Source organism: Bartonella harrusi (assembly GCF_024297065.1).
Taxonomy (GTDB): Bacteria; Pseudomonadota; Alphaproteobacteria; order Rhizobiales; family Rhizobiaceae; genus Bartonella; species Bartonella harrusi.
On sequence record NZ_CP101114.1, the window covers coordinates 1,760,172 to 1,875,514 of the forward strand.

The window sequence follows — 115,343 nt, forward strand, 5'->3', positions numbered from 1 at the left end:
TTCTGTTATCAATTGGCTTTGCAAAGAGTGTTTAAAACACTTAAAAAGAGAAGGGAAAAAAGTGCAGTTGAACACTTCAAAGAGAAGATGAAGTTCGATAGAGGATCGCAAATGACAAAAAAAACATATGATGTAGCGATTTTAATGGGGAGCCAATCGGATTGGCAAACGATGCGTCATAGCGCAGATATTTTGACCTGTCTTGATATTTCACATATTTCGCAGATTGTCTCGGCACACCGTACCCCTGAACGGCTTTACCAATTTGCAAAAGAAGCAAAAGCAGCAGGTTTTAAAATTTTGCTCGCAGGCGCAGGAGGTTCAGCGCATCTTCCTGGTATGTTAGCAGCGCTTACACCTCTTCCTGTTTTTGGAGTTCCAGTCCATTCACACTCTTTGTCTGGTCAAGATTCGTTGCTTTCAATTGTGCAAATGCCAGCAGGTGTTCCAGTTGGCACCTTAGCGATTGGCAAAGCAGGCGCTATTAACGCAGCACTTTTAGCCGCAGCGGTTATGGCCGTTTACGATGACAAACTCGCACAACGGTTACAAGATTGGCGTCAACAACAAACAGCTAGTGTTGCACACGTTCCAATAACTGAGGTTTAAAATGACACAATCCTCTCACACCCCCTCCCCATCCGCCACAACACCCCCATCACCCGCAGCTGCGACACCCATCCCATCCGCCACAACGCCCCCATCCCCCGCAGCTACGACACCCATCCCATCCGCCACAACACCCCCATCCCCCGCAGCTACAACACCCATCCCATCCGCCACAACACCCCCATCACCCGCAGCTACAACACCCATCCCATCCGCCACAACGCCCCCATCCCCCGCAGCTGCGACACCCATCCCATCCGCCACAACACCCCCATCACCCGCAGCTGCGACACCCATCCCATCCGCCACAACACCCCCATCCCCCGCAGCTGCGACACCCATCCCATCCGCCACAACGCCCCCATCCCCCGCAGCTGCGACACCCATCCCATCCGCCACAACGCCCCCATCCCCCGCAGCTGCGACACCCATCCCATCCGCCACAACACCCCCATCACCCGCAGCTACAACACCCATCCCATCCGCCACAACACCCCCATCACCCGCAGCTACAACACCCCCATCACCCGCAGCTACAACACCCCCATCACCCGCAGCTACAACACCCATCCCATCCGCCACAACGCCCCCATCCCCCGCAGCTACGACACCCATCCCATCCGCCACAACACCCCCATCCCCCGCAGCTACAACACCCATCCTATCCGCCACAACACCCCCATCCCCCGCAGCTGCGACACCCATCCCATCCGCCACAACGCCCCCATCCCCCGCAGCTGCGACACCCATCCCATCCGCCACAATACCCCCATCCCCCGCAGCTACAACACCCATCCCATCCGCCACAACACCCCCATCACCCGCAGCTACAACACCCATCCCATCCGCCACAACGCCCCCATCACCCACAGCTGCGACACCCATCCTATCCGCCACAACACCCCCATCCCCCGCAGCTACAACACCCATCCTATCCGCCACAACACCCCCCTCCCCCGCAACAACCAGTGTATCCCCATCGTTGCCTTCAAACAGGGTCATCGGTTTTATAGGCGGGGGGCAATTAGCACGCATGTTAGCGATAGCGGCAGCAGAACTAGGTTTTCGAACGGTTGTTTTTTGCCCTGAAGAGGATTGCCCAGCGGCACAAACAGCGAATGATCATATTGTTGCGTTCTATGATGACACTTCGGCACTCGATCGTTTTATTTCTCTGTGTGATATTGTGACTTATGAGTTTGAAAATCTTTCTCTTCAAACGGTTCAATATGTAGAGAACGCCAAAAGTGTTTTTCCCTCTTCTAAAGCCTTGGAGATTACACAAGATCGACTTTTCGAGAAGCAATTTTTGCAAAAGCAAGGGATAGGCACGGCATCATGGTATGCAGTTGATGATTCCTCTTCTCTTCTTTCAGGGCTTTCCGCATTAAAGGGGCGTGGTCTTTTAAAGACACGTCGTTTTGGTTACGATGGAAAAAATCAGATGATGCTGGACCACCCGTCTGAGCAAACTCTTGAAAAGATCTTTACAACATTTCAGGGACATCCTTTAATTTTAGAAGAAATTATTCCTTTTTTATCGGAAATTTCGGTTATCTCGGCACGTACGAAACAAGGAGACCATATTTTTTATGATTGCCCTGAAAATCAGCACAGAAACGGTATTCTTCACAAATCATTTGTTCCATCGCACGTACCGCTTAACGTCCAAAATGCAGCCCAAGAAATAAGCGTAGCCGTGATGGAGGCACTGGATTATGTTGGGGTTCTTTGCATTGAATTTTTTGTTCTCATAGATGGCAGTCTTTTAGTCAATGAATTGGCACCTCGTGTTCATAACTCTGGACACTGGACACAAAAGGCGTGTGTAACATCACAGTTTGAACAGCATATCCGTGCTATTTGCGGACTCCCTCTAAGCAGCACATACCGGCATAGCAATTGTCAAATGACCAATCTTCTTGGCAACAATCTCCATGAAATCAAATATTTTCTCACGCAAGAACACACATCGGTGCATTTATACGGCAAAAGCTCTATTCAGCCCCTCCGCAAAATGGGGCATGTGATTCAATTAACGGGGCCAGCCAGCCAATCTTGACCACCCAACAAATTTTGATAAACGCTTTTCAGCAAAATTCTACACACGGTAACAGAGAGAAAACAGGAAAACGAACAAAGAAAGAAACCAACAAGCATTTTTGCAGCATTGTCTCACCCTCTTTTGCAAGCGCACACGCACGCTCTTTTTCTCACGAACTTATATCTCTTAAAACCTTTCCTTCATAAGCGGCACAACACTTTTTCTCGCACAGAGCAACGCCTCTCCTCACGCCCCTCCTCACCCTCACTCTCCAAGCTTATACCCTACGCATATCCATATCCCAACACCCTCACCTCCTCTAAAAATGTCCCATGCCTTCCACACCGACCTCCTCCCGCAAAACTGCCTTGCCAACAACACCTCTTCTCCCCATAAGCCAACAAGCAATTTACCCCCTCTCACACACACCACCCTTCCTCATCCTCCCCTTAACGCTCTTAAAGCTTCCACCCAACACCACCATATTTTGTTTACGCATCTTCTCTCAGACCTTGCCTATCTCCTCTTTGCAAAGAACAGCCCTGTTTTACAACAAACCTCCTCTCCAACACTTCCGCAACCAACATACGGATACCCCGCACCCATGCTCCCTCACCTCCTCTCAAAACGCCCCACCAAAAACCTCCCCCCAAATGCCTCACCCCGCAAACCCCAACTCATGCCTTCCACACCGACCTCCTCCCGCAAAACTGCCTTGCCAACAACACCTCTTCTCCCCATAAGCCAACAAGCAATTTACCCCTCTCACACGCCTCACCTTTCTCACACACACCACCCTTCCTCATCCTCCCCTTAACGCTCTTAAAGCTTCCACCCAACACCACCATATTTTGTTTACGCATCTTCTCTCAGACCTTGCCTATCTCCTCTTTGCAAAGAACGGCCCTGTTTTACAACAAACCTCCTCTCCAACACTTCCGCAACCAACATACGGATACCCCGCACCCATGCTCCCTCACCTCCTCTCAAAACGCCCCACCAAAAACCTCCCCCCAAATGCCTCACCCCGCAAACCCCAACTCATGCCTTCCACACCGACCTCCTCCCGCAAAACTGCCTTGCCAACAACACCTCTTCTCCCCATAAGCCAACAAGCAATTTACCCCTCTCACACGCCTCACCTTTCTCACACACACCACCCTTCCTCATCCTCCCCTTAACGCTCTTAAAGCTTCCACCCAACACCACCATATTTTGTTTACGCATCTTCTCTCAGACCTTGCCTATCTCCTCTTTGCAAAGAACAGCCCTGTTTTACAACAAACCTCCTCTCCAACACTTCCGCAACCAACATACGGATACCCCGCACCCATGCTCCCTCACCTCCTCTCAAAACGCCCCACCAAAAACCTCCCCCCAAATGCCTCACCCCGCAAACCCCAACTCATGCCTTCCACACCGACCTCCTCCCGCAAAACTGCCTTGCCAACAACACCTCTTCTCCCCATAAGCCAACAAGCAATTGATAAGAGATCCGTGCTTGACAAAAAGAAGACTTTTTGCTAAAGGGGAGTGTAGTTTTTTGCAATTTTCGCTTGTTTATTGTGTTTATCAAGGATGTAAATGCGTACCTGTGAGGGTGCTTTTTCATTTTGTGATCACAATGGAGAAGTGTATAACTTGGTATTATAGTGTAACCACAACAGAGGGCACAATATTAATTACGACCTCGTTATTGGGGGACATTTGAGAGAGTTGACCCGTAATCTGAGCTAGTAACTTGAGCAAACCAGTTTTTTGTGGAACTCAATTAAAGTGTCAAAAGAATGGTAAAGTGTCGAGAGAGTGGTTCATTATGGTATTGCGTTACATGAATGTTAGACGGTGAGTATTATGAAGATTAAAAATTCGCTTAAAGCATTGAAGGAGCGCCACCGTAACAATCGTTTGGTGCGTCGCAAAGGTCGTGTTTATATCCTCAATAAAGTTAATCCGCGTTTTAGAGCACGTCAGGGTTAAGCGTTTTTGTGCCTGCTTTTCGCGGGCATGGAAGCTTTTTGTCTTTCAAAAGTCATTTTTGGATGATTGCGGTTTGTAAATCTGCTGCGTGGTGCTTTTCTCGTGAGAGAGCTTTTTATGCATTTTTTTCTTTTTTTAAAAGCTTTACGATTACGGGGTTATATTTTCCAACGTGATTTTTTACGTTGTTTTGCAAATTTTCTTTTTGCTTTTTTCAGCAGTTTCTTTTTTATTTCCACTGGATATGGACAAAATCCTCCTTCCCTTCCTGAAGATCGTCCCTCTCCGCAATTGCTTTTGCCGTTAGAAGAATTGATCCCCAATAGTCCTCCCTCAGCAACATCTGACTCTGACACATCTGCGATTCTTTTAGAAGATTTTGATTTAAACACCTCTTCCCCTGTTGACAGAGCAAAACAGCGCAAAGAGAGGGAAATCTCACGTTTACTGAAAGAATTGAAATTTTGTGCGAATGTTCAAGAAGCGAAGAAGATCAGCGGGCGGCTTCAACGTTTATGGTCACAATCGGGCAGTGAAACGATTGACCTTTTGATGTCATGGGCTGAAAATGCGGTCAATGAAGACGATTATGGTCTTGCCCTTGATTACATTGACAATGTCCTTGCCCTTGAGCCCGCTTATGCTGAAGCTTGGGTAAGACGCGCATGGGTTCATATTCAACTGAGTGATTTTAAACTTGCCATGCTTGATCTTAACCATGCTCTGGAACATGAGCCACGCAATTACAGTGCGTTTTTTGAGCTTGGCGTTATCATGGAAGCAACGCAACGTCCCAAACTTGCTCTCAAGGCCTACGAAAAAGCACTTGAAGTGTATCCACAAATGCGAAAGCTTCAAGAGCGCCTTGAGGTTCTGTTAGATGAGCAGACCCCACAAGCACTTTAGACTAAACTACCCTCTTTAAACTTAGCCAAATCCTTTACACTTCCCTTTCAAAACATTGCCAATTGGGCGCTCCCTCACTGATAGGAAAGCGCAGAAAAACATGGGCTCCTATCCACACACGTGATCAACCCATGATATTTACCCTTGCAAACCACACGTGATCTTAACCATGCTCTGGAACAAGAGCCACGCAATGAACCGTGCATTTTTTGCACTTGGCGTTATCATGGAAGCAACGCAACGTCCCAAACTTGCTCTCAAGGTCTATGAAAAAGCACTTGAAGTGTATCCACAAATGCGAAAGCTTCAAGAACGCCTTGAGGTTCTGTTAGATGAGCAGACCCCACAAGCACTTTAGGCTAAACTACCCTCTTTAAACTTAGCCAAATCCTTTACACTTCCCTTTCAAAACATTGCCAATTGGGCGCTCCCCCACTGATAGGAAAGCGCAGAAAAACATGGGCTCCTATCCACGTGCAACCCAACTTACCACACGTACCCTTGCAAACCACACGTGATCTTAACCATACCCGACCTCCACCCCAGAACAAGAGCCACGCAATGAACCGTGCATTTTTTGCACTTGGCGTTATCATGGAAGCAACGCAACGTCCCAAACTTGCTCTCAAGGTCTATGAAAAAGCACTTGAAGTGTATCCACAAATGCGAAAGCTTCAAGAACGCCTTGAGGTTCTGTTAGATGAGCAGACCCCACAAGCACTTTAGACTAAACTACCCTCTTTAAACTTAGCCAAATCCTTTACACTTCCCTTTCAAAACATTGCCAATTGGGCGCTCCCCCACTGATAGGAAAGCGCAGAAAAACATGGGCTCCTATCCACACACGTGATCAACCCATGATATTTACCCTTGCAAACCACACGTGATCTTAACCATGCTCTGGAACAAGAGCCACGCAATGAACCGTGCATTTTTTGCACTTGGCGTTATCATGGAAGCAACGCAACGTCCCAAACTTGCTCTCAAGGTCTATGAAAAAGCACTTGAAGTGTATCCACAAATGCGAAAGCTTCAAGAACGCCTTGAGGTTCTGTTAGATGAGCAGACCCCACAAGCACTTTAGGCTAAACTACCCTCTTTAAACTTAGCCAAATCCTTTACACTTCCCTTTCAAAACATTGCCAATTGGGCGCTCCCCCACTGATAGGAAAGCGCAGAAAAACATGGGCTCCTATCCACGTGCAACCCAACTTACCACACGTACCCTTGCAAACCACACGTGATCTTAACCATGCTCTGGAACAAGAGCCACGCAATGAACCGTGCATTTTTTGCACTTGGCGTTATCATGGAAGCAACGCAACGTCCCAAACTTGCTCTCAAGGTCTATGAAAAAGCACTTGAAGTGTATCCACAAATGCGAAAGCTTCAAGAACGCCTTGAGGTTCTGTTAGATGAGCAGACCCCACAAGCGCTTTAGGCTAAACTACCCTCTTTAAACTCAGCCAAATCCTTTACACTTCCCTTTCAAAACATTGCTAATTGGGCGCTCCCCCACTGATAGGAAAGCGCAGAAAAACATGGGCTCCTATCCACGTGCAACCCAACTTACCACACGTACCCTTGCAAACCACACGTGATCTTAACCATACCCGACCTCCACCCCAGAACATGAGCCACGCAATGAACCGTGCGTTTTTTGAGCTTGGCGTTATCATGGAAACAAGATGGTTATAATTCTCAGAAAGGTTCCCCAATGTTGCGACAACCCTTGGTATTGAGACGATTCCTTAAAGGCATTTTTACGCCTTTGTTGAGAGTTTTTTTATCCACACGATAATCCCACTTGTGATATACAAACGGATGGTTTTGATTGATTCAACATAAAGCAGTTTTGGAAGGAGAGAATCTGAGGATATTCGAGGCTCTCATACAACAGGCACAACGATGAATAATCATTATAAATCAATATACTAATCCAAGAGATCTTCATTATAAACCATCCTCATCAACGAATACTTTATCGTGTCGAATTGTAAAGAAAGGGCCTTGAGATCATTTTCTCTCTAGCTGAAAATGGAAATTTGTTTTATAGTAAAAATGGGTGTTCTGCACTTCTCGACAGGAAATAGCGCATTCCTGAGACCTTAGTGATCTCCAAGGGAGCCGTCCCTGATAAGGCCCGTGGGCTTTTTCATATGGCGCCCACCTAGTTAATAGGTTCCCGGGATCAATTTTTTCCACCGGCTGTTGCGGATCACCTTCTTGATAGAGGAAGCATATGACGGTAATCTTTTCAAGAAACGTGTAAACATTTTGCAGGATTTTATTCTATTGCAACAGCAACAAACACACTTCTTCATAAGGAAAAGGCGTTCATAAGGCAAGAGGTCTTTACAAGAGAAAAGACTTTTAAAGGCAATGGGATAAACACACAATGGAGACAAACGAACAAGAGGAGACAAACGAGCAGGAATCTGCTTCACAGGTTCGCACACAGTTACGCAAAAGTGGTTTATCCAAGCGCGACGCCCTGACACTACAAGAACGCGCTGTTTTTTCGCAGCGCGCCTGCTCCTCTATTCTTGAAAGCCTTGCAGCAAAGGACATAGATTTTACACGTATGATTTTTGCCGGCTATTGGCCGATCAAATCGGAAAGTGACCCACGCCCTTTATTGGATGCTATTGCATTGCGTGGTGGACGTTTAGCCTTACCGGCAGTGCTTGATTCAACGACCATGGTTTTTCGTTCATTTTCAAAAAACATGGCACTAGAATCGATGCGCTTTGGCACATTAGGCCCTGGTGTAGAAAATGCGGTTGTGGTACCGAATGTGGTTATTGTTCCCCTTTCCGCATTTGACAACCAGTGTCACCGTCTTGGCTATGGAGGGGGATATTATGATCGCGCGATTGCAGCTCTTGAAAAACAAGGGCATCATATTCATTTACTTGGTTTAGGTTTTTCGTGTCAGGAAGTTGAATCCATTCCTCATGAAGAACACGATCTTGTTTTGCAAGAAATTTGTACAGAAAAGGGTTTCTTAAAGCGTTAAAATGTGATTAAAACGCCTATGCGTTTTTTATTTTTAGGTGACATTGTCGGAATGACGGGTTGTAAAGTTGTTTTTGAACAGCTTCCGCAACTGATTAAGAGATGGCATGTTGATTTTGTTGTTGTAAATGGTGAAAATGCCTCTCACGGTTTTGGGATCAGTCGAGAGACCTATCAAGATCTTTTGATGGTCGGTGTTGACGTTGTAACAACGGGCAATCACGCTTTTTCGTATCAAGAGGCATTACAATATGCGCAAGAGAGCGATCGTTTTTTACGTCCAGCCAATTTTATAAAAGAAACACCTGGGAAGGGATCTGGTATTTTTACAGCAAAGAATGGGGCACGTGTTCTTGTTGCCAATCTTTTAGGGAGTGTTTTTATGCCCTGTAAGGTTGTTGATCCCTTTGAAGCGGCTGAAAATATTTTATGTGCTTGTTCTTTGATGGAACAGACGGACGCAATTATTTTTGACTTTCATGCCGAAACAACCAGTGAGAAACAATGTCTAGGGCATTTTCTTGATGGCCGTGTCAGCGTTATTGTAGGCACGCATACGCATATTCCTACAGCTGATGCGCAAATTTTAGAAGGCGGGAGCGCATATTTAACGGATGCGGGGATGTGTGGAGATTATAACTCATCTCTTGGCATGGATAAGGAAGAGCCCTTACACCGTTTTCTTTATAAGAAGAAGCAGACTCGTTATGAACCCGCACGTGGTCCTGCCACACTTTGCGGTTTAGCGGTTGAACTTTCAGACCGCACGGGTTTAGCGGAAAAGGTCTCAGCCGTACGGATAGGTCCACATTTAAAGCCTGAAATTCCAGATTTTTGGTAGAGTCTTTTATTTCTCCTGCGTTCCACCTGTCCTTGTCTTCCTTGGTCGCGCCTTCTATTGCCCCCTTTGAAGCTCTCTCTCCAACGGTCCTCTTTTAAGACTCTTTTAAGCAATATGATTGTCTACCCCCCCCCTCAAAACTTGCCTTACCCTTCGAGCACAGCTCCCATCCCTTTTGCTCACCTTGCCTTGCCCCCTTTGAAGCTCTCTCTCCAACGGTTCTCTTTTAAGGACTCTTTTAAGCAATATGATTGTCTACCCCCCTCAAAACTTGCCTTACCCTTCGAGCACAGCTCCCATCCCCTTTGCTCACCTTGCCTTGCCCCCTTTGAAGCTCTCTCTCCAACGATTCTCTTTTAAGACTCTTTTAAGCAATATGATTGTCTACCCCCCCCTCAAAACTTGCCTTACCCTTCGAGCACCGGTCCCATCCCTTTTGCTCACCTTGCCTTGCCCCCTTTGAAGCTCTCTCTCCAACGGTTCTCTTTTAAGGACTCTTTTAAGCAATATGATTGTCTACCCCCCCTCAAAAAACTTGCCTTACCCTTCGACCACCGGTCCCATCCGCTTTGCTCACCTTGCCTTGCCCCCTTTGAAGCTCTCTCTCCAACGGTCCTCTTTTAAGACTCTTTTAAGAAATATGATTGTCTACCCCCCCTCAAAACTTGCCTTACCCTTCGACCACCGGTCCCATCCCTTTTGCTCACTTCGCCTTGCCCCCTTTGAAGCTCTCTCTCCAACGGTCCTCTTTTAAGACTCTTTTAAGCAATATGATTGTCTACCCCCCCCTCAAAACTTGCCTTACCCTTCGACCACCGGTCCCATCCCTTTTGCTCACTTCGCCTTGCCCCCTTTGAAGCTCTCTCTCCAACGGTTCTCTTTTAAGGACTCTTTTAAGAAATATGATTGTCTACCCCCCTCAAAACTTGCCTTACCCTTCGAGCACAGCTCCCATCCCCTTTGCTCACCTTGCCTTGCCCCCTTTGAAGCTCTCTCTCCAACGGTTCTCTTTTAAGGACTCTTTTAAGCAATATGATTGTCTACCCCCCCCCTCAAAACTTGCCTTACCCTTCGAGCACAGCTCCCATCCCTTTTGCTCACTTCGCCTTGCCCCCTTTGAAGCTCTCTCTCCAACGGTTCTCTTTTAAGACTCTTTTAAGAAATATGATTGTCTACCCCCCCCTCAAAACTTGCCTTACCCTTCGAGCACAGCTCCCATCCCCTTTGCTCACCTTGCCTTGCCCCCTTTGAAGCTCTCTCTCCAACGGTTCTCTTTTAAGGACTCTTTTAAGCAATATGATTGTCTACCCCCCCCCTCAAAACTTGCCTTACCCTTCGAGCACCGGTCCCATCCCTTTTGCTCACCTTGCCTTGCCCCCTTTGAAGCTCTCTCTCCAACGGTTCTCTTTTAAGGACTCTTTTAAGCAATATGATTGTCTACCCCCCCTCAAAACTTGCCTCACACAAATGAAGAAGGCGTGAGTACAACAACGATAAGATTGGCATGAGCGGAACGCATCCAGAATCACACAAAATTCCGTTAATGATAAAATTTTTTATGATTTTTAAAGTGAAGAGAAAGAGGCCACATTGGGATATTTCTGCGGGGAAACATGAAAACCTCTTCCCTAGAGGTTTTTATAGACAAAAATTTCTTCTTAAGCAAAGAAAACTTTAAAATTTTTTATTCCCATAAGAAATGCCCATGAAAAATGAATGACAAAATTGCCTTCTGTTTTTGAGGTTTGCGCTTTGTAAAATTTTTTACGAACAAGTCTTTGTCTTTGCGAAAGCTTCGCCTCATCACACTCTTTCCCATCACAACAGGATGAAGCATTTTCCTTTGTTGAGATATCGGTATAAAAAAGCAAAAAGAGATTGAATTTATCAGCAATTTCTTGCCAACAACCTGCGCTCTTTGTTGCAAATATCCTGCGCCTTTCTGGTTCAATTCTTTTTCGTATTTCTGTTAAAAAATTCTTCCTCACGGATGCCCTCTTTTTTGAGACGTTCCCCTCTGTTTTGAAGCCTTTCTTCTATGTGCATTTTTTGCCTATAAAACTGTCGTTAAACAATCGATTTGATTTTGCAGCTTATCACACACCAGGTAAGAGAGCTCTTACATATCTATTTCCCGTCCCCCATGTTGCGATAACCCTCGGCATTTTTGGCATTGTGACACTTCATAAACGATCTTTTACACCTTTCTTCTCTCTTTTTTCTCCACATGATAATCCCCCTTGTGACGTGCAAGGGGATGGTTTTGATTGATTCAACATAAAGCAGGTTTGGCATAAGAAAACCTGAGGATATTCGCAGTTCTCCTTCAACAGGCAAAACAATAAAGTATCCTTATAACTTAATGTTTTGAAATGCGTATTCCGTAGTCTTCCGAGTGTTAAAAGCTCTCAACCCAAACAGCCTTTTGCTTTTAATGCACATTGCACCTAAAAAGAGAATTTGCGCAACACTAGAAATGTAACAGAGTAAGCGCATTTCCATACGAGAATTGAACACTTTCTATTTTGCGATCAATCGTCGCATCTACGAGCGCGCACACCTCCTTACCATTGACCTCTTCCCCTCCTAAGGACGAAGATTTCTACCCAAATGGTTTACCAATCGGTTGCTCTCAGCATCTTCTTTCTCTCAGCATCTTCTATTGTTAAACAACCCTGAGGTTTCCGTGATCATCTCTGTTAGCAATCCCTTGAAAACTTATCCCCCTCTTTAAAAACACTTTATCTGTCAATTTTGGCATAGCTTCACCGTACAGACACACCAAAAGCCTTCCAACACCACCACCCATGCCTCACCGCAGATCCCTTCACTTCACATGTGCCCCCAAATATGCTGCTTTCCCACTTGGCCATACTCCAACGCCCTCTCCTCCTCTCAAATGCCCTCACCCCCCAGATACTCTCCCCCCATACAAACACCCCCACAAAGCCCCCAAAGCCCCGGCATATCCATCCCTCTCCCATCGTGCGAATACAACGCCCCTTTTTCCAACAACTGCGGATGTTGTTAGGCACCGTTCCAGCCCCCACGAACACACATATCTCAAACCCGCAAAACTTCGCACCAACACACCCCCCTCCAATCTCTCCATCCTCACCCGCCATCCAGCACGCCCCACATACATGCAGCCACCGTGTGCATAGCAAAAAGCCTTCCAACACCACCACCCATGCCTCACCGCAGATCCCTCCACTTCACATGTGCCCCCAAATATGCTGCTTTCCCACTTGGCCATACTCCAACGCCCTCTCCTCCTCTCAAATGCCCTCACCCCCCTCACAGATACTCTCCCCCCATACAAACACCCCCACAAAGCCCCCAAAGCCCCGGCATATCCATCCCCCTCCCATCGTGCGAATACAACGCCCCTTTTTCCAACAACTGCGGATGTTGTTAGGCACTGTTCCAGCCCCCACGAACACACATATCTCAAACCCGCAAAACTTCGCACCAACACACCCCCCTCCAATCACTCCATCCTCACCCGCCATCCAGCACGCCCCACATACATGCAGCCACCGTGTGCATAGCAAAAAGCCTTCCAACACCACCACCCATGCCTCACCGCAGATCCCTCCACTTCACATGTGCCCCCAAATATGCTGCTTTCCCACTTGGCCATACTCCAACGCCCTCTCCTCCTCTCAAATGCCCCCTCTTACCCACCATCCGGCACATCCTGCACGCATGCGTCCCTCTAAACCACAGTATTTTTTACAGAAAAAATGATAATCTCAGGAGAAAGGCAATAAAAATGAAAAGAATCTTGATTGATTTTTGATGAGAGCCACCTCCTCACAAACACCTCAGCCTATTCTCCACAACCATGCCACCATATCCCATTTCTTGAGAGCCCAAACACACCTTCAGTTTTCCGGTAAAAATCTCCGAAGATCTCAAAAGACAAGGTATCCTCCCCCCAAGAAACACAAAGGACAAGATACGAACGGGGCTAAGCTGCAACGCATTTTATGAGAGCCCCACAATTGGCTCATTTTCCTCCAAATGTTCAATCCCAAATGTTCAAAACCGCAATCGCGCTGCTCTCCACAACCATGCCACCATACCCCATTTCTTGAGAACCAAAACACACCTTCAGTTTTCCAGTAAAAGTCTCCAAAAGCCCAAAGCAAAAGGCTTCCCCAAAAAGCCAAAGGCTAAGATACGAAGGCGATTTAAGCTGTAACGCGTTTTATGAGAGCCCCACAATTTGCTAATTTTTCCTCCAAGTGTTCAAAGCCGCGATCAAGATGATAAACGCGGTTGACAATGGTTTCACCCTTTGCGGCCAGAGCAGCAATAACAAGAGAAACAGAAGCACGTAAATCGGTTGCCATCACGGGTGCTCCTTGCAGTTTCTCTGTTCCATAGACGGTTGCTGTTTGCCCATCAAGTTTGATCCGAGCGCCCAAACGGGAAAGTTCTTGCACATGCATAAAGCGATTTTCGAAAATTGTTTCGGTAATATGAGCGATTCCCTGCGCCCTTGTCATCAACGCCATGAATTGGGCTTGGAGATCGGTTGGAAAATCGGGATAAGGCCCAGTTTTAATATCGACGGGCATTATTTTTGTTTGCCGTGGATTTCGTTTTACGTGAATTCCCTGAGGCTCTATTTGAATATCGAGCCCTGTTTTTTGCAAAACTTTGAGCACTTGGGTGAGATGGTTAGGGTTTGCATTTTTGAGAAACACATCCCCTCCTGTCATCGCCACGGCCATTGCATAGGTTCCAGCTTCAATACGATCAGGAATGACACGCACTCTCGCACCATGGAGTTTTTTCACGCCCTCAATCGTGAGTGTTTTTGTTCCTTCACCGACTATTTTTGCCCCCATAGCATTGAGTGTTCGAATAAGATTAGCCACTTCTGGTTCACAAGCCGCATTATCAAGCACGGTTGTTCCCTTTGCCATCGCAGCAGCCATCAGCATCACATGCGTTCCCCCGACAGTCACTTTAGGGAATCGGTAATGTGCGCCTTTTAATCCCCTTGGCACTTTAGCATGGGCATATCCATTTTCGATAGTAATATGGGCTCCTAAAGTTTTGAGTCCCTCAAGAATAAAGTCGACGGGTCTTGTTCCGATAGCGCATCCTCCAGGCAGAGAGACATAGGCTTCTCGACATCGGGCCAGCAGGGGTCCGATCACCCAAAAGCTTGCACGCATTTTTTTCACCAGTTCGTATGGCGCACGTATTGTGATTATTTTTTGCGCAGTAAAATGGATTGTACGAGCATCCATACAATCGTTGTGAACTTCCTGTCCATCGACGGCATATCCGACACCATGATTATTAAGAATACGAATAAGCAATTCAACATCAACAAGATGGGGAATATTTTCTAAAGTGAGTGTTTCTTCGCTCAGCAAAGATGCAATCATGAGAGGCAAGGCAGCATTTTTTGCTCCTGAGATAGGAATTGTTCCCTTCAGTTTTTCCCCACCAACAATTTGAATAGAATCCATCGGTATTTTCCCTTTTTCCCTTTGTGTTTCCCCTTCCAAAGGTTTTACCCCCGAAAAGTTATTTTGTTATCATTTAGAATGGCATCGACGGCTTTAGGACGAATCCTAAACCTAAAAGAATCCATAAACTCTAAAACGAATCATTGTGGAATTTGGTTGCACAGGAGCTATAGAAGACATTTTTTAATTTTCTGTTTGTGCTCTTTTTCGACTCTGCTCTTTTCGGCGTTTTAAGTTTTGACGCAATTGTTGAGCCAGTCTTTCTTGGCGCCGTCTTTCTTTTTCATCTTTGTGGTTAAATTTTTGTTGTTCTTGTGTCATGATCATTACGCAACCTTTTGTGAGCTTTTTAAAACAACTCACGGCTTTTTTTATAAGAGATCCTTTTTTATAAGAAATCCATGTCATGACACAAGAGGGATATTCTTTCAAGAACGCAGAAATGTTCTCTTGCCTATTTTATAACAATATGGCACAAGACAGCGATTGCAAAGAGCTGCGGTAGCTCAGTGGTAGAGCACTCCCTTGGTAAGGGAGAGGTCGAGAGTTCAATCCTCTCTCGCAGCACCATTCCAGACAATATTTTACACTGTTATATTCATCACACTGTTATATTCACAACACGCCACACAATGATACACCCTCAAGGTGTCGTCTACCAGCAGCACATTTTCACAGTCTCTTAACGATATCATCAGAACTTTTCCACAGCACTCTCCTCCCCCTCACTCATCATCCGGCATCCCCTCACACATGCCGCGTCGCCCTCCCAAGCCAACACCCCTCAAGCCAACACCCCCCAAGCCAACACCCCCACACATACCCCAAAGCCCCCGCATATCCGTCCCCCTTCCCATCGTGCAAACACCGCACCCCTTTTTCCAACAACAGAGGATATTTTTCAGCACCTTCTCCCCCCCCCCACGAACATACATATCTTAGCCCCCAACACTTCCCCCTCACGCACCCGTTATCCGGCATCCACCCAAGTAAACACCCCATGTAAGCACCCCCTATGCACACTTCATGCGAATATCCCCTCACACATGCCGCGTCGCCCTCCAAGCCAACACCCCCCAAGCCAACACCTCATGCAGACACCCCCACACATACCCCAAAGCCCCCGCATATCCGTCCCCCTTCCCATCGTGCAAACACCGCACCCCTTTTTCCAACAACAGAGGATATTTTTCAGCACCTTCTCCCCCCCCCCCACGAACATACATATCTTAGCCCCCAACACTTCCCCCTCACGCACCCGTTATCCGGCATCCACCCAAGTAAACACCCCATGTAAGCACCCCCTATGCACACTTCATGCGAATATCCCCTCACACATGCCGCGTCGCCCTCCCAAGCCAACACCCCCAAAGTAAACACCCCCAAAGTAAACACCTCATGCAGACACCCCCACACATACCCCAAAGCCCCCGCATATCCGTCCCCCTTCCCATCGTGCAAACACCGCACCCCTTTTTCCAACAACAGAGGATATTTTTCAGCACCTTCTCCCCCCCCACGAACATACATATCTTAGCCCCCAACACTTCCCCCTCACTCACCCGTTATCCGGCATCCCCTCACACATGCCGCGTCGCCCTCCCAAGCCAACACCCCCAAAGTAAACACCCCCAAAGTAAACACCCCCAAAGTAAACACCTCATGCAGACACCCCCACACATACCCCAAAGCCCCCGCATATCCGTCCCCCTTCCCATCGTGCAAACACCGCACCCCTTTTTCCAACAACAGAGGATATTTTTCAGCACCTTCTCCCCCCCCCACGAACATACATATCTTAGCCCCCAACACTTCCCCCTCACGCACCCGTTATCCGGCATCCACCCAAGTAAACACCCCATGTAAGCACCCCCTATGCACACTTCATGCGAATATCCCCTCACACATGCCGCGTCGCCCTCCCAAGCCAACACCCCCAAAGTAAACACCTCATGCAGACACCCCCACACATACCCCAAAGCCCCGGCATATCCGTCCCCCTTCCATCGTGCAAACACCGCACCCCTTTTTCCAACAACAGAGGATATTTTTCAGCACCTTCTCCCCCCACGAACATACATATCTTAGCCCCCAACACTTCCCCCTCACGCACCCGTTATCCGGCACTTGTGCGCATTTTTCGTAAACGCATCTCTGTTATATACTTTTTTCTCACACCTCACTTGAGGACATATTGCCTTTTCATATCAAGCATTGTCTCAGTAGACTTAATTTTCTGTACCATAATCTGTAATTCCTCATTAAAACGGCTAATTTCACTTTCCAGTTTTCGAATATAAGCTTCATCACGATAGGCCCGTTTAATCAAAGGCGGCATATCCGGCCAATAGAGCATTAAATCCACCCATTCACGTTGAGCAATCCACAATCCTCCCTGACATTGCGCTTTATGCTCTGGTGGAAAAGTCTTTTGGTAAAAATGAGGAATGAGAATTTCTGGTTTTTTTGTTTTAATTTCCAACAATCCTTCTTTGCCAACGAAAGCATCAGGAGAAAAACCTTTCATCCTATCATCAGCAAGCACAAACCCAACACATTGAGGCTGCGTATTTGTGAGTGTACCATAAAGCTTGCGTGCCGTTGGTTCCAATTCTGTTCCACGTCGCATAGAAAGTGTTGTTCCCTCATCGACAGTTTTTCCAGTAATTCTTTCTCCAGCGAGTTTCATCATAACAGCATGATATCTTGAAGTTTTCTGCCCCTGTTTTTTTCGTGCCATCACCATTTCAAACAAAGAGGCGGTAATCAAACCATTACGCGCTTGCAACCATTGTTCTGTTCCCTGAAGACAATCGATAACTATTGACATAAACACCCCCTTTTTTAGACCTTGTCTTTAAGGCACTTTTTATTTCAGCACCTTGACTCCTTCTTAAAAACATCCGCTTTTGAAAAGCATATTTTTGCCACACACCTTCCCCCAACGCCCTTTCCTCCTCTCAAACGTCGTCCATACCCCTCATTCGGTGTTCTCCCCCCATGAACATCCTATACAAACACCCCCACAAAGCCCCCAAAGCTCCCAAAGCCCCGGCATATCCGTCCCCCTCTCATCGTGCGAATACAACGCCCCTTTTTCCAAAAACTGCGGATGTTGTTAAGCACCGTTCCAGCACCCAAGAACACATATATCTTAGCTCCAAACACTTCCTCCTCACGCCACCCTCACTTACCCACCATCTAACACCTCCCCTCATAGACGTAGCCCCCGTGTGCATAGCAAAAAGCCTCCTAAAACCCCCACCCATGCCTCACCGCAGATCCCCTCACTTCACATGTGTCTCCCACATGCTGCTTTCCCGCTTAGCCATACTCCAACCGCCCTTTCCTCCTCTCAAACGTCGTCCATACCCCTCACACACCTCTCATCCAGTGTCCCCCAGCCCCTCGCGCATACCCCTGATCTGCCCCCTCACAGATGCTTCCCCCATGAACATCCTATGCAGACACCCCCACGCAGATCCCAAAGCCCCCGCATGTCCGTCCCACCTTCCCCATGCAAACACCACGCGCATACGCAAAAGCCCCTCATATCCCCCCGCTCCTACAAGGTCTTCTCTTACGCATGCTGTCGCACCATTTTCATTCGTGCTGTTGCACAATTTTTATTCGTGCTATCGCACGATGGAAAAATCATCTCGTTGGTATTTTTCTGCTAAATTTTTCGCAAAACACTCGGCAGCCTTTCTTGAAATGAAGGGGATTGCATGACGTTTTTGAGGTTCGAGTCTGATTGTATTTTGGCTCTTTCCAGCATAGTAAAGTGGAAATCCCTGATAAACAGTCTGAAGATAATTTGCCATGATTTTTACCACCAGTAATCGTTCAAAACATCACAGGGACGCAAACGATGCTGTTTTTCGTAGGAACCATAGTAGTGATCTTCATAATCGCGCGCGACTTTTTCATCTAACCAGACATGGTAAGCATCACTATTCAGGATAAAAGGCTGAAGTTGGCTATTTTGTTCGTCAATTTCATAATTTGCGACATAGGCATCAGCGAGTTGTTCCGTTACATCTTCGGCATGAAGAGTGGTAAGATCGAGGCGCAAGATTCTTTGCACAGTTTCATGTTCTTCAATAAGTTCGAGTATTTCTTCGCTCTGTTCGATCGGTCCCCCATAGGCATCGCCCTTTTCATCCTCACAAAGAATGACAATGATTTCATCCTCTTTAACGAATGGAATATTTTTCATCATTTCCCCCCTTTCGATAGTTGATAAAGCACAGCTTTGTCTTGACAAGGCTGAATATAGCATTACCCTTATATCCTCTATGGGGGATAAGTCAATTGTTTTATCCTCAATAAAAGATAATATTTTGAGTCTTTATGACGTATGAAGAACATCTGTGAACAAAACCCTGTCCTCTTTTGTTCACTTAGTACCCTTAAGATGTTCTCTATTTGTTCTTACTTAACGCAACTACCAACAGACAGGAGAGCGAAAATGAGTGATTTAAAATTGATAGAATACTGGAGCACTCTTGACACAAAGACACAAAAAGAACTTATTCTGATACTTCGGCAGTTGGTCGCCGCAAAAGAGTTAAGATTGCCTTCCTCTCCTCAGGAGAGAGTTTTGAAATGAGCTCGATAAATTCTTTATCTTCGGGACTGACACTCTGACCATAAAGAATATAATTCATACTGATATTAATTTCGTTGCAAATGCGCGAAAGGGATTCAATTGTTGGTTCTTTTCCTTCAGAGAGAATAGAATGAAGGTACCCAGCACCTTTACCAGCTGCGAGGGAGACAGATCTTTTTGACCGGCCACTTCTTTCAAGAGCAGCACCTAATCTTTGACGCCAACCATCGATATTCATAGTTTCACCATATAGCGCGTCTTGTTAAAAAAACACGTCCTTTTTGTAAAACGGGCTTGCATTATCCTCTAAAAAGGATAGAATTAAGAAAACAAATTTATTTTTTTGAGGGGGGAAACAAACATTCATATGCGAATCAAGAGAACATTTCACCATAGCAAAGGAAGCAAAAAGGCGTTTCCCAAAAGCGCTGAGAGAGCTTACGCATTTAAAAATCTTTTTACTCTTTATCTTTGCCATCTGCGCATCTCAAACGATAAGGCGGCATGCATCTAAGCACAGCAAATGACTGTTATACTTCATAAAGCAACACCTAAAGAGTCATCATTTAACAAACAGACCGAAAAAATCAAAACACTTACATGTTAAAGCGTAAAAACTTTAATCGAATGCAAAAAAACACATAAAAACGCTTTTTGCGTTTCTATGATCAATAAAACACATAAACAGAAGAGGGTAGATTGCAGCATGAGACACGCCGATCATCAAGAAACTTCCCACTATGAATCATCTACCCTTCCTTATGTTTGTTGGTATCAGAATGATTTTCTAGGGGGAGTGCGTGGAATGCGCGCACACGAGATTGGAATTTATACAATTCTTCTCAATGAAATGTATGCACGCGGTCGTCCTCTAGACTTATCAGTAGAACGTTTAGCGCGTCTTTGCGGTTGTGACAAGCGAACTTTTGTGAATGTTTTAGAAATGCTGATTCAAGAGGGTAAGATTTTAAATTTACCCCATGGCTTATGGAATAAACGTTGTGAAAATATCTTTCAAGAGCGCGTAAAATTGCTTGAACAGAAATCCTTTGCGGGACGTTCTTCAGCGAAAAAACGCAAACAAATCAACGCAGAGTTTCAACAACTGCTCAACGAGAGGGCAAGAGATGATGAACAAAACTCAAAATCTCAGAAGGAAGAAGAAAAGGAAACACCTCACGGTGTTTCAGAAAAGAAATTGTTTTTGATTGAATTGAAAGAAGGAAAAGAGAAGACCACTGAGGAAGAGAAGCCTTGTTTTTCCCCCTCACTGTGTAAAGATTCACCCTCCACATCCAGCAAACACTCTCTCACTTCTTCCCCATCATCCTCTTGCCAAAAGACAAAGGACACCACCCATTTTAGCGATGAAAAAGATACTTTTCCCTCCTCTGATGGAGCGGCAGAAAAACCTACTTTTTCTTGTGCAAAGACAACAAAGTCCCTCTCCTCAGCCTCTGTCTCCTCTCTCACAACAAACGCCCCTCACACGGTCAGCAAAACGCAAAACCGCACAACGACCGCAAAAGGGGAAAAAAACAAAGGATCAACGACGAAGGGACACCGTCTTCCTACCGATTGGCAAGCAGACATTGGTGCCGCGATTTCAGAAGGTTTAAGTGAAGAGCAAGCCCGTTGGCAAGAAAAGAAATTTCGCGATTATTGGCATGCCAAAAGCGGCAAAGAAGCGCTTAAAGTGGATTGGCAAGCGACATGGCGCAATTGGTTTCGCCGAGAGATTGAACGGATAAAAGAACATCAAGAAAAACTTGCCATTTTTATCCCCCACTCCCCCTCACAGCAGCATGACAGCAACAATGATGCTCTTTACCGCTCTCTTATCAACTACCAAAAACCTTAAAACACGAATGAACATGAGCACAATTTTTGAAATCAAACAAAAACTTATCGCACAAGCAGAGACAATTGCACAAATGCTTTTGCCAAAAGGAAAAAGACGTGGCAATGATTGGATTGTAGGAAGCACACGCGGCGAAGCCGGTCAAAGTTTATCGGTGTGCTTAAACGGCAATAAAGCCGGTCTTTGGTATGATTTTGCAGAAGGCAAAGGCGGTGACCTTTTAGACCTTTGCTGTGAAGGCAAAGGCACGGACGGCTCTTCCAAAAAAGCAAAAACGCAACAGCAATGATTGGCAGGCAGACAACACGCACAAAGCATTTCCCCTCACGCACGCATTAAAGCCGCAACAAGGGAAATCCTTCACCAAAAACGAGCAACAACCACACGAATGAACATGAGCACAATTTTTGAAATCAAACAAAAACTTATCGCACAAGCAGAGACAATTGTACAAATGCTTTTGCCAAAAGGAAAAAGACGTGGCAATGATTGGATTGTAGGAAGCACAAGCAGTGAAGCCGGTCAAAGTTTATCGGTGTGCTTAAACGGCAATAAAGCGGGATTTTGGTATGATTTTACAGAAGGCAAAGGCGGTGACCTTTTAGACCTTTGCTGTGAAGGCAAAGGCACGGACGGCTCTTCCAAAAAAGCAAAAACGCAACAGCAATGATTGGCAGGCAGACAACACGCACAAAGCATTTCCCCTCACGCACGCATCAAAGCCGCAACAAGGGAAATCTTTCACCAAAAACGAGCAACAACCACACGAATGAACATGAGCACAATTTTTGAAATCAAACAAAAACTTATCGCACAAGCAGAGACAATTGCACAAATGCTTTTGCCAAAAGGAAAAAGACGTGGCAATGATTGGATTGTAGGAAGCACAAGCAGTGAAGCCGGTCAAAGTTTATCGGTGTGCTTAAACGGCAATAAAGCCGGTCTTTGGTATGATTTTGCAGAAGGCAAAGGCGGTGACCTTTTAGACCTTTGCTGTGAAGGCAAAGGCACGGACGGCTCTTCCAAAAAAGCAAAAACGCAACAGCAATGATTGGCAGGCAGACAACACGCACAAAGCATTTCCCCTCACGCACGCATTAAAGCCGCAACAAGGGAAATCCTTCACCAAAAACGAGCAACAACCACACGAATGAACATGAGCACAATTTTTGAAATCAAACAAAAACTTATCGCACAAGCAGAGACAATTGCACAAATGCTTTTGCCAAAAGGAAAAAGACGTGGCAATGATTGGATTGTAGGAAGCACACGCGGCGAAGCCGGTCAAAGTTTATCGGTGTGCTTAAACGGCAATAAAGCCGGTCTTTGGTATGATTTTGCAGAAGGCAAAGGCGGTGACCTTTTAGACCTTTGGTGTGAAGTCAAAGGAATAAGTCTTTCTCAAGCATTAGAAGAAGCACGTACCACTCTCAATCTTACACGCCCCAAACCTTTTATGGCACCCCACCGTTCCTATCGTCGTCCACCCGTTCCCACGAGTAACTCACCGCAAAATTTAGTAAAAACCTATCTCAACAAAGAGCGCCATATTCCCTTAGAGATTTTAAAGCGTTACCGCATAGGAGAAGATGGGGAAAAGATCATTTTTCCCTTTTATAAACCGGATGGCACCCTTGCCTTGGTAAAAGAACGGCTTGCACAAACAGGTGCAAAACCTAAGCCAACAACGGCACAATGTGAACCGATTCTCTTTGGTTGGCAAGCTCTCACCCCCCCCACAACCGCTGCCACAGCCGCAAACCACGCAGCCACAACCGCACACCCCGCAACCACAGCCGCAAACCCCACAGCCACAGCCGCAAACCACGCAGCAACAGCCGCACACCCCGCTGCCACAACCGCAAACCCCACAGCCACAGCCGCACACCCCACAGTCACAGCCGCACACCCCGCTGCCACAGCCACAAACCCCGCTGCCACAACCGCACACCCCACAGCCACAACCGCAAACCACGCAGCAACAGCCACAAACCACGCAGCAACAGCCGCAAACCCCGCTGCCACAACCGCAAACCCCACAGCCACAGCCGCACACCCCGCAGCCACAGCCGCACACCCCGCAACCACAGCCGCACACCCCGCAACCACAGCCGCAAACCACGCAGCCACAGCCGCACACCCCGCAGCAACAACCGCACACCCCGCAACCACAGCCGCAAACCACGCAGCAACAGCCGCAAACCCCGCAGCCACAGCCGCAAACCACACAGCCACAGCCGCACACCCCACAGCCACAGCCGCAAACCCCACAGCCACAACCGCACACCCCGCAACCACAGCCACAAACCCCACAGCCACAACCGCACACCCCGCAACCACAGCCACAAACCCCACAGCCACAACCGCACACCCCACAGCCACAACCGCACACCCCGCAACCACAACCGCACACCCCGCAGCCACAACCGCACACCCCGCAACCACAGCCGCAAACCCCACAGCCACAGCTGAAAACCAAGCTTTTTTTTCAACCAATCGGACCATTGTTATTACTGAAGGCGAAATTGATGCACTTTCTTTAGCGGCCTATGGATATCCGGCACTCTCGGTACCGTTTGGCGGAGGCGTTGGGGGCAAACACAATTGGATTGAAAATGAGTTTGACCATTTAGAACCTTTTGAGACCATTTTTTTAGCCACCGATATGGACAAACCGGGTGAAGAAGCCGCCCATGAAATTGCCAGCAGGCTTGGCCGCCACCGTTGCTATCGTGTACACTTACCCTGTAAAGATGCCAATGATTGTTTGACTTCTGGTATTGATGCAGCCACCATAAAAGCAGCCTTTTTATCAGCAAAAAGCTTTGCACCAAAAGGCTTACGCCGCGCCTCAGACTATAAAGAGCAAGTAATAGGGCTGTTTTGGCCAACCCCTGAACAGCATGAAGGATATACACTTCCCTACCCTAAGCTCAACGGAAAACTGTATTTCCGTCCAGCGGAATTGACGCTATGGAGCGGAGCAAGTGGTGCCGGCAAGAGCCAATTGTTATCAGACTGTATTCCCCATTGGATTTCGCAAAAAAGTCGCCTTTGCTTAGCTTCACTGGAAATGAAAGGAGAACAATCGTTGCGCCGTTTAACCAAACAAACGGGAGGATTAGAACATCCGACCAGAGAGATGATTGAACGCATTCTCCATTTTTTAGACGACGGACTGATTCTTTACGAACATGTTGGGAAATCGAGTGTCGACACGCTGCTCGATGTTTTTGACTATTGCCGTGCGCGCTATGGTTGCGATCAATTCATTATCGACAGTCTTATGCGGCTTGGTATCTGTTCAGATGACTACGCAGGGCAAGAACAAGCAGTTTATAAAATGGTTGATTGGGCTGTTTTAAATGCCGTTCACATTCATCTTGTCGCCCATGCCCGCAAAGGAGGGCTAGAGAAAGAGATCCCCGGCACGGAAGATATTAAAGGCGCTTCCGAAATTGGTGCCAATGCTTTTAACATCATCACCATTTGGCGCAATCGCTCCTTAGAAGATAAAATTTTTGCCGCATCATGTAAAGAAGAAAAAGCAGAATTAGCCAAACGCCCTAGTGTGATTATGAATATCGCAAAACAACGTTCAGGGGATTTTGAAGGCAAAATTGGTCTTTGGTTTGACCAAAAAACCTACCGCTACCGTTGCTCCTGCGAACAGCTTATAACGCCAAAGCGTTATCTTGAACGCGGGGTCAACGCCTCTCTCTAACAACCAAGCCCATAGAGCCCTCACACACCTCACACCCTCATAAGCAAACAAAGAGAGCATTCCCAGCAAGCAGGGAAACACCCCATCATTCGAGATCAAAAACCAGCGACCCCCCATATCCATCACTCCTATCTTCGCCAAACCAACGCTCACCCCAACAATGCCGGAAAATACCAAAAGCTTCAAAAGCCATACACAACGCGATGCCCACCCACTGTGCACTCTCGAAAGCAAAATCACCAACAGCTCCAACAAGGCAATGAACCCCACCACTATTAAGGTAAAACCCCACATTATATCAAAACGCTTTAATTCCTGATAAGAAAAAAAACAGGACAACGCCCGCAATGCAACAAAACACCAACGCCTTTAAAAAGATCCACCACGTAAAAGTCGTGCTCTTTGCTCCCATTCCAATAAAAACAAAAATAGCCCCCACGACACCGCAAACACCAGCCCCCGTAGAAACACTTCCCACGTCACAACTGGCATCCCCGCATTCACATAAACCCAACCAAGGGAAAAACGAAAAGACAGCAAAACTTCACTGCCGTTAAAAACACGCCCGGCATAACAACCATACCCCCACTCCTTTATAAACAACAACAGCCATAATGCAGAAAAGCACTCCTCATTTCAAGAACAAAGCCCCTATGACATAAGCCACCTCATTCCCATATAAACAAAAACAAAGACAGCTCCAACAATGCTTCAAAACGCTTCTGCCTTCAAGAATCACGCCCCTATAACCTCAACACACCTCACACTTTCATCAGAAAAACGAAAGAAAAGTGCCGTCATAAAAAGCAACACTCCCTCACTCAAAAATCAAAACCCCCAAACACCGCTCTACTTTGCTCCCTCAACAGCAACAATACCCTCCGCAAGACAGCAAAACACCAGCGCTTTTAAAATCACGCTCTACACAACGCTCACCCCACCGCGTCATAAGCAAAATCCCCCGCTCCGTTATAAACAATAACACCGCCAACAATACAGTAAAACGCCACAATCTTCGAGAACCAAACCAATATGATACGATCCACCTCATGCCCACATAAGCAACCCCAAGAAAAAGACCCATCATGCAGGAAAACACCCACCGATTCGAGAACCAAAGCCAGTCCACCCCAATTCGCTCTGCTTGCCTATAAATAAAATCGCTAACAGGGGGAAGAATGAAGTAAAACCCCAAATTCTCCCAGAAAAATCCCCGCGTAACCCCAAACCTCCTCGTTACTCTATAAAGCAAAGCAAAGGCACCACCGATGACACAAAAGACAATGCAACAAAACGCCCAAAAATTCAAAACAACACACCATGCGCTCCCACCACACACTCTGCCTCCTTATCCACCCGCCCCTCTATGCATCCCCCTTGATAAATCAAACCCAAGATACCGCCAACAATGCAACAAAACGCTCCCATTTCAAGAACCATAAGCAACGCAATACCACCGCATTCTGCCGCCCTCTGATAAGCCAAAACAAGGACAGTTCCCACAATGCAAACACCACCAATACCAGCAAGAACAATCCCCACACAACAGCGATACCCCCCGCTCCTTTATACGCACAAATGAAAGATACCGCCAACAATGCAACAAAACGCTCCCATTTCAAGAACCATAAGCAACGCAATATCACCGCATCCTGCCGCCCTCTGATAAGCCAAAACAAGGACAGTTCCCACAATGCAAACACCACCAATACCAGCAAGAACAATCCCCACACAACAGCGATACCCCCCCGCTCCTTTATACGCACAAATGAAAGATACCGCCAACAATGCAACAAAACGCTCCCATTTCAAGAACCATAAGCAACGCAATATCACCGCATCCTGCCGCCCTCTGATAAGCCAAAACAAGGACAGTTCCCACAATGCAAACACCACCAATACCAGCAAGAACAATCCCCACACAACAGCGATACCCCCCGCTCCTTTATACGCACAAATGAAAGATACCGCCGACAATGCAACAAAACGCCCAAAAATTCAAAACAACACACCATGCGCCCCCACCACACACTCTGCCTCCTTATCCACCCGCCCCTCTATGCATCCCCCTTGATAAATCAAACCCAAGATACCGCCAACAATGCAACAAAACGCCAACCAATTCAAGAAACACACCCATAGGCGCTCAACACCCCTCACGCCTTCATAAGAGAACAAAAGAAAAGTGCCATCATAAAGAGAAACATCCACTCATTTGAGCACCAGAGCCAGCAAATGCTCCTCTGCTTTACTCTCTCAGAAATAAAAACAAGGACGGCTCCAACAATGTGGCAAAACACCATCCCCTTTGAGAACGCCTCCTGTTTAAAAAAGAGAGTGCATAAAAATTCCCGTCAAACAGCAAACACCCAATGCCAACACCCCTCATAAGACAGAGCCCCCACCCTCAATCTTCCAGAACCCAATGCCAACAGCCTGCCAACAACCAATGTCAATATAATGCTAACAGCCGAGGAGACACCAAGCAAAGCTTCCCCACGCATGCGCATACAACATCTTACATCTAATTTTTTGAACATCAAACAAAACGACAATTTTTAAAGGAGAAAAGATGATATGAACCACCAAGAGGAAAGAACCCACCAAGAGGAACAAAAAAACAAGACACAAACGTTTTCCTCTGCCCAGCATAAGGAAGAGAAAGAGCAAATTGGCCACTTAAAGACACAAGAATTTACTCTTGAAACGAGCAACCCTTATTTTCAACCACCCCACCCAGAAAACTCTAGCAACCCACGCAACATCAAAGCCATTGTCAATGCAAAAGGCCGTCCGATTGCCCTTTTATATGCAAAAGGACATCTCAGCAAAGCGCAATATAGGGCAGCAGAACAATTTTATATTTATTGGCGCCAAAATCAAGCAGACCTTCACATGAGTCCTGACTACACGCGTGAAAAGGTTGAAGGCAGTCAAGGTTACACACACCCTATTGAGCGTCAAATCGAAGCATCCAAGCATTTACAAAAGATCAAAGTTCTGCTTGGTATTCTTGGCTATGCACTTGTAGAAAAGGTTGTTGGTTACGATCAAGCAATTAAAGAATTAAGCGACTCAAAACGCAAGCAAAACTCCCTTGCGGATCATTTACGAGACTGTTTAGACTTGCTCGCATTTCATTGGGGATATGCAAACCGTAAAAGCTCTCAATAATCCCCCACCACAAAGAACAAAACAACAAATGAAGACCTCCTATAAGCAATGAGATAATCAATAAATTCAATCAAACGCAACCAATAAAACCAAACATCAACACATCAACAATGGAGAGAACACAAGCCCCTAAAACGAATCAGCACACCAACAGCCCCCCATCACAAACCACTACACCAAACAATTAACCTCTTTGAGCAACTTCAATCCATACAAAAATTTGCAGTTTTTTCAGACTTTTCTACATCGTCGTTATCTGATTACAGTTTCATTCATCAAGACCATCGCATTTTTTTCTTATCCATAAGCAGATTTTCAAGCTTATTTTTCTGCAAAATTTTATTTTAAAATAAAAACATGTTTCATAACGGTAACATGCTATCAATAACACACATTATCCACTTGGTACATTTTGAATAAAAATATATTGTAAAATACGTATCACTGAATTAATTATGAAAATAAAACAACAATAATGATTCTATTATTTTGCGTATAATGTTTTATTATGTTGATTTTTTTAACGCAAGAATTTTATAAGCATATAGCTTATAAATCTTGTATGACTAAAAAATCAGGGAACAATGAAACAATAACAGCAAAATGTTTTTATGCCTATAGATTTTTCAGATTCTTCTGCTATGACAGAAAATAATTAAAATCATCACAAATATCGAGGATGTAAGAGAGATCTTCTGTATGAGATGAAAAAATAAAACCCCATAGGGCGCATCCAACCCTCATAAGATGCACCCTAAACTCTACGGGATGCACCACCCTCATAAAGTGCATCCCGCCCCTCACGGGCGCATCCAACCCTCATAAGATGCACCCTAAACTCTACGGGATGCACCACCCTCATAAAGTGCATCCCGCCCCTCACGGGCGCATCCAACCCTCATAAGATGCACCCTAAACTCTACGGGATGCACCACCCTCATAAAGTGCATCCCGCCCCTCATGGGCGCATCCAACTCTCATAAGATGCACCCTAAACTCTACGGGATGCACCACCCTCATAAAGTGCATCCCGCCCCTCATGGGCGCATCCAACCCTCATAAGATGCACCCTAAACTCTACGGGATGCACCACCCTCATAAAGTGCATCCCGCCCCTCATGGGCGCATCCAACCCTCATAAGATGCACCCTAAACTCTACGGGATGCACCACCCTCATAAAGTGCATCCCGCCCCTCATGGGCGCATCCAACCCTCATAAGATGCACCCTAAACTCTACGGGATGCACCACCCTCATAAAGTGCATCCCGCCCCTCATGGGCGCATCCAACCCTCATAAGATGCACCCTAAACTCTACGGGATGCACCACCCTCATAAAGTGCATCCCGCCCCTCATGGGCGCATCCAACCCTCATAAGATGCACCCTAAACTCTACGGGATGCACCACCCTCATAAAGTGCATCCCGCCCCTCATGGGCGCATCCAACCCTCATAAGATGCACCCTAAACTCTACGGGATGCACCACCCTCATAAAGTGCATCCCGCCCCTCATGGGCGCATCCAACCCTCATAAGATGCACCCTAAACTCTACGGGATGCACCACCCTCATAAAGTGCATCCCGCCCCTCACAGAGTACATTCTACCCCTCATAGAATATACCCTCACCCCTTACGGGGGATTCTCAACTCTCATGGATGCTTTGCTCTTATAAGTCCCTCTACCATGGGCACAAAAAAGAAGTTTTTTAGCAGCTCTTTTGTCACCCATACCTGTAGGAGCTCTGTAAAGAACCTTCACAACAACCTTTACGCATCCATAAAACAAATTCTAAAAGAATTCATTAAGGCAATTAAGGGTAAATTTTGTCAATTTCTAGACAAGTTTCCTTCTTTTTTATGAATGTTGCATTTTTACTATAGTTATAGAAATGAAATTTATATATAATTCATATTGATATTTATTTATAGAAATAAATATAGGAGCAAAACTATGAATATCAGATATTTTTTCATAGCAGGAGCAATAACAAGTGGTTTAGCACTTGCACTCCAAGAATCTGATCGTATAGTTAATCAAGAAAAAGACCTTATTATAACCCCTTATAATGCTGATGAAGTTTATAAAAATGATTTACATGATATTGAACCAATAAGTGGCAAATTTGATACATTGAATATAATAATCACACCAAGTAATAATGATATGAAAGAGAGTGAAACAGGCGATTTATACAAAACAAGAAAAAAATTACTCTATGCGTTAACTGAATTTTTATATTATTTTATCATTTTCTGCATAAAAATGTTTTATGCAAGAAATATTGTATAGAGCTTCTAACAGCTTTTAAGAGAAGCAAAACAGATTATGATAAATAAAATGAAATACTGAAAATTCCACGATGAAGATGTGGAAGTGGTTTTACTTTACTTTTTCTATCAATGATAAGATAACTTTGTTTTCTATTCTACCAAGAAAATTTTTCTCTTCTAAACAGAAAAAAGAACAGTCACATTTTAACATCTTTTCTCTGTAGAATGATCCATCTTTTATCAAAAAGGGAAGAATATTTATTCTTTTTAAAAAAATTTTCTTCAAAAAAGAGATAACAATCAATTGACAGTTGATTTTTCCCCCAACATCCTTCAAGATATTTTCAATCCACTTTTTAGTTTGTGTTCTCCATTTTCCTTAAATTTTTGAAGTGTTCTTAAATTAGCATAAAAAGGCCCTTTATTATCCTCAACTCATCAATGCTAATATCGATAAATTCTACTTCACCATTCTTGATATAAATAATATCGGGACAGAACTTTCTCTCTCCAACTTTAAATATCTCTTCATCATCACATACGATAGCCCCTCGTTCCCTTAATTCCTGTCTTTTATGCTCGACGCATTTTCTATGAAAATCTCGTTTTTATTGCACAAACTTGGGTCTCTAAATCTAAAATCCCGATAATGATGAACATTCAAGAACATTTTCTCTGCCGCTCGTTCAAACACAGCGTAACGAAACTGCTCTGTTTTAGCCACCTCTTCTGCTATCACCACAGCTCGTTCAAGATGGCTTTCATCAAGAGTTGCCGATTCGCTCTCAGCATCAAAGCCATATCGATTGTCTGCAGCAAAGCGTTTTTGATAAGAACGTCAAGTCTCCACATCACCGAGCAAAGCAAGAGCTGCAAGATGTAACAGAGCATAAAAGGAGCCCTTTTTGTTTCATTGGACAACCAATTTACAGTGTTTTTTCCCAAGGCGGAGCGCTCTATTGCGAGCGAAACATTTCCTGAAAACTTGTATCTTCCATCACCTATTTTAAAACTCTATCAAGCTCTTGCTTTAAACGCTCTTCAGTGACTCTTTCTTCAAAAATTTCCAATCCTTTAGCTACAAACGTTATATGCACCGCTGGTAAATTTTGAAAATTATCAGGATTGATGGTTTGGCAAGCAGCAGAAAAAAGACCGGTCATCACTAAAAGCCCACGATCAAAGTTTGGACACTCTTTGTGCATTTCCTCATTATAGAGAAAATACACTTCGCGATCGGGTCAGAAGAGGGGAGCCAAATGATCCCCCGTCCCTCGATTTCCACCGACCACCCCAAGTTTTTAAAAGCGCTGTCGCCCTTTCCATGGTCAAAGCTTCATCATCAACTTCATAAAGCTCTTCTTGTCCTTCCTCTTCCCATCTTTGCGCATTCCCATATCTCTTGTTCTCATATCCACTTATCAAGTTCCTCTTCTCTTGCCCCTCATGCTTTTACAAACATTATCTCATGTTCTTGCAACGCTTTTTGCAGTTCTCCTTTCACGCAGCAAGACATTCTCACCTGCTTAAAGACACCAAAATAAAGCTGTAAAATAATCATGCTAAAAAAAGAAGTATCTGAAACAATCAATGCGACAACTAAAAGCACAAAAGAAAAGCTTGTCCTTCCTCTTCCCATCTTTGCGCATTCCCATATCTCTTGTTCTCATATCCACTTATCAAGTTCCTCTCCTCTTGCCCCTCATGCTTTTACAAACATTATCTCATGTTCTTGCAACGCTTTTTGCAGTTCTCCTTTCACGCAGCAAGACATTCTCACCTGCTTAAAGACACCAAAATAAAGCTGTAAAATAATCATGCTAAAAAAAGAAGTATCTGAAACAATCAATGCGACAACTAAAAGCACAAAAGAAAAGAACATGATAACAGTCTCGCACTTATCCTTATTGTCCTTTTTATAAAGGTTATTTTGAAGACAAGGTCTTTTCTCCCACTGCGGATTTGCTTCTTTTAATTTCCGTCTATTTTTTTTTAACAAAAACCATAAAATGAGGTGAAATATGATCACGACCGGTATCGAAGCAAAGGCACATACGATCAAAACTTGCCAAAACACAAGGATAGAAAAAAGCGTAGTCTCATGCCACACAATAAATTTCCATTGTGCGAAGGAGGGTATGAAAACCATTCTGTTCCACAGATCAATGATGAGTGAGAGGGAAGAAATGACGATATATTCTCTTGCCGAAAACCACGCGTTTTCAAAAAAAATACGCAATGCGTTATAAAATTTTGAATTTTTCTGCTTCATTCTCCTCCTTTTTTCTCTTCTGCTCTCTCTTTTTACTATGATGCAACTACCATTTCATCATAGCGTAATTACCATAGCATAATTTCACCTCGTTTTTTGCATTTGCCCCGTTTTTACAAGGACACAGTTTTCAATAACATGACTGTTTCAAGAGCATTCCAAGCTCTCTGTATGCTTTTTCATTTCTCTGTTTAATTGTTGTGTCACCTTGAAATACAGTATCCAACGCTTAATAAAAGAAGTATACAGCGCAACCACTGCTATCGTTAAAACAACATCAAGTACTATCCCGATAAAAAACAAGAGAAAGAATAATTTCATCGCAGTTATAAAAGTCATAGCATCCATTTTCTACCCTCTTGCTTTCTCTTGGTAAACGGATTTCTCTTGTTTTCGGGTTAATTCCTCCAACTGCTGGATCTTTTTTTTCAACCGAGAAGTTAATCTTGCACGAAGCACCACAATGACTGGAACGGATAGAAAAACACATGCCGAAATCAAAAACAACGCCATAACAAAACAAACAAGCACCACAAATCTCTTCTCGTCTACATGAGGCCCCATCTGTTGAAAGAAAGCGATATAAACATAAGTTTTAAAAGCCATAATAATGAGAGAGAGACAAGATACCAAGCTATAATCTTTCCAAGAAAAAGCGAGCCATTTTTGAAATATAAAGGCTTTTTCCTCTGTATCCAGAATGGAATTTTGGTACACTTGCTCTTTTTCACTTTTTTCAAGCTGACAAAAACGCTGTGGCTGCTCTTTGAGAGTGCGCTTTTGTTGCTTTACCCAATAATACAACCTCAAACGTTTGAAAAAAGCATAATAAGGCATCACAATGATCATATTCACAAAGATGGCAAAAACCACAACACTGAGAACCATAAAGAAAAAGAACGGCATTATGAGCATTATGAGTCCTGGTCCCATAACGCTTATCCCCTCACCGCTTCGTCTTGCTGCTCAGTTACCTTTTCTTTTTGCTGCATGGTTTTTTTCAACTTCCGTTCTCGCATACTGTGAATCCCCCAAAGAATAGGGAAAGGTGTGAGAATACAAAGCCAAATAAAAACTGGCAGGAGGAAAATCACATACCCCACACCGCTCCACCCCTGCAACGTCTGCATAGTGGTCTTTGCATAAGCAGGAACGTTTAAAGCCATCATGATGGGAAATGCGCAGAGCATTATAAAAAAGCTCTGTAATATGATTTTATAATTTTCACATGAAAAAACCAATGATTTTTTATATGAAAAAGAAGTTCGTCCTTTATAAGACGTTGCGTTTTTCTTCTTCATTTTTTCCCCTGCTTTTTAACTGTTTATTGCCCTTAAGTTTTTATCCTATCCTTCACAGCATATAAAAGGATTCTTCATTTTTCTCAACAACTGATTTTTTGAAGCGAATAACTTTAAACACACCCTCTCCATAAATTTTCCTTCCCCTCCATTATAAGATCCATGCTTTACTGGAATTTCTCAATCTGCGTTGGAAGAGGACCACAGATATTTGCATCCACACACCAAACATCTGCACCACCCTGCTTCGCAATCGACACCATTGACGTATTGATGTATAAAAAGAAGATTATAACTATCGTATTTACCCTTTTCTCACAATCATTTTCATCATACACGATGAAACTGTGTTCCTTTCATTGTTATTTTTTTCTCAACAGCTTTTTTAGATCCCCTCTTTAATTTTAGGTCCCCTCTTTATACTGCATATTGTACAGCTGCGAGTCTCTCACTCTAAAAGACTGAGCAGTTTCCCTTTTCATGGGCACTTTTCAACAACGTGTTCCAGCAAATTATGACGGATTTTTTCCCTTTGTTCCCTCTTTTTCTATCACCACAGTGCATTCAAGATGAATCCCCCAATAGCAGCCTGACGCAAGCCTAATACCAAACCGATCCCTTGGGTCGGCGCAAGCCCGATATAAACCAGATACCAACCCGATGCAAAGGGGCCTCTCCTGCCATATCAACACACGGATCAACACAAGGACACCATCCAGCGGAAGCCTCCCCAAAAGCCCCAACAAACCTTGAAGATGTCTTGACCCAAAAGCAAAAACAGCTTTCCTTCTCCAAAGCCCTTTGTACGAGAGCATTAAATCTCCCGATCAACCAAGCAAAGCAAGAGTTGCAAAATATCAAAGAGCAATAAAAAGCCCCCTAGGTTCTCCTTTTTTGCCAAGATGAATCCCCCAATAGCAGCCTGACGCAAGCCTAATACCAAACCGATCCCTTGGGTCGGCGCAAGCCCGATATAAACCAGATACCAACCCGATGCAAAGGGGCCTCTCCTGCCATATCAACAAACGGATCAACACAAGGACACCATCCAGCCGAAGCCTCCCCAAAAGCCCCAACAAACCTTGAAGATGTCTTGACCCAAAAGCAAAAACAGCTTTCCTTCTCCAAAGCCCTTTGTACGAGAGCATTAAATCTCCCGATCAACCAAGCAAAGCAAGAGTTGCAAAATATCAAAGAGCAATAAAAAGCCCCCTAGGTTCTCCTTTTTTGCCAAGATGAATCCCCCAATAGCAGCCTGACGCAAGCCTAATACCAAACCGATCCCTTGGGTCGGCGCAAACCCGATATAAACCAGATACCAACCCGATGCAAAGGGGCCTCTCCTGCCATATCAACACACGGATCAACACAAGGACACCATCCAGCCGAAACCTCCCCAAAAGCCCCAACAAACCTTGAAGATGTCTTGACCCAAAAGCAAAAACAGCTTTCCTTCTCCAAAGCCCTTTGTACGAGAGCATTAAATCTCCCGATCAACCAAGCAAAGCAAGAGTTGCAAAATATCAAAGAGCAATAAAAAGCCCCCTAAGCTCTCCCCTTTTCCAAAAGGCAGTCTCTTTTTCCAAAGTGGAGGAGCCACTTGGAAACGAAGCCTTTCATGCAAATCACAATCTTCCACCATCCTCTTTAAAGCTTTATCGAGAGCTTTCGTGAATTGCCCCACACGCACCCTTTCTTGAAAGATTTTCCATTCCTTCCTCACAAAGGTCAATTGTATGGCAAGCAAAGGTTTTGCATAATGAGAATCAAGAATACGACAAACTATGGCAAGAATCTCGTTCATCACGCAAATTACAATCACATTGGAAACAGTTCTTCCTTTTCTTATCCTCACAAGCCCTTCATTTTCTCATGATGATAGAAGAAGAATCCTTCGTGATCGGATAATGATAGAGCGCAAGACAACCACCTTTTTTTGCAATTCCACAGGCCATCACAAAGTTTTTAAAGCACTATCGCACTTTGCATCATAAGCGCTTCATCATCATTTTCACAAAGTGCGTTGCGTACTTTTTTACACATCCGCTACACCATTTTCCCGACATGCCGGCACCAGTGCTGTATGATTTTCTTGAAGCACCCTTTTCAATTCTTTTTTTACCTGGCGATTCATTCTCACCCGCTTGAAGACAGAGTAATAAAGTGCAAAAATTAACATGTTAATGAAAAGTGCAAAGACAGCGACGAACAGAGCCGCCACACTGATTAATATGATCAAATCACGGTCCATTTTCTTATTGCTCCTGAGGTGTTTTTTCTCGTTGTCGAATTGCTTCTTCCAATTTTTGGATATTTTTTTTCAAAACAGACCCCAATATGATACGAAGCACCAACGTAACCGGTATAAGAAGAAGAATACATACCGCTATGAAGGCAACAATCAGTATGATAAAAGCAAGCGTAGTAGCTTGCCACTCTGTTAATTTCCACCCTAACAGGATTGGTACAAAGAGAGCCACTCTTAGCACAATAATAACAACAGCAATACAGAAGATCACTTTATATTCTCTGCTTGAAAGAAACACGTCTTCAAACAAAAAAGAGCGCGGCTCTTTGTCGATTTCCAAATTTTTCCCCTTCATTTTTCCCCTTTTTCATTTTGCTCGTTTATGAAGATATTGCTCACCTCGCGCTATATAAAGAAGATCTTTGTTTTTCTCAACACTTGATTGCATTAAACCCGTTTTATAACCATCATTTTAATTTTCCCTCTTTTGTGACGAAAGGATCTCAACAAGATCTCTTGTGCTTTTGATGACAAATATCGCTCCTTCATCCCCCACAAGAAGTCCCTACTCTCTTCATTCTTATTTTCAGTCTGACTGATTAAATAATATTTCTATTTAAACAATATTACATTGACAGGAATTGCGGATCTCTCGCTCTCAATTCTGATAACAAATCACTCTGCCATAAACAATCGATCTGGTCGTCATTGCAAACAAAGCGTGACAGAGTTGTTTTGTCTTTTCCATCTCTTCTGTCTCAACATAACCGGTTCAAGATCGATTTTGGAACCCTTCCATGGCAAATATTTTACCGGCAAAGCCATACCAAACAAGGCAACACCATACTCTCTTATGAGTAAAAATCACCAGCAAAAACAACATCGACAGGGCATACTCACTCAAGAGCCGTATGGATAATGCCGCACAACACTATCTACCACTAAGCACCAATATCTCTATGCAAAAAGTGTACCAAGCACCATCTACAATGCCATCCTCTTGTGATGAGAAGGCAAAGAATAAAGGGGATGAATTTGCAACAAACGAGTTTTTAACATGCAAGAGATAATCAAAAAAGCACAAGACCTTACCTTTATAAACGGTATAAACCACGCAGTGCTATACTCTCTTATGAGTAAAAATCATCAAAAACGGCACCAAAAAGGCAACACGAGCAGAGCCATACCAGCAAAGTGCACCAGCAAGGAATGCTGGCTCAAGAGCCATACGATACCACACAACACTATCTACCGCTAAGCACCAATGTCTCTATGCAAAAAGTGTACCAAGCACCATCTACAATGCCATCCTCTTGTGATGAGAAGGCAAAGAATAAAGGGGATGAATTTGCAACAAACGAGTTTTTAACATGCAAGAGATAATCAAAAAAGCACAATACCTTACCTTTATAAACGGTATAAACCACGCAGTGCTATACTCTCTTATGAGTAAAAATCATCAAAAACGGCACCAAAAAGGCAACACGAGCAGAGCCATACCAGCAAAGTGCACCAGCAAGGAATGCTGGCTCAAGAGCCATACGATACCACACAACACTATCTACCGCTAAGCACCAATGTCTCTATGCAAAAAGTGTACCAAGCACCATCTACAATGCCATCCTCTTGTGATGAGAAGGCAAAGAATAAAGGGGATGAATTTGCAACAAACGAGTTTTTAACATGCAAGAGATAATCAAAAAAGCACAATACCTTACCTTTATAAACGGTATAATCTTTACGCAGCAATACAGTCTCTTGTTAGTGAAGATCAAACGCTACCATACATCTTGTGAATTCATTGCGTGTTGCTCTTAATGCGCTTCAAAAGCACTCTGATCGTTAGTTTAAAAATTTGTTAAATATTGCTTCCATTTTTCAAAAGAGCTGTATCTCACAGGTGTCCGTACACTTCTTTTGGGCAGCATTATACGATATACTCTTCTAGCAAGATCGCATACTCTCGCTGTGTTTTTAAAACGGATGATCTCGTTATCTAATATCATCTGCTCTGTACGAACAGTTTGCTCTTTTCGGCTAATGCCATTTGGAGAATCCAAAAACTTTTCTGCATATTCAAACATTGGGTCATTAAAATGTGTTTCAAATTTTCCTTGAAAAAAAATGGTTGTGCAGAGAAGGCAAAGAATCATAAAATTTTTCTCCACGAATTCTAAAATTTTCAAGTTCAGTTTTTAAGTCGTTAAATGTGAGTGTTGGCATACTTTTATCACCTTGCCACAAATCAGAAAAGCGTCCACAAAAAACAAGTACTATATGGTAATACTTTAAAATATCAAATTTTGAAGGATTGCTTGGCAATGTTATGAAATATCTCCCAAAATCGCTATCGTCATGTGGCATGGGTATGGTACTTTTTATATTTTTATAAAAATCGTCCATAGGGAATCTTGTACTTTTTAACCTTTCTAGGTATTGCGATTCTGTATAATTTTCCACGCATATATTTTTCGTAAAGCTTATCGCACTTATCTAGACTATCTACCCTAGTACATCCCAATAATATTGGTATAGAAACAAAGGCTATAAATGTTATAGTGCGTATTATGAAAAGTGATTTCATAACTTAACCCTTTAAATTTTTATCATTAACACTGCACAACCGATTCACTTTAAATATATCAATATGTGCTCTTTTAACGTTGGAAATGGTATTTAATGCCATTGCTGTACTTGGTTCTATTCCATCTAAACAAGGGAAAATGCAGTGTAAAATCCCCCGCATTTATAGATTTTTATTATTTGGAAGACGTATTGTATAACATTAGACAATACAGAGCCAATTCCACCAGTCAAAAGAAAATGGATACAACTAAAACGTGTGTATGGAGTGTGTAAAATTCATTCCTAATAAAACAACTCGTATTTAAAAAAAAGCTGTCATGAGAGATGCTAAGAATACTGGTAACAAAAGCAACAATAAAGGATTCTGCGCAATCAGGAAGCCCGTATGAAAGTGCGGATCGAGACGGAGTGGCATCTCTTCCTTCTCTATGGTTCTCATCTATAATTCTCAGAAAATGCTCCAGAATCCCCAATGAAGAGAAGACAAGAGCGAGGCACAAAGCACAAAATTACCATCACGAGAAATGGGATGAGAAACGCAATATGGTTTGGAAGCAGGTATGATTGGTATCGTCATGGTGTCGATGTTTTTGGTTTAATGTGCATTTTCTCTATAAAACAACTCGTATTTTAAAAAAAGCTGTCATGAGAGATACTAAGAATACTGGTAACAAAAGCAACAATAAAGGATTCTGCGCAATCAGGAAGCCCGTATAAAAGTGCGGATCGAGACGGAGTGGCATCTCTTCCTTCTCTATGGTTCTCATCTATAATTCTTAGAAAATGCTCCAGAATCCTCAATGAAGAGAGGACAAGAGCGAGGCACAAAGCACAAAATTACCATCACGAGAAATGGGATGAGAAACGCAATATGGTTTGGAAGCAGGTATGATTGGTATCGTCATGGTGTCGATGTTTTTGGTTTAATGTATATTGTCTATGAAGCAAAGTTTATACAAAAAGATTGCCATTAAAGATGCGTATACCACAGAACCTGTCATTAAAATCAAATTGATGTCCCACAGCAAAGCTTTGATAATAAAATAATCTAGGGTCTCAAGCATTGCCAAGCAATACAAATCTCGTAAAATACCACAAAGCATCATGCAAAAAATGCTTTACAGCTTTTTCATCACAGCAAGTCATTGTACCAATTACTTGGCACGACACAACTTCCCTCTTTGAAAAAGAAGTATAAAGCACAAGAATATTTCCTTAACAGAAAAATCAAAAGTAATCGCTAGAAAAAACAGCAATGAAGAAACACGAAAAGGCTTCCGTTTTTCCCACGCACAAGATGGGATGTGTTCCCCACCGCAGGATTAGGATGGGCACCATCTTTCTTTATCTTTGGCTCTCTTCTTCCAATTGCTGAATCATTTTTTTTAATTTACGCGTTACTATAATATGGAGCACCCAAATAATCGGAGAAAAGACAAGAGCACAGCCAAGAATCCATGCAAGCGGCTGTAAGATTGTAAAGGAAAGGAAATCATATCCGCCGCCTACTATGCATAATCCTAAAAACCCGCATACGATCTCCAATCCTAAAAAAAAGGGAAACGGAGCAGTCATCATGACCACAGAAATATAAAATATTCTTTTATAGTCTTGTTTCGAAAGGGTCCATTTTTCTTCAAAAAACGAAGGAAGAGTCTTCTTCTCAAACATTGAATTCTGCTTCACTTTACTTTTTTATTTTACTGTTTTTTCAATTCTTGCATCGCACTCTTGAAGCACTTTTAATGCTGTTTTTGCTTTACAATAGAGCCTCGCACGCTTGAAAAACAAGTAAAAAATGACCAAAATCGGTACGGTAACGATAAAGCCCATGATGACCGAAGTCAAAAAATTGAGGGTCAAGAATGTTACAAAACTACTCGTCATGTTTTCCTCCACGCACATCCTGCATGCAAAGTGTTGTCTCTTGTCGCATCGTTCCCTCTTCCAGTTGCTGGATTGTTTTTTTCAATTTACCAGTCAATTTGATGCAGAATAACCCGACGATTGGTGCAAAAGAAATAAAAAAGGCCGATAGAAGACTCAAGAGCAGAGCGATAAAAAGGCTCACGTCATTTTTCCATCCTGCCATATTTGCTGTAAAAAATGCAGTTTTTAAAAGCGCTATGATGAGAGAGAGACAACAGATTATTTTCAACTCTCTTGGCCAAAGCAACAGAGATTCCTTCAAATGAAAGGCAGACACTGTTGTCTCCAATTTTGCTTTTTGTTCTCTGTCTCCCCGTTGCTGAGAATCGAAGGGATGGGTTGCACTTTTTTTCAGTTCTCCAAGCATATTAAAGTATAACCTCACCTGCTTGATGAAAAAATAAAAAAGCCCAACGATAAACATACCAACTATAATGGTTGCGATGATGAGTCCTAGAAGACCCCAAATTCCTAAAAAAACAAGCACTTTCTTCCCTCTCACATTGTATTTATCGCTTGAGCTGCTTTAAGCAAAATTTTCCAATCTTTTCATTTTCTTCTTCACTTTCAGATTAAGTATACCGTAGAAGATTAAAATTATCGGTAAGGAAAAAGCCACCAATGCGATGCTCAAAAAGACGATAAGAGAGAAAAAAGAATACACAGCAAATAAGAAAGGTTCACTCGTCATCAACTGTTTTAAGTCCATTCCTTGTAACAGTTTTTCTCCTGCCATACCGACCGAAATGAGGAAAGGCAAGAAAATCAAAACAAAGACCATCAGAGAGAAAATGAAGATTCTTTTATAATCCTTTTTGGAAAGAACCAAAGATTCTTTGAATGAAGAGAGATAAGCTTTCACATCAAATATTGGTCCATTTTCTTCTATTTTCTTTTCGTGACCGCTGAAGCGCTGTGTTGTATCCTTTTTAAGTTTTTTAAAGGTTTTGGAAAGCCCGCGTGCACGGCAAAGACGTTTAATAAAAGAGTAATAAACAGCAACAATTGCCATATTGGCACTAATGCTTACCATACTAAAAAGGATGACCAGCAACCCAACGACGAAAATGACGGACAACGTTGCCAAAAGATCCATTTTTTTCCTACCCTGTTCTATGAAACCATGAAATGTGCTATTGAGATGACTTTCCCAATTGCTGCTCCAATTGCTGGACCATGCCCTTCAATTCACGTTTCACCATAAGGCGGACAACAACAACAACTGGAAAGAGCGCGAGAAGCGCTCCCAAAATAAATTGTGGCATCATAAGTATATAAGCCCAAACGCCATTCCACCCAGCGGCACGATACAATTCTGTCATACTCATTTCACTAGAAAAAAATCCCATCAAGAATATATCTTTCAAATTTTCCAGAAGCGTTTTATGAAGATTTTCTTGAAACATTGCCTCAGCTTGTTCCTTAGACACCACATGAAACAACCCCATAGGTTGGATGCATGCTACAACAACCAAAAACACTAATATGATAAGGGATAGGAAAAAGAGTATGACATAATCTTTTGTAGAGAGAGCCATCTTATCTTTAAAAGCAAGCAGCCGATATTCTTTATCAAAAACGCTCTGAGAGACAAAGTCCGCACCTTCACGCTGTTGCAAAGATTGCTGTTGTGGTTTGTCTGTGGTCACGTTACGCTCCCCCCTTCATAAATATTTTAGACACGCAAAAAATAAGCTATCTAACGAAAATGCTTCTCACAACCACGCAAATTGCATTCCATCCTCATCCTTTTCAGTTTCTCAACAAAAGGAGGGACACTGTCATACACTCTAAACACTGTCACACACTTTGGAGAGAATGACGGATCATGCCAACGAGCACTGCGAAACTGGGGAATCTCACTAGCATCTAAAATAAGAAAAGTAAAACACTTTTAAGAGTAAAAGAAGATAAAAACAAACTTACCGCACATAAAAATGAATGTATGACTTTGTCCCTCTAGAACTCTGCATAACAACACCCCTCTAAACTTGTCAGTGATCGTTTTCCTATTGAAGAGCTTTTGATGCCTTTTTTATTGTTTTTTTGATGGTTTGTGTTTTCTCAATATTGAATCATTTTTCACCACACAAAACAAAAGAATACAGAACAACAAAGGAGAGGTGTATGATAAAACATTATGCTAAGCGTCCCACAATAAGATGATGACAACACAATAGGCTTCACTTTTCCAGTGCAATACCATTTAAAAAAGGGAAATCTTATTAAAAATGGAATGAAAAATAATGCGTTTCTTTTGAGAAAAGAATCATCGATAACAAAGCCCTATCAATTTATTTTGCTGCGTTTTTTTGTTAATGTGGAAAAACCCTTGACTTTGTGTCTGTCTCATTCATGAAGGAGCAAACCGGACGACCCTTCTCTTTACCCCTATGTTGCAACAACTCTTGCATTCACACGATTCATGAAAGGCATTTGCCTCCTTTCCTCACGCGTTTTATCCACACGATCATCCCACTTGTGACGTACAAGGAGAGGGTTTTGCTTGAGACAATAAAAGGGAGTAAAACGAAAGGATTTTACGATATTCAGATCCATCATTCTAGATGCAAAACGATAAATTATCTTTATAAATTAATTTGTTATCTTGCCAAAGAACAGTCTTATCCCAAGGACAGTCTTACCCCAAGAACAACCTTAAGAGAGACACTCCCGCACCTCTCTCACATGACCCTTTGATTGCCCACAGAAGAGTAAGCTATAAAGGCAAAGAAACAAATCCATACAAGAAGCACCAGCGTCAAAGAAAAAAGATTGCTTTTATGAACAGGAGAAAACTGTCGATCTTCTGTACGATAAATCACAAATTCTACTGTTTATCCTGCTTATCCTACACAATTTTCATGGAGGGCACAAAATTATCCCTTATCCAATGGCCCTTATGACTTCTTGTCAAAACAGCTCCCTTGATCCCGTGTCAGAACGGCCCTTCTTATCCCTTATCAGAATAGTGTTTTTGAAACCTCCACCTTATTCAAACTCTCAGAGAAAAAGAAAGCAAAAAACTCTTTAGCTCTGCTCAAAAGGAACAGTTTTTTAAAGGAAAGGAGCAATACTTTTACGCGGTTTTGATCTCTCCTTTTCTCTTCTCACCAAGATTTGATAAAAATGCACTTTCTGAGCATATGCTAGAGCGTATGCTTATAGCATATGCTTATCTCTATAACCTTGACTTTATGACCTTGTTCATTCTTCTTTTTGCGTTCCTCTTTCATGCGAAGATACGAATCTCACACGTTTGACAAACGAGGTATAAATTCCGACAAGGAGCATACTGTTTAAAAGAGCAATAATGATAAGACCCAAAAAACAAGAATACCTAACAAGACTGTAAAAACAATCATTTTTTCCCCCCTATAATGTTTGCGCACAAACTGATATAGCTTGTTGTTCAGATGGTTCTTCCCATTGCTGAAGCATTGCTTTCAAATGTCAATTGATAATGACATGGAGGACCAAAACGGCAGGGAGGAAGATGATAGCCAATCCCCAAATAAAAACCGGCAGGAAGATGATAAAATCTATAAAGCCATCATCCCCAGTATAAGTTCCTCCAGTAAATAAACCGAAGAAAAACATTAGCAGATACACGGCTCGAATGGCTCCTAAAATCAACAAAACGAGAGCAATGCAGAAGGTTATTTTATAATCTTTCATAGAAAGCATCATATCCGCCTTGAAATCCAAGAGTTCAGATTTTCTACTCTATGATGCCGCACTCTTTTGCGTTTGAGCAGATTCACGTTGTGATTATAATTCATCTTGTGGTTGTCTCTTTTTTGTTGTCATACTGATAAAACCCCGCTTTCTCATTTTTTTACAAACCACCCCTTACAAGGCAAGTGCTTAGAGCTGTGTTACGGATTTCCCCCCATATTCAACATGGACACGAAAAATGCATAAACCAATCAAAAGCACGTAAAGGACACGAACCCAATAACAGCATGAATATGTGAATTTTCCGTATCTCAATGAAATAAGACAGCCAACACACCCTCACAAATCTCTGACAGCTTTATGCATTAGGGGGTGCCTTTACCAATCTTAACAAAAATTTTTAATCTCTCTTTTAAGATCTTATTAAAAAGGGTTTTCATATCTCTCAAACATTGCTCAGCCCAAACCCAACATAGACATTAGAGCATTGAGGCGTTGAGGCGCTGGAACACTGAGGCGCTGGGACGTTGAGGCGCTGGGACGCTGAGGCACTGGGACACTGAGGCACTGGGACGTTGAGGTGCTGGAACACTGAGGTGCTGGAACACTGAGGTGCTGGAACACTGAGGTGCTGGGACACTGAGGTGCTGGGACACTGAGGCGTTGAGGCACTGGGACACTGAGGCACTGGGACACTGAGGCGCTGGGACGCTAGGACACTGGGACGCTGAGGTGCTGGGACGCTGAGGCACTGGGACACTGAGGCACTGGGACACTGAGGCACTGGGACACTGAGGCATCGAGGCACTGAGACGCTGGGGTGCTGGAACACTGAGGTGCTGGAACACTGGGGCGCTGCGACACTGAGGCACTGAGGCACTGGGACGTTGAGGCACTGGGACGCTGGGGCACTGGGGCACTGGGGCACTGGGACGCTGGGGCACTGGGGCACTGGGGCGCTGGAACACTGAGGCGCTGGGACGTTGAGGCGCTGGGACGCTGAGGCACTGGGACACTGAGGCACTGGGACGCTGAGGCACTGGGACGCTGAGGCACTGGGACGCTGAGGCGCTGGGACGTTGAGGCGCTGGGACGCTGAGGCACTGGGACACTGAGGCACTGGGACGTTGAGGTGCTGGAACACTGAGGTGCTGGAACACTGAGGTGCTGGAACACTGAGGTGCTGGGACACTGAGGTGCTGGGACACTGAGGCGTTGAGGCACTGGGACACTGAGGCACTGGGACACTGAGGCGCTGGGACGCTAGGACACTGGGACGCTGAGGTGCTGGGACGCTGAGGTGCTGGGACGCTGAGGCACTGGGACACTGAGGCACTGGGACACTGAGGCACTGGGACACTGAGGCATCGAGGCACTGAGACGCTGGGGTGCTGGAACACTGAGGTGCTGGAACACTGGGGCGCTGCGACACTGAGGCACTGAGGCACTGGGACGTTGAGGCACTGGGACGCTGGGGCACTGGGGCACTGGGGCACTGGGACGCTGGGGCACTGGGGCACTGGGGCGCTGGAACACTGAGGCGCTGGGACGTTGAGGCGCTGGGACGCTGAGGCACTGGGACACTGAGGCACTGGGACGCTGAGGCACTGGGACGCTGAGGCACTGGGACGCTGAGGCACTGGGACGCTGAGGCACTGGGACGCTGAGGCACTGGGACGCTAGGACGCTGGGACACTGAGGCACTGAGGCGTTGGGACGTTGGGGCGCTAAGACGCTGGAACACTGAGGTGCTGGGACACTGAGGCGTTGAGGCACTGGGACGCTGGGACACTGAGGCACTGAGGCGTTGGGACGTTGGGGCGCTAAGACGCTGGAACACTGAGGTGCTGGGACACTGAGGCGTTGAGGCACTGGGACGCTGAGGCACTGGGACGCTGAGACGCTAAGACGCTGGAACACTGAGGTGCTGGGACACTGAGGCGTTGAGGCACTGGGACGCTGGGACACTGAGGCACTGAGGCGTTGGGACGTTGGGGCGCTAAGACGCTGGAACACTGAGGTGCTGGGACACTGAGGCGTTGAGGCACTGGGACGCTGAGGCACTGGGACGCTGAGGCACTGGGACGCTGAGACGCTAAGACGCTGGAACACTGGGGCGCTGGGACGTTGGAACACTGGGACGTTGGGAGGTTGGGGCGTTGGAGCGCTGGGACGTTGAGGCGCTGAGGTGCTGGGACGTTGGGGCGCTAAGACGCTGGAACACTGAGGCACTGGGACGCTAGGACGCTGGGACGCTGAAGCGCTGGAGCGCTGGGACGCTAGGACGCTGAAGCGCTGGAGCGCTGGGACGCTAGGACGCTGGGACGCTGGGATGCTAGGACGCTGGGACGCTGGAGCGCTGGGATGCTAGGACGCTGGGGCGTTGAGGCACTGGGACGTTGGGGCGCTGGAGCGCTGGGACGTTGAGGCGCTGGGACGTTGGGACGTTGGGACGCTGGGGCGTTGGGACGTTGAGGTGCTGAGACGCTGGGACGCTAGGACGCTGGGACGCTGGAGCGCTGGGACGCTGGGACGCTGGGGCGCTGGGGCGCTGGGGCGCTGGAACACTGAGGCGTTGAGGCGCTGAGGTGCTGGGACGTTGGGGCGTTGGAGCAATGACAAACATATTCGTAATTTAAAAGTATTTTTCAATGATATGCTCTCATAACAAGACAGTTTCATGAAAAAATCCGTTTTTTTGACAAAACAATACCAAAGAATAGGATAAAATATTTTCTATAAAGGATACAGATAAAAAATCATGCCCAACAAAGACAAGCGGAGGGACGCATCGCTCATTTTGTTACGGCCACTGTCATGACAGTTGCATTGTTGAAATATGATTGATATTTTATTTGAAAAAAGCATATAAATTATGGTACAATAAGAAGGGTTGAAGAGTATTTTTTACAGCTATACTTTGTTTAACGCAGAGTAAAATATTCCTCTAAAAAGGAGACAAAAAAGACTTTAGTGGAGAGAATAATAAACTTCATTAAAGTGTTTTACATCACACATCTTAATACTGTACCACCCAACAAAACCCAGGAGAACACAGCAAAATCAATCAGAACAATGACTTTTCAAGCAATGATTTAAAACAGATACACCACGGCCTCCCTTCAACAAAAAGAGAAGACAACAAAAAAACGCATAGGTATCAAACACATGCGCATCCCCATACGTATTTTCCCTATAAATATTCCATTGTTTTTGTCTTTTTCCGTTCGCATTTGGCAAAAATTGTTCTTAAAATTTTTCAATGTATGTTTAACTTTTTAGTATGTTTAAAAATTCTATGGAAAGCAAATGATCCCCTAGCAATAACAGTCTCAATGGCAATGAAAAGAGCAAACGAAATGGTATAAGGCAACATCATTCTCCATGCACAAAGCATGGCGCTTGCTTGAGATAAAAAAGAGAAGTTTATCACCCTTGCTTTTTCCTCAGCAACGGCCCTTCATTCTGTTCCCCCCCGGGTTATATTCCCCCAACTCTATTCTTCCTCCTCCACTTATTTCACCAAGGAGAGCCTTTGCGCAATACTTCCCCCCCCAATCACTCTTAAACAAGCAATCTTTTTTAAATTCAAATGGTAGATTTATGAAAATAGGTAAAAAACGCGGTAGACCGAGAATAACAGGCAAACTTAGAGAACCCAATGGTCGTATTTCACGTGCCAAAAAACCACGCACGCCCCCTCCTCTTCTAACCATTGAAATGCGTGCGAAACACTTTGGTTTGACTTTAGAAGAAGCCAAAAATCCGCTTTCGAGTTCCTATATTGGACGCCTTTGTTTGCTTGGCTACAAACAAGATGGTTCAGGTATCAGTAAAGAACAATATGAGACTGCGCAACGCTATCTACAAATCAGAAATGATTATTTATGTGCCAAAGGTTTGCCGAGTGGATATTATGATGATTTCACCCATGCATCAAATGAAAACGCCCACAAACAGTGGATTCAAAAAGCCACCGATCACTATGATGGCATGAAAAAAGCCATTCAAGAAGCACAAAATTCACATCGTCAACATAACTTTCATGCCGCATTACAATATCTTGTTGTAGAGGATCAACAGCTTCCCTCCCTTGTTCATTCGTTGCGTCTTATTCTTAATGCGCTTGATAAATATTTTGACGGAGCATAAAGAATACCCCGTCCCATGAGGTCCATATAAACGCACAATGCATCTCCCGCATTGCCCAATGCTGGTTACAAACAGCAGCTTCAAACAACAAGCATCATTGCTACAGACAAGAAATGCCAGTGCCACAGAAAACCGCTGTTAACAGAGCAAAATCACGCTCCACCACCCATAGCAAATGCCACAACCACCCCCCTACCAAAAACCGCCATACAAAGCGTGTATCATCAAATAAATATTGATTTATAACGATAAAAATGCTTTTCAACTTGTATCACAACCCCGAATATTGTAAGATTCTCTTATCTTAAATCATTTCATTTTGAATCAAACAAAACCATCCTCTTACACGTCACAAGTGGGGATAGCGTGTGGGTAAAAACTCTCAAGAAGGGTATAAAAATACCTGTTATGAATCGTCTAAAGACCCAAGGGCTTTCGCAACATTGGGGACCGGTACAGAGGATGATGGTGCCGGCTTGTACCTTCATAAGCGTAAAGATGGTGACGTTCAATGGCTTTACCGCTATACCATCCACGAGCACCGTCGTGAAATGGGTTTAGGTGCTTTAAGAGATGTCTCTTTAAAAAGGACGTAAAAATGCCTGTTATGAATCGTCTAAAGACCCAAGGGCTTTCGCAACATTGGGGACCGGTAAAGAGGATGATGGTGCCGGCTTGTACCTTCATAAGCGTAAAGATGGTGACGTTCAATGGCTTTACCGCTATACCATCCACGAGCACCGTCGTGAAATGGGCTTGGGAGCTTTAAGAGATGTCTCTTTAAAAAGGACGTAAAAATGCCTGTTATGAATCGTCTAAAGACCCAAGGGCTTTCGCAACATTGGCGGTCGGTAAAGCGTATGATGGTGCCGGCTTGTACCTTCATAAGCGTAAAGATGGTGACGTTCAATGGCTTTACCGCTATACCATCCACGAGCACCGTCGTGAAATGGGTTTAGGTGCTTTAAGAGATGTCTCTTTAAAACAAGCCCATGAATGTGCAACCTAATGGCGTTTTGTTTTACAAACAACGCACATCTCACCTTAGCGAAATCACCTTACTTTTTCTCAAAAGAAAAGTAGTGTTTCAGCTCTCCAACAACTTTTAAAGAAGACAAAAAGCATTTTTCCCAAACCAACACAACAGCCATAAAAACACAAGAGCATCATTTTTCTCTTGACAACAGATGAAAAATTGTATTTAATGACACATGCGGGGAGTGTTTTTTTGTGCCTATATTTTATTATAATTCCTCCATACGGTTATATTCTCTATAATGCTGCTAAAAAGAGCAAGAGGGACAAGGGTGCCGTTGCACCTACCAAAAAACACAATCCTCTCTTTCATTTTCTTTTCCTCCTTCACTCTCTCTTTGCTTTCTAAAGAGAGTTAAGTTAACTTGAACGAAATTTTCAAGGCAAAATTTATCCCACCGCCTCACTGCTCCATCGCCGCATCCGGCTTGTAGCCTATAAACCGCGCTAAAATCGCCATCAAACTCTACTGTAAATCACCTATGCCATAAGCGCATGGAACCTCTCTCAAGAAAAACCACATAATAACAAATTGGTAAAAATAAAGGATCTTCGTCCTTTCGAGCAAAAGAGAAGTCAAACTTAGTATTGAGCAAATCATTGGGCAAAAAATGAAGCCATGAATGGGGTTCTCAAAGTGAGGGGGAAATGAAAACCACAACATGATTCAGCCAGAATATAAAGCTAGCATTCCATGTCGATCGTTAACATGGAAGTTTATATTATGAAACCACAAGATTCCAAAAACCGTGCCCAGAGTTTATCACAAACACAGGAAGGTGCGTGTGGATCCTTAGAAAGCCTTTCTACGGATTTAGAGAAAAGCAGCCTTAAAACAGAAAAAGAGATTTCCTTCAGTCAAGAACAATTAAAAGACATTATCACAAAACTCGAACGCGATATTGCTGATGGAAGTTGGCTCAAAGGTGATTATGCAAATATAGATTTGAAGTTGATGCCAGCTCTGATAGAGCAAGCAAATCGTAAACATGAAGGATTAAATCTCAAACTTGCCACGACATCTCAAGAATTTATCTCTTCAATAAAAGAGACAAAGGATAAGGGAATTTCATCTTCCAGATACATAATAAACAAGAAGGACGGAGGAATCCATTTTGCAGTGATTGATCATCAAAACATTGGTGACCAGACATCCTTGATATTTTTTGAACCAGCAACACTCAACAGTGTGCATACAGCAATGTTAGCACTAAGAACACAAATGGCTGTTAAATCTGAATTGCCTGCGTGTCATTTTTCTATTGCAGAAATAGACATTCAACGCAGTAACTCTGAATGCGGAATATTTTGTTTAGCTCTTGCTAAAAAGCTTCATACGAACGCTGACAAATTGACAAAAATGCACCAAGACAATGTTAACGGCGTGTTGTGTGAACCCAACACACCTCTCCCTTCTGAGAAATTAGATACTTATCTTCCCGCTAGTTTTTACAAACACACACAGAGTAGCCGACGTCTCGAACAATATATGAAAGCAAATCCTGGTGCTGAAAGTGAAAAAGTAAACAAAAAAGAGCAAACACTTCGAGAAAGGTTTGAAAAAAACGCAGTGAAAACAGAGAACGACAAAGCTGTCTCTGTTTCACCTCATAAAAAAAGGATACGAGAATATAACTCTCTCATGATGGTGTAAAGAATCTCTGAACATACATCTCTCATGATGGAGTATTGCATATTTTTCGCATATGTGGAGGGAAATGAAACTCAACATTTCAGTTGATGCGTTAAACGCGTTCATAGGCGCAATTTTCCTGCTTTTTCGGTTTATAAAACACCGGCAAAGAGTTTGGTTTTAGAGACGGAGTTTGGTTTTAGAGACACTAGCAAAAGAGGGAAATTTGCGTATAGAATGACAACAATGCTCCTGTCTCCACGTTAGCAGATTTTACATATGCCAATGACAATTGGGGTTTCGCCCCTCAAATTCTCCCGCTTTACAAATCTTTAAAAAAGAAAGCCTTCATTTTTTAGCTTTCACGATAAGCAAAAATTGAAAACCACAACATGATTCAGCCAGAATATAAAGCTAGCATTCCGTGTCGATCGTTAACAGGGAGGTTTATATTATGAAACCACAAGATTCCAAAAGCCATGCCCAGGGTGCCTCACAAACACAGGAAGGTGCGCGTGCCAGTGGATCCTTAGAAAGTCTTTCTACGGATTTAGAGAAAAGCAGCCTTAAAACAGAAAAAGAGACTTCCTTCGGTCAAGAACAATTAAAAGACATTATCGCAGAGCTCGAACGCGATATTGCTGACGGGAGTGCGATCAAAGGCAATTACTACTATGCCACTACAGATCTTAAACTGATGCCAGCTCTGATAGAGCAAGCAAATCGTAAACATGAAGGATTAAATCTCAAACTTGTCACGACATCTCAAGAGCTTGTCTCTTCAATAAAAGAAGCAAGGGATAATGGCGTTCTCTCTTCTCGATATATCGTGAACATGACGGACAGAGGCATCCATTCTTTGGTCCTCGATCAAAGAACCATTGCGGGCAAAACCTCTTTGATCACGTTTGAACCAACCACACTTGATAGTGAGCTAGCACTCTTGCTCGCAGTAAGACTACACCTAATCATACAACATAAATTGCCAGAATGTCATTTTTCCAAGGGTGTCATGGACATTCAACGCAGTAACTCTGAATGCGGAATATTTTGTTTAGCGCTTGCTAAAAAGCTTCATACGAACGCTGACAAATTGACAAGAATGCACCAAGACAATATTAACGGCGTCTTATGTGAACCCAATACAACTCTCCCTTCTGAGAAAGTCGATCAGTACCTTCCTTCTCGCTTTTACAAACACACACAAGGCGGCCGACGTCTCGAACAATATATGAAAGCAAATCCTGGTGCTGAAAGTGAAAAAGTAAACAAAAAAGACGAAACACTTCGTGAAAGATTTGACAAAAACGCAGTAACAACAGAGGGAAAAGCTGTCTCTGTTTCAATACAGAGAAAAAGAGTCTCTGAATATAAGTCTCTCATGCTATAATATGGAGTCTCTGAATACATCTCTCATGATGGAGTATTGCATATTTTTGCCTCTGTGGAGAAAGATGAAGCAGACATTGCAGTTTATGCGTTAGCTTCGTTTAGAGGCACAATTTTTCTTCTTTTTCGGTTTATAAACACCGGCAAAAGAGGCAAGTTTCTCTATGAAGTTACACACTGTCATCATCAAAAAAGAACACACTCTAAAGACATGCAAAGTCTCATTTAAGAGAAGAGAAAGCTGAAAGGTATAACAGCACGCAAGTTCTTGACAATTTTTGCACATTTTACAAAGATAAGGGATGACGAGAATGATCTCTCAAAACCCCTTCATTTTTCTTCAACCTTTTCAATAAAAGCTGCTGTCATTTTTTCCTCTCACCTTGAGAGAAAAATCGCGATCAAAACATGATTCAGCCCCAATAAGCCCATAACACACCATGCACGTTGTTAATATGGAGATTTCTTTTATGAAACCGCAAGATTCAAAAAACCAAGATGCAAAAAACATTGTCGTCAATAGTGCACCACAAAGACAAGAAGAAGCTGTTACCAATGAATCATTAGCAAGCTCTCTTGCGCATTTAGAGATCAAGAGTATCCCATCAGCAGCTCTTCCATTGAGCTCTACAAAATTGCAAGATCTTATTACCAGTTTAGAAAAAGACCTCTCCAGTGGTTATTGGCTTATTGCCGATTATGAAGATCTAGATTTTAAAATGATGCCGGCCCTCGTCAAGCAGGCAAATCGCAAATATCCCAATTTGCATCTTAAATTGACCTTAACCGCAGACGACTTTACCCTCTCACTAAAAGAAGCTCTTGCGAACGGCATTCAATCTTCAAGATATATCATAAACACACAGGAAAAAGGCAACCATTTTGCGGTCATTGATCATCGCACCATTGAAGACAAAACGTCGGTGATATTGTTTGAATCAACAACATTTATGAATAACACCAGCGCAACTCTGTTAGGATTGAGAATAAGACAAGCCCTTCACCGTGAATTGCCCGAATGTCATTTTTCTATTGCAGAAATGGATATTCAACGAAGCGCCTCTGAATGTGGAATATTTAGCTTAGCTCTTGCCAAAAAGCTTCATATCGAAGCACACAAATTGGCAAGAATACACCAAGACAATATTAACGGCACCTTATGTGAACCCAATACAACTCTCCCTTATGAGAAATTAGATACGTATCTTCCCGCCAGCTTTTACAAACACACGCAAGGGAAAAGACGCCTCGAACAATATATAAAATCAAATCCGAGGACTAAAAATGAAAAAGTAAACAAAAAAGGTGAAACGCTTTGCGAAAGGTTTGAGAAAAACTTAATGAGACCACAGGAAAAAACACTCTCTGTTTCAGCACATAGAAAAAGGATTTATGAATATAAATCTGCTCTTCACTTATAATGGTGTTTTTAACATTTTATCACATATGCACAGGAGAATAAAACACGTCATTCGCATTTATGGATTAAATCTGTTCATATCGGGCCATTGCTTTGCTTTTGATTTGTAGAATGCACACCGTATAAACTGTTTGCCTATTAAAGCAAAAGGCATCTGCTCTCTCAAAGATGGCATCTCTTAAATTGCATCAAAAATGCCAAGATTATTTTGAGAAGAAAAAAAGAACTCTCAACAAGGAGCATTTCACTATTGTTGTTTTTTACCAAAGCATCTACTCCTCCATCAACACCTCCCAACTTCACCAACCACCTATCAGCCCCACCAGCAACCACCACCACCCCACCAATACCAGCAGCACAAAGTAGCAAACACCAACACCTCCCAACTCCACCAACCACCTATCAGCCCCACCAGCAACCACCACCACCCCACCATCAGCAGCACAAAGCAGCAAACACCAACACCTCCCAACTCCACCAACCACCTATCAGCCCCACCAGCAACCACCACCACCCCACCATCAGCAGCACAAAGCAGCAAACACCAACACCTCCCAACTCCACCAACCACCTATCAGCCCCACCAGCAACCACCACCACCCCACCATCAGCAGCACAAAGCAGCAAACACCAACACCTCCCAACTCCACCAACCACCTACCAGCCCCACCAGCAACCACCACCACCCCACCATCAGCAGCACAAAGCAGCAAACACCAAGACAAACCAATCTAATCGTTTCATGGAAATTTGTTTTCTATTCACTAAAGAATAGGGAGAAAGTTTGTTTTAATAAGCCGTCTTTTCGAAGAGAAAAGAAATCAACCTTTTAATCCAGCTCTGCCTTGTGTGGAGCTTTTTTTATGGAGAAACCTATGAGAAAAATATCATCAGAAGGATTAGCACTGATTAAACAATGGGAAGGTTTGCGTCTAAACGCCTATAAAGATGCTATTGGTGTATGGACCATTGGTTATGGGCATACAAATTCTGCTGGAAAACCCTTTGTTCATAAGGGCATGACAATCACTGAAGAACAAGCCGAAGAGTTTCTTTGCCATGATTTGCAACAATTTGAGAACACTGTTGAACAAGCCGTTCAAGTTTCCTTAACAGACGAACAATTCGCAGCACTCGTCTCCTTTTGTTATAATGTAGGAACAGCAGCCTTTTGCAATTCGACACTGTTAAAAAAACTCAATCAAGGTGAATATGAAACAGTGCCCTCTGAATTACAGAAATGGACCAAAGCGGATGGAAAGCGCCTTCAAGGTCTCGTACACCGGCGTACAGCAGAAGCAGGCTTATGGGCAAAAGGCGCTTATGTTTCTTCCAATTATCAACCAGTGGAAACCACACAGCCAACCGGCATTTTCAAAGCAGAAGCCCTTGCCCCCATCATTGGGTCTTTCTCTGGTCTTGGTGGTTTGTTAGCGGGCAATGGTCCTATCCAATGGGCATTGGCAACCATTATGATTTTAGCCGCCTGTGCCGGTCTTTTCTGTGTCGCGAGACGCTTTCAGGAGCACCAACTCTGACCTTATCGATAAAAAGAAAAAAGCCAACAGGGATTTTCAAAGCAGAAGCCCTTGCCCCAACCCTTGGGTCTTTCTCAGGACTTGGTGGCTTGTTAGCGGGCAATGGTCCTATCCAATGGGCATTGGCACCCCTTATGATTTTAGCCGCCTGTGCCGGTCTTTTCTGTGTCGCGAGACGCTTTCAGGAGCACCAACTCTGACCTTATCGATAAAAAGAAAAAAGCCAACAGGGATTTTCAAAGCAGAAGCCCTTGCCCCAACCCTTGGGTCTTTCTCAGGACTTGGTGGCTTGTTAGCGGGCAATGGTCCTATCCAATGGGCATTGGCACCCCTTATGATTTTAGCCGCCTGTGCGGGATTTTTCTGTGTCACCAAACGTTTTCAGGAGCACCAACTCTGACCTTATCGATAAAAAGAAAAAAGCCAACAGGGATTTTCAAAGCAGAAGCCCTTGCCCCAACCCTTGGGTCTTTCTCAGGACTTGGTGGCTTGTTAGCGGGCAATGGTCCTATCCAATGGGCATTGGCACCCCTTATGATTTTAGCCGCCTGTGCGGGATTTTTCTGTGTCACCAAACGTTTTCAGGAGCACCAACTCTGACCTTATCGATAAAAAGAAAAAAGCCAACAGGGATTTTCAAAGCAGAAGCCCTTGCCCCAACCCTTGGGTCTTTCTCAGGACTTGGTGGCTTGTTAGCGGGCAATGGTCCTATCCAATGGGCATTGGCACCCCTTATGATTTTAGCCGCCTGTGCGGGATTTTTCTGTGTCACCAAACGTTTTCAGGAGCACCAACTCTGACCTTATCGATAAAAAGAAAAAAGCCAACCGGCATTTTCAAAGCAGAAGCCCTTGCCCCAACCCTTGGCTCTTTCTCTGGTCTTGGTGGTTTGTTAGCGGGCAATGGTCCTATCCAATGGGCATTGGCACCCCTTATGATTTTAGCCGCCTGTGCGGGACTTTTCTGTGTCGCAAGACGCTTTCAGGAGCACAAATTATGATCTTATGGATGAAAAAAAATCTGATGCTAACAGGTGCGGCTTTAGCCGCTTTTTTTATGATTTTAGCAAAAGCTTTTGTTCTTGGCAAAAAGACTGAACAACAAAAGCAAACTGAGAAGACTTTAAAGACTGCAACAACACGGTTGGAGGTAGAAAATGAAATTAATCAAAAAAGTGATGCTGATGTGCGTGCTGATCTCTCTCACTGGTTGCGCGACAAATAAAGTTGCTTCTTCTTGTGTGGGGTGGTTACCGATATATTTGGAAAGCCAAGATTTGAACAGGATCAGTTCAAACTTAGCAAGAGAGATCTTAAAGCATAACAAACAGGGTGAATATTTGTGTGGGTGGAAACATGGTTAGCAAAAACACTAAAAAAACCACCGCGCTTACAGAAGCAGAAAAAGAAATGCTTCAAGAAATGATCATCACTTATCAAAATGTAAAAATGATGTCTCGCTTGATGAAGTGGATAGCCTTCTTTCTCTTTTTGCTGATCCTTGATTTTGCTCGGATTATGGATGCGATAGATAATGTCTTTGCCCATTTAAAACAGTGGTTTTCAAAGAACTAACCCCTCATCCTCACAAGGGGTATCTATGATACCAAAAAACATTGAAAACGCAGAAGGGAATGAAGTGAGAAAAACAATTTGAAGAGTTTAATGCCTTTATCCACATTCTTTTATACGTCATTTTGTATTTAATTACGCCATAAATAAGCTCCTATATTATTTTATTTTTAATATTTCTGTTAACTATAGATTTTTAAACTGGAATATGTATAATACATTCCGTATTTGAAATAGAGGGATCTTTATGAATAAGAAATATTTAGCAACAGCGTCGATTTTGGGTTTCCTTGCCACTTCAGCGGTGCAAGCAGCAGATACCATTATTCCTCAAGAACCAAAACCAGCTGTTTTGGTTCTTCAAGGAGCAAAACGAACTGTTTCACCGATTATTGTTTCTCAACCTTTTTCTTGGAGCGGTTTTTATCTTGGAGGACAAATTGTTAGTTTTTCAAGCAACAATTCTTTAGATTACGCTAAAGATGCCAAAACTGGAAAATGGGCTTGGATTGATAAATCTTTATCACCTAAACCTTCAGGATTCGTCGCCGGTCTTTATGCGGGTTCTAATTTTGATCTGGGAAGCAACTTGATTTTAAGTGTTGATACAGACCTGATCTGGTCAGGAAGAAAAAGTGTCGAAAAGGGTGATGAAAGAAAAATTTTAAATAACGATGCGTTAAATTCGATTAATGCCGTTCTTAAAGAAGCTGGTCTTCCTATTAAAAGACCTGGAGCTCCTGATGAAACAATACCCAATATTGGTGATATTGTTGAGAGCAGCGTTACTTTAAAAGAAACGTGGAGTGGTGCGACGCGTGTCCGCATGGGTTTTGCTTCAGGTTGCGTAATGCCGTATGTTGCTGGTGGTGTAGCCTACATGCAGATGCAATATATCATGTCAATTTTGTCAAAATCCCAAGAGGATCCTACTTTCATATTTGCTTCTGGCGATGTATTGGATGAAAGCAAAACAATGGTTGGTTATACATTAGGCGGCGGTATTGACCTTGCAATGACAGATAATGTTATCATGCGTGCCGAATACCGCTATTCGCATTTTGGTAAAACGAAATTTGCCGACGATAAGCTTGAGATAAGCTCCAAAACCAATAATTTCCGTATTGGCATCGCATATAAATTTTAATTTATTGCAAAATTAAAAAAGAGAGAACTCCTAAAAAACCCTGTCTTCAGCAGGGTTTTTTATTTGTTAAATGTAAAATATCGTTCTTGAGAGTGGGCAAGAGATCAGCATATCAAACAGACACTCGATTGCTCGATTGCTCGATTGCTCGATTGCTCGATTGCTCGATTGCTCGATTGCTCGATTGCTCGATTGCTCGATTGCTCGATTGCTCGATTGCTCGATTGCTCGATTGCTCGATTGCTCGATTGCTCGATTGCTCGATTGCTCGATTGCTCGATTGCTCGATTGCTCGATTGCTCGATTGCTCGATTGCTCGATTGCTCGATTGCTCGATTGCTCGATTGCTCGATTGCTCGATTGCTCGATTGCTCGATTGCTCGATTGCTCGATTGCTCGATTGCTCGATTGCTCGATTGCTCGATTGCTCGATTGCTCGATTGCTCGATTGCTCGATTGCTCGATTGCTCGATTGCTCGATTGCTCGATTGCTCGATTGCTCGATTGCTCGATTGCTCGATTGCTCGATTGAAAGGATTAGCGATTTTAAATTTTGTCAAGCTTTTATTGAGATAAAACTCAGTAATACAACGTTATAGGAGTAAAACACTCATTAAAAAGAAGTCTATCATCACTTTTTAAAATTCATTTTCATACAATATTTTGCGAGAAAAATTTCCGAACAAGTGAACAACAACAATTGCATAAATTTCAAAATGTATAAATATTGTTTTTCTTTTCACTCTCGTAAGCTTGAGACAAAACCATAAAAACAATCAAGGAAACGACAACATTTTCTTTATTTTTCATCACTGTTTCAAAAAGAAATCTTAGCATAATTTCGCATCTATCCCAACTTCACCGACCAAGAGGAGAGCAAGAGACGGAGCAATCTGACACAAGACCCTAAAGTGTTCCATTTTATAATTTTTACTGTTACTCTTTCCTTTTAAGGATAGAATTTTCCAACGACCCCACAATCTGTCATTCCATGCGTCTTTTCCCAAGAGAGAGGTCTTTGCTGTTTACCCCTATATGCTTCACATGATAAACAAGCTGGATAAGAGATCATGTACATCCCCTGCGAATTAATAATTGTGTGCTTTTTTTAACGCAAAAGCAACTGCAATCACACAAGGAGGGCTTTTATAGGCATGGAGAGATCTTATATCACTGCTCTGAAAAACAACATTTACAACACTTCAGGGTAAGCGAGTGAAACAGAGAAAATATAAAAGCAAGCGAGTGAAAGTGAAGAAATATACGCACGGGAGCTGTATGGAGAAGGAAGGATAGATGAGATGGTGCGGGTGGTCGGACTCGAACCGACACTCCTTTCGGAACCAGATTTTGAGTCTGGCGCGTCTACCAGTTCCACCACACCCGCACATTGTTGTCCCACATATTATTGGTAAAGAACAACCACGATAAAAAAATATGTTATAAAAACATTTTTCATAAAGAGCAAACCGGCCCACTATCTTTCTGCACTACATGAAGAAGGATAGATTCGTCAACACTAGACTTATGTTTTTTAAAGAATTCGTATTATTTTGTGCTGTACATTTTTATCTATTCGCCCCATTTCGTTTTTGGAGAATCATTTGTAAAGTCTTTACCTCTAAGAAGTATGAAAGTCCGCATGATATTAAACAGATTAAAGCTTTGGACGATTTCTTTGGCAAATCGGCGTACAGCACCACACTGGCTTGGATTCATTGCCTTTATTGAAAGTTCTGTTTTTCCCATACCGATAGATGTTTTGTATATTCCGATGACCCTTGTTCAACCCAAACGGGCTTACTACTATGCCCTTATTGCAACGATCTGTTCTGTTTTAGGGGGGATAGCAGGTTGGTTTATTGGGCATTTTGCCTATGATACACTCGCCAAACCGATTTTAGAATTCTACGGACAAGTTGAAAATTTTCAAGCACTACAAAACGATGCAACATTGCAATTTCTCATTATTTTACTGATCACCTCAGGTTTTTTTCACCTTCCTCCTATTAAGATCGTGACGATTTTGGCAGGTGTTATCGGTATACATCTTGAAATTTTCATTATTACCTGTATTTTTGCTAGGGGAGCGCGTTTTTATCTCCTTGCTTGGCTTATTCAGCGTTTTGGACAACAAGCAATGGATTTTTTTTGCGCCATTTCAAATGGATTATCCTGATAGGTTTTGTTACTCTGCTTTTTGTTTATGGAGTTTTCATAGTTTTTGTAAACAAGCACCTTTTACCTTAAGAGGCACCCTCAATGGCACATATTTTTCCTTCTCAACATATTTTGCACAAACACCTTCATCTTGAACCAAGCAAAAGAGAACTCAGTTTATGGGCTTTTTTTCTCGCCTTTTGCCTCTCTGCTACGATAGGTCTAGCACTTTATTTTGAACATATTGGTGGATATCTTCCTTGTGATTTATGCCTGATTGAACGTCTTCCCTATTATAGCGCTCTTCCATTTCTGCTTTTAGCAGGTTTTGGAGCGTGGTTTTTTCGTATATCCTCTTGGATACAGCTTTTATTTTTATGTGTTTTTACCCTCATGACGATCAGCCTTGTTTTAGCGATGTATCATACGGGTGTGGAATATGGTTTTTGGCCAGCACCAACCAGTTGCAGTATAGATACAATAAGGAAAACCACAGATGTTAACCAGCTTTTCAATCAGTTAAACAATATCCATCCTCCTTCTTGTTCTGAAGCGCCGATACGCGTTCTTTTTCTCTCCTTTGCCGGTTGGAATATTGTTGCTAGCCTCATCTACATGCTTGCTAGCCTTTACATTGCTTCAAAAGGGCTGCTTGCAGGCGATAAAAAGCCCTAACCGGAGATGCCAATACGGAAAACGACAGATGTTAATCAACTTTTCAATCAGTTAAACAATATCCATCCTCCTTCTTGTTCTGAAGCGCCGATACGCGTTCTTTTTCTCCTTTACCGGTTGGAATATTGTTGCTCACCGCATTGACACGCTTGCTCGCCTTTACATTGCTTCAAAAGGGCTGCTTGCAGGCGATAAAAAGCCCTACCTGTAAAAGAACAAAAAATCGCGTGCATTGATTTTTCCGTCCCCCTTTTCGAGCACTCTACCCCCTCATACCTCAGCACCCATCCCATAACACCAACATTCCTTCCCTAGCCGCGAGTAAAAAAGAAAAAATAAGCAGATACATCCATTTTATTGTTTTCACTCTCTGTACTTATAAAAAACATTTTGATACAAACTAACCACCGAAAAGCTGTAAAATAAGTAAGTGAGGGGACTGATAAACATGAATGGTCTGCCATGGCTGAGGATAAAAACACAGCATCTTCCACCCCATCACCTTTTTCCTTAGATTTAGCTCCACTTGAAGAGCCCTGCGTTATGATGGAACATGATCATAACGCATGGCGTGAGCATATAAGAGGAGGAGATTTAAATGCTCCTTACCAAAAACCCCCCCATATAAAACCGCGAATCAAATCGGCACCACGCATTAGGCAAGTTTTTTGGTGTGATTTTCCTCATGATTCGATTCTCCCTGAATTTTGGAAAAAACGGCCTGTTTTAGTGCTTTCTAAGAATGCAAAATTATATGGCAATGTAACAGTTTTACCTTTTTCAACGAAATCACAACCCAATAATCCGGCTGCTTATCCGCTACAATCTCCCATAGAGAATAAAAAAGCGTGGATTATTTGCAATTATGTCACGACAGTTTCCGTAAGCCGTTTAAGTTGCTCACGGACTGTTCCAAGATTATCCAGCGAAGAGTTTCATAAAGTTGTCGCTCTGATGCTCAAACATTTACCGCGTTTACATCATTGACTTTTACGAAAAATAAGCGTATATAAAAAGGCATATACGGCATCAGTAATGGTGGCCGCTTCCCCGCAAGGGGAGACAGGAACGGAGGAGTGGGTAACCACTCCTTTCGTCATTTGGGGTGCTTTTTTTAGTCTTATTAAGAGAGCCCTGTAGAGGATCTTACAAAATTTTTTGTGAGACATTTTCAATATTTTTTGAGATATTTCAATGTGCATATGTAGCCTCATCTTTTCTTGCCTTTGTAAAAACATCTAAAAATTGCGTACGTGTGGTAATATTCACGCTTTTGCAACAATATTTTCAGATTATTCTTCTCATCAAACTTAGCCAAAAGCATCCTCTTAAACCTTTATAAAAAACCTTTTTATGATATGATTCTTCACATATTTTTTGGTAAAATCCTTTATTTCTCCACAGCATCACATCCTATGCTTTCTCGCCCCCCTCATCTGTTTTGCCCATAAAGTTCTTCAACCATCTCTCTAGGAAGTCCAAAATATTTTATCCTCAAACGTTCTTGGCAGAACCTTCTCAAATCATCCCCTAACCTCATTCTTCGACAAACGTCCCAAACTTTGCCACCATTTTCTCTCTGACAATTTTTCTTATCGGCTCATTTTATCTTCTTTTTTTAAGCATTTATTTCTTTTTCTTGACGCACCAACGCTTTTCTTCTTTCAACATTGTCTTCCAGCAATTTTAAAATTTTAGATTGACTTTGATTTTTTTCATCCTATATTTTTAGAATTATTCTAAAGTGCAAAGGAACAGAAAATGTTGAAATCGTTTTTTTCATTTGTACAACGTAAAGCTCTGTTCTTTCGTTCAGCACAAAGGATGGTGATTCGCACGCTTAAAGCAAAAGAACAACGTGCGGCTCTCTATTTAAAATATGCCAAAGCTCTCAAACCTTATTCCTCTGAACAAGCAGCGATTTTTACAGCGATGGGCATACACGAGCTTGAAAACTATAAGCAACTTCTTTGTCTTTCTTGTAGCAATCGAGCAAGAGCAGTAGGGCCGCTATGCGAATACCCTGCGTTTATAACAAACAAACACAGGCAAGCAGCGCCTCAAAGAGCAGCCGTTACCAATAAAGGCACGAAAAAAGAGACGAAGAAGGCATCAACAGCGCATAGACAAATACTTTTAACGTGGATACAACCTGGGCTTGCGGGTTTAATGGATGGCTCCGTTTCCACTCTTGCTCCTATTTTTGCTGCTGCTTTTGCCACAGGAGATACGCATCAAACTTTTTTGATAGGGCTTTCTGCCTCCATTGGCGCGGGTCTTTCGATGGGTTTCACAGAGGCTGTGCATGATGATGGCAAATTATCAGGTCGTGGTTCCCCTCTTAAAAGAGGCCTTGCGAACGGCATTATGACAACACTGGGGGGATTAGGTCACACACTTCCTTATTTGATCCACTCTTTTTACGTTGCAACAATTATTGCCTTTATCGTTGTTTTTTTCGAACTCTGGGCGATCGTGTGGATTCAAAATAGATTTATGTCGACACCTTTTTGGCGTGCATCATTACAGGTTATCATTGGTGGCGCTCTTGTTTTTGCAACAGGCATCTTCATTGGCAGTATCTAAAACAGACAGTATGGAAAATAAACGTTTACCACGGACAACAAGCAGCGAAAACCATTTACCCCTTACGAGGTTTTTCTCTGCTTGTTTCACGAGGAATCTTTTGTTAGAACTGTGCTTGTTTTTTATATTTTGGAGATGCTTTGACCATGCCTTCCACGCACCTGAACAACCAAACGAGTCCCTCTTCCTCGAAGATAGTTCCTCCTCCATCATCACACATCAGCTTATCGATCCAACGTCTTGAGCATGGTCAAGGTTTAGAACTTCCACACTATGCCACAGCGGGTTCTGCGGGGCTAGATCTGCGAGCAGCACTTGGTGCAGAAGAAACGATGGTTCTTGCACCGGGACAACGGGCGCTTATTCCAACGGGTCTCATCTTTCACCTTCAGCCCGGTTTTGAGGCGCAAATACGTCCACGCTCTGGTTTAGCCTTAAAGCATGGCATCACATGCTTAAACACACCTGGAACAATTGATAGCGATTACCGTGGCGAGGTAAAAATTCTCCTCATCAATTTGGGACAAGAAGACTTCTCCATCCAACGTGGTATGCGCATTGCGCAAGCGGTCATCGCACCGGTTATTCAGGTCAATGTTTCTGAAATAGAACCATCTGAAGAAGAAAATGCCCATAACAACGGAGAAAGCCAAGCTCCTACAAGCAGAGGAGCAGGTGGTTTTGGTTCAACGGGGCACAATTAAACAACAGTGCCTTTCACGTACCAAAACAACCACACAAAAACGAGCAAAAGAAACCTTCTTCCTTAAAGAGGTTTTCTCTCCATCACCACCAATCCGTTTATCGGTCCAACGTCTTGAACATGGTCAAAGTTTAGAGCTTCCACATGATCCATGGCAAGCTCTGCGAAGCCTATAAACAGCACTTAGTGAAGAAGAAACGGTCGATTATTGTATAAACAACACATTGATTTATAATCATAATTTATAATTTTTCCTATTGAATGAGACGCTCGGATATTGTAAAATCCTTTCATCTCAAATCCTGTTATGTTCAAGCAATTGAAATCACTTGCTTGCACGTCGCAAGCTGGGTTGGCATGTAGATAAAAAAGAGAGAAGAAAGGGGTACAAATGCCTGTTATGAATCGTCTAAAGACCAAGGGCTGTCGCAACGGGGGCTGGCAAAGAGTATGATGAGACCGGCTTATACCTAAAGCAACGGGCATTTATTCAAACGGAACTCCTCTTCCACGCTCATTCTACTCTCAAACCCGACTTTGCAGCGCAAAGACATCCACGCTCTGGTTGAACCTTAAAGCATGGCATCACATGCTTAAACACACCTGGAACAATTGACAATACTTAGCCAAAAGCGAGGGAAAAGTTCTCCTCATCAATTTGGGACAAGAAGACTTCTCCATCCAACGTGGTATGCGCATTGCGCAAACGGTCATCGCACCGGTTACAGCGCAAAGACATCCACGCTCTGGTTGAACCTTAAAGCATAGCATCACATGCTTAAACACACCTGGAACAATTGACAATACTTAGCCAAAAGCGAGGGAAAAGTTCTCCTCATCAATTTGGGACAAGAAGACTTCTCCATCCAACGTGGTATGCGCATTGCGCAAACGGTCATCGCACCGGTTATTCAGAGTGAGATTGATGCGTTTAAAACCGTGCGAAATGATATCACATTCTTGAACCATCTGAAGAAGGGCCATCTGAAAAAGGAAATGTCCATAACACCGTAAAAAGCAAAAACACCACAAGCAGAGGAGCGGATGGTGTAAGTTCAACAGACTTCAGCAGAAATAAACCGTTCTTTCCTCTCTAACCGCCCCCACTCTTACCGATAATCTATTTGCTCTAGAGGGAAAAGTTCCATAACAGAACTGTTCATGCTTAACATATCACTTGTAACGACTACTCTCGCACACCTGTCACATTTAGCCCATCCCCGTTGGGAGCATTTGCACTGCCGTCACTTGCCTCTCCTTTTGTTGGCTCTTTTACCACAACATTAGCAGACTTTTGCAATCCCATAAGACCAACTTTACGATATCCAGCAAGACGTATTTGATTAAGCAAATCAACAACAGCTCCATAATCGATTTCGCTATCAGCTTTGATCAAAATCTTTGTCTCTCGATTTTGCTTTGTTGCCTTCAACAAAGTTTCCGTAAAAGCGGATTGGGGGATCAGATCATCACCAACATAAAGAGACCGGTCTTTTTGCAAAGTGACATAGAGAGGCTCATCAGGTTGCACCATAGGGGGTGCTTGCGTTAGAGAAGGAAGTTGAACGGGAATAACGGAGGTTGCCAAAGGTGCAGCAACCATAAAAACAATCAGCAGTACGAGTACAACATCAATAAAAGGGGTTACATTAATTTCGTTGTGCAACCCACCATCATCATTTTCCCAATTATCATTAAAACCCGCTTTCATTTTTTCTGACTTTTCTGTTGACGATGTCTATCAAGTTCACGACTCAAAAGTCTTTCAATTGCCGCGGCAATATCGCCCAAATCATTGCGATAACCACTCAAAGCACGCATAAGGCTATTATACATAATAACAGCCGGAATAGCCACAAAAAGCCCGATAGCCGTTGCTAATAAGGCTTCAGCGATTCCAGGAGCCACCACATCAAGCCGTGTGGTTTGCGACTGAGCAATGCCGATAAAAGAATTCATGATTCCCCAAACGGTTGCAAAAAGCCCCACAAAGGGAGCAATAGCGCCAATGGTTGCCAGAACGGCGCTGCCACATGCAACACGCCTTGTCGCAGCTAACAAGCAGCGTGACAAAAGCGAATGAACTCTTTCCTTTATACCCTCATTCATATCGTGCACATCCTCACTATAGCGATCTATTTCCTCATAGAAGAAGGGGGTTTCATGGGCAATGGGGGCCTCTTGTTTTGCATACGCTTTTTCATCAGTTCCAGCCCCTTCATTGCCCATAAAACGCACTTGTTGTGTAGAAAGATACACTTCTTTAAGAACCTCTTTGAGAAAGACCACACCGGCACCTTTGCTTTCCTTTAAGCTGGCAGCCAAACGCGTGAGGGTTTGGGCATTGAGAACCAACTGAAGTTCACGACGCACTCTTCGTTTTGCCAAAGAGATTTCAACAATTTTGACAAAAGCAATGGTCCAAGAGGCAAGAGAAGCCAACAACAAAAGAACGATAACGGACTTGACAACAAAATCAGCCGCCATAAACATAGCAAAAGGGGAAAGGTCATGCGCAGCAAGCAGAGAAGATGCGCTCTCTAAGGGGACTGTTTCAGTTTCCATTTCTCTCACACCATTATGGATTGCACTTGGTTTTACAGCTGTGCCATCAACCCCCGCAGCACCACCCTTCCAAAATGCCACGTCCCTTTTAATATCACTCTGTATACAATCTAAAAAATAAAACTTGATAAATCAAGTATAGTTTTATTTCAGGAAAGAACTCTTTCAAGAGGAATATGAAAGAAATTTTTCTTCACAAAAATTAAACTGAACTTGTCTCAACAATAAGTTGCTTGCACAAAAGACTTAAACACACAAACGGCTCTTATAACAAGCCAAATAACATTGGCAGCACAAAAATAGAATGGGTCTTTCTTTTTCATAAATGGAAAGATGATAGCCTTCTATAGACTTTTACCAATGCATTTTTTACGCAACCATTCATGAACAAAAAAGAATTTTTTTTCATAAAACTTAAACTGAATTTATCTCAACAATACAGCCCTCTTGGTTGTTGCGTAGGTGCCCAAAACGCTTTTGAAGTAATAAAGCTCTTTAAAAAAATGAGCAATTTAAAACTGCACAAAAATACCTCATTTTTTCCGTGAACAACATTGCTTTTGATACTCTTTTAGAGAATAGGGCAATGTCTTCAATGTGATGGATTATAACGTTATAGCGTTAAAAACTTTCCTTTTGATCAGAGAGGAGCTGTAAAATGGCTTTCTGTTTTACAGAATTCAGCACTCTGAAGCTTTTTAAAAGCAAATATTCTTCTTTGCTCGAGATGATCTCTTCGTAATGGTATGGGGGCTGTTGCTTTGTTAAGAGATCCGCATAAAAAAAGGCAAGAGGAACATCCAGTTTTTCAGCAATTTCCTTCAAACGCCCGGCGCTTACACGATTGAGTCCCGTTTCATATTTTTGAATTTGTTGTGCGCTTAACCCTAAGAGGTTTCCGAGTTCTTTCTGAGACATTTTCAACATTTTTCGCTTAAAGCGAATTTTTTTGCCGATAGAAATGTCGTGAAAAAGGTTTTTGCCTTGCATTTTATTCCCCCACCGGGTGCGAGCGCCCTCGCATTGGTATTCCGGGAGTCTAAAAACACTGACTCAAATCAGCATTTTGCTTTTAGTGCTTGATAAGCACCTGGACATAGCAAAATCTCCCGGAATCCCGGGATACCCACAAAGTGGGCTCATTTTTATGTTTGAGTCTTCGGGTTTTTAGATCCCTATTGGTCGTTGCGTAGGCGACCAAAACTACCTTTTTAGTCATAAAGGAATTTCAAAGGATTTACAATAAAAATGAAAAAGTTTCTGTACTGTAGAGTTTTGTAATGCGAGCAGCTTCTTACATAAGAGGCACTGCGCTGTTTATCAAAGAGAAGATGGTGAGAAAAGCAATAGCACTTTTGTGTATTGATCTTGTTAGTCCAAGATTTTATTTCTGATCAGAGAGGAGTTGTAAAATGGCTTTCTGTTTTATAGAGTTCAGCACTCTAAAGCTTTTTAAAAGCAAATATTCCTCTTTGCTCGAGATGATCTCATCATTATGGTATGGAGGCTCTTGCTTCGTTAAAAGATCTCAGCGTAAAAAAAGGACAGGGGCACATCGCGTTTTTCAGCAATTTCCTTCAAACGCCCAGCGCTTACACGGTTGAGGCCCGTTTCATATTTTTGAATTTGTTGTGCGCTTAACCCTAAGAGGTTTCCGAGTTCTTTCTGAGACATTTTCAACATTTTTCGCTTAAAGCGAATTTTTTTGCCGATAAAAATGTCGTTGAGAAGGTTTTTGCCTTGCATTTCATTCCCCCACCGGGTGCGAGCGCCCTCGCATTGGTATTCCGGGAGTCTAAAACACTGAGCTTAATCAGCCTTTTTGCTTTTAGTGCTAAAAGCACCTGGACATAGCAAAATCTCCCGGAATCCCGGGATACCCACAAAGTGGGTTCATTTTTACGCTAGGGTTTAGGGTTTTTAGATCCCTATTGATCGTTGCGTAGGCGACCAAAACTACCTTTTTAGTCATAAAGGAATTTCAAAGGATTTACAATAAAAATGAAAAAGTTTCTGTACTGTATCGTTTTGTAATGAGAGCGACTTCTTACATGAGAGGCACTGCGTTGCTTATCAAAGAGAAGATGGTGAGAAAAGCAATAGCACTTTTGTGTATTGATCTTGTTAGTCCAAGATTTTATTTCTGATCAGAGAGGAGTTGTAAAATGGCTTTCTGTTTTACTGAATTTAGCACTCTGAAGCTTTTTAAAAGCAGATATTCCTCTTTGCTTGAGATGATCTCATCATGATGGTATGGGGGCTGTTGCTTTGTTAAGAGATCCGCATAAAAAAGGCAAGAGGAACATCGCGTTTTTCAGCAATTTCCTTTAAGCGCCCAGCGCTTACACGGTTGAGTCCCGTTTCATATTTTTGAATTTGTTGCGCGCTTAACCCTAAGCGGTTTCCTCATTTTTCTGAGACATTTTCAACATTTTTCGCTTAAAGCGAATTTTTTTGCCGATAGAAATGTCGTGAAAAAGGTTTTTGTCTTGCATTTTATTCCCCCACCGGGTGCGAGCGCCCTCGCATTGGTATTCCGGGAGTCTAAAACACTGAGCTTAATCAGCCTTTTTGCTTTTAGTGCTAAAAGCACCTGGACATGGCAAAAACTCCCGGAATCCGGGAGATACCCCACAAAGGGGTATCGATTTTAATGTATTAAGCTTTCGGGGTTTTAGATCCCTATTGGTCGTTGCGTAGGCGACCAAAACTACCTTTTTAGTCATAAAGGAATTTCAAAGGATTTACAATAAAAATGAAAAAGTTTCTGTACTGTAGAGTTTTGTAATGAGAGCAGCTTCTTACATAAGAGGCACTGCGCTGTTTAGCAAAGCAAAGATGATGAGAAAAGCAATAGCACTTTTGTGTATTGATCTTGTTTGTCCAAGATTTTATTTCTGATCAGAGAGGAGTTATAAAATTGCTTTCTGTTTTATAGAGTTCAGCACTCTAAAGCTTTTTAAAAGCAGATATTCCTCTTTGCTCGAGATGATCTCATCATAATGGTATGGGGGCTGTTGCTTTGTTAAAAGATCAGCATAAAAAAAGGCAAGAGGAACATCCAGTTTTTCAGCAATTTCCTTTAAGCGCCCAGCGCTTACACGGTTGAGTCCCGTTTCATATTTTTGAATTTGTTGTGCGCTTAACCCTAAGAGGTTTCCGAGTTCTTTCTGAGATATTTTCAACATTTTTCGCTTAAAGCGAATTTTTTTGCCGATAGAAATGTCGCGAAAAAGGTTTTTATCTTGCATTTCATACCCACCACCAGTTGCGAACGCCCTCGCATTGGTATTCCGGGAGTCTAAAATACTGAACCCTAGTCAGCTTTTTGCTTTTAGTGCTTGATAAGCACCTGGACAGAACAAAATCTCCCGGAATTGTGAGAGAGCTGCAAAGCGGAGCAAATTTATTTATCGAGGCTTTAAGGGCTATATTAGTCGTTGTGTATTGAGATATTTTTAACATTTTTCTTCTGAAGCGGATTTTTTTGCCGATAGAAATGTCGTGAAAAAGGTTTTTATCTTGCATTTTATTCCCCCACCGGGTGCGAGCGCCCTCGCATTGGTATTCCGGGAGTCTAAAATACTGAACCCTAGTCAGCTTTTTGCTTTTAGTGCTAAAAGCACCTGGACATGGCAAAAACTCCCGGAATTTTGAGAGAGCTGCAAAGCGGAGCAAATTTATTTATCGAGGCTTTAAGGGCTATATTAGTCGTTGTGTATTGAAATATTTTTAACATTTTTTTTCTGAAGCGGATTTTTTTGTCGATAGAAATGTCGTGAAAAAGGTCTTTGCCTTGCATTTCATTTTCCAAACTTAGTGCGAGCGCCCTCGCATTGGTATTCCGGGAGTCTAAAAACACTGACTCAAATCAGCCTTTTGCTTTTAGTGCTTGACAGCACCTGGACAGAACAAAATCTCCCGGAATCCTAAGAGAGCTGCAAAGCGGAGAAAATTTATCTATCGAGGCTTTGAGGCTTTACCAACCCTTGCACAAAAGACTTAAACACGCAAACTGCTCTTACGAACAAGCCAAATAACATTGGCAGCAAGAAAAGAGAATGGGATCTTTCTTTTTCATAAACGGAAAGAGAGCAGCCTGCAAAAGATTTTTACCAATGCATTTTTACTCAACTATTCATGAACAAAACTGCTTTTATCATCAAGGTGGAAAAAAGATAAAAAGACCGCTTTTCAAATTAAGATGTGTACATGATTTATTTTAAGCACAACGCTTTTAAATGAAACAACCAATGGAACGAAAAAAAGCGTTTGACGTTACAAAAGCAGTGAAAATTTTTACTCCAAAGCAAATGATCACTATGAACACACAAAGATGCGTAATGCTGAATCAACAGAGGGAAAAAGCATCATGGCAAACAACAAAACAACAGAGGACCACAAAATGGCAACAGAAAAAGAACCACGGGGGCAATTTAAGAAGTTACGCAAGGACGTTTCAGATGTTACCGCATCATTGGCAGATGCTGGTGCAAACACATTGAACGCAGCCAAAGACAAAGCCAAAGAACTGTATCATGCCGCGAAAGAAGGCAGTGAAGATATTCTCTCACAAGCAAAACAAAAAATTGATGACATAACAAAAGGAGATAACATGACAACAGGAAAAGAACCACGGGAACAATTTGAGAAGTTACGCAAAGATGTTTCAAATGTCACCTCATCATTAGCAGATGCTGGTGCAAACACATTGAACGCAGCCAAAGACAAAGCGGGAAAATTGTATCATGCAGCGAAAGAAAATGGTGAAGACATTCTCTCTCAAGCAAAAGAGAAAATCGGTGATTTTGAACAAAATATGCATCAATATGTTCGTAAAAATCCGAACAAAAGCATTCTGTTTGCAGCGGGGATTGGTTTTATTCTTTCTCAATTGTTGCGTCGTTGATCAATGCATAAGTTTATCGCTCCTCTTTTTAACCATCTTGTCGGCGGAGGGCTTAAAAGGACCGTCAAGCAAGTGCGTCTTCAAGCAATCATCTGCGGAATTGTTGGCATTTCATTATTGATGTCGCTGTTCTTTTTATGTCTTATCATTTTTCTTGCCTTATGTTCGGTTATGACACCGCTTGCAGCCGCCAGTACACTGTTTTTCATTTGGCTTTTGCTTGCAGGTTTAGGTTTTGTCACGAGTCGCATTCTCAAAACGTATCAACGCTACGAACAACAAAAGAAATCGGAAGAACAACGCCATCAACTTATGGCAGATGCAACGCTTTCCAGTCTTGCACTTTTAAGCAAACATCTCCCTTTTGCTAAATTGAGCGTTCCGGTTCTTGGACTTGCAACTTATTTCCTGTGGAAAAAAGATAAAAAAAACCACTTTTCAAAGTAAGATGTGCAATTGTGCACTTCTAACCCCCCCGGTGTTTTCTCTCTAAAATGAGAGAAAACACCTTTTTATTTTTCAAAGACCTTTTTTATGTCTTATTTTTCAATGTTCATGCAACATTCAACCTGAAGAATTGATCCCTATCCCCCTTAATCATCCCTTATCGCCTTTTCATCCCCCCTTTACCCGCCCCCTACCACACCTCTTAGCCTCCCTTACCGCCTCTCTTAATCATCCCTTGCCCCTTATTGCCTCTTATCGAACTCTTAATCACCATTAGATAACACGTTGATTTATAAATATACTTCATCATTTTGCCTGTTACATAAGAAATCCGAATATCCTGAGATTCTTTCATTTTAAACCTGCTTTATGTCGAATCAATTAAAACTATCCCCTTGCACGTCACAAGTGAGATTATTGTGTAGATAAAAAAACAAAGAAGAAAGGCGTAAAAATGCCTTTAATGAATCGTCTAAAAACCAAGGGCTATCGCAATATTAGAGCCGGTAAAGCGTATGATAGTGCTAGCTTGTACCAACCCGAATTGAAAAGTGTGCTTAACTCTATGGATATTTCTAAAGACACCATTAGCAAATTCCATATTTTAAGAGGTTTTTAGAAGTGTCCAAGAGCACAAAGAAATCATAAAATAACAAATGACGCAAGTTACTGGTGGTGCTCAATGGCTTTACCGCTATACCATTCACGGGCACCGTCGTGAAGTGAGTTTGGGTGCTTTAAGAGAGATTTCTTTAAAGAAAGCACGTGAATTTAGCAACACAATAACATTCGCTGCTGCATGAAGAACGTGATTCCATTAAAAGACATGACGAACAAAAACGTGAGGCAATATGTCATATCCATTCTTGAAAAGACATGACTTTGGATGCTTAAAACCATAAATTTAAATGAAAAGGAGTTGGTAAAAGATGAAAACGGGTTTCTCCCCTAACAGCCTCATATTGTCCGTCAATGCGGCAGCCTCCCAGTTTCACAAATGACGCAAACAGAGAGTGCAATACCCTTGCCCCATTTGACACACACACAATCCGAAGCAACGCGTGTTGCCTCAAACCGTCTTAATCTATCTCTCAAGCATACCGCATCTCAAACATACCACTGCGCTAAATTTGCATGTTAATTCCCAGAGAAGTGCAAAAATGAAAGCCCTCTTGTTCATTTCAATCTAAAAGAGCTTCAAATAAAAAAGACTTAAACACACAAACGGCTCTTATAACAAACCAAATAACATTGGCAGCACGAAAATAGAATGGATCTTTCTTTTTCATAAATGGAAAGATGATAACCTTCTATAGACTTTTACCAATGTATTTTTACGCAACGATTCATGAACAAAAAAGAAATTTTTTTCATAAAACTTAAATTTGAATTTATCTCAACAATACAGCCCTCTTGGTTGTTGCGTAGGTGCCCAAAACACTTTTGAAGTAATAAAGCGCTTTAAAGAAATGAGCAATTTGAAACTGCACCAACATGCCTCATATTTTCCGTTAACAACATTGCTTTTGATACTCTTTTAGAGAATAGGGCAATGTCTTCAATGTGATGAATTATAACGTTATAGCGTTAAAAACTTTCCTTTTGATCAGAGAGGAGCTGTAAAATGGCTTTCTGTTTTTTACAGAGTTCAGCACTCGAAAGCTTTTTAAAAGCAAATATTCTTCTTTGCTCGAGATGATTTCATCATGATGGTATGGGGGCTCTTGCTTTGTTAAAAGATCCGCATAAAAAAAGGCAAGAGGAACATCCAGTTTTTCAGCAATTTCCTTTAAGCACCCAGCGCTTACACGATTGAGTCCCGTTTCATATTTTTGGATTTGTTGTGCGCTTAACCCTAAGAGGTTTCCGAGTTCTTTCTGAGATATTTTCAACATTTTTCGCTTAAAGCGGATTTTTTTGCCGATAGAAATGTCGTGAAAAAGGTTTTTATCTTGCATTTTATTCCCCCACCGGGTGCGAGCGCCCTCGCATTGGTATTCCGGGAGTAACAAGTACTGAACCCTAGTCAGCTTTTTGCTTTTAGTGCTTGACAGCACCTGGACATAGCAAAATCTCCCGGAATCCCGGGAACACCCATGGGAATGGGCTTATTTTTATGCTCGGATTTTAGGGTTTTTAGATCCCTCTTGGTCGTTGCGTAGGCGACCAAAACACCAGCCAAATAATAAAGGAATTTGAGGGGATTGCAATAGAAATGAAAAAGTTTCTGTAATGTATTGTTTTGTAATGAGAGCGACTTCTTACATGAAAGGCACTGCGTTGCTTATCAAAGAGAAGATAGTGAGAAAAGCAGTGGTACTTTTGCGTGTTGATCTTGTTTGTTCAAGATTTTATTTCTGATCAGAGAGGAGTTGTAAAATGGCTTTCTGTTTTACAGAGTTTAGCACTCGAAAGCTTTTTAAAAGCAGATATTCTTCTTTGCTCGAGATGATTTCATCATGATGGTATGGGGGCTCTTGCTTTGTTAAAAGATCCGCATAAAAAAAGGCAAGAGGAACATCCAGTTTTTCAGCAATTTCCTTTAAGCACCCAGCGCTTACACGATTGAGTCCCGTTTCATATTTTTGGATTTGTTGTGCGCTTAACCCTAAGAGGTTTCCGAGTTCTTTCTGAGATATTTTCAACATTTTTCGCTTAAAGCGGATTTTTTTGCCGATAGAAATATCGTGAAAAAGGTTTTTATCTTGCATTTTATGCCCCCACCGAGTGCGAGCGCCCTCGCATTGGTATTCCGGGAGTAACAAGTACTGAACCCTAGTCAGCTTTTTGCTTTTAGTGCTTGACAGCACCTGGACATAGCAAAATCTCCCGGAATCCCGGGCTATCCACAAAGTGGGTTCATTTTTACGCTAGGGTTTAGGGCTTGTTTTCCCTCTTGGTCGTTGCGTAGACGACCAAAATCATATGGTTAAATCATAAAGTACTTTGAGGGGATTTACAATAAAAATGAAAAAGTTTCTGTAATGTAGAGTTTTGTAATGAGAGCGACTTCTTACCTGAGAGGCACTGCGCTGTTTATCCAATCGAAGATGATGAAAAAAGCAATAGTACTTTTGCGTATTGATCTTGTTTGTCCAAGATTTTATTTCTGATCAGAGAGGAGCTGTAAAATGGCTTTCTGTTTTACAGAGTTTAGCACTCGAAAGCTTTTTAAAAGCAGATATTCCTCTTTGCTCGAGATGATCTCATCATGATATGCAATAACTTCCATCATCTCTGTAACAACAGCATTGATCACTTCTTGTTCATCACCTTCAAGCATCATGCGAAAACCCTGCTTCAAAAACCTCTCCTCAAGCAACGCATTGGCAAAATCTCTCTTATCTCCCCCCAAAATATCCCACAAATCCCTCAAGAGCCTTCTTGCAAACGCACTCTTCATCGCTCTTTTATTGATTGCCTTTCAATCAGGTGCCCATAACCCGCACTTTGAGAAAAAATCACCAGCGATATTTTTCCAACAGTATCACTTCCCCTATGTATAATATAATCAAAAACACGAGCTGATTCATAGATTTTAGAAAGGATTCACGCTTTCTCGAGGGAAACTTCCTCTTTTGCAAGCGTATCGTGATATGCAATAACTTCCATCATCTCTGTAACAACAGCATTGATCACTTCTTGTTCATCACCTTCAAGCATCATGCGAAAACCCTGCTTCAAAAACCTCTCCTCAAGCAACGCATTGGCAAAATCTCTCTTATCTCCCCCCAAAATATCCCACAAATCCCTCAAGAGCCTTCTTGCAAACGCACTCTTCATCGCTCTTTTATTGATTGCCTTTCAATCAGGTGCCCATAACCCGCACTTTGAGAAAAAATCACCAGCGATATTTTTCCAACAGTATCACTTCCCCTATGTATAATATAATCAAAAACACGAGCTGATTCATAGATTTTAGAAAGGATTCACGCTTTCTCGAGGGAAACTTCCTCTTTTGCAAGCGTATCGTGATATGCAATAACTTCCATCATCTCTGTAACAACAGCATTGATCACTTCTTGTTCATCGCCTTCAGCCATAATTCGGATAACCGGTTCTGTTCCAGAAGCACGGATGACCAATCGTGCGTTTTTCCCCAACCGTTGCGTTGCTTGATCTATTGCTTTTTTAACCGGATTCTTTTTCAACACATTTTTGTTTTTAATCGTTATATTTTTTAAAACTTGTGGCACAGGCTCAAACCGTTTACACAATTGGCTCATAGGCGTTTGGCTCTCTTGCATACACGCTAAAATTTGCAAAGCAGCCACCAGCCCATCACCGGTTGTACCAAAATCACTCAGCACGATATGCCCCGAAGCTTCACCACCAACATTATATCCCTTTTCGCGCATTGCTTCGACAACATAACGATCCCCAACATTGGTCCGAACAACATCCAAACATTTGCCGTTCAAGAAGCGCTCGAGTCCAAGATTTGACATAATCGTTGTAACAACACCGTTACACTGTAAACGCCCCATTTTATGCCAATGTTCAGCAATTACAGCGATCAACTGATCCCCATCAATGGTTTGTGCTTTTTCATCGACAAGCAAAACACGGTCACCATCACCATCAAGTGCGATCCCCACATCGGCACGCACTTCATGCACTTTCTTTTTTAAAGAAGTTAAATCGGTTGACCCACATTTTTGATTAATATTCATCCCATTGGGTGTATCATGAATAGAAAAAACTTCAGCGCCCAATTCCCATAACGCACGTGGAGCCGCTTTATAAGCAGCGCCATTGGCACAATCGACGACGATACGCACAGCATCAAGACGCACATCACGGGGTAAAGTTCGTTTTGCATATTCAATATAGCGATAAATATCGCCCTCAACCCGTTTTGCATAGCCAATTTCAGCACAATCTGCTAAGGATTTTGTAAGATCTATATCGATCAATTGCTCAATTTTTTCTTCCATCTCATCAGAAAGCTTAAAACCATCGGGTCCAAAAAGTTTAATGCCATTATCATAGAAGGGATTATGAGAAGCAGAAATCATCACGCCAAGATCAGCACGCAGGGAACGACAAAGCATAGCAACAGCAGGTGTTGGGACAGGTCCAAGCAAGAAAGCCTCCATTCCCGCAGCGGTAAATCCTGAAACCAAAGCATTTTCCAACATATAACCCGATAATCGGGTATCCTTACCAATCACCACACGACGCGACTGATGTTGTGAGCGAAACAACACCCCCACAGCCATCCCCACTTTCATAGCAAAATCTGCTGTCATAGGGAAAGAATTAGCTTTTCCCCGAATTCCATCAGTACCAAAATATTTTTGCGCCATCCCTCTTTCCTTTACACAACTCTTTTTCTTCTTTCCTAACAGGCAAAATCCCTGATACAACACCTTTCCTGTGATGAAATCATTGGCACCTCTTCATTTCCAAACTTTCAGAAAATCACACCGCACACCAAGCCCGCTGCTGAGAACAACTCTCTCATTTCCCCAACAACCACATACACTCTAGAAATGATGCTTTGAGGTCTCCACAAAAAGGAATATTATGCTCTCTCATAAGCAAACGCTCTCCTTTTTAAACAAAAGCAAATACCTTAAAGCAACCAGCTCTCCACACACAACAAGACACAAAACCAAAGGCTTCAGAACACCTCTTACCACATAGACCGCAAACAACAAAAAAACTACCGCAACACATACCAAGCTCACCACCTAGAACAACTCTCTCATTTCCCCAACAACCACATACACTCTAGAAATGATGCTTTGAGGTCTCCACAAAAAGGAATATTATGCTCTCTCATAAGCAAACGCTCTCCTTTTTAAACAAAAGCAAATACCTTAAAGCAACCAGCTCTCCACACACAACAAGACACAAAACCAAAGGCTTCAGAACACCTCTTACCACATAGACCGCAAACAACGCCAAACACCGCGACAGAGATCACAAGCCAATAACCCTATAATATCTTTGATCACAGAATTTCCTAAATATACTTTTAAGGCGCAAGTCTTCCTTGCGCCTTTTTCAAAGAAATTTGCTTAAAATTTCTCCCAACACATTGTCATTTAAGCGTCTTTAGAAGGCTTTCCTTTATCACGTTGTGTAGCATTTGGCTTCTTACCAGCGCTTATTTTACTTTTAGGGCGACTTGCTGTTTTGGTGGAGCTTTTCGCGTTTTGTGCTTTTTTCTCAGCCCCACGGGATTGCGGTTCTTTCCCCTCAGAATCATTGGCTTGAATATCAGAAGACTTCGCTGTTTGCATTTCAGCATCTATCTCTGCTTTTCTCCCCTTTTCTTGATCAACATCTGTCTCATCAACATCTGTTTTATCTGCTGTTGTTACAGCTTCGCTTTGAGACTCTGCTTTAATCGTTCCCGTTTTAGGGACAGAGGAAATGCGCGGTGTGTTTCCTTCATCTTTTTGTGTTCGTGAAGGAGGCTTTCCAGCAATAACTTCTTTAATTTCAGCGCCCGTTAAAGTTTCATACTCTAACAAGCCTTGTGCCAAAGCGAACCATTCTTTCTTTTTTTCTTTCAGAATTTTAGTAGCACTTTTATAAGCATCATCAATAAGCTTACGCACTTCAGCATCAATCATGCGCGCTGTTTCCTCAGAGACATTTTGTGTTCGAGCCACAGAATGCCCTAAAAAGACTTCATCCTGATTATCACCATAAGCAACATTACCAAGCAGATCAGAAAATCCCCAACGTGTGATCATCGCCCGTGCCAATTTTGTTGCTTGTTCAATATCGGAAGAAGCCCCAGAAGTGATATTTTCTTTTCCAAATTTCAATTCCTCAGCGACACGTCCACCCATCATGATAGCCAACCGAGAAATCATCCACCGGTAACTCATAGAATAGCGATCCCCTTCGGGCAATTGCATCACCATTCCTAAAGCTCTTCCCCTTGGCACGATGGTTGCTTTATGCACAGGGTCGGCAACAGGCACACAAAGAGCCACGATAGCATGTCCTGCTTCATGATAAGCGGTGAGTTCTTTTTCTTCTTGTGTCATCGCGGATGAACGCCGTTCGGCTCCCATCATCACCTTATCTTTTGCATCTTCAAACTCTTGCATAGTGACGACTCTTTTATTACGGCTAGCCGCCATAAGAGCAGCCTCATTGACAAGGTTCATCAGATCAGCCCCAGAGAATCCTGGTGTTCCCCGTGCCAAAACTTTTAGATCAACATTAGGCGCTAAAGGAACATTGCGCACATGCACTTTTAGGATTTGCTCACGTCCAGAAATATCAGGATTTGGCACAACGACTTGTCGATCAAAACGCCCTGGTCTTAACAAAGCTGGATCGAGCACATCAGGTCTGTTTGTTGCAGCAATAAGAATGATACTTTCATTGGGTTCAAAACCATCCATTTCGACAAGCAACTGATTTAAAGTTTGCTCACGTTCGTCATTTCCACCTCCCAATCCGGCACCACGATGGCGCCCAACCGCGTCGATTTCATCGATGAAGATAATACAGGGCGCATTTTTTTTCGCCTGTTCGAACATATCGCGCACTCGGCTTGCACCAACACCAACAAACATTTCAACAAAATCGGACCCTGAAATGGTAAAGAAGGGTACATTTGCTTCCCCTGCCACAGAGCGAGCAAGCAAAGTTTTACCAGTTCCAGGAGGCCCAACCAGCAAAACGCCCCGTGGAATACGTCCTCCTAGGCGTTGGAATTTTTGTGGTTCACGTAAAAACTCAACAATTTCTTGGAGATCCTGTTTTGCTTCTTCCACACCAGCAACATCTTGAAAGGTGACACGACCCTGCGCTTCATTGAGCAATTTTGCTTTTGATTTACCAAATCCCATAGCCCCACGTGAGCCATTTTGCATTTGCCGCATAAAGAAGACCCACGCCCCAACGATAATAATCACAGGCAATAAGGAAAAGAGCAGATTAAGGAAAATACTATTACCAGAACTCTCAGGAATAGCTTTAACATTAACATTTTTGCTTTCCAATTTTTGGATCAAACCCGGATCTCGAGGCGCGTAAGTTGAAACAGTTCTGTGCTCGACAGTTCGTCCCGTTAACTTTTGCCCTTGAATGGTTACGGTTTTCAGCTCATTATTCTCAACTTTTTGCAAAAATTCGGAATAAGAGACCTCTCCTCCTCCAGAACGTTGGTTGTCTCCATTGAAGAGAGAAAACGACACAATCAAAATTAAGGCGATAACTCCCCAAATGAGGAGAGAGCGGTAATTAGAATTCATATTCAGCCCACACTTAATCAAATCTAGATTTTAAATTATTCTCCCTTAACATATAACCTTGTACGCCCCTTGCCAAGGGATGAGGAGACGTTTATTGTCTTTTAGCGTGATTTTTCTTTATCTTTTCACCTCGATATTAAAAAAAGGCTCCACAACATTCACCAGAGCGGCATCTTCACGTGATAAAAGCCAATCGAAGGGTGCCATAATCCGCTTGATATGAACATTTGAAGAAGAATGCGTTTGAGAAGTTAACTCTGGAATATCATATCCTTTGTCATTTGAAAACATTAACAATGATTGTAAAGAGGGGAAATGGGGATTTTCAAGATCAAGAGCGCTTTTTTGCAAAAGCGCTTTTAGCTGCGTCAAACCTGCGGCACCAATCTTGATGGGCTCTCCTCCATGATTGGTGATCTGATAGCGCCCATCCCATAGAAACGTTTTTCCAGGCTCAACAACCTCCTCTTTCATATTGCGAGATTCGCGCCAAAGAACAACTCCGCTCCTATTTGATTCAATGACAGCTCCAGCGAGAGTAAAGCGTTGCTTTTCTGAGGCGTCGAGACAGAGCTTTTGAGCAAGAATCCTCAATTTTTGAGCAGGAAGTAAATATGATCCCCCGCCCATCAATACAGCAAACAACCCAACGACAAAGGGAAAACTTGGATGTTGTTGTAAGAATGGCGCGGGTTTTGCAATAACACAACGTCCATAGGCAACAGCAATATCCAGAGCCAAAATGAGATCAGCAACAATTTTTACCTGTTGACGACGTTTTAATGCGGCTTCATGAACCTTTTGTACAATCTCGGCAAGTTTTTTTTGCTGAAGGGATTGACGCACACGCACGCGTTCAAAATTGCGATCTTCATTGGTTGGATCATCAATCCACCTTTTGCCCTTTAGGTGCAAATAAGTACGCAATGTTTGCCGCTTAACATCAAGGAGCGGACGAATCAAGCGTATTTCTCGACAAAGCAATGCCTCACGTGGAATACAAGATAACCCCCGCGCATACATCAACCCATCGTTTTTTTCAGCCATAAGACACATTTTTTGCGCACTCTTTTCTTCAACCTCTCTAGAAGAGATTCGACCACGCATACCTTCAAAGGATTCAGCGGATAAAACACCGGCAGATGCTCTCATATAATCGCCACCCGACATATTGGAAAAAGCAAGTTGCCGCCTCTCCTCTGTAACCTTCTGGAGACGTTGGCAACGCATTTGATAGGTTTCAACCTGATCATTGAGGGTATGCCCTGTCATAATAAGGGTTGCACCCTGTTTTTGCGCTTCTTTAAAGAGCAGGTTATAACGCGCAATACGCGCACTTGAAGCGATATGAGTCTTTGGTTTTTTTCCCTCCCACCGCACAATACGATGTTTAATGCGATGGGCACGACAAATTTCTGCAACGGTTAAAGCTTCACGGGTTGATTCTTTGCGTAATTGATGATCAACGGTAACAGCAATGATTTCCGGAGCAGAAGAGAGCGTTTTAAAATGGTCTTTGACTAAAAACAGCAAAGCCAGAGAATCGCTCCCTCCTGAGACAGCAAGAATCACCTTTTGACACTGGATAAAATCCGATGTTTTAAAGAGATTTCCTGCGAGTCTAACGCACACCGTGACCAACCTCGTTCCTTTTTACAGGTTTACAAAAGACAGCCTCCAACGTTTTAGGATATTTTGTTTTTTTCACTACAGCTGGACAAGCCTCTTTATTTTTCTCGAGAGTTACCATACTCAGTGCTAATTTCAACAAGATTTCAGAACTATAGAGCTGCTTTTTATCTGTATACCACGCAGTGAGATACACTTGTGCCGCTTCATGATAGCGTTTTTGTCCTAACAAAGCTTCTGCTAACCAGAACAATGCATCATCACTCAAAGGGTCTTTTTTATACCGCTGTTGAAAAGCACAGAAGGACTTTTCAGCATCAACATAGTTTGCCAAACGAAGAAAATCGTAGCCTTTTTTATACAACGCTTTAGAAGAGGAAAGTGAAGAATCCTCATCCATCTGCGCATTGCCATCATTTTTTTCTTGATGATTCTTCTCTAAAGGATTTTCCTGCAAATGGTCTTCTGTTTCCTTCACATCTTTATGGACTTCCTTCAGATGATCACCTGTTTTTTTCACATGGCCATAGATATCCTGTAAATGGCGTTCATAATCATGGCTTTCCACATTAGCAACACTCTCCTGGACATCTTTTACACTATGCTTGTGCCTCATATCTTCTTTTACAGCTGGCAAATTTTCATCCACAGTCGCACTTTCAAAAGCACAAGAATACACAGAAGCGTCTTTTTGATCAAAAAGCTTGTGGAATTGCTTTTGTACATTTTTCAAACTGTTATGTTCAAGCACGGTCCGTATATTCTGCAAGAGTTTATCCAAATCATAATCTTTAAACAGAGCCTTTTGATTTTCTAAAATAAACTCTCGACTTTGAATCATTCCCTGAAAAGCAGGGACTGTCGCAGCCTTTTCCACCACACCCGCAGCTTTATCACTAACATCAGCATCAGCCTTCTTCACCGCATCGACAGCTTTATCCGCAGCAGGCGCAGCCTTTTCTACCGCACCCGCGGCTTTATCACTAACATCAGCACCAGCCTTCTTCACCGCATCGACAGCTTTATCCGCAGCAGACGCAGCCTTTTCCACCACACCCGCAGCCTTATCACTAACATCAGCACCAACCTTCTTCACCGCATCGACAGCTTTATCCGCAGCAGACGCAGCCTTTTCCACCACACCCGCAGCCTTATCACTAACATCAGCACCAACCTTCTTCACCGCATCGACAGCCTTATCACTAACATCAGCACCAGCCTTCTTCACCGCATCGACAGCCTTATCCGCAGCAGACGCAGCCTTTTCTACCACACCCGCAGCCTTATCACTAACATCAGCACCAGCCTTCTTCACCGCATCGACAGCTTTATCCGCAGCAGGCGCAGCCTTTTCTACCGCACCCGCGGCTTTATCACTAACATCAGCATCAGCCTTCTTCACCGCATCGACAGCTTTATCCGCAGCATCAGCACCAACCTTTTTCACCGCATCGACAGCCTTATCCGCAGCAGGCGCAGCCTTTTCTACCGCACCCGCGGCTTTATCACTAACATCAGCACCAGCCTTCTTCACCGCATCGACAGCCTTATCCGCAGCAGGCGCAGCCTTTTCTACCGCACCCGCGGCTTTATCACTAACATCAGCACCAGCCTTCTTCACCGCATCGACAGCTTTATCCGCAGCAGGCGCAGCCTTTTCTACCACACCCGCAGCCTTATCACTAACATCAGCACCAGCCTTCTTCACCGCATCGACAGCTTTATCCGCAGCAGGCGCAGCCTTTTCCACCGCACTCGCGGCCTTATCACTAACATCAGCACCAGCCTTCTTCACCGCATCGACAGCTTTATCCGCAGCAGGCGCAGCCTTTTCTACCGCACCCGCGGCTTTATCACTAACATCAGCACCAGCCTTCTTCACCGCATCGACAGCTTTATCCGCAGCAGGCGCAGCCTTTTCTACCGCACCCGCGGCTTTATCACTAACATCAGCACCAGCCTTCTTCACCGCATCGACAGCCTTATCCGCAGCAGGCGCAGCTTTTTCCACCGCATCCGCAGCATCATCTGTAGCAGGCTCCGCCTTCTCCCCCGCAGCTTTATCGGTAGCATCAACGCCAGCCTTACTCTGAGCAGCAGAATCCGAGTTTTCTTTAGAATATTGCGAAGGCCATCGTGCCGCACTTTGGACAGACGAAGCAAAGCAAGTGATGAAAACAGCCACACACAAGGCTGTTTCCCAGTTTTTTTTACGCCATATTAACATCATTTTCTCCCCTTAAAGAATTAATTTTAACGATCGTTTCTATCATTGAAGAGTTGTAACAGCGCGACGATTTTGGTTCCAACAGGAAATATCATCACACACTGCGACAGGTCTTTCTTTTCCATAAGAAATTGTTTGAATACGTTGTGCAGACACACCAAGAGAAATCAAATAATTACGCACAGCAACAGCACGACGTTGCCCCAGTGCCAAATTATATTCACGCGTACCACGTTCATCAGCGTGACCTTCAATCATAATAGAATGATAAGGATAACGCAGTAACCATTCTGCTTGGCGCATTAAAATGCGTTCAGCATCAGGTTCAATTGAAGAAGAATCGAGACTAAAGAAAACGCGATCTCCCACGTTAACAGTAAACTCTTGTCCTGAACCCGCAGGGGCTTGATTAAAGCCAGCACCATTCAAATAAGCATTATTCATACCATTACGGTTGCCGACATGTTTTTCTCCACAACCAATCAACGACAAAGACATTGAAAGGAGGATGGCTAAGGGATAAAAGCCAATATTTTTGGTAGAGCGCATACGCTAATTCTCCTTAATTAATAAAATCGCAAGGATACCTTTTTTCAAAAGCGCTTTAAGAATAACCGTTAATTCCTAATGAAGAAAAAATTTTCCCACTTTTTACGACTTAGCATCCCTTTAATTTCTGCTGTTTTTCATCCTCAGCCTTGCAACACCCATGAAAAAACCACGCTTACGTTTCAAGATTGCACATCATCTCATTTATGATCTTCTTGCTGGTTTTTTTTGAGTGCATTGAGCTTTGCAAAAACTTTATCGGCATCAAAATTTTTGTTATGATCGTCTTCTCTCTGATATTCCCCATGTGCTTTCTCATGCGTTTCCCCATGTACTTGCCCATGTACTTGCCCATGTACTTGATTGAGAGCAACATTTTCTGTCACTGATGCAGGCAACAAAGACGGATCTTCTTCTGCCGCAACAGGACGATTTTTTGCCGCACGGTGGAGTTCGAAATCTAAATCAATTTGTGAGCATAGCCCCAATCCGACAGGATCGAGAGGAACCAAATTAACGCTATTCCAATGGGTTCTCAGACGAATTTGTTCAATCGTTGCCTTTGTTGTCCCAATCAACCGTGAAATTTGCGCATCTTTCAATTCGGGATGGTTCATCACCAACCACAAGATACCATTGGGACGATCTTGACGCCGAGAAAGAGGGATATAACGCGCACCTTTGCGTTTTTTTTCTGGAATATGCACTCTAGACTCGGAAATTTTTAAGCGGGCATTTTGATCAGCCTCCACCCGTGCGATTTCACTGCGCGTCAATTGCCCAGAATTAATGGGATTGAGACCTTTAATACCATGCGCTGCTTCACCATCGGCAATAGCCTTCACTTCTAAGACGTGCAATTTACAAAATTCTGCAATTTGATCAAAAGAAAGAGCAGTGTTATCAACCAGCCAAACAGCTGTTGCTTTGGGCATCAAAAGTTGCGTTGCCATTTCTACAATATCCTCTTAACTTCGCCTCTTTATGGAGTTCTTGAGGCAGATTATCGCCCCTTGTGGAGCACTAGATCTTTTTCTTACATACCGGTCTTTTTCACCCACACTTCAGTGAAAGCGAGAGATGAAATAAAACACTTTTACCATGAAATTATATACTGTTATAACCTGATTTTTAAAGAACGACAAGACACCTCTCTTATCAAGATCCTTAATAGAGGATCTTTACCTTTAACGCGATTTTTTTTATAAAGGATTTATTTGATCACTTCACCTTATGTTACGGTATGTTACAACATATTTATTCTGGTAATTTATTCTGGTAGGATAGGTCTTTCATTGCCTTAAATTCAAGGATACTCTCACAAGAACAACCGCAATAGAAACAGGGACAACCTCACGAGAAAAAGAGCCCTCAAAATTGGAAAGAAAACGATGGCAGGTCATTCACAATTTAAAAACATTATGCACCGTAAAGGGCGTCAAGATGCGATGCGCTCGAAAATATTTTCTAAGCTTGCACGTGAAATTACCGTTGCAGCCAAACAAGGTGCCCCCGATCCAGCCATGAATCCACGTTTAAGGCTTGCTGTCCAGAATGCGAAGGCACAATCAATGCCAAAAGACAATATTGAACGTGCCATTAAGAAAGCTTCAGGCGGCGATGTCGAAAATTATGATGAAGTGCGCTACGAAGGATATGGTCCAGGTGGTGTTGCCGTTATTGTTGAAGCCTTAACAGATAACCGCAACCGCACAGCTTCCAACGTGCGTGCAGCCTTCACCAAATCGGGTGGCGCCTTAGGAGAAACAGGTTCCGTGAGTTTTATGTTTAATCGCATTGGTGAAATCGTCTATAAGAGCGAAGCCGGAACGGCAGAGAGCATCATGGATGCCGCAATTGAAGCCGGTGCTGAAGATGTACAATCAGAAGAAACGGAACACCATATTACTTGTGCATTTGAAGATATTGGTGAAGTTTCCAAAATGCTTGAAGCAAAACTTGGTGAAGCAGAATCGATCAAAACGATTTGGAAAGCCATCACCCTTGCACCAGTAGATGAAGAAAAAGCTTTATCGGTTTTACGCCTTATTTCAACATTAGAAGAAGATGATGACGTACAAAATGTTTATGCTAATTTTGATGTCAGCGATGAGATTTTAGCAAAACTCTCTGGTTAATTTTTATCCAAACCCCGCACGCAAAACACCCGCCTATAAAGTGCCTGCGTACAAGGGCGTCTATAGGAAAAGAGGATGACGGGCGCTCTCTTTCTCCATGAGAGATGCGCTTATTTTCTGTGCTTTTTTGTACAAGCTGTCATCACCTAGCATTTTGCCCCAACACAGACAACACCTTACTTTAAAAGCAAAATATTTAAGACAGACAAACACTTTCAACCAACAACACCAATGCAACGAAAAACCAAAGCTCTCCGTTAATTTTTTCTCTGTCACTTTTTCAAGAAAATCTTTCCAAAAGCATTTCTAAAGGCTTTTCCCAAACACTCTTTATCAGCGAGAAACCATGACAACGTGACGGAGACGTGTAAAGTTTACAACAAGTGACAAATGTTATTTACCATGGGAACCACAGTATCGTACAAAACAACATTATAAAGTATAGCCACTATGATTTTATTTATTTTTTATCCCCTCTTGTATCTCTTAATGTTATAAATTTAAAAGATCCTCTCTCGGAGCTATTTTTTGGCCTTTAGCATGCTTCTTCCAAGCAAAGTTTGGGTTGAGACAGTAAGATCTATCAATCCCAATATGATATCCAACCGAAAGGATATCCATTCTACAATCTGATCAAAAGAGCGATTCATCTTGTTACACTTTGATGAAAAGGATATCTTCTTATGCCTATTGCCTTATACCAATTGTTTGAGCAAATTGCCTTTGAGGTAACGACTCAATTCCGTTTGATGAACGACAAAGAGATTTTCAAAATCAAGACGAGAAGCGAGAATAAAAAATACCTTGAGATCCTATTCGTTGAAATCGCCTTTTGCTCTTATAACCATTGGATATTAAGACATTGTCATCCATTTCTTTCTAGAACCGTTTGATCTTTTAGACACAACATAAACAACAAAATCATCCATAACATCGCCTGTTTTGCTGTCCATTGGGTATTATTTTCTCTCTGTATCTTTAAGCACACCTATTGTAAAAGAGCATGCCTTCCCTCTCAAACAGCAGGAACATAACAGTACAAATATTGATTTATAATGATAATTTACTGTTTTGTCTGTTAAATGAGACCCTCGAATATTGTAAGATTCTCTTAATTCAAATCCCCTTATGTTGAATCAAGTGAAATGATGTTTCTGCACGTCATAAGCGGGGTTGGTGTGTGGGGTGAAAACAGTCTAGAAAGGAGCAAAAATGCCTTTAATGAATCGTCTCAATACCAAGGGCTTTGCAACATTGGGGCTCGGTAAAGCGTATGAAGGTGCTGGTTTGCACCTTCATAAGCGTAAAGAGGTGGTGCGCAATGGCTTTACCCTTATACCCTTCACGGATAGCGTCGTGAAATGGACTTCTGTACTTTAAGAGATGTCTCTTTAAAACAAGCCCGTGAATTGGCAACACAATGGCATTTTGTTCTTTGTGAGGGGGCATTCTATTTTACGTGAGGGTCGTGACCCCATTCAAGAACGTGAAAAACAAAAGCGTGAGGCAATGCGTAATCTCCATTATTTAAAAGAGATTGCCGTGGATGCTTTTGAAAGCCGCAAAGCAGAATTAAAAGGTGATGGTAAAGATAGAGATTAGTTTTCACCTTTACAACTTCATATTCTCCCTAAATGAGTTTGTATGCCGGTTTCAGAGATTACACAAACCGATATACGCAATACGCTTGCCCCCATCTGGCATACAAAAGCTGGAGCAACTCGTAGAGCTCTCATTCGTCTTAATATTTGTTTTAAACAGATTACGCATGATCACAGAGCTCTGATGAACTTTCACACGGTTTGTTTTGATGAAAGGAACAGTATTACCGAACATTGAGCAATGGCGACCACGCTGGATCAGAAGCATCATTGGGTGTGTGTACTTGGCGTTCATTGCGTCCAGTAATATCAATGGTATAAAGTTTAGGGCCCTCGCCTGGATTTTTGCGAAAGAACATCAAGACACGACCATTGGGAGCCCAAGTTGGTCCTTCATTATGAAAACCTGTTGTGAGAATTCTTTCTCCTTGTCCATCAGGGTGCATAACACCGATAGAGAATTGTCCGTCCAATTGTTTCGTAAAGGCAATATAATCACCCCGTGGTGACCAAATGGGTGTGGAATAACTTCCCTCTTTTGAGGAAATACGTTGGACATTGGTCCCATCCGCATTCATGGTATAGATTTGCGGTTTTCCACTACGGTCAGATGAAAAGGCAATTTTTGTTCCATCTGGTGAATAAGAAGCGGATGTATCGATAGCTGAAGTATCCGTAAGGCGCATTGTTGTGCGTGTCCGCAAATCCATGGTGTAAAGATTGGCACTCCCATCATTTTGCAACAAACTCATAATGACTTTTCGTCCATCTGAAGAAAAACGTGGTGCAATTGTCATATTTTCAAAGGTGCCTATTAGCTCATTTTGCCCTTTTTCAATTTGTTGAAGATAAACATGGGGCACTTGATTGCGTTTGTAAGCCATATAGGTAATTTCTTGCCGTTTGGGTGAAAAACGCGGTGTAAGCACCAACTCATGACCATCAGAAAGATAAAGCAAATTTGCTCCATCTTGATCCATAATCGCTAAACGTTTAATACGTGCATTTTGCGGACCTGTTTCATCTATAAAAACAATCTTCGTATCAAAATAACCACTTTCCCCTGTCATTTCGCTATAAATTTCATCGGCAATCATATGGGCAACACGCCGCCAATATTCTGTAGCAGTATAAAAACGCCGTCCTTTAAGTTGTCGCTGTCCAAACACATCCCACAAACGAAAATCAACTCTCAATCGTCCATCGGTTTCTCTGATAACCTGTCCGCTAACCAAACCTTGCGCTTTTATTTTTTTCCAATCCGCAAAATGGGGTTGCTGAGAAGGATTGACGAATTTTTCCAAAAAAGATTCCTTATCAAGGGGTTGGAAAAGCCCTGACCGTTCAAGATCGGCTGTAATCACAGCAGTGATTTTCAACCCTATCGAATCGTTAGAAGTAAAATCCGCAATAGCAATAGGAATAGGATTAAAGTCAGCGCTAGAAATAGTGCCTTTGAGCTGTGCTGAAGCGCATGAAAAACTCGAAATCCACACCCCCAAAATAATAATAAACCAAGAAAAAAATTTGTATCTCGTTATCGTTATCATGGAATGTATCCTTTCATTTCGAGAAAAAATATCTCTTTCTTTCATTGTGTTATCTCTTGAAGGGGATCAACATTAAAATCGAAACCCTGCCCCCATAGATCATATTGATCACGGGGAAGATCTGCATAGGGTTGACATGAAAAAACAGCTGCATACACCTGTCTTACCATAATGGCTTTCTGACTTTGTGCACCGCTTAACGGATCAATAATGGGATCTCCCACAACCATTCCTTCACGGTTTAGATAAAATCGCAACCGCACCGCTGGACGGTTTTTTAAATCACCACCAAGCGCCACAAGTTTAAGCTTCTGTTGAATACATCCCCCAACAATGCTGACCAATGTTTGTGCCATTTTTGTGGTATCATTGATATTTTTTCTCGCTCCCAAAGCTTCAGGTGTCGTGGAACGTTTTGCCCCACCGCCTTGCGTTCGTGCACGATTCAACAGATTATTTTCTTCCATTGCCAAAATATCTTCAATTGTCTCACTCTCCATGTGTTGGTTGTTCTTTTTTGTTGCTTGCACATTTTGAAAAGCAGGCTTTTTATCAGACTTCGGTTTGAAGTGAGGAAGAGGGAATTTATCGGGCAGCGTTATTTGGGGCGTTTGTGGACGCGCTGGTGCTTGTTCTATAGAGGCTTTGGGGATGGTGAGAGCAGGCTCTTGCGGCAATGTTCTTTTTTCATTTTTGCGCATCTCCAAAGGCGCATCAGGCAGCACCTTTGGCGCTTCCTCTTGCGGCGTCTCCAAAGGCGCATCGGGCAGCACCTTTGGCGCTTCCTCTTGCAGCGTCTCCAAAGGCGCATCAGGCAGCACCTTTGGTGCTTCCTCTTGCAGCGTCTCCAAAGGCGCATCAGGCAGCACCTTTGGTGCTTCCTCTTGCAGCGTCTCCAAAGGCGCATCAGGCAGCACCTTTGGCGCTTCCTCTTGCGGCGTCTCCAAAGGTGCATCAGGCAGCACCTTTGGCGCTTCCTCTTGCGGCGTCTCCAAAGGCGCATCAGGCAGCACCTTTGGCGCTTCCCCTTGCGGCGTCTCCAAAGGCGCATCGGGCAGCACCTTTGGCGCTTCCTCTTGCGGCGTCTCCAAAGGCGCATCGGGCAGCACCTTTGGCGCTTCCTCTTGCGGCGTCTCCAAAGGCGCATCAGGCAGCACCTTTGGCGCTTCCTCTTGCGGCGTCTCCAAAGGCGCATCGGGCAGCACCTTTGGCGCTTCCTCTTGCGGCATCTCCAAAGGTGCATCAGGCAGCACCTTTGGCGCTTCCTCTTGAGGAGGCTCTATTTTTGGCGGCATTTCCGTTTTTGCTTGTGAGAATTCTTGCTCTATCAATTCTGGTGAAGATTTTTCCGGTACGTCTTCTTTTCCTGGTGGTGGAGGTGTTGTATCAACAAGTCGTGGTTTTTCGTTTGGTTTAAAAGGCGCGAGACTATCGAGTTTTCCTTCTCCAAAATAACGAGCATCTTCTTTTTCTTGTGGTTTGGTCGTTGGTTTTATTGCTGGAACAGCACCCACAGGAGCATCCACTGCCCCTTGCTGTGAAGAAAGCTCTTGCGTTACAGGAGCAAGGGTGATGGGAATTGCTTCCAATTGTTGTGGCAAAGAGACCGCACTGATGAAATGGACACTCGCCCAACTGAGCAAAATCCCATGTATGACAAGGGATAAAGCCAAGCCTCGTTTCATGCTATGATAAGAGTCTTTGTTCATCTCCATGCCTTGTGTTTTTTATTAAAAACTTTTTACTGCTTTGCATACAACCTGTAACAGTTCATCACACTCTTATTGTGCCAAACTGGCCAAAGCGACTTGCGAAAAACCTGCTTTTTGAATATCGGCGAGCAATTTTAACACTTGTTGATATTCAACAGTTTTCGCCGCACGCACAAAAATACGTTTATTCTTTTGTCCAGGTTCAGAATCCAATTTGGCTTTAAGTTGTGCAATCAGAGCTTCAGCTGTTTCATAATAGTCCTGATTGATAGCAAGACGCCCTTGCGCATCCAATGAAACCGTAAGAGGCGTGTCTTGCATTTGCACGGGTCCCGCTTGACTATGAGGCAAATCCAAGGGCACCCCGTTGACCAAAAGGGGAGCAGAAACCATAAAAATAATCAACAGCACCAACATAACATCAACAAATGGCGTAACATTAATCTCACTCATCAATTGGCTATGTGAATGATGCCGTCTGCGTGTCTTTTTTTGCGAAGAAGCAACAGAAATTCCCATAAAAGCCCCCTTTATAATGGTGAATGTGATGTGGTTGTTTCATCAATACGTCGTGAGACAATGGTCGAGAATTCATCAGCAAAGTTTTCTATTTGTGTAATAATTCGCGCACTTTCATGAACCAGTTTGTTATAAGCAATAACCGCTGGAATTGCGGCAAACAACCCAATAGCGGTAGCCAAAAGTGCTTCTGCAATGCCTGGAGCAACGATAGCCAATGAGGTATTTTGAGACGCTGAAATAGAAAGAAAGGAACGCATAATACCAATCACCGTTCCAAACAGCCCAATAAAAGGTCCTGCCGATCCAAGGGTCGCGAGAAATCCTAATTTTGCTTCTATTTTTGCACTTTCACGTCCCAGCGTGAGATCCATCGCCTTATCAATGCGACTTTGCAAACTTATTGAAGTATGAATGCCCTTTTCAAGAGATTTTTGCCATTCCACCATTGCTGCCATAAAAACAGCAGAGATACTGCTGGTACGCCGACTTTTACATTCTGCATAAAGATCTTCTAATGCCTTACCCGACCAAAAGACGCGTTCAAATTGTTTTATGTCACGCCGTATTCTTCGATAGGTCAAGATTTTATCAAAAATAATAGCCCAACTCCATACAGAAGCAAGCAACAAGCCAACCATCACAGCTTTAACAGCAAAACCCGCTTGCATAAACAAATGCAATATTCCAATCACCTCTGGATTTGTTAATTCTACATGCGGCATTCTTTTGGTCCCTCTCAATGAAAGATTGATTTATTAAAACTTAATAAAGCAGATTGTTTTATAGTTTCTAAATTTCAGAAAAAATTTCACTCTCTGCTCAGCCAAAGCATCGATACCCAAAGCATCAAGACAATGTTCATTTTTGAACAGAGTACAATTTTAAACAAGCATTGTTGAAAAAAGCTCTTTTGGTAAACGTCGTGGTTTTCCTAGCTCGTTAATGAGGGCAATTTCAACTTTTGCTGTTACCAACATCTCATCCTCACGCATCAGCACCTGTTCCATAAAAAAGCGTGCTCCTTTACGACAATTGATCCGTGTTTTGATTGTTAACAGATTATCAATTTGCGCGGGACGTAAAAAATTGATATCCAGATGACGAACCACAAAAAACCGTTTTTCTCCCTCCACTCCTGATGCTAGCATCTTGTTATTAAAACCTGTCTCCCGTAAAAATTCTGAACGTCCGCGTTCAAAAAACTCCAAATAGCGTGCATGATAAACCACACCAGAGAAATCTGTATCAGCCACATAAACACGTACCTGAAAATTATGAAAAGTGTTTGTATAATCATTTTTAAAAGAAGACTTTTCCATCACCTACACCATCCCATTCTTTGAAGTCGTAAATTATCTCTTATATCACATCATTGACGGTATTTTTGTGTTAAAATCGTGGAAGTGAAAACATATGCTCCCTCCAAGATTCCAAGCTTATTCTATACACTCCCCCACAGCCCCTATAGAGACAACATCCCCATACAGACACTCTATTGTTCTCTATAATCAACACTGCCCGCTTTAAAAAACACTCTTTTAGTCATCTTCTTCATCCCACAGTGTCGTTTGAAGGGATGAATTGTTTTGTCTCTCAACCAATGGAGTACGTTTTTGTATTGAAACTGTAGTGATCGGAGCAGACAATCCCAAATGTCCCCAAGCTTGTTCTGTAAGAATCCGCCCTCGTGCCGTGCGTTGTATAAAACCTTGCTGAAGCAGATAGGGTTCAATAATATCTTCAATGGCATCCCGCGGTTCTGAAAGAGCAGCCGCAATCGTTTCAATACCCACCGGACCACCTAAAAAAGTCTCCGCAATCAGCAGCAAATAACGACGATCAAGCGGATCGAGCCCTAAATGGTCAACTTCAAGACGAGACAGCGCTTCATCGGCTACTTTTTGATCAATTTCTCCGGCTCCTTTAACCAGAGCAAAGTCACAAACCCTGCGCAACAATCGCCCAGCAATGCGTGGTGTCCCACGTGCACGACGGGCAATTTCATGGGCACCATCATCACTAATATTTACGGCAAAAAGCCGTGCATTGCGTTTTACGATATATTCCAATTCCTCTATGGTATAAAAATTAAGACGGATTGGGATACCGAAACGATCTCGTAATGGGGTTGTCAACAACCCCAAACGGGTCGTTGCCGCCACTAAGGTAAAATTCGCAAGATCAATTTTAACCGAACGGGCTGCGGGTCCTTCGCCAATGATAAGATCCAGCTGATAATCTTCCATAGCTGGATAAAGAATTTCCTCAATTGCTGGACTTAAACGATGAATTTCATCAATAAAAAGCACATCACGTTCTTCTAGATTGGTCAAAAGAGCCGCTAAATCTCCTGCTTTAGCAATAACCGGTCCTGAGGTAGAGCGAAAATTAACACCCAATTCTTTAGCCATAATTTGTGAAAGGGTTGTTTTCCCCAATCCAGGAGGACCAACAAACAAAACATGGTCGAGTGCTTCTTGGCGCGCCTTTGCCGCTTCAATAAATATTTTCAAATTTGCCCGCGCCGCCTCTTGACCAATAAAGTCATCAAGCACTTGTGGCCTTAAGGAACGATCTGGGTCGTTAGGAAGGGGAATGGCCCCCAACAGGCGTTGTTCTTCATCTTTATGCATTGTTACCTTTTACTCAAGTAGAGGAAGAAAGCAGTTTGAGACTATGACGAATAAGCACAGCAGAAGAAACATCTTCCCCTCCAAGCGCTTTCATTGCCAAAGCAAGAGCACGCGCTGCTTGATCCCGCTCAAAACCGAGATTAATCAAAGCAGACAGTGCATCATTGGTTGGTTTATTGGCCATTTCCAAATGCGCAATGGGAGCAGACTGAAAAACATTGTCGTGGAAAGGAAGAGTTTTACTTTTGAGTTCCCGAACAATTCTTTCACTGACTTTTTTACCAACGCCTGGAGCACGGCTTATCATGGCAATATCATTTAATGCAATCGCTTGTGCGAGTTCATCTGGTGATAAAGTCCCCAAAATTGCCAACGCAACCTTTGCCCCCACACCTGGGACATTTTGCAACAAGCAAAACCATTCTTGTTCCGCTCTTGTCGAAAAACCAAACAGGCGAATTGCCTCTTCACGCACATGCGTTTCGATAAAGAGACTAATACTCTCACCAAGAGCTGGTAAAGAAGGACGCAATCGATTTGAAACAAAAACGACATACCCCACCCCATGAACATCAACAAGGATATGATCATCAAAGATATGTTCAAGGATACCTTTTAATTTACCAATCATACCCAAATCCCCATCATGCTGTGACCTTCAAACGATGCGAGAAACTGTTACAGCGCAACCCATAGTAAACCACAAGGGCAAGGGCATCAGCCGCATCATGGCACGCAAATTCAGCACGAGGAAGCAGAGTTTTCACCATCATCATAGCAGTATCACAAAGACCTTTGAATTCACTCATCATACCCAAATCTCCATCATGCCGTAACCCTCAAACGATCAGAGAAACTGTTACGATGCATACTATGGCAAATCGCAAGGGCAAGAGCATCTGCCGCATCATTGCTATCAAATTCAGCACGAGGAAGCAGAGTTTTCACCATCATCATAGCAGTATCACAAAGACCTTTGAATTCACTCATCATACCCAAATCTCCATCATGCCGTAACCCTCAAACGATCAGAGAAACTGTTACGATGCATACTATGGCAAATCGCAAGGGCAAGAGCATCTGCCGCATCATTGCTATCAAATTCAGCACGAGGAAGCAGAGTTTTCACCATCATCATGGCAGCATCACAAAGACCTTTGAATTCACTCATCATACCCTAACCCTCATCATGCTGTGACCCTCAAACGATGCGAGAGACTGTTACGATGCATACTATAGCAAATCGCAAGGGCAAGGGCATCAGCCGCATCATTGCTATCAAATTCAGCACAAGGAAGTAGAGTTTTCACCATCATCATAGCAGTATCACAAAGACCTTTGAGTTCACTCATCATACCCAAATCCCCATCATGCCGTAACCCTCAAACGATCAGAGAAACTGTTACGATGCATACTATGGCAAATCGCAAGGGCAAGAGCATCTGCCGCATCATTGCTATCAAATTCAGCACAAGGAAGCAGAGTTTTCACCATCATCATAGCAGTATCACAAAGACCTTTGAGTTCACTCATCATACCCAAATCTCCATCATGCCGTAATCCTCAAACGATGCGAGGAACTGTTACAGCGCAACCCATAGTAAACCGCAAAGTCATCAGCCGCATCATGGCACGCAAATTCAGCACAAGGAAGCAGAGTTTTCACCATCATCATAGCAGTATCACAAAGACCTTTGAATTCACTCATCATACCCAAATCTCCATCATGCCGTAACCCTCAAACGATCAGAGAAACTGTTACGATGCATACTATGGCAAATCGCAAGGGCAAGAGCATCTGCCGCATCATTGCTATCAAATTCAGCACGAGGAAGCAGCGTTTTCACCATCATATGAATTTGTTCTTTTGCACCATGACCAACACCAATAACGGCTTTTTTCACTTTATTTGGAGCATATTCAAAAACGGGCAAATTTGCTTGCGCTGGTACAAGCAGAGCAACAGCCCGTGCCTGTCCAAGTTTTAAAGTTGCTGTAGCATCTTTATTAACAAACACATGTTCTACGGCGGCTTCATGGGGCATAAATTGATGCACGATCTCCGAAAGCCCCTTATGAAGCTGGCAAAGTCTAGAAGCAAGATCACACTGCACATGAGAAGAAACCGTCCCCGCCGCAATGAATTGCAAACGATTCCCTAAAAGATCAATCACACCCCATCCCGTATACCGTAGCCCAGGATCAATACCTATAATACGAATCGTCTCTGCCATAAGTTGCGACTCTATACAGTTTTTCCATGTTTGAACAGAGGTGCATAAAACGAACAGGGAATTGAAAGAAGCTCTCTTTAGCAATGCACATCCCCCCATAGGCGCCTTTAAACACCGCACCGGTTCTTTTCAATGAAGGAAAAAACCAGATTTCTTATAAATTGTTTCTACCACAAATCCCAAAACTCTCTCTTTCCCTCCATGAGAACAAAAGTAAAGAGCAATAAAACAGGGTGAAGATCTGTACTTGAACAGAAACGCACAAAAAAACAGGAAATCGAAAGAAGCTTTCTTGAACGATGCACATAACCCCCATAGGCGCCTTTAAACACCCCACCGGTTCCTTTCAATGAAGGAAAAAACAGACTTCTTATAAATTGTTTCTAATTTTAAGTTCCAATTCTGTCTCCTTTTCACGAAAAGCAAAACACCCAAAGAAAACACCATGTGTTGCACATTCACACAGTTTTCTAAAAAAACATCTCTTGAAGAAGGCACCCAAACCCATTTCGCAGTAGCGCCTGTAAAGGGTCTGGTCATAAATCCACTGTCAATCGATTGTGCACCACCATCTTTATGCTTATGACGGTACAATCCAGCAGCAGCATTCTCTTTACCAGCCCTGAAATGCTCAGAAAGTTCTCGCATGAAGACGATTCATAACAAGCATTTTTACTTTTTTCTCAAACGATTTCATTCACACACTCCTCCACCTTGTGCCATGCAAGGAGATGGTTTCGTGTGATTCAACATAAAACAGATTTGAAATGAGAAAATTTTAAGGTATTTAAGGGTTTTTACTCAACAGACAAAGTGATAAATTATCATTATTCCGGGAGATTTTGCTCTGTCCAGGTGCTTATCAAGCACTAAAAGCAAAAGGCTGATTCAGACTTCAGTTCTTTCAACTCCCGGAATACCAATGCGAGAGCACTCGCACCCGGTGGGGGAGTAAAATGCAAAGCAAAAACCTTTTTCACGACATTTTTATCGGCAAAAAATTGCTTCAGAGGAAAATATTAAACAAACAAGATCAATGCACAAAAGTGCTATCACTTTTTTCACCATCTTCTCTCTGATAAACAGCGCAGTGCCTCTCATGTAAGAAGTCGCTCTCATTATAAAACTCTACAGTAGAGAAACTTTTTCATTTTTATTGTAAATCCTTTGAAATTCCTTTATGACTAAAAAGGTCATTTTGGTCGTATACGCAACGATCAATGGAGTGTTGGAAGCTCTAAGACTCAAACATAAAAATTGATCCCGCTTTGCGGGTGTCCCGGAATTCCGGGAGCTTTTGCTATGTCCAGGTGCTTTTAGCACTAAAAGCAAAAGGCTGATTTGAGTTCAGTGCTTCCAACCTCCCGGAATACCAACGCGAGGGCGCTCGCACCCGGTGGGGGAATGAGATGCAAGGCAAAGACCTTCTCAACGACATTTTTATCGGCAAAAAAATCCGCTTCAGAAGAAAAATGTTGAAAATGTCTCAAAAAGAATTGGGGCAATCTTTAAATCTAAGCGCACAACAAATTCAAAAATATGAAACGGGTCTCAATCGTGTAAGCGCTGGGCGTTTGAAGGAAATTGCTGAAAAACTGGATGTTCCTCTTGCCTTTTTTTATGCTGATCTCTTAACAAAACAACAGCCTCCATACCATCATGATGAAATCATCTCGAGCAAAGAGGAATATCTGCTTTTAAAAAGCTTTAGAGTGCTAAACTCTGTAAAACAAAAAGCCATTTTACAGCTCCTCTCTGATCAGAAATAAAATCTTGGACAAACAAGATCAATGCACAAAAGTGCTATCACTTTTTTCACCATCTTCTCTCTGATAAACAGCGCAGTGCCTCTCATGTAAGAAGTCGCTCTCATTATAAAACTCTACAGTAGAGAAACTTTTTCATTTTTATTGTAAATCCTTTGAAATTCCTTTATGACTAAAAAGGTAGTTTTGGTCGCCTACGCAACGACCAATATGGGTTTGAAAGCCCGAAACCCTAGCGTAAAAATGGACCCACTTTGTGGGGATCCCGGAAGTCCGGGAGTTTTTGCTATGTCCAGGTGCTGTCAAGCACTAAAAGCAAAAAGCTGACTAGGGTTCAGTTCTTTCAACTCCCGGAATACCAACGCGAGGGCGCTCGCACCCGGTGGGGGAATGAAATGCAAGGCAAAGACCTTCTCAACGACATTTTTATCGGCAAAAAAATCCGCTTCAGAAGAAAAATGTTGAAAATGTCTCAAAAAGAATTGGGACACTCTTTAAATCTAAGCGCACAACAAATTCAAAAATATGAAACGGGTCTCAATCGTGTAAGCGCTGGGCGTTTGAAGGAAATTGCTGAAAAACTGGATGTTCCTCTTGCCTTTTTTTATGCTGATCTCTTAACAAAACAACAGCCTCCATACCATCATGATGAAATCATCTCGAGCAAAGAGGAATATCTGCTTTTAAAAAGCTTTAGAGTGCTAAACTCTGTAAAACAAAAAGCCATTTTACAGCTCCTCTCTGATCAGAAATAAAATCTTGGACAAACAAGATCAATACACAAAAGTGCTCCTGCTTTTCTCACCATCTTCTCTTTGATAAGCAGCGCAGTGCCTTTCATGTAAGAAGTCGCTCTCATTACAAAACTCTACAGTAGAGAAACTTTTTCATTTTTATTGTAAATCCTTTGAAATTCCTTTATGACTAAAAAGGTAGTTTTGGTCGCCTACGCAACGACCAATAGGGACCTTGAAAACCCGAAGCCTCGATATATAAACTTGCCCCGCTTTGCGGGTGTCCCGGAATTCCGGGAGTTTTTGCTATGTCCAGGTGCTTTTGGCACTAAAAGCAAAAAGGCTGATCGAGGTCAGATTTTCAAGCTCCCGGAATACCAACGCGAGGGCGCTCGCACCCGGTGGGGGAATGAAATGCAAGGCAAAGACCTTCTCAACGACATTTTTATCGGCAAAAAAATCCGCTTCAGAAGAAAAATGTTGAAAATGTCTCAAAAAGAATTGGGACACTCTTTAAATCTAAGCGCACAACAAATTCAAAAATATGAAACGGGACTCAATCGTGTAAGTGCCGGGCGCTTAAAGGAAATTGCTGAGAAGCTCAATGTGCCCCTTTCCTTTTTTTACGCTGATCTTTTAACAAAGCAACAGCCCCCATACCATCATGATGAAATCATCTCGAGCAAAGAGGAATATCTGCTTTTAAAAAGCTTTCGAGTGCTAAACTCTGTAAAACAGAAAGCCATTTTACAGCTCCTCTCTGATCAGAAATAAAATCTTGAACAAACAAGATCAACACGCAAAAGGACTATTGCTTTTCTCATAAGTTTTGATGTGATGCAAAATATAAAAGACAAAATATTGATTCATAATAATAATTCATCTTTTTGCATATTGAATAAGAGTTCCGAATATCCTAAGATTCTCTCATTTCAATCTTGTTTATGATAAATCAAATCAAACCATTCCCTTGCACGTAACAAGTGGGATTATCGTATGGATAAAAAAGAGAGAAGAAAGGAGTAAAAATGCCTGTTATGAATCGTCTAAATACCAAGGACTTTTGCAACATTGGCGGCTGGTAAAGAGTATGATGGTGCCGGCGTGTATCTTCATAAGCGTAAAGATGGTAGTGCTCAATGGCTTTACCGATATACCATCCACGGGCATCGTCGTGAAATCGGCTTGGGTACTTTAAGAAATATCTCTTTAAAAAAGCGCGTGAATGTGCAACAAAATGGCGTTCTGTTTTGAATGAAGGGCGAGCCCCCATTAAAGAACGTGACAAACAAAAACGCGGTACAAAATTTTCTAAGAACTAAGAACGCCGAAATGCTGTTTTCAACAGTTCGATTTGTTTATTTACTGGATTTTCCTCTTCTACAATATGGGAAAGTTCACCTTCTTTATCGGCACGCACATACTGCATACGTGCTTCAAGACGCAGTGAACGTGCAACAAAATGGCGAAAAACTTCCGGCAACTCTTGCCAATGGGCACTTTCTAATTCCAGTGTAGATGTATGAAGCGATACTTTTGCAATTTCTTTTTGTATTTGTTCTGTTGTCATTTCCCCTTCACGCTCTGCACGCAGCAGGAGCAGTTGAGAGGCAATTTGCATAAGCCTTGTACTAAGAAACATTGCTTCTTTTGCATAAATTGCAGAAATTTCTGCTGAAAGAGAACGGGCAACGAATTTGCCTTCTGTATCAATATAAGTTGCCGTTTCTTCGATCAATGTCATCGTCTCTTCATAAAGCCGATTAAAAGCATTTTCAAAAGCACTATGCTCAATCATGATAATGGGTTCATCATCGGAATGTTTATGTGCGCTCACGCTTTACATACTCCAAATATCAACACAAAAATTACGATACTCAAACGAAGTAACAATGAAAAAGTTTCTTTTGTCGCTATGATAAAAAGTTTTTTACTAACTACCTCTTTTAAAATTCGTGCGCAACATACTTCTTAAGCTAAGGTTAACGCGCCCTCTTATCGGATTACAGACGAATAGGTCTCCTTGCAAGGAACCGCTGTAGAGAACACTGTCTCTCATAATAATAGGCGACTGCCAATTGCACGACAATACCGCTTATAATAAGGAGTGTATCGGAAAAAAACGTTCCCGTCATCACTGTTTTTACAATTTGTCCAAACATAGCAAAAACAGTTCCTGTCACAAAGACAGGGAGGCTGTGTTTTCCTAAAACTGCTAAGGGATGTTGTGGTGAGACGTGAAAGCATTGACGCAAGCGAGGCAAGCAGAGGATGAGAGTTGCGAGAGCAACAACATGGAACAAACGCGGCAAACTTAAAAAAGTTTTATTAAAATTCATCAAAGGAGAAGACCATTGAAACCATCCCACAACGCCCCACCAATTTAAACGCACCCATAACAGCGAAAGCACAAGATAGCCGGCGGAAAGAACGATCAAAAAAGGCTGAAAGGGGATTGTTTTCCCTTGTTTTAAAGACAAAGTGCTGATCAAGCCTATGACAAACAACAATTGCCAAGACAAAGGGTTTAAAAACCACTTTCCCGCTAAAGGATAAGAAGGTGGAGCAATTTTATAAAATCCGCAAATGAGATAGAGCAGAAACGAGCCCAACAGCAGCAGCCCTTTTCTTTGACACCCCCAATAAAGTACAAAAGGTGCAAACAGCATCAAAACAATATAAAGCGGCAGAATATTATTATAGCCCAATTGATGCCCCAAGCTTAAAGTACTCAAAAATGCCACAAAAGGCTCTGTGAAAAAGAGCCCTATATTATTCATCGATAACAGCTTCTCGACACGCCATAATAAAAAGCCCCCTAAAAAAAGGATAAGCGTTGCAAAAGTTGTCAAAAGATAGGCCCCATAGAGCTGTAAAGCCCTCCACCAAAGTTTGCGAACCATAAAAAGCAAAGACTCTTGAGCAAGACGCGCGTGAAAACTCAATCCAAGCGAAACACCTGACAGCAAAACAAAAACTTCAGCAGCGTCAGAAAAACCGAAATTTCTATGTGTGATATGTTCATATAAAGTTCCAGGAATATGGTTGATGAAAATTGTCAATAAAGCTAAAGAGCGAAAAACATCAATACGCGTATCGCGATAAGAAGGATGTTCCTTATGATTAACAACACCTTTGTATCCCATAAATGGCTTCCCATAAGCAATAAGGTGATCTTTTCCTTGCGCACAGCGTATTTATAAGGTGAAATTTTATTTTGTTTATTTTAAAAATCAAGGACTTTATATGACAAAGCAACAAAACCAACCACCGAAATCTGTTTCTGACATGCGATCAGATCCTCGCACACCCTCTGAGTTTCAAACGCTCTCTGATCCTCATACAGCCTCTGCGTCTCAAACACCTTCACATCCTCAATCTGCCTCTCAAACGCCTTCTGATCCTCATACAGCCTCTAAGCCTCAAACGCACTCTCATCCTCAATCTGCCCCTCAAACGCTCTCTGATCTTCACACAGCCTCTGCGTCTCAAACGCACTCCCATCCTCAATCTGCCCCTCAAACGCCTTCTGAGCTTCACACAGCCTCTGAACCTCAAACGCACTCCCATCCTCAATCTGCCCCTCAAACACCTTCTGAGCTTCACACAGCCTCTGAACCTCACACCGCCTCTAAGCCTCAAACAGCATCTCATCCTCAATTGGTTTTGACATTAGATGTTCGACGGGCTGTAGACCCTGTCCTTTTGCGTCAACTTTTGCGAAGTAAACACGCATCAGCCAAATCTTTTGCATGCGTTATTCTTTATGACTCTGAGGGTGATGATGTTTTTTTACAAAAACAAGCACAACTCTATGGAGAAGATATTCAACGCACAGATACCGCCCTTCTCATTGCGGGTGACAGCCGCATTGCGGGCAGAATAAAGGCGGATGGCTTGCATATAGAGGGTGATCTTAACGCTCTTGAAAACCTTGAAAATCAGAAACGCGAGCAAAAAATCATCGGTTTTGGCAATGTGCGCAACCGCCATAGCGCCATGCTTGCTGGAGAAGCCGGTGTTGATTACCTTCTGTTTGGAAAACTTGGTGCTGATAAAAAACCGCATGCGCACCCGCGCAATGTTCAGTTAGGACAATGGTGGGCAGAGATTATGGAAATCCCGTCCATTCTTCAAGCAGGCAGTGACTTTGCAACTTTTGATGAAGTGTTAAACACCGCCTGTGAATTTATCGCTGTTGAAGAAATCCTTTTTTCCCACGACAAGCCCTTGCTAATCCTTGAAATGATGGCAAAAAAATGTAAAAACCCATGACTGTGATACGGGGGAAACCTTCATAAGAAAACATACGCAAAACAGTGGTAAAAAATCCCACACGCATCTTTGTACTCTATAAATGACACACACAATGATAAAAAGGGGCATAAAATGAAATACAGAGGAACACTTGAAGAGCTAAAAAAATCATTCGCAAAGCCGGATATAACTTCATAATAGCTAAGCCCACACAACACACCTCCTCTGGTTCAGTGCATCAGAGCAGAACCTCTGAGGGACATAAAATCACAGTATATAAACTCGTGCAACGCTTCTCCTTTGATCCAATGTCTCCGATCAAAACCTACGAGACTGGCATCATCAATTGGTGTGAAAAAACAGGAATAATCAGTATTCAAGGTGACCTAGCCATACAAGAGAAACTAAAAGAAGTATTGCCTCCCCATATTGAAGAAAAATCTCAAAACCCTTCTCCAAAAACTTCCCTCTCGCCTTCCCCTTCTTCAGAAGCTCCTCTCTTACCTCCCCCTCCTCCAAAATTTTTTATCGTTCACGGTCATGATCATGTTTCCTTAGATTACCTCGAACTTACTCTTCGCAGGCTTGAACTTGCCCCTTACATCTTACAAAATACGAGCGGTAATGGTTTAACAATCATTGAAGCTTTGGAACAAGAAATCTGTGCGCAAAACCGTTCTATAAAATTTGGTATTGTATTGCTTACTCCCGATGACATGGGCTATGCTAAAACTGATGGTCCACAAAAAGCACGACCTCGTGCACGCGAAAATGTTATTTTTGAAATGGGCATGTTAATATCCGCGCTTTCTCGCAAAAATGTTGCCATTCTCATGAAAGAAGATGTTGATCTTCTTTCAGATATCAAAGGGATTAGGTATATTCCTTTCAAGAACCATGTAAAAGAAACAGTACCAAAACTTATCGATCGATTACTAGACTCTGGATTTGATTTAGATCCAAAGAAAATGGCTAAAGCATCCAATTAAATTTTAACAACGGCCTCATATTGATTTTGCAATACATTCTGCGCGCCTATAATAGACTTCAAAAGAAAATATCCAATACGCCAGAGTTCCACTGCTTTTCTCACCATTTTCGATTGGATAAACAGCGCAGTGCCTCTCATGTAAGAAGCCGCTCTCATTATAAAACTCTACAGTACAGAAACTTTTTCATTTTTATTGTAAATCCCCTAAAATTCCTTTATGACTAAAAAGGTAGTTTTGGTCGTCTACGCAACGATCAATAGGGCCTTGAAAACCCTAAAATCCGAGCACAAAAATAAACCCATTACCATGGGTAATCCCGGGATTCCGGGAGTTTTTGCTATGTCCAGGTGCTGTCAAGCACTAAAAGCAAAAAGGCTGACTCGGATTCAGTGTTTTCAAGCTCCCGGAATACCAATGCGAGGGCGCTCGCACCCGGTGGGGGAATGAAATGCAAGGCAAAGACCTTTTTCGCGACATGTTTATCGGCAAAAAAATCCGCTTCAGAAGAAAAATGTTAAAAATGTCTCAAAAAGAATTGGGGCAATCTTTGAGGTTAAGCGCACAACAAATTCAAAAATATGAAACGGGTCTCAATCGTGTAAGCGCTGGGCGTTTGCAGGAAATTGCTGAAAAACGCGATGTGCCCCTGTCCTTTTTTTATGCGGATCTCTTAACAAAGCAAGAGCCCCCATACCATCATGATGAGATCATCTCGAGCAAAGAGGAATATCTGCTTTTAAAAAGCTTTCGAGTGCTGAACTCTGTAAAACAGAAAGCAATTTTACAGCTCCTCTCTGATCAAAAATAAAGTTTTTAACGTTATAACGTTACAATCCATAACATTGAAGACATTGCTCTATTCTCTAAAAGAGTATCAAAAACAATGTTGTTAACGGAAAACATGAGGCATGTTGGTGCAGTTTCAAATTGCTCATTTCTTTAAAGAGCTTTATTACTTAAAAAGCGTTTTGGTCGCTTACGTAACGACTAATATAGCCCTTAAAGCCCCGATAGGATAAATTTACCCTGCTTTATAGGTATTTTAGAATTCCGGGAGATTTTGCTCTGTCCAAGTGCTTTTAGCACTAAAAGCAAAATGCTGATCGAGGTCAGTTCTTTCAACTCCCGGAATACTAATGCGAGGGCGCTCGCACCCGGTGGGGGAATGAAATGCAAGGCAAAGACCTTCTCAACGACATTTTTATCGGCAAAAAAATCACTTCAGGAGAAAATATTAAACAAACAAGATCAATACGCAAAATGACAATCATTTTCTCATCATTTTCACTTTGAAGTAAACCGCAAAAATGAGAGTGCTACTCAAATGTAAGCACGCAACAAATTCAAGAATATGCAACAGGATTAAATCATCTAAATGCGGGACGTTTGAAAGAATTTGTCTATTAAACATAAGCTTTCATTGCTCTTGAAGATGATTGTTAAAAAAACGCATGAAAGATTGATTTATTCCCGCTTGATTAGAAATTGATATTTTGTTACAGCGTGGTAAATAGTAAAATGTTCTTAATTTATAGAAGCTTCCCAATTTAGAAGACTTCTGAAGAGGAAGTAATAATAAGGGGAAATCAAAATGTTCAAATATTTAGTGTTGCCACCGCTTGTGTTGGCAGCGGGTTGTGCGTCTGTTAACGGAATTTCATCCAGTTATGTTGGTCAAGGTATTAAGCCGAGTGCTGTGAAATTTATCGCTAACGATTTTTATCAAGAGATCAAAAATCGTTTACCAGCAGCAACAACAACGCTTATTATAAAGAAAAACAATCCAGCAGATAACTTTACCCCCGTATTTGTCGATCTATTACGGCGAAAGGGATATCATGTGATCTCTACAGATCAACCCAAACAACAGCAAAACATGGGTGTAACTTTAACTTACATGCTAACACCAAAAGAGAATGGACGTATAGTTTCTATTTTTCAGTATGTGTGGAATGGAGAGCTCTGTGATCATATCCGTATGTATGATAATAAATAAATCCGCTCTTCGAGGTGCAAGTTTTATTTATTTGAGACGGCAAAACTTAAAAACTGTCTCTCAAAAAGAGAGATTTGCACCTCAAAAAGCTCTTCTTTTTGAGCCAAGCTGTTTGCGTTTTATTGGTCACGGCTCAAATGACTTTATTCCTTAAAATGGCTTTATGATAAAAAGGGTGTTTTGGACACCTACACAACAACCAATGGGGCTCGTAAAGCCCCCAAAACCTCGATAAATAAATTTGCCCTGCTTTGCAGCTATCTCAAAATTCCGGGAGATTTTGTTCTGTCCAGGTGCTTTTAGCACTAAAAGCAAAAATGCTGACTAGAATTCAGTCTTTTGTACTCCCGGAATACCAATGCGAGGGCGCTCGCACCATGGTTTGAGAAATGAAATGCAAGGCAAAGACCTTCTTAACGACATTTTTATCGGCAAAAAATTGCTTCAGAGAAAAATATTAAACAAACAAGATCAACACGCAAAAGGACCACTGCTTTTCTCACCATCTTCGATTGGATAAACAGCGCAGTGCCTCTCATGTAAGAAGCCGCTCTCATGACAAAATTCTACATTACAGAAACTTTTTCATTTTTATTGTAAATCCCCTAAAATTCCTTTATGACTAAAAAGGTAGTTTTGATCGAATACGCAACGATCAATAGGGCCTTGAAAACCCTAAAATCCGAGCACAAAAATAAACCCATTACCATGGGTAATCCCGGGATTCCGGGAGTTTTTGCTATGTCCAGGTGCTGTCAAGCACTAAAAGCAAAAAGGCTGACTCGGATTCAGTGTTTTCAAGCTCCCGGAATACCAACGCGAGGGCGCTCGCACCCGGTGGGGGAATGAAATGCAAGGCAAAGACCTTCTCAACGACATTTTTATCGGCAAAAAAATCCGCTTCAGAAGAAAAATGTTGAAAATGTCTCAAAAAGAATTGGGACAATCTTTAAATCTAAGCGCACAACAAATTCAAAAATATGAAACGGGTCTCAATCGTGTAAGCGCTGGGCGTTTGCAGGAAATTGCTGAGAAACTCAATGTGCCCCTGTCCTTTTTTTATGCGGATCTCTTAACAAAGCAAGAGCCCCCATACCATCATGATGAGATCATCTCGAGCAAAGAGGAATATCTGCTTTTAAAAAGCTTTCGAGTGCTGAACTCTGTAAAACAGAAAGCAATTTTACAGCTCCTCTCTGATCAAAAATAAAGTTTTTAACGTTATAACGTTACAATCCATAACATTGAAGACATTGCTCTATTCTCTAAAAGAGTATCAAAAACAATGTTGTTAACGGAAAACATGAGGCATGTTGGTGCAGTTTCAAATTGCTCATTTCTTTAAAGAGCTTTATTACTTAAAAAGCGTTTTGGTCGCTTACGTAACGACTAATATAGCCCTTAAAGCCCCGATAGGATAAATTTACCCTGCTTTATAGGTATTTTAGAATTCCGGGAGATTTTGCTCTGTCCAGGTGCTGTCAAGCACTAAAAGCAAAAAGGCTGATTAAGCTCAGTATTTTCAAGCTCCCGGAATACCAACGCGAGGGCGCTCGCACTCGGTGGGAGGGAGTGAAATACAAACCAAAAAAACCTTCTTAAAAGCATTTTTATTGGCAAAAAAATCCGCTTCAGAAGAAAATATTAAACAAACAAGATCAACACGCAAAAATGCCACTGCTTTTCTCACCATCTTCTCTTTGAGAAGCAGCGCAGTGCCTCTCATGTAAGAAGCCGCTCTCATGACAAAATTCTACAGTACAGAAACTTTTTCATTTTTATTGTAAATCCCCTAAAATTCCTTTATGATTTAACCATATGATTTTGGTCGCCTACGCAACGATCAATAGGGACTTGAAAACCCGAAACTCAAACATAAAGATGAACCCACTTTGTGGGTATCCCGGAATTCCGGGAGATTTTGCTATGTCCAGGTGCTTATCAAGCACTAAAAGCAAAATGCTGATTTGAGTTCAGTGTTTTCAAGCTCCCGGAATACCAACGCGAGGGCGCTCGCACCCGGTGGGGGAATAAAATGCAAGGCAAGAACCTTTTTCGCGACATTTTTATCGGTAAAAAAATCCGCTTCAGAAGAAAAATGTTGAAAATGTCTCAGAAAGAATTGGGGCAATCTTTAAATCTAAGCGCACAACAAATTCAAAAATATGAAACGGGTCTCAATCGTGTAAGTGCTGGGCGTTTGCAGAAAATTGCTGAGAAGCTCGATGTGCCCCTGTCCTTTTTTTATGCGGATCTCTTAACAAAGCAACAGCCCCCATACCATCATGATGAGATCATCTCGAGCAAAGAGGAATATCTGCTTTTAAAAAGCTTTAGAGTGCTAAATTCTGTAAAACAAAAAGCCATTTTACAGCTCATCTCTGATCAAAAGGAAAATAATTTTCAAAATTAATATCATTATTTTTGATTATCTTATGAGAAATCACAATACTCAGGAGCATCGTTCATTTCTTCTCGTAAAACTTTAATAAGTGTTTTATTTTCTCATTATATTCGGGTACGTAATTTTTTCTATTTGTTGTGTTTACAATAACGTATAATTCGCTTGCAATACATGAAAGAAGCTCTTTTTATGATAGAATAACCAGACATTCTATAGAAGGGTCTTCGAGTGCATAAGGAGTTGCGTATGCATCATGATCTCCGATTTCAAAGTTATGAACATATAAACAATATGCCATAACAACCCCCTGTTCTATTAACCAATTTCTAAAGCTATTGAAAGCAAGGCGTTTTGTAGCCTCTAAAAAATTGATGTGATATTTTTTTCTAACATTTTGCCTATTAACCTGTTCCCATGTTGTGGTTTTTTCTTTTTGAGAAATTTTTTAAAAGAAAGCGTTATTCCACTAAAATTTTTCTTAACAGGCTTATTTTTATTGTGTCATATCTCACCATCTTCTCTTTATTATAGAGAGATCTGCTTTTTTATGTAATGCCTTTTTAGCATATCTTTTACAATTTCATTTTGTACTTTATCAAATTTTTCAGTAATAATTGGGAAGATGTTATCATTTTTGAAAACGAGAGATCTTTTTAATTTTTTATAATATTTATTAAAGTTTTCTCATTGTTTTTCGTTTTGAGGAATTGCATTAAAATGATGTGCTTGCCTAGGGACAGATTGATTAAATTTAACTAATTTTACTGTAAAATTTTCTTTTTTTCGCTTACCATTTTTTTAATTTTATGCTAATATTTCTAACATTCTTAACAGTAACAGGTTCACTAGGCTCGAATTTTTCCATAAATTCAGTACCCAATGTAGTATTAAGATGTTTATTAGCATAATTGATTCTTGCTAATAAATTTTTCTTGAGATTTTTTTTCATAGCGTCCCGCTTTTTTGAAAAAATTTTTCATTACAATTCTTTAAAAAAACCCTTATGTGAGTACTAATCTTATAAGGGTCTTTTATTTTAGCTTTCTAAAAATTTTTGTAATCTTTCTTTATTGATTTCAGTTAGTGGACCTTCGTAAGTTTTACCTCTACCTAATATATCAAAAAGATAATATGATTTATTACCTTCATTTGTTAGTATTATGGAAATAACAAGACCATTATTTTTACTAGGTGTTCCAAATCTTTTAAAGATATCGAATAGTTTTTTAAGAGCTGTAGATGCTGGTACGAATACGAGTGTGTTATCGTGTAAATAAAGGTATAAAGCAGTTTGAACACTTACATAAGATTTATTATTTGTTTCTTTTGGTATCTCAATTCTAGAGACAGCGTAACCCATTATTTTACATATAACTTGATTGTTATTATCTCTATCTCCAAAATTATCTACTCATTTTTTAAGGACAATAGCACTTTCATCTTTATTATTATAAGCATCATATTTATTCATATTTACATATGAAATATCTTCAATAGGGAGTGTATTAAATTCTTTATCATATATTAAATTATATACAGTTTCTGTCTCAGGTTCTATAGTATGGATATCATGATCAAATGGAACAATTTCATTTGTCATTTTTTAACTCCTTATTAATAATATCATCTATTTTAAAATCTTTTATATGAGTGTGAATTTCATTATTAATTGATTTTAAATATTTTAAAATTCTTATAAATTAATATTCATAAAGGATATACATGAAAAATTGGAAAAATACTTAAGTAGCATCGAATACATTATCTAGCGGTAAATCGCATTATTTAACAGTAAATCCACTAAGCACCACCGTCTTTATCCTTATAAAAGAACAAGCCAACATCATTATTTTATTTACCAATTCCCAATGTTGCAACAGCTCTTGCCTTAAGGCAATTCATAACAGGCATTTTTACTTTTAAAATCATAGTAGCCCCCCTTCTCTGTCCATAAGCATTCAATAGAAAAAATGACCACACTAAATGGGACAGCCAAACACTCCCAAATAAGAGTTTGGTAACTAAACAAAGCTTCTTTAAAAAAATGATAAAAGGCCATCCATCTCATTTCAGTGGCGACGGCTATCCGTCCTTTTCAACACCCCTTCCTCCTTTTCAGGAGATTTTAAATCCATAGCAAAATATCCATGAAAAAACCACCTCCACACCCGCACAATGTTCCATGATCACAATCACGCAATCTTTAGTGAAGACAATGATGTGCAGAAAAGATGAAAAGCCCAGCATTTTTCCAAGCAGGAAACAATCTTACAACTCAACTGATTTTTTGCTGGTGCCTATAAATACAATACATTGTTTTATAATGATAATTCATCGTTTTGCCTATTGAATGAAGACCCCCGAATATTGTAAGATTCTCTCATCTCAAATCCTCTTATCTTGAATCAAGTGAAACGATGTTTCTGTACATCACAAGTGGGATTAACGTGTGGATAGAAAACGTTTAGAAAGGAACAAAAATGCCTGTTATGAATCGTCTAAATACCAAGGGCTATCGCAACATTGGGGGCTAGCAAAGTGTATGATGGTGCTGGCTTGTACCTTCATAAGCGTAAAGATGGTGGTGCTCAATGACCTTTACGCTATACCATTCACAGGCGCCGTCATGAAAGGAATAATTTATCATACGATACTCTAAAAAGAGAGTTAATGGGCTTTGGGGCTTTAAGAAATGTCTCTTTAATATGAATTTACTGCCATTACTGATACCCTTTTTACCCACAATAATCCCTTTACGAGACTTAAAATAATAAGAAAAAAGCCCGTAAATGTGCAACCCAATAGCGTTCTGTTTTACATGAGGGTCGTAACCCTCTTAAAGAAGAAAAGCTTTAGAAATTTCTATACAACAATCAAAGACAAAAGAAGATAAAAATAGCCAAAAATGCGTTGCAACTCTTGAGAAACGATTAAAACGACCTATGAATTTACTGCCATTACTGATATTCTCTTTACCCACAACAATCCCTTGACGAGACTTAAAATAATAAGAAAAAAAAGCCCGTAAATGCGCAACCCAATAGCGTTCTGTTTTACATGAGGGTCGTAACCCTCTTAAAGAAGAAAAGCTTTAGAAATTTCTATACAACAATCAAAGACAAAAGAAGATAAAAATAGCCAAAAATGCGTTGCAACTCTTGAGAAACGATTAAAACGACCTATGAATTTACTGCCATTGCTGATATCCTCTTTACCCCCAACAATCCCTTGACGAGACTTAAAATAATAAGAAAAAAAAGCCCGTAAATGCGCAACCCAATAGCGTTCTGTTTTACATGAGGGTCGTAACCCTCTTAAAGAAGAAAAGCTTTAGAAATTTCTATACAACAATCAAAGACAAAAGAAGATAAAAATAGCCAAAAATGCGTTGCAACTCTTGAGAAACAATTAAAACGACCTATGAATTTACTGCCATTACTGATATCCTCTTTACCCCCAACAATCCCTTACCAACACTTGCCAACACTTGAAATGATAAGAAAAAAATGTAAAATTTCTTCCATTGCTGGAGAGAGAACGCCAATGATAAAGCAAAGCATGATAAAAAAAAGCACAACGCTGTTCATTTTGAGTATGATGTGGTTTGCAACCACTGCGAAAAGCTTTGCTGTCATTTCTGGAGAATCCTCAGATCCTGAACATTCTTTTAATACCATTCAAGAACCTTCAAAAAAAGACCAATCTTTCCAGCCCTTACAGGCAGGGCAATATGATCAAGCCTATGACTATTACATCCAAGGCTATTATTTGAAAGCTTTTCGTGAAGCGCTAAGACGTGCGGAACAAAATGATCCTTTTGCCCAAACCCTTCTTGCACGAATTTATATGGAAGGATGTGCCATTCCTGTTGATGGAGCGCGTGCTGCCTTATGGTTTGGACGCGCAGCAAAACAAGGTGAACCACAAGCACAATTGCGCTATGGCCTCATGTTATTTGATGGTAATTTTATTACACAAAATCAAGAGCTTGGTGAACAATTTATTCGAAAATCTCTCGAGGCTGGTGTAAAGGAATCCTATTATTATTATGGACAAATGCTCCTTTATAAGGCTTCGCGTGAAAAGCAGGTTCTCGCTGGTGTCTCTTCACAAAGCAGCGAAGATGAAGCAAATGAGCAAGCACTAAAATGGTTTTTAAAAGGTGCCGCTCTTGGTGATGCTGAGGCTGCTTTTGCTGCGGCAAAAATTCTTTCCTCAGGCACTTTAACACGCCCAAAGGATGACCGTAATGCACGCAAACTCATAGAAACCGCAGCTCAAAACAAACATACCGCAGCGCAACTTCTTTTAGCCAAATGGCTTATAGAAGGACGTGGTGGTGAAACGGATTTTCAACGCGCTTTTCAATTGCTTCTCAGCAATGCCAACAATATGGTCGCACCGGCACAAATCTCCCTTGCTAGGCTTTATCGAGATGGGATAGGCACGAAAGGCGATATAGTAATGGCAGCAGCGTGGTATATGCTTGCACAACAAGCGAAAATGCAAGCACCTGATCTTGACATAATGCTTGAAGGAATGGACAAGGCACAATTAGAAAAAGCACAGAAAGAAGCTTTGTCGCTTCTTCCTGTTTTTTAAAACACGCTTCTCTGCTTCAAAGAGAGCAAGTTGATAGAAATTCCAAGAGTTTTTGCTATGTCTAAGTGCTTTAAGCACTAAAAGCAAAAAAGCTAATGACGTTTCAGTATTTTCAAGCGCATGGAATACGCATAAGAGGACGCCCACAACCGGTGGGGGAGAAAATGCAAAGTAAAAATTTTCATATTGATCTTTTTGTAAGTAAAAAAATTCGTTTTAGATGAAAATGCTAAAAATGTCTCAAAAAAACATGAAGCCAGCATTCTAAGTGTAACCTTCCAACAAATCCAGAAATATGAAAAAGGCTCAAATTTCATGAGCACAGAACAGTTAAAAAAATGACCGATATCTTAGAGATATTCCACTTGTCTTTTTTATGCTGCTACCTTAACAAAACAGCAGCCTTCCACACCACCATGATAAAATCGCGTCAAGCACAAAGAAATACCTGCTGCTTAAAAAATTTAGATTTCTAACCTCACTGAAACAAAGAGCCATTTTACAGTTAATCTCTGATTAAAATGCAAGCTAACATCACACGATAGCACATACCAAGCTCTCTCACATGAGACACTATAACAAACTCTGTCCTAAATATTCATTACATATTTTCATAAAAACACCTCATAATTTCACAGAACCTATATCATTCTACCAATGATGATATTTTACGACACAATGGGATAAATTCCCCCAAAAATTCAAAAAAAACTTTGTGCAAATTTTTAAAGGGCTTGCGTCTGAGCACTTTTTATGATCTTGCAAAGAGCTGGAAAGTAAGAATACAAAGAGGTCTTTTGGGTACTGATCTAGGCTTTTCTCTGAAGAAAAATCGTGGAAAATCTCACCTCAAGGGGGATGAAAGAGCATCAGCAAACTCTCTCAAATCTCTAAAAATTTGGAGCAAAATTCAAAAAAAACTTTGTGCAAATTTTTAAAGGGCTTGCGTCTGAGCACTTTTTATGGTCTTGCAAAGAGCTGGAAAGTAAGAATACAAAGAGGTCTTTTGGGTACTGATCTAGGCTTTTCTCTGAAGAAAAATCGTGGAAAATCTCACCTCAAGGGGGATGAAAGAGCACACAACAAAGAC

114 protein-coding genes, 2 tRNA genes, 1 other RNA gene and 29 pseudogenes are annotated in these 115,343 nt (G+C 42.3%); 64 read left to right on the forward strand and 82 right to left on the reverse strand.

All coding sequences use genetic code 11. The annotated features are described in order from the left end of the window. Positions 1-111 precede the first annotated feature (111 nt). Complete coding sequence (gene purE, locus NMK50_RS08160) at positions 112-609, forward strand: 5-(carboxyamino)imidazole ribonucleotide mutase (protein ID WP_254770051.1); 498 nt, start codon at positions 112-114, stop codon at positions 607-609. A 15-nt stretch (positions 610-624) separates the two neighbouring features. Here the strand turns inward: purE and NMK50_RS08165 are convergent, their stop codons facing one another. Continuing rightward, on the reverse strand, positions 625-1,611 hold the full coding sequence (locus tag NMK50_RS08165) for a hypothetical protein (RefSeq protein WP_254770052.1): 987 nt from the start codon (positions 1,609-1,611) through the stop codon (positions 625-627). A 31-nt stretch (positions 1,612-1,642) separates the two neighbouring features. On the opposite strand from NMK50_RS08165, the gene NMK50_RS08170 reads away from it, so the two are divergent. Next, complete coding sequence (locus NMK50_RS08170; RefSeq protein ID WP_254771223.1) at positions 1,643-2,671, forward strand: 5-(carboxyamino)imidazole ribonucleotide synthase; 1,029 nt, start codon at positions 1,643-1,645, stop codon at positions 2,669-2,671. Between the two features lie 246 nt (positions 2,672-2,917). Here NMK50_RS08170 and NMK50_RS08175 read toward each other — a convergent pair whose 3' ends face one another. From NMK50_RS08175 to NMK50_RS08200, 6 genes are all read right to left on the reverse strand, one after another. Continuing rightward, complete coding sequence (locus NMK50_RS08175; RefSeq protein WP_254770053.1) at positions 2,918-3,076, reverse strand: hypothetical protein; 159 nt, start codon at positions 3,074-3,076, stop codon at positions 2,918-2,920. A 68-nt stretch (positions 3,077-3,144) separates the two neighbouring features. Next, complete coding sequence (locus NMK50_RS08180) at positions 3,145-3,306, reverse strand: hypothetical protein (protein WP_254770054.1); 162 nt, start codon at positions 3,304-3,306, stop codon at positions 3,145-3,147. A 24-nt stretch (positions 3,307-3,330) separates the two neighbouring features. Beyond that, entirely contained in the window at positions 3,331-3,516 is a 186-nt protein-coding gene (locus NMK50_RS08185; protein WP_254770055.1) for a hypothetical protein, read from the reverse strand. Next, complete coding sequence (locus NMK50_RS08190) at positions 3,509-3,670, reverse strand: hypothetical protein (RefSeq protein WP_254770056.1); 162 nt, start codon at positions 3,668-3,670, stop codon at positions 3,509-3,511. The genes NMK50_RS08185 and NMK50_RS08190 overlap by 8 nt, the downstream gene beginning before the upstream one ends. Positions 3,671-3,694: 24 nt before the next feature. Further along, a complete protein-coding gene (locus NMK50_RS08195) occupies positions 3,695-3,880 on the reverse strand; it encodes a hypothetical protein (protein WP_254770055.1) in 186 nt (61 codons plus the stop codon). After that, positions 3,873-4,034 carry a hypothetical protein gene (locus NMK50_RS08200; protein WP_254770054.1) on the reverse strand — a complete coding sequence of 54 codons (162 nt, stop codon included), beginning with the start codon at positions 4,032-4,034 and terminating at the stop codon, positions 3,873-3,875. Before NMK50_RS08200 ends, NMK50_RS08195 begins: the two co-directional genes overlap by 8 nt. 473 nt (positions 4,035-4,507) lie before the next feature. Between NMK50_RS08200 and ykgO the strand changes: the two genes are divergently transcribed. The 9 genes and pseudogenes from ykgO (at position 4,508) to NMK50_RS08245 (ending at position 9,398) form a co-directional block, all read left to right on the forward strand. Then, positions 4,508-4,633 (forward strand): type B 50S ribosomal protein L36, encoded by a 126-nt coding sequence (gene ykgO, locus NMK50_RS08205; protein ID WP_220717794.1) that lies wholly within the window; start codon positions 4,508-4,510, stop codon positions 4,631-4,633. 117 nt (positions 4,634-4,750) lie between these two features. Beyond that, positions 4,751-5,539, forward strand: a complete 789-nt coding sequence (locus tag NMK50_RS08210) for a tetratricopeptide repeat protein (protein WP_254770057.1) — start codon at positions 4,751-4,753, stop codon at positions 5,537-5,539. A 159-nt stretch (positions 5,540-5,698) separates the two neighbouring features. Then, a pseudogene (locus NMK50_RS08215) lies at positions 5,699-5,897 on the forward strand (hypothetical protein); the annotation flags it as partial. A 203-nt stretch (positions 5,898-6,100) separates the two neighbouring features. Beyond that, positions 6,101-6,265, forward strand: coding sequence for a hypothetical protein (locus NMK50_RS08220; RefSeq protein WP_254771254.1), 165 nt, complete (start codon positions 6,101-6,103; stop codon positions 6,263-6,265). Between the two features lie 159 nt (positions 6,266-6,424). Continuing rightward, positions 6,425-6,623 (forward strand): annotated as a pseudogene (locus NMK50_RS08225) (hypothetical protein); the annotation flags it as partial. Between the two features lie 158 nt (positions 6,624-6,781). Beyond that, a pseudogene (locus NMK50_RS08230) lies at positions 6,782-6,980 on the forward strand (hypothetical protein); the annotation flags it as partial. 623 nt (positions 6,981-7,603) lie between these two features. Next, positions 7,604-7,763, forward strand: a non-coding RNA gene (gene ssrS, locus NMK50_RS08235) — 6S RNA. A 174-nt stretch (positions 7,764-7,937) separates the two neighbouring features. Then, positions 7,938-8,558: a 5-formyltetrahydrofolate cyclo-ligase gene (locus NMK50_RS08240; protein WP_254770058.1), complete on the forward strand. Its 621-nt coding sequence runs from the start codon at positions 7,938-7,940 to the stop codon at positions 8,556-8,558. A gap of 18 nt (positions 8,559-8,576) precedes the next feature. Next, a complete protein-coding gene (locus tag NMK50_RS08245) occupies positions 8,577-9,398 on the forward strand; it encodes a TIGR00282 family metallophosphoesterase (RefSeq protein WP_254771224.1) in 822 nt (273 codons plus the stop codon). Positions 9,399-11,056: 1,658 nt separating this feature from the next. Here the strand turns inward: NMK50_RS08245 and NMK50_RS08250 are convergent. From NMK50_RS08250 to NMK50_RS08275, 6 genes are all read right to left on the reverse strand, one after another. Then, the gene (locus tag NMK50_RS08250; protein ID WP_254770059.1) at positions 11,057-11,386 is read right to left on the reverse strand and encodes a hypothetical protein; all 330 of its coding nucleotides are present in this window, start codon (positions 11,384-11,386) and stop codon (positions 11,057-11,059) included. A 777-nt stretch (positions 11,387-12,163) separates the two neighbouring features. Next, a complete protein-coding gene (locus NMK50_RS08255; RefSeq protein WP_254770060.1) occupies positions 12,164-12,523 on the reverse strand; it encodes a hypothetical protein in 360 nt (119 codons plus the stop codon). A 153-nt stretch (positions 12,524-12,676) separates the two neighbouring features. Then, entirely contained in the window at positions 12,677-12,910 is a 234-nt protein-coding gene (locus tag NMK50_RS08260; RefSeq protein WP_254770061.1) for a hypothetical protein, read from the reverse strand. Continuing rightward, complete coding sequence (locus NMK50_RS08265; RefSeq protein ID WP_254770062.1) at positions 12,889-13,041, reverse strand: hypothetical protein; 153 nt, start codon at positions 13,039-13,041, stop codon at positions 12,889-12,891. The genes NMK50_RS08260 and NMK50_RS08265 overlap by 22 nt, the downstream gene beginning before the upstream one ends. A gap of 553 nt (positions 13,042-13,594) precedes the next feature. Further along, a complete protein-coding gene (murA, locus tag NMK50_RS08270) occupies positions 13,595-14,890 on the reverse strand; it encodes a UDP-N-acetylglucosamine 1-carboxyvinyltransferase (protein ID WP_254770063.1) in 1,296 nt (431 codons plus the stop codon). 183 nt (positions 14,891-15,073) lie between these two features. Then, positions 15,074-15,211: a hypothetical protein gene (locus NMK50_RS08275; protein ID WP_254770064.1), complete on the reverse strand. Its 138-nt coding sequence runs from the start codon at positions 15,209-15,211 to the stop codon at positions 15,074-15,076. Between the two features lie 174 nt (positions 15,212-15,385). On the opposite strand from NMK50_RS08275, the gene NMK50_RS08280 reads away from it, so the two are divergent. After that, positions 15,386-15,460, forward strand: a tRNA-Thr gene (locus tag NMK50_RS08280). A gap of 470 nt (positions 15,461-15,930) precedes the next feature. Here NMK50_RS08280 and NMK50_RS08285 read toward each other — a convergent pair. The 7 genes from NMK50_RS08285 to NMK50_RS08315 all read right to left on the reverse strand — a co-directional run bounded on the left by NMK50_RS08285 (position 15,931) and on the right by NMK50_RS08315 (position 19,740). Beyond that, on the reverse strand, positions 15,931-16,116 hold the full coding sequence (locus tag NMK50_RS08285; protein ID WP_254770065.1) for a hypothetical protein: 186 nt from the start codon (positions 16,114-16,116) through the stop codon (positions 15,931-15,933). Positions 16,117-16,444: 328 nt separating this feature from the next. After that, entirely contained in the window at positions 16,445-16,699 is a 255-nt protein-coding gene (locus NMK50_RS08290) for a hypothetical protein (RefSeq protein ID WP_254770067.1), read from the reverse strand. Positions 16,700-17,069: 370 nt separating this feature from the next. Further along, positions 17,070-17,720 (reverse strand): lambda exonuclease family protein, encoded by a 651-nt coding sequence (locus NMK50_RS08295; RefSeq protein ID WP_254770068.1) that lies wholly within the window; start codon positions 17,718-17,720, stop codon positions 17,070-17,072. A gap of 556 nt (positions 17,721-18,276) precedes the next feature. After that, positions 18,277-18,513, reverse strand: a complete 237-nt coding sequence (locus NMK50_RS08300) for a hypothetical protein (protein WP_254770069.1) — start codon at positions 18,511-18,513, stop codon at positions 18,277-18,279. A 12-nt stretch (positions 18,514-18,525) separates the two neighbouring features. Next, positions 18,526-18,714: a hypothetical protein gene (locus NMK50_RS08305; protein WP_254770070.1), complete on the reverse strand. Its 189-nt coding sequence runs from the start codon at positions 18,712-18,714 to the stop codon at positions 18,526-18,528. A gap of 5 nt (positions 18,715-18,719) precedes the next feature. Continuing rightward, positions 18,720-19,109, reverse strand: coding sequence for a hypothetical protein (locus NMK50_RS08310; protein ID WP_254771225.1), 390 nt, complete (start codon positions 19,107-19,109; stop codon positions 18,720-18,722). A gap of 313 nt (positions 19,110-19,422) precedes the next feature. Then, positions 19,423-19,740: an XRE family transcriptional regulator gene (locus NMK50_RS08315; protein WP_254770071.1), complete on the reverse strand. Its 318-nt coding sequence runs from the start codon at positions 19,738-19,740 to the stop codon at positions 19,423-19,425. Between the two features lie 468 nt (positions 19,741-20,208). Here NMK50_RS08315 and NMK50_RS08320 point away from each other — a divergent pair, with 468 nt between their 5' ends. From NMK50_RS08320 to NMK50_RS08340, 5 genes and pseudogenes are all read left to right on the forward strand, one after another. After that, entirely contained in the window at positions 20,209-21,363 is a 1,155-nt protein-coding gene (locus NMK50_RS08320) for a YdaU family protein (RefSeq protein WP_254770073.1), read from the forward strand. A 13-nt stretch (positions 21,364-21,376) separates the two neighbouring features. Continuing rightward, positions 21,377-21,610: pseudogene (locus NMK50_RS08325) on the forward strand (DNA primase); the annotation flags it as partial. 147 nt (positions 21,611-21,757) lie between these two features. Beyond that, a pseudogene (locus NMK50_RS08330) lies at positions 21,758-21,991 on the forward strand (DNA primase); the annotation flags it as partial. A gap of 147 nt (positions 21,992-22,138) precedes the next feature. Further along, positions 22,139-22,372: pseudogene (locus NMK50_RS08335) on the forward strand (DNA primase); the annotation flags it as partial. Between the two features lie 147 nt (positions 22,373-22,519). Beyond that, positions 22,520-25,087, forward strand: coding sequence for a toprim domain-containing protein (locus tag NMK50_RS08340; RefSeq protein WP_254771226.1), 2,568 nt, complete (start codon positions 22,520-22,522; stop codon positions 25,085-25,087). Positions 25,088-25,172: 85 nt separating this feature from the next. Here the strand turns inward: NMK50_RS08340 and NMK50_RS08345 are convergent, their stop codons facing one another. The 7 genes from NMK50_RS08345 to NMK50_RS08375 all read right to left on the reverse strand — a co-directional run bounded on the left by NMK50_RS08345 (position 25,173) and on the right by NMK50_RS08375 (position 27,597). After that, entirely contained in the window at positions 25,173-25,379 is a 207-nt protein-coding gene (locus NMK50_RS08345) for a hypothetical protein (RefSeq protein WP_254770074.1), read from the reverse strand. A 77-nt stretch (positions 25,380-25,456) separates the two neighbouring features. Beyond that, positions 25,457-25,690, reverse strand: a complete 234-nt coding sequence (locus NMK50_RS08350) for a hypothetical protein (RefSeq protein ID WP_254770075.1) — start codon at positions 25,688-25,690, stop codon at positions 25,457-25,459. A gap of 259 nt (positions 25,691-25,949) precedes the next feature. Beyond that, complete coding sequence (locus NMK50_RS08355; RefSeq protein ID WP_254770076.1) at positions 25,950-26,174, reverse strand: hypothetical protein; 225 nt, start codon at positions 26,172-26,174, stop codon at positions 25,950-25,952. A gap of 218 nt (positions 26,175-26,392) precedes the next feature. Continuing rightward, positions 26,393-26,629 carry a hypothetical protein gene (locus NMK50_RS08360; RefSeq protein ID WP_254770077.1) on the reverse strand — a complete coding sequence of 79 codons (237 nt, stop codon included), beginning with the start codon at positions 26,627-26,629 and terminating at the stop codon, positions 26,393-26,395. A gap of 24 nt (positions 26,630-26,653) precedes the next feature. Next, positions 26,654-27,064, reverse strand: a complete 411-nt coding sequence (locus tag NMK50_RS08365) for a hypothetical protein (RefSeq protein ID WP_254770080.1) — start codon at positions 27,062-27,064, stop codon at positions 26,654-26,656. Positions 27,065-27,085: 21 nt separating this feature from the next. Then, positions 27,086-27,298: a hypothetical protein gene (locus NMK50_RS08370; RefSeq protein ID WP_254770081.1), complete on the reverse strand. Its 213-nt coding sequence runs from the start codon at positions 27,296-27,298 to the stop codon at positions 27,086-27,088. Between the two features lie 143 nt (positions 27,299-27,441). Next, entirely contained in the window at positions 27,442-27,597 is a 156-nt protein-coding gene (locus NMK50_RS08375; RefSeq protein WP_254770082.1) for a hypothetical protein, read from the reverse strand. A gap of 67 nt (positions 27,598-27,664) precedes the next feature. Between NMK50_RS08375 and NMK50_RS08380 the strand changes: the two genes are divergently transcribed. Further along, the gene (locus tag NMK50_RS08380) at positions 27,665-28,261 is read left to right on the forward strand and encodes a hypothetical protein (RefSeq protein WP_254770083.1); all 597 of its coding nucleotides are present in this window, start codon (positions 27,665-27,667) and stop codon (positions 28,259-28,261) included. 1,954 nt (positions 28,262-30,215) lie between these two features. Then, positions 30,216-30,554: a hypothetical protein gene (locus tag NMK50_RS08385; RefSeq protein WP_254770084.1), complete on the forward strand. Its 339-nt coding sequence runs from the start codon at positions 30,216-30,218 to the stop codon at positions 30,552-30,554. A gap of 982 nt (positions 30,555-31,536) precedes the next feature. Here NMK50_RS08385 and NMK50_RS08390 read toward each other — a convergent pair. The 15 genes from NMK50_RS08390 to NMK50_RS08460 form a co-directional block, all read right to left on the reverse strand. Further along, positions 31,537-31,740: a hypothetical protein gene (locus NMK50_RS08390; protein ID WP_254770085.1), complete on the reverse strand. Its 204-nt coding sequence runs from the start codon at positions 31,738-31,740 to the stop codon at positions 31,537-31,539. Between the two features lie 7 nt (positions 31,741-31,747). Next, positions 31,748-31,960 carry a hypothetical protein gene (locus NMK50_RS08395; protein ID WP_254770086.1) on the reverse strand — a complete coding sequence of 71 codons (213 nt, stop codon included), beginning with the start codon at positions 31,958-31,960 and terminating at the stop codon, positions 31,748-31,750. 277 nt (positions 31,961-32,237) lie between these two features. Next, on the reverse strand, positions 32,238-32,534 hold the full coding sequence (locus NMK50_RS08400; protein WP_254770087.1) for a hypothetical protein: 297 nt from the start codon (positions 32,532-32,534) through the stop codon (positions 32,238-32,240). Positions 32,535-33,158: 624 nt separating this feature from the next. After that, the gene (locus NMK50_RS08405) at positions 33,159-33,740 is read right to left on the reverse strand and encodes a hypothetical protein (RefSeq protein WP_254770088.1); all 582 of its coding nucleotides are present in this window, start codon (positions 33,738-33,740) and stop codon (positions 33,159-33,161) included. Between the two features lie 5 nt (positions 33,741-33,745). Further along, positions 33,746-34,108: a hypothetical protein gene (locus tag NMK50_RS08410; RefSeq protein ID WP_254770089.1), complete on the reverse strand. Its 363-nt coding sequence runs from the start codon at positions 34,106-34,108 to the stop codon at positions 33,746-33,748. Between the two features lie 1,480 nt (positions 34,109-35,588). Beyond that, the gene (locus NMK50_RS08415) at positions 35,589-35,912 is read right to left on the reverse strand and encodes a hypothetical protein (RefSeq protein WP_254770090.1); all 324 of its coding nucleotides are present in this window, start codon (positions 35,910-35,912) and stop codon (positions 35,589-35,591) included. 231 nt (positions 35,913-36,143) lie between these two features. Beyond that, a complete protein-coding gene (locus NMK50_RS08420) occupies positions 36,144-36,359 on the reverse strand; it encodes a hypothetical protein (RefSeq protein ID WP_254770091.1) in 216 nt (71 codons plus the stop codon). Between the two features lie 4 nt (positions 36,360-36,363). Then, positions 36,364-36,711: a hypothetical protein gene (locus NMK50_RS08425; RefSeq protein WP_254770092.1), complete on the reverse strand. Its 348-nt coding sequence runs from the start codon at positions 36,709-36,711 to the stop codon at positions 36,364-36,366. A 1,748-nt stretch (positions 36,712-38,459) separates the two neighbouring features. Further along, the gene (locus NMK50_RS08430; protein WP_254770093.1) at positions 38,460-38,816 is read right to left on the reverse strand and encodes a hypothetical protein; all 357 of its coding nucleotides are present in this window, start codon (positions 38,814-38,816) and stop codon (positions 38,460-38,462) included. Positions 38,817-40,286: 1,470 nt separating this feature from the next. Further along, positions 40,287-40,613: a hypothetical protein gene (locus tag NMK50_RS08435; protein WP_254770094.1), complete on the reverse strand. Its 327-nt coding sequence runs from the start codon at positions 40,611-40,613 to the stop codon at positions 40,287-40,289. 205 nt (positions 40,614-40,818) lie between these two features. After that, positions 40,819-41,358 (reverse strand): hypothetical protein, encoded by a 540-nt coding sequence (locus NMK50_RS08440; RefSeq protein WP_254770095.1) that lies wholly within the window; start codon positions 41,356-41,358, stop codon positions 40,819-40,821. A gap of 39 nt (positions 41,359-41,397) precedes the next feature. Continuing rightward, positions 41,398-41,967, reverse strand: coding sequence for a hypothetical protein (locus NMK50_RS08445; protein WP_254770096.1), 570 nt, complete (start codon positions 41,965-41,967; stop codon positions 41,398-41,400). 37 nt (positions 41,968-42,004) lie between these two features. Then, positions 42,005-42,520 (reverse strand): hypothetical protein, encoded by a 516-nt coding sequence (locus tag NMK50_RS08450; RefSeq protein ID WP_254770097.1) that lies wholly within the window; start codon positions 42,518-42,520, stop codon positions 42,005-42,007. Between the two features lie 742 nt (positions 42,521-43,262). Then, positions 43,263-43,433, reverse strand: coding sequence for a hypothetical protein (locus NMK50_RS08455; RefSeq protein WP_254770098.1), 171 nt, complete (start codon positions 43,431-43,433; stop codon positions 43,263-43,265). A gap of 891 nt (positions 43,434-44,324) precedes the next feature. Then, positions 44,325-44,561, reverse strand: coding sequence for a hypothetical protein (locus NMK50_RS08460; protein WP_254770099.1), 237 nt, complete (start codon positions 44,559-44,561; stop codon positions 44,325-44,327). A gap of 3,591 nt (positions 44,562-48,152) precedes the next feature. Here NMK50_RS08460 and NMK50_RS08465 point away from each other — a divergent pair. The 7 genes and pseudogenes from NMK50_RS08465 (at position 48,153) to NMK50_RS08495 (ending at position 54,179) form a co-directional block, all read left to right on the forward strand. Next, positions 48,153-48,701, forward strand: coding sequence for a hypothetical protein (locus NMK50_RS08465; RefSeq protein WP_254770100.1), 549 nt, complete (start codon positions 48,153-48,155; stop codon positions 48,699-48,701). Positions 48,702-49,100: 399 nt separating this feature from the next. After that, positions 49,101-49,291 (forward strand): annotated as a pseudogene (locus NMK50_RS08470) (Arm DNA-binding domain-containing protein); the annotation flags it as partial. Between the two features lie 8 nt (positions 49,292-49,299). Next, positions 49,300-49,490 (forward strand): annotated as a pseudogene (locus NMK50_RS08475) (Arm DNA-binding domain-containing protein); the annotation flags it as partial. Positions 49,491-49,498: 8 nt separating this feature from the next. Beyond that, positions 49,499-49,707, forward strand: a pseudogene (locus NMK50_RS08480) (Arm DNA-binding domain-containing protein); the annotation flags it as partial. Between the two features lie 753 nt (positions 49,708-50,460). Next, positions 50,461-51,390, forward strand: coding sequence for a YopJ/AvrA family T3SS effector serine/threonine acetyltransferase (locus NMK50_RS08485; RefSeq protein WP_254770101.1), 930 nt, complete (start codon positions 50,461-50,463; stop codon positions 51,388-51,390). A gap of 433 nt (positions 51,391-51,823) precedes the next feature. Next, the gene (locus tag NMK50_RS08490) at positions 51,824-52,759 is read left to right on the forward strand and encodes a YopJ/AvrA family T3SS effector serine/threonine acetyltransferase (protein ID WP_254770102.1); all 936 of its coding nucleotides are present in this window, start codon (positions 51,824-51,826) and stop codon (positions 52,757-52,759) included. 469 nt (positions 52,760-53,228) lie between these two features. Then, a complete protein-coding gene (locus tag NMK50_RS08495; protein ID WP_254770103.1) occupies positions 53,229-54,179 on the forward strand; it encodes a YopJ/AvrA family T3SS effector serine/threonine acetyltransferase in 951 nt (316 codons plus the stop codon). Between the two features lie 161 nt (positions 54,180-54,340). On the opposite strand, the gene NMK50_RS08500 is transcribed toward NMK50_RS08495, so the two are convergent. Genes NMK50_RS08500 through NMK50_RS08510 form a run of 3 tightly spaced genes read right to left on the reverse strand, consistent with a single transcriptional unit; the run spans position 54,341 to position 54,903 of the window. Beyond that, complete coding sequence (locus tag NMK50_RS08500) at positions 54,341-54,511, reverse strand: hypothetical protein (protein WP_254770104.1); 171 nt, start codon at positions 54,509-54,511, stop codon at positions 54,341-54,343. Next, positions 54,492-54,719 (reverse strand): hypothetical protein, encoded by a 228-nt coding sequence (locus NMK50_RS08505; protein WP_254770105.1) that lies wholly within the window; start codon positions 54,717-54,719, stop codon positions 54,492-54,494. The genes NMK50_RS08500 and NMK50_RS08505 overlap by 20 nt, the downstream gene beginning before the upstream one ends. Then, positions 54,700-54,903: a hypothetical protein gene (locus NMK50_RS08510; protein ID WP_254770106.1), complete on the reverse strand. Its 204-nt coding sequence runs from the start codon at positions 54,901-54,903 to the stop codon at positions 54,700-54,702. The genes NMK50_RS08505 and NMK50_RS08510 overlap by 20 nt, the downstream gene beginning before the upstream one ends. 150 nt (positions 54,904-55,053) lie before the next feature. On the opposite strand from NMK50_RS08510, the gene bgtA reads away from it, so the two are divergent. From bgtA to NMK50_RS08565, 11 genes and pseudogenes are all read left to right on the forward strand, one after another. Beyond that, on the forward strand, positions 55,054-55,716 hold the full coding sequence (gene bgtA, locus NMK50_RS08515) for a gene transfer agent endolysin BgtA (RefSeq protein WP_254770107.1): 663 nt from the start codon (positions 55,054-55,056) through the stop codon (positions 55,714-55,716). A 20-nt stretch (positions 55,717-55,736) separates the two neighbouring features. Next, positions 55,737-55,916, forward strand: a pseudogene (locus tag NMK50_RS10715) (lysozyme); the annotation flags it as partial. A gap of 20 nt (positions 55,917-55,936) precedes the next feature. Then, positions 55,937-56,116, forward strand: a pseudogene (locus NMK50_RS10720) (lysozyme); the annotation flags it as partial. 20 nt (positions 56,117-56,136) lie between these two features. Continuing rightward, positions 56,137-56,316: pseudogene (locus tag NMK50_RS08530) on the forward strand (lysozyme); the annotation flags it as partial. After that, entirely contained in the window at positions 56,232-56,516 is a 285-nt protein-coding gene (locus NMK50_RS08535) for a hypothetical protein (protein WP_374112226.1), read from the forward strand. The pseudogene NMK50_RS08530 and the gene NMK50_RS08535, both read left to right, overlap by 85 nt. A gap of 20 nt (positions 56,517-56,536) precedes the next feature. Beyond that, a pseudogene (locus NMK50_RS08540) lies at positions 56,537-56,716 on the forward strand (lysozyme); the annotation flags it as partial. Then, positions 56,713-56,940 carry a hypothetical protein gene (locus NMK50_RS08545; RefSeq protein ID WP_254770108.1) on the forward strand — a complete coding sequence of 76 codons (228 nt, stop codon included), beginning with the start codon at positions 56,713-56,715 and terminating at the stop codon, positions 56,938-56,940. The pseudogene NMK50_RS08540 and the gene NMK50_RS08545, both read left to right, overlap by 4 nt. Continuing rightward, complete coding sequence (locus NMK50_RS08550) at positions 56,873-57,079, forward strand: hypothetical protein (protein WP_254770109.1); 207 nt, start codon at positions 56,873-56,875, stop codon at positions 57,077-57,079. The genes NMK50_RS08545 and NMK50_RS08550 overlap by 68 nt, the downstream gene beginning before the upstream one ends. Beyond that, positions 57,072-57,290 carry a hypothetical protein gene (locus NMK50_RS08555; protein WP_254770110.1) on the forward strand — a complete coding sequence of 73 codons (219 nt, stop codon included), beginning with the start codon at positions 57,072-57,074 and terminating at the stop codon, positions 57,288-57,290. Before NMK50_RS08550 ends, NMK50_RS08555 begins: the two co-directional genes overlap by 8 nt. A 244-nt stretch (positions 57,291-57,534) precedes the next feature. After that, entirely contained in the window at positions 57,535-58,434 is a 900-nt protein-coding gene (locus tag NMK50_RS08560; RefSeq protein ID WP_254770111.1) for an outer membrane protein, read from the forward strand. A gap of 92 nt (positions 58,435-58,526) precedes the next feature. Then, on the forward strand, positions 58,527-59,033 hold the full coding sequence (locus NMK50_RS08565; RefSeq protein WP_254770112.1) for a hypothetical protein: 507 nt from the start codon (positions 58,527-58,529) through the stop codon (positions 59,031-59,033). A gap of 703 nt (positions 59,034-59,736) precedes the next feature. On the opposite strand, the gene NMK50_RS08570 is transcribed toward NMK50_RS08565, so the two are convergent. Beyond that, positions 59,737-59,821 (reverse strand) — tRNA-Leu (locus NMK50_RS08570). Between the two features lie 255 nt (positions 59,822-60,076). Between NMK50_RS08570 and NMK50_RS08575 the strand changes: the two are divergent. From NMK50_RS08575 to NMK50_RS08615, 9 genes and pseudogenes are all read left to right on the forward strand, one after another. Continuing rightward, a pseudogene (locus tag NMK50_RS08575) lies at positions 60,077-60,684 on the forward strand (YqaA family protein). A 12-nt stretch (positions 60,685-60,696) separates the two neighbouring features. Beyond that, entirely contained in the window at positions 60,697-61,269 is a 573-nt protein-coding gene (locus NMK50_RS08580; RefSeq protein WP_254770113.1) for a disulfide bond formation protein B, read from the forward strand. A gap of 12 nt (positions 61,270-61,281) precedes the next feature. After that, positions 61,282-61,480, forward strand: a pseudogene (locus NMK50_RS08585) (disulfide bond formation protein B); the annotation flags it as partial. Between the two features lie 251 nt (positions 61,481-61,731). After that, positions 61,732-62,256, forward strand: coding sequence for a type II toxin-antitoxin system PemK/MazF family toxin (locus NMK50_RS08590; protein WP_254770114.1), 525 nt, complete (start codon positions 61,732-61,734; stop codon positions 62,254-62,256). 774 nt (positions 62,257-63,030) lie between these two features. Further along, complete coding sequence (locus NMK50_RS08595; RefSeq protein WP_254770115.1) at positions 63,031-63,855, forward strand: VIT1/CCC1 transporter family protein; 825 nt, start codon at positions 63,031-63,033, stop codon at positions 63,853-63,855. A gap of 146 nt (positions 63,856-64,001) precedes the next feature. Beyond that, positions 64,002-64,559 carry a dUTP diphosphatase gene (gene dut, locus NMK50_RS08600; protein ID WP_254771227.1) on the forward strand — a complete coding sequence of 186 codons (558 nt, stop codon included), beginning with the start codon at positions 64,002-64,004 and terminating at the stop codon, positions 64,557-64,559. Continuing rightward, positions 64,537-64,734 carry a hypothetical protein gene (locus tag NMK50_RS08605; RefSeq protein ID WP_254770116.1) on the forward strand — a complete coding sequence of 66 codons (198 nt, stop codon included), beginning with the start codon at positions 64,537-64,539 and terminating at the stop codon, positions 64,732-64,734. Before dut ends, NMK50_RS08605 begins: the two co-directional genes overlap by 23 nt. Positions 64,735-65,034: 300 nt before the next feature. Next, positions 65,035-65,282 (forward strand): annotated as a pseudogene (locus NMK50_RS08610) (dCTP deaminase/dUTPase family protein); the annotation flags it as partial. 3 nt (positions 65,283-65,285) lie between these two features. Beyond that, positions 65,286-65,572: pseudogene (locus NMK50_RS08615) on the forward strand (dCTP deaminase/dUTPase family protein); the annotation flags it as partial. Positions 65,573-65,744: 172 nt separating this feature from the next. Here the strand turns inward: NMK50_RS08615 and NMK50_RS08620 are convergent. From NMK50_RS08620 to NMK50_RS08645, 6 genes and pseudogenes are all read right to left on the reverse strand, one after another. Beyond that, positions 65,745-66,269, reverse strand: coding sequence for a biopolymer transporter ExbD (locus NMK50_RS08620; protein ID WP_309486014.1), 525 nt, complete (start codon positions 66,267-66,269; stop codon positions 65,745-65,747). Then, positions 66,266-67,123, reverse strand: coding sequence for a MotA/TolQ/ExbB proton channel family protein (locus NMK50_RS08625; protein ID WP_254771228.1), 858 nt, complete (start codon positions 67,121-67,123; stop codon positions 66,266-66,268). Before NMK50_RS08625 ends, NMK50_RS08620 begins: the two co-directional genes overlap by 4 nt. A 621-nt stretch (positions 67,124-67,744) precedes the next feature. Beyond that, complete coding sequence (locus NMK50_RS08630; protein ID WP_254770117.1) at positions 67,745-68,113, reverse strand: helix-turn-helix domain-containing protein; 369 nt, start codon at positions 68,111-68,113, stop codon at positions 67,745-67,747. Between the two features lie 394 nt (positions 68,114-68,507). Next, positions 68,508-68,869, reverse strand: a pseudogene (locus tag NMK50_RS08635) (helix-turn-helix domain-containing protein). A 391-nt stretch (positions 68,870-69,260) separates the two neighbouring features. Next, positions 69,261-69,618: pseudogene (locus NMK50_RS08640) on the reverse strand (helix-turn-helix domain-containing protein). 417 nt (positions 69,619-70,035) lie between these two features. Continuing rightward, on the reverse strand, positions 70,036-70,374 hold the full coding sequence (locus NMK50_RS08645; RefSeq protein WP_254770118.1) for a helix-turn-helix domain-containing protein: 339 nt from the start codon (positions 70,372-70,374) through the stop codon (positions 70,036-70,038). Positions 70,375-71,738: 1,364 nt separating this feature from the next. On the opposite strand from NMK50_RS08645, the gene NMK50_RS08650 reads away from it, so the two are divergent. From NMK50_RS08650 to NMK50_RS08660, 3 genes are all read left to right on the forward strand, one after another. Beyond that, a complete protein-coding gene (locus tag NMK50_RS08650) occupies positions 71,739-72,032 on the forward strand; it encodes an ElaB/YgaM/YqjD family protein (RefSeq protein WP_241438996.1) in 294 nt (97 codons plus the stop codon). Between the two features lie 3 nt (positions 72,033-72,035). Continuing rightward, positions 72,036-72,479: a phage holin family protein gene (locus NMK50_RS08655; protein ID WP_254770119.1), complete on the forward strand. Its 444-nt coding sequence runs from the start codon at positions 72,036-72,038 to the stop codon at positions 72,477-72,479. A 656-nt stretch (positions 72,480-73,135) separates the two neighbouring features. Then, on the forward strand, positions 73,136-73,282 hold the full coding sequence (locus tag NMK50_RS08660) for an Arm DNA-binding domain-containing protein (RefSeq protein ID WP_254770120.1): 147 nt from the start codon (positions 73,136-73,138) through the stop codon (positions 73,280-73,282). A gap of 768 nt (positions 73,283-74,050) precedes the next feature. Here NMK50_RS08660 and NMK50_RS08665 read toward each other — a convergent pair. The 10 genes and pseudogenes from NMK50_RS08665 to NMK50_RS08705 form a co-directional block, all read right to left on the reverse strand. Continuing rightward, a complete protein-coding gene (locus tag NMK50_RS08665; protein WP_254770121.1) occupies positions 74,051-74,437 on the reverse strand; it encodes a helix-turn-helix domain-containing protein in 387 nt (128 codons plus the stop codon). A gap of 393 nt (positions 74,438-74,830) precedes the next feature. Continuing rightward, positions 74,831-75,190, reverse strand: coding sequence for a helix-turn-helix domain-containing protein (locus tag NMK50_RS08670; RefSeq protein WP_254770122.1), 360 nt, complete (start codon positions 75,188-75,190; stop codon positions 74,831-74,833). 392 nt (positions 75,191-75,582) lie between these two features. Next, positions 75,583-75,693: pseudogene (locus NMK50_RS08675) on the reverse strand (helix-turn-helix domain-containing protein); the annotation flags it as partial. Positions 75,694-76,028: 335 nt separating this feature from the next. Beyond that, positions 76,029-76,163: a hypothetical protein gene (locus tag NMK50_RS10450; protein ID WP_256481395.1), complete on the reverse strand. Its 135-nt coding sequence runs from the start codon at positions 76,161-76,163 to the stop codon at positions 76,029-76,031. 245 nt (positions 76,164-76,408) lie between these two features. After that, on the reverse strand, positions 76,409-77,788 hold the full coding sequence (gene glmM, locus NMK50_RS08680; protein ID WP_254770123.1) for a phosphoglucosamine mutase: 1,380 nt from the start codon (positions 77,786-77,788) through the stop codon (positions 76,409-76,411). A 744-nt stretch (positions 77,789-78,532) separates the two neighbouring features. After that, positions 78,533-80,707, reverse strand: a complete 2,175-nt coding sequence (ftsH, locus tag NMK50_RS08685; protein ID WP_254770124.1) for an ATP-dependent zinc metalloprotease FtsH — start codon at positions 80,705-80,707, stop codon at positions 78,533-78,535. Between the two features lie 117 nt (positions 80,708-80,824). Continuing rightward, on the reverse strand, positions 80,825-82,339 hold the full coding sequence (gene tilS / locus NMK50_RS08690) for a tRNA lysidine(34) synthetase TilS (RefSeq protein WP_254770125.1): 1,515 nt from the start codon (positions 82,337-82,339) through the stop codon (positions 80,825-80,827). Beyond that, positions 82,329-84,566, reverse strand: a complete 2,238-nt coding sequence (locus NMK50_RS08695; protein WP_254770126.1) for a tetratricopeptide repeat protein — start codon at positions 84,564-84,566, stop codon at positions 82,329-82,331. The genes tilS and NMK50_RS08695 overlap by 11 nt, the downstream gene beginning before the upstream one ends. Positions 84,567-84,605: 39 nt before the next feature. Continuing rightward, positions 84,606-85,112 carry a peptidoglycan-associated lipoprotein Pal gene (gene pal, locus NMK50_RS08700; RefSeq protein WP_254770127.1) on the reverse strand — a complete coding sequence of 169 codons (507 nt, stop codon included), beginning with the start codon at positions 85,110-85,112 and terminating at the stop codon, positions 84,606-84,608. Positions 85,113-85,312: 200 nt separating this feature from the next. Then, positions 85,313-86,065, reverse strand: a complete 753-nt coding sequence (locus NMK50_RS08705; protein WP_254770128.1) for a DUF1013 domain-containing protein — start codon at positions 86,063-86,065, stop codon at positions 85,313-85,315. 438 nt (positions 86,066-86,503) lie between these two features. Between NMK50_RS08705 and NMK50_RS08710 the strand changes: the two genes are divergently transcribed. Continuing rightward, positions 86,504-87,250: a YebC/PmpR family DNA-binding transcriptional regulator gene (locus NMK50_RS08710; RefSeq protein ID WP_254770129.1), complete on the forward strand. Its 747-nt coding sequence runs from the start codon at positions 86,504-86,506 to the stop codon at positions 87,248-87,250. Between the two features lie 1,212 nt (positions 87,251-88,462). Beyond that, positions 88,463-89,008, forward strand: a pseudogene (locus tag NMK50_RS08715) (integrase arm-type DNA-binding domain-containing protein); the annotation flags it as partial. 67 nt (positions 89,009-89,075) lie between these two features. On the opposite strand, the gene tolB reads toward NMK50_RS08715, so the two are convergent. From tolB to NMK50_RS08790, 15 genes and pseudogenes are all read right to left on the reverse strand, one after another. Then, entirely contained in the window at positions 89,076-90,401 is a 1,326-nt protein-coding gene (tolB, locus tag NMK50_RS08720) for a Tol-Pal system beta propeller repeat protein TolB (RefSeq protein ID WP_374112172.1), read from the reverse strand. Between the two features lie 41 nt (positions 90,402-90,442). Further along, positions 90,443-92,110, reverse strand: a complete 1,668-nt coding sequence (gene tolA / locus NMK50_RS08725) for a cell envelope integrity protein TolA (RefSeq protein WP_254770130.1) — start codon at positions 92,108-92,110, stop codon at positions 90,443-90,445. 72 nt (positions 92,111-92,182) lie between these two features. Then, complete coding sequence (tolR, locus tag NMK50_RS08730; protein ID WP_254770131.1) at positions 92,183-92,632, reverse strand: protein TolR; 450 nt, start codon at positions 92,630-92,632, stop codon at positions 92,183-92,185. 11 nt (positions 92,633-92,643) lie between these two features. Next, a complete protein-coding gene (gene tolQ, locus NMK50_RS08735) occupies positions 92,644-93,357 on the reverse strand; it encodes a protein TolQ (RefSeq protein ID WP_254770132.1) in 714 nt (237 codons plus the stop codon). 159 nt (positions 93,358-93,516) lie between these two features. Then, the gene (ybgC, locus tag NMK50_RS08740; RefSeq protein WP_254770133.1) at positions 93,517-93,954 is read right to left on the reverse strand and encodes a tol-pal system-associated acyl-CoA thioesterase; all 438 of its coding nucleotides are present in this window, start codon (positions 93,952-93,954) and stop codon (positions 93,517-93,519) included. Between the two features lie 219 nt (positions 93,955-94,173). Further along, a complete protein-coding gene (gene ruvB, locus NMK50_RS08745) occupies positions 94,174-95,268 on the reverse strand; it encodes a Holliday junction branch migration DNA helicase RuvB (RefSeq protein ID WP_254770134.1) in 1,095 nt (364 codons plus the stop codon). 13 nt (positions 95,269-95,281) lie between these two features. After that, complete coding sequence (gene ruvA / locus NMK50_RS08750) at positions 95,282-95,899, reverse strand: Holliday junction branch migration protein RuvA (RefSeq protein WP_254770135.1); 618 nt, start codon at positions 95,897-95,899, stop codon at positions 95,282-95,284. Between the two features lie 13 nt (positions 95,900-95,912). Then, a pseudogene (locus NMK50_RS08755) lies at positions 95,913-96,041 on the reverse strand (crossover junction endodeoxyribonuclease RuvC); the annotation flags it as partial. Positions 96,042-96,093: 52 nt separating this feature from the next. Continuing rightward, positions 96,094-96,222, reverse strand: a pseudogene (locus tag NMK50_RS08760) (crossover junction endodeoxyribonuclease RuvC); the annotation flags it as partial. Between the two features lie 52 nt (positions 96,223-96,274). Further along, positions 96,275-96,403, reverse strand: a pseudogene (locus NMK50_RS08765) (crossover junction endodeoxyribonuclease RuvC); the annotation flags it as partial. Between the two features lie 52 nt (positions 96,404-96,455). Further along, entirely contained in the window at positions 96,456-96,623 is a 168-nt protein-coding gene (locus NMK50_RS08770) for a hypothetical protein (RefSeq protein WP_374112173.1), read from the reverse strand. 13 nt (positions 96,624-96,636) lie between these two features. Continuing rightward, positions 96,637-96,765, reverse strand: a pseudogene (locus NMK50_RS08775) (crossover junction endodeoxyribonuclease RuvC); the annotation flags it as partial. Positions 96,766-96,817: 52 nt separating this feature from the next. Then, positions 96,818-96,979, reverse strand: a complete 162-nt coding sequence (locus NMK50_RS08780; RefSeq protein WP_254770136.1) for a hypothetical protein — start codon at positions 96,977-96,979, stop codon at positions 96,818-96,820. Positions 96,980-96,992: 13 nt separating this feature from the next. Further along, complete coding sequence (gene ruvC, locus NMK50_RS08785; RefSeq protein WP_254770137.1) at positions 96,993-97,502, reverse strand: crossover junction endodeoxyribonuclease RuvC; 510 nt, start codon at positions 97,500-97,502, stop codon at positions 96,993-96,995. Positions 97,503-97,826: 324 nt separating this feature from the next. Beyond that, positions 97,827-98,150 carry a hypothetical protein gene (locus NMK50_RS08790; protein ID WP_254770138.1) on the reverse strand — a complete coding sequence of 108 codons (324 nt, stop codon included), beginning with the start codon at positions 98,148-98,150 and terminating at the stop codon, positions 97,827-97,829. A gap of 761 nt (positions 98,151-98,911) precedes the next feature. Here NMK50_RS08790 and NMK50_RS08795 point away from each other — a divergent pair. From NMK50_RS08795 to NMK50_RS08810, 4 genes and pseudogenes are all read left to right on the forward strand, one after another. Further along, complete coding sequence (locus NMK50_RS08795) at positions 98,912-99,271, forward strand: helix-turn-helix domain-containing protein (RefSeq protein ID WP_254770139.1); 360 nt, start codon at positions 98,912-98,914, stop codon at positions 99,269-99,271. Between the two features lie 392 nt (positions 99,272-99,663). Then, positions 99,664-100,023, forward strand: a complete 360-nt coding sequence (locus NMK50_RS08800) for a helix-turn-helix domain-containing protein (protein WP_254770140.1) — start codon at positions 99,664-99,666, stop codon at positions 100,021-100,023. Positions 100,024-100,416: 393 nt separating this feature from the next. Beyond that, a complete protein-coding gene (locus tag NMK50_RS08805) occupies positions 100,417-100,776 on the forward strand; it encodes a helix-turn-helix domain-containing protein (RefSeq protein WP_254770141.1) in 360 nt (119 codons plus the stop codon). A gap of 254 nt (positions 100,777-101,030) precedes the next feature. Then, a pseudogene (locus tag NMK50_RS08810) lies at positions 101,031-101,300 on the forward strand (Arm DNA-binding domain-containing protein); the annotation flags it as partial. Positions 101,301-101,320: 20 nt separating this feature from the next. Here NMK50_RS08810 and NMK50_RS08815 read toward each other — a convergent pair. Both NMK50_RS08815 and NMK50_RS08820 read right to left on the reverse strand, forming a co-directional pair. Continuing rightward, a complete protein-coding gene (locus tag NMK50_RS08815; RefSeq protein WP_254770142.1) occupies positions 101,321-101,839 on the reverse strand; it encodes a DUF1465 family protein in 519 nt (172 codons plus the stop codon). Positions 101,840-102,005: 166 nt separating this feature from the next. Further along, on the reverse strand, positions 102,006-103,148 hold the full coding sequence (locus NMK50_RS08820) for an OpgC family protein (RefSeq protein WP_254770143.1): 1,143 nt from the start codon (positions 103,146-103,148) through the stop codon (positions 102,006-102,008). 493 nt (positions 103,149-103,641) lie between these two features. On the opposite strand from NMK50_RS08820, the pseudogene NMK50_RS08825 reads away from it, so the two are divergent. From NMK50_RS08825 to NMK50_RS08845, 5 genes and pseudogenes are all read left to right on the forward strand, one after another. Next, a pseudogene (locus NMK50_RS08825) lies at positions 103,642-104,277 on the forward strand (thiamine phosphate synthase); the annotation flags it as partial. Positions 104,278-104,567: 290 nt separating this feature from the next. Continuing rightward, positions 104,568-105,248, forward strand: coding sequence for a TIR domain-containing protein (locus NMK50_RS08830; RefSeq protein ID WP_254770144.1), 681 nt, complete (start codon positions 104,568-104,570; stop codon positions 105,246-105,248). A gap of 417 nt (positions 105,249-105,665) precedes the next feature. Continuing rightward, positions 105,666-106,059, forward strand: a pseudogene (locus NMK50_RS08835) (helix-turn-helix domain-containing protein). A 783-nt stretch (positions 106,060-106,842) separates the two neighbouring features. Further along, entirely contained in the window at positions 106,843-107,247 is a 405-nt protein-coding gene (locus NMK50_RS08840; protein WP_254770146.1) for a conjugal transfer lipoprotein TrbH, read from the forward strand. 850 nt (positions 107,248-108,097) lie between these two features. Then, positions 108,098-108,457, forward strand: coding sequence for a helix-turn-helix domain-containing protein (locus NMK50_RS08845; RefSeq protein WP_254770147.1), 360 nt, complete (start codon positions 108,098-108,100; stop codon positions 108,455-108,457). 312 nt (positions 108,458-108,769) lie between these two features. Here NMK50_RS08845 and NMK50_RS08850 read toward each other — a convergent pair whose 3' ends face one another. Beyond that, positions 108,770-108,973 (reverse strand): hypothetical protein, encoded by a 204-nt coding sequence (locus NMK50_RS08850; protein ID WP_254770148.1) that lies wholly within the window; start codon positions 108,971-108,973, stop codon positions 108,770-108,772. A 309-nt stretch (positions 108,974-109,282) separates the two neighbouring features. On the opposite strand from NMK50_RS08850, the gene NMK50_RS08855 reads away from it, so the two are divergent. Further along, entirely contained in the window at positions 109,283-109,660 is a 378-nt protein-coding gene (locus tag NMK50_RS08855; RefSeq protein WP_254770149.1) for a helix-turn-helix domain-containing protein, read from the forward strand. A gap of 1,027 nt (positions 109,661-110,687) precedes the next feature. On the opposite strand, the gene NMK50_RS08860 is transcribed toward NMK50_RS08855, so the two are convergent. Next, a complete protein-coding gene (locus NMK50_RS08860; protein ID WP_254770150.1) occupies positions 110,688-111,011 on the reverse strand; it encodes a hypothetical protein in 324 nt (107 codons plus the stop codon). Positions 111,012-111,062: 51 nt separating this feature from the next. Further along, the gene (locus NMK50_RS08865; protein ID WP_254770151.1) at positions 111,063-111,251 is read right to left on the reverse strand and encodes a hypothetical protein; all 189 of its coding nucleotides are present in this window, start codon (positions 111,249-111,251) and stop codon (positions 111,063-111,065) included. 849 nt (positions 111,252-112,100) lie between these two features. Between NMK50_RS08865 and NMK50_RS08870 the strand changes: the two genes are divergently transcribed. From NMK50_RS08870 to NMK50_RS08880, 3 genes and pseudogenes are all read left to right on the forward strand, one after another. After that, positions 112,101-112,310 (forward strand): hypothetical protein, encoded by a 210-nt coding sequence (locus tag NMK50_RS08870; protein ID WP_254770152.1) that lies wholly within the window; start codon positions 112,101-112,103, stop codon positions 112,308-112,310. A gap of 899 nt (positions 112,311-113,209) precedes the next feature. Beyond that, positions 113,210-114,253, forward strand: coding sequence for a tetratricopeptide repeat protein (locus NMK50_RS08875; protein WP_254770153.1), 1,044 nt, complete (start codon positions 113,210-113,212; stop codon positions 114,251-114,253). A 164-nt stretch (positions 114,254-114,417) separates the two neighbouring features. Then, positions 114,418-114,773, forward strand: a pseudogene (locus tag NMK50_RS08880) (helix-turn-helix domain-containing protein). Positions 114,774-115,343: the final 570 nt, after the last annotated feature.

Bases quoted from the DNA above. Each gene is read 5' to 3' on its own strand.
- purE (WP_254770051.1), top strand. From the start codon at position 112: ATGACAAAAAAAACATATGATGTAGCGATTTTAATGGGGAGCCAATCG.
- NMK50_RS08655 (WP_254770119.1), top strand. From the start codon at position 72,036: ATGCATAAGTTTATCGCTCCTCTTTTTAACCATCTTGTCGGCGGAGGG.
- NMK50_RS08445 (WP_254770096.1), bottom strand. From the start codon at position 41,967: ATGGATCTTTTGGCAACGTTGTCCGTCATTTTCGTCGTTGGGTTGCTG.
- NMK50_RS08380 (WP_254770083.1), top strand. From the start codon at position 27,665: ATGAACCACCAAGAGGAAAGAACCCACCAAGAGGAACAAAAAAACAAG.
- NMK50_RS08455 (WP_254770098.1), bottom strand. From the start codon at position 43,433: ATGATGGATCTGAATATCGTAAAATCCTTTCGTTTTACTCCCTTTTAT.
- NMK50_RS08545 (WP_254770108.1), top strand. From the start codon at position 56,713: ATGATCTTATGGATGAAAAAAAATCTGATGCTAACAGGTGCGGCTTTA.
- NMK50_RS08780 (WP_254770136.1), bottom strand. From the start codon at position 96,979: ATGATGAGTGAATTCAAAGGTCTTTGTGATACTGCTATGATGATGGTG.
- NMK50_RS08490 (WP_254770102.1), top strand. From the start codon at position 51,824: ATGAAACCACAAGATTCCAAAAGCCATGCCCAGGGTGCCTCACAAACA.
- ykgO (WP_220717794.1), top strand. From the start codon at position 4,508: ATGAAGATTAAAAATTCGCTTAAAGCATTGAAGGAGCGCCACCGTAAC.
- NMK50_RS08875 (WP_254770153.1), top strand. From the start codon at position 113,210: ATGATAAAAAAAAGCACAACGCTGTTCATTTTGAGTATGATGTGGTTT.
- NMK50_RS08165 (WP_254770052.1), bottom strand. From the start codon at position 1,611: ATGACCCTGTTTGAAGGCAACGATGGGGATACACTGGTTGTTGCGGGG.
- NMK50_RS08315 (WP_254770071.1), bottom strand. From the start codon at position 19,740: ATGAATATCGATGGTTGGCGTCAAAGATTAGGTGCTGCTCTTGAAAGA.
- ruvC (WP_254770137.1), bottom strand. From the start codon at position 97,502: ATGGCAGAGACGATTCGTATTATAGGTATTGATCCTGGGCTACGGTAT.
- dut (WP_254771227.1), top strand. From the start codon at position 64,002: ATGCCTTCCACGCACCTGAACAACCAAACGAGTCCCTCTTCCTCGAAG.
- NMK50_RS08850 (WP_254770148.1), bottom strand. From the start codon at position 108,973: ATGAGAGGCACTGCGCTGCTTCTCAAAGAGAAGATGGTGAGAAAAGCA.
- NMK50_RS08415 (WP_254770090.1), bottom strand. From the start codon at position 35,912: ATGAACGAGATTCTTGCCATAGTTTGTCGTATTCTTGATTCTCATTAT.
- NMK50_RS08210 (WP_254770057.1), top strand. From the start codon at position 4,751: ATGCATTTTTTTCTTTTTTTAAAAGCTTTACGATTACGGGGTTATATT.
- NMK50_RS08625 (WP_254771228.1), bottom strand. From the start codon at position 67,123: ATGGAAACTGAAACAGTCCCCTTAGAGAGCGCATCTTCTCTGCTTGCT.
- NMK50_RS08830 (WP_254770144.1), top strand. From the start codon at position 104,568: ATGTCTCCGATCAAAACCTACGAGACTGGCATCATCAATTGGTGTGAA.
- NMK50_RS08405 (WP_254770088.1), bottom strand. From the start codon at position 33,740: ATGGGACCAGGACTCATAATGCTCATAATGCCGTTCTTTTTCTTTATG.
- NMK50_RS08465 (WP_254770100.1), top strand. From the start codon at position 48,153: ATGAAAATAGGTAAAAAACGCGGTAGACCGAGAATAACAGGCAAACTT.
- ftsH (WP_254770124.1), bottom strand. From the start codon at position 80,707: ATGAATTCTAATTACCGCTCTCTCCTCATTTGGGGAGTTATCGCCTTA.
- NMK50_RS08805 (WP_254770141.1), top strand. From the start codon at position 100,417: ATGCAAGGCAAAGACCTTCTCAACGACATTTTTATCGGCAAAAAAATC.
- NMK50_RS08845 (WP_254770147.1), top strand. From the start codon at position 108,098: ATGCAAGGCAAAGACCTTCTCAACGACATTTTTATCGGCAAAAAAATC.
- NMK50_RS08170 (WP_254771223.1), top strand. From the start codon at position 1,643: ATGTTAGCGATAGCGGCAGCAGAACTAGGTTTTCGAACGGTTGTTTTT.
- NMK50_RS08560 (WP_254770111.1), top strand. From the start codon at position 57,535: ATGAATAAGAAATATTTAGCAACAGCGTCGATTTTGGGTTTCCTTGCC.
- NMK50_RS08650 (WP_241438996.1), top strand. From the start codon at position 71,739: ATGACAACAGGAAAAGAACCACGGGAACAATTTGAGAAGTTACGCAAA.
- NMK50_RS08795 (WP_254770139.1), top strand. From the start codon at position 98,912: ATGCAAGGCAAAGACCTTCTCAACGACATTTTTATCGGCAAAAAAATC.
- NMK50_RS08460 (WP_254770099.1), bottom strand. From the start codon at position 44,561: ATGATGCTTTCTATGAAAGATTATAAAATAACCTTCTGCATTGCTCTC.
- NMK50_RS08630 (WP_254770117.1), bottom strand. From the start codon at position 68,113: ATGCAAGGCAAAAACCTTTTTCACGACATTTCTATCGGCAAAAAAATT.
- NMK50_RS08340 (WP_254771226.1), top strand. From the start codon at position 22,520: ATGAGCACAATTTTTGAAATCAAACAAAAACTTATCGCACAAGCAGAG.
- NMK50_RS08820 (WP_254770143.1), bottom strand. From the start codon at position 103,148: ATGGGATACAAAGGTGTTGTTAATCATAAGGAACATCCTTCTTATCGC.
- tolQ (WP_254770132.1), bottom strand. From the start codon at position 93,357: ATGCCGCATGTAGAATTAACAAATCCAGAGGTGATTGGAATATTGCAT.
- NMK50_RS08355 (WP_254770076.1), bottom strand. From the start codon at position 26,174: ATGATGGGTCTTTTTCTTGGGGTTGCTTATGTGGGCATGAGGTGGATC.
- NMK50_RS08305 (WP_254770070.1), bottom strand. From the start codon at position 18,714: ATGGCAAATTATCTTCAGACTGTTTATCAGGGATTTCCACTTTACTAT.
- NMK50_RS08695 (WP_254770126.1), bottom strand. From the start codon at position 84,566: ATGATGTTAATATGGCGTAAAAAAAACTGGGAAACAGCCTTGTGTGTG.
- NMK50_RS08485 (WP_254770101.1), top strand. From the start codon at position 50,461: ATGAAACCACAAGATTCCAAAAACCGTGCCCAGAGTTTATCACAAACA.
- NMK50_RS08255 (WP_254770060.1), bottom strand. From the start codon at position 12,523: ATGGCGGGTGAGGATGGAGAGATTGGAGGGGGGTGTGTTGGTGCGAAG.
- NMK50_RS08710 (WP_254770129.1), top strand. From the start codon at position 86,504: ATGGCAGGTCATTCACAATTTAAAAACATTATGCACCGTAAAGGGCGT.
- tolR (WP_254770131.1), bottom strand. From the start codon at position 92,632: ATGGGAATTTCTGTTGCTTCTTCGCAAAAAAAGACACGCAGACGGCAT.
- NMK50_RS08310 (WP_254771225.1), bottom strand. From the start codon at position 19,109: ATGAAAAATATTCCATTCGTTAAAGAGGATGAAATCATTGTCATTCTT.
- NMK50_RS08770 (WP_374112173.1), bottom strand. From the start codon at position 96,623: ATGATGAGTGAACTCAAAGGTCTTTGTGATACTGCTATGATGATGGTG.
- NMK50_RS08660 (WP_254770120.1), top strand. From the start codon at position 73,136: ATGACGCAAGTTACTGGTGGTGCTCAATGGCTTTACCGCTATACCATT.
- tolA (WP_254770130.1), bottom strand. From the start codon at position 92,110: ATGAACAAAGACTCTTATCATAGCATGAAACGAGGCTTGGCTTTATCC.
- NMK50_RS08320 (WP_254770073.1), top strand. From the start codon at position 20,209: ATGAGACACGCCGATCATCAAGAAACTTCCCACTATGAATCATCTACC.
- NMK50_RS08590 (WP_254770114.1), top strand. From the start codon at position 61,732: ATGGCTGAGGATAAAAACACAGCATCTTCCACCCCATCACCTTTTTCC.
- ruvB (WP_254770134.1), bottom strand. From the start codon at position 95,268: ATGCATAAAGATGAAGAACAACGCCTGTTGGGGGCCATTCCCCTTCCT.
- NMK50_RS08285 (WP_254770065.1), bottom strand. From the start codon at position 16,116: ATGTATGTTCGTGGGGGGGGGGGAGAAGGTGCTGAAAAATATCCTCTG.
- tolB (WP_374112172.1), bottom strand. From the start codon at position 90,401: ATGATAACGATAACGAGATACAAATTTTTTTCTTGGTTTATTATTATT.
- NMK50_RS08665 (WP_254770121.1), bottom strand. From the start codon at position 74,437: ATGCAAGATAAAAACCTTTTTCACGACATTTCTATCGGCAAAAAAATC.
- NMK50_RS08555 (WP_254770110.1), top strand. From the start codon at position 57,072: ATGGTTAGCAAAAACACTAAAAAAACCACCGCGCTTACAGAAGCAGAA.
- NMK50_RS08435 (WP_254770094.1), bottom strand. From the start codon at position 40,613: ATGTTTGAGAAGAAGACTCTTCCTTCGTTTTTTGAAGAAAAATGGACC.
- ybgC (WP_254770133.1), bottom strand. From the start codon at position 93,954: ATGGAAAAGTCTTCTTTTAAAAATGATTATACAAACACTTTTCATAAT.
- glmM (WP_254770123.1), bottom strand. From the start codon at position 77,788: ATGGCGCAAAAATATTTTGGTACTGATGGAATTCGGGGAAAAGCTAAT.
- NMK50_RS08390 (WP_254770085.1), bottom strand. From the start codon at position 31,740: ATGCACAAAGAGTGTCCAAACTTTGATCGTGGGCTTTTAGTGATGACC.
- NMK50_RS08265 (WP_254770062.1), bottom strand. From the start codon at position 13,041: ATGGCCAAGTGGGAAAGCAGCATATTTGGGGGCACATGTGAAGTGGAG.
- NMK50_RS08385 (WP_254770084.1), top strand. From the start codon at position 30,216: ATGAATATCAGATATTTTTTCATAGCAGGAGCAATAACAAGTGGTTTA.
- NMK50_RS08840 (WP_254770146.1), top strand. From the start codon at position 106,843: ATGTTCAAATATTTAGTGTTGCCACCGCTTGTGTTGGCAGCGGGTTGT.
- NMK50_RS08240 (WP_254770058.1), top strand. From the start codon at position 7,938: ATGGAGACAAACGAACAAGAGGAGACAAACGAGCAGGAATCTGCTTCA.
- NMK50_RS08260 (WP_254770061.1), bottom strand. From the start codon at position 12,910: ATGGCGGGTGAGGATGGAGTGATTGGAGGGGGGTGTGTTGGTGCGAAG.
- NMK50_RS08185 (WP_254770055.1), bottom strand. From the start codon at position 3,516: ATGCGTAAACAAAATATGGTGGTGTTGGGTGGAAGCTTTAAGAGCGTT.
- NMK50_RS08645 (WP_254770118.1), bottom strand. From the start codon at position 70,374: ATGCAAGATAAAAACCTTTTTCGCGACATTTCTATCGGCAAAAAAATT.
- ruvA (WP_254770135.1), bottom strand. From the start codon at position 95,899: ATGATTGGTAAATTAAAAGGTATCCTTGAACATATCTTTGATGATCAT.
- NMK50_RS08535 (WP_374112226.1), top strand. From the start codon at position 56,232: ATGGGCATTGGCACCCCTTATGATTTTAGCCGCCTGTGCGGGATTTTT.
- NMK50_RS08495 (WP_254770103.1), top strand. From the start codon at position 53,229: ATGAAACCGCAAGATTCAAAAAACCAAGATGCAAAAAACATTGTCGTC.
- pal (WP_254770127.1), bottom strand. From the start codon at position 85,112: ATGCGCTCTACCAAAAATATTGGCTTTTATCCCTTAGCCATCCTCCTT.
- NMK50_RS08620 (WP_309486014.1), bottom strand. From the start codon at position 66,269: ATGAAAGCGGGTTTTAATGATAATTGGGAAAATGATGATGGTGGGTTG.
- NMK50_RS08705 (WP_254770128.1), bottom strand. From the start codon at position 86,065: ATGGCAACGCAACTTTTGATGCCCAAAGCAACAGCTGTTTGGCTGGTT.
- NMK50_RS08410 (WP_254770089.1), bottom strand. From the start codon at position 34,108: ATGAAGAAGAAAAACGCAACGTCTTATAAAGGACGAACTTCTTTTTCA.
- NMK50_RS08595 (WP_254770115.1), top strand. From the start codon at position 63,031: ATGTTGAAATCGTTTTTTTCATTTGTACAACGTAAAGCTCTGTTCTTT.
- NMK50_RS08580 (WP_254770113.1), top strand. From the start codon at position 60,697: ATGGCACATATTTTTCCTTCTCAACATATTTTGCACAAACACCTTCAT.
- NMK50_RS08855 (WP_254770149.1), top strand. From the start codon at position 109,283: ATGCAAGGCAAGAACCTTTTTCGCGACATTTTTATCGGTAAAAAAATC.
- NMK50_RS08195 (WP_254770055.1), bottom strand. From the start codon at position 3,880: ATGCGTAAACAAAATATGGTGGTGTTGGGTGGAAGCTTTAAGAGCGTT.
- murA (WP_254770063.1), bottom strand. From the start codon at position 14,890: ATGGATTCTATTCAAATTGTTGGTGGGGAAAAACTGAAGGGAACAATT.
- bgtA (WP_254770107.1), top strand. From the start codon at position 55,054: ATGAGAAAAATATCATCAGAAGGATTAGCACTGATTAAACAATGGGAA.
- NMK50_RS08420 (WP_254770091.1), bottom strand. From the start codon at position 36,359: ATGGACCGTGATTTGATCATATTAATCAGTGTGGCGGCTCTGTTCGTC.
- NMK50_RS08800 (WP_254770140.1), top strand. From the start codon at position 99,664: ATGCAAGGCAAAGACCTTCTCAACGACATTTTTATCGGCAAAAAAATC.
- NMK50_RS08860 (WP_254770150.1), bottom strand. From the start codon at position 111,011: ATGGGTTACGCTGTCTCTAGAATTGAGATACCAAAAGAAACAAATAAT.
- NMK50_RS08375 (WP_254770082.1), bottom strand. From the start codon at position 27,597: ATGCGCATGCGTGGGGAAGCTTTGCTTGGTGTCTCCTCGGCTGTTAGC.
- NMK50_RS08670 (WP_254770122.1), bottom strand. From the start codon at position 75,190: ATGCAAGATAAAAACCTTTTTCACGATATTTCTATCGGCAAAAAAATC.
- NMK50_RS08245 (WP_254771224.1), top strand. From the start codon at position 8,577: ATGCGTTTTTTATTTTTAGGTGACATTGTCGGAATGACGGGTTGTAAA.
- NMK50_RS08220 (WP_254771254.1), top strand. From the start codon at position 6,101: ATGAACCGTGCATTTTTTGCACTTGGCGTTATCATGGAAGCAACGCAA.
- NMK50_RS08295 (WP_254770068.1), bottom strand. From the start codon at position 17,720: ATGTCAATAGTTATCGATTGTCTTCAGGGAACAGAACAATGGTTGCAA.
- NMK50_RS08275 (WP_254770064.1), bottom strand. From the start codon at position 15,211: ATGACACAAGAACAACAAAAATTTAACCACAAAGATGAAAAAGAAAGA.
- NMK50_RS08550 (WP_254770109.1), top strand. From the start codon at position 56,873: ATGAAATTAATCAAAAAAGTGATGCTGATGTGCGTGCTGATCTCTCTC.
- NMK50_RS08425 (WP_254770092.1), bottom strand. From the start codon at position 36,711: ATGAAGGGGAAAAATTTGGAAATCGACAAAGAGCCGCGCTCTTTTTTG.
- NMK50_RS08790 (WP_254770138.1), bottom strand. From the start codon at position 98,150: ATGCGAGAACTTTCTGAGCATTTCAGGGCTGGTAAAGAGAATGCTGCT.
- NMK50_RS08865 (WP_254770151.1), bottom strand. From the start codon at position 111,251: ATGACAAATGAAATTGTTCCATTTGATCATGATATCCATACTATAGAA.